The sequence below is a fragment of the Streptomyces capillispiralis genome, from assembly GCF_007829875.1.
GTDB classification, from domain to species: Bacteria; Actinomycetota; Actinomycetes; order Streptomycetales; family Streptomycetaceae; genus Streptomyces; species Streptomyces capillispiralis.
Genome location: NZ_VIWV01000001.1, coordinates 5394495 through 5506951 on the forward strand (window position 1 = coordinate 5394495; position 112457 = coordinate 5506951).

Here is a 112457-nt window from a genome sequence, read left to right on the forward strand (position 1 = left end):
GCGGGCGGGGCGCCGGCCGCGTCGGTGTCCATGGTCCCGGCCAGCCAGAGCAGTTCGGCCAGTTCCAGCGGGGTGGGAGGGACACCGCCGGACGCCTCGGCCAGGAGGGTGGCCAGGCGGGCCAGCGGGTCGGGGGCGCCCGGGGGGCCGGGACGCCGGTCAGAAGGCATCGGGTTGCGGGGCCTGTCCCAGATACGGCATCAGCTGCTCCGCCAGCTCGTCGAGGGAGTCGGCTGCGAGGCCGGAGGATTGGGCGAGGTAGATGGCGTTGAGGAGCTGGTCGGTGGCCAGGTCGCCGGCGCCCACCCGGGACAGGAAGCGCTCGATCAGGCGGTGGGCGTAGGCGTCGGGTTCTCCCAGGTGCGCGCGGACGATCCCGGCGAGATGGCCGTCGTCCGGCTGCCGCAGGCGCAGCGTGACGCAGCGGCGCAGGAAGGCGGGCGGGAACTCGCGCTCGCCGTTGCTGGTGAGGACGACGAACGGGAAGGACCGGCAGCGGACCCGGCCGCGTTCCACCGGCACCCGCTCGTCGGTGCCGTCGGCCATCACCTCTGCCCGCGGCAGACGGCGTGCGGCGCGCACCAGCTCGGGGATCTCGAACTGGCCCTCCTCCAGTACGTTCAGCAGGTCGTTGGGCAGGTCGAGGTCGCTCTTGTCGATCTCGTCGATGAGGAGGGCGCGGGGGCGGGCGTAGGGGAGGAGGGCGGTGCCCAGAGGCCCGAGGCGCAGGTGGTCCTCGACGCCGGATCCGTCGCCCGGTTCGGTGCCCGCCGCGTCGGACCGCTCGCCGGGGCGGCCGGCGCCCTGCCGTGCCGCGTACAGGCGGGAGAGCGGGTCGTACTGGTAGAGGCCGTCGTGCAGCGTGCTGCGGCTGGTGATGTTCCAGCGCAGCACCGGACCGAGGCGCAGCTCGCGGGCGACCGCGTAGGCGAGGGAGGACTTGCCGGTGCCGGGCGGGCCGGTGACCAGCAAGGGGCGGCGCAGATACAGGGCCGCGTTGACCAGCTGGACCGTCTGCGGTGTCGCCTGATAGGTCACGGCGCGGTGGGCGCGGTCGGGGGAGACGGCGGAGGCGTCCGCGGCCTCGTCCGGCGGGTCCAGCACCGGCCCGCCGTCGAAGGCGCGCCAGGGCGGGGGCGGTGGCAACCGGTCGATGCCGTCGTGCGGTTGCTCGGCGCCGGTGTAGACGGGCCACAGGGGCATGGTGCTCTTCTCCGGTGGGGGGCGGCGGGGGACGGCGGTCCGGGTGACGGCGGTTTCGGTCAGGCGACCGGCGAGTGCAGGCTCGCGGCGGTGGCGGGGAAGCAGCGCGGGTCGTCCCACAGCAGCTGCACGTCCCTCGCCCAGTGCCGGTCCGGTTCCTCGGCGGCGTCCGCCGTCAGCCGCGACGACAGGATGTGGTGGGGGAGTTCGGCGGGCGGCACACCGGCGACGGACGCGGTGAGCTCGTCGAGGAACGTGCCGCCGGAGCAGGGACCCTCGTGGTCGGTCCCCGGCTCCGGGCAGCCGGTGCGGGGCCACAGCAGGACCGGCACCGGGACGTTCAGGCCGACCTCGAAGTGCTGGGGGGCCGCCGTGGGCGGTGCCGGGAAGGCGGCCAGTTCGGCGCCGCCGTCCCACAGCCGTTTGCGCAGGCCGGCCGGGCGCTCGGGGGAGCCGCACTCGACACGGTGCACGACCGCTCCCGTGCCGGTGTCCAGCTTCTGCCACTTCTTGCGGAGCTGGTGGCGCAGCCGCCCGCTGCGGTGCCGGGACCGGTCGGCGACGACGAGCGGGTAGGCACAGCCGAGCGGTGTGGGGTCGTCCGCGCCGCACTCCCAGTGCGCCACGGGCTCGTTCAGCCACTCGCGCGGCAGCACGAAGGCCAGTAACTCGTCGGCGCCCGGCGTGAGATGGGCGACCGCCTCGTCGATGCGCTCCTGCACGTAGGCGCGTACGGCGGCGCGTGGCAGCCGGCGCGCGCCCACGGGGTGGCGCCGGCCGTCGAGGCTCGCGGACACCTCGACGGTGACCTGGTCCGGGCCGGCGCCGCTGTGCTCGATCTCGACGACCACCGGGGACCAGGCCGAGGGGCGTGCGGGGGGTTCGTCGAGCAACTCGCGCAACCGGTCGGCGAACCGGGCCACGGCCTCCGGCTCCGGGACCTCCCACTGCACGTATGCCGCCGCCGACGCCAGCGAGGCGAAGCCGCCGTCCGGCAGCGGCGGGCCGAAGGGGCCCACGGCGTCGACGTACAGCCGGTGCGGATCACAGCGCAGTCCCGCCCGCTCGGCCCGCCGCACCAGGGTGTACAGGCGTCGGCGCGTGTCCGTCGCGTGGCCGGGGGTGGGGACCAGCTCGCCGAGGCCGCTCCAGTAGCGGGCCATGACCTCCGTGGGCAGCATCCGCCCGGCCCTGACGTCCCGGCCGCCCGCGACCGCCGTGACCATGCCGACCACCGAGCCGTCGGCCAGGGTCACCGCGGCCCCGCTGAAACCGTGGGCCAGCGGCTGCCCGTGCCCGGAGGCGGCCTCCAACTGCACCCACTCACCGGCGATCAGCGGACCGGGCACCGCCCGGTACAGCGCCAGGGTGCCCTCGTCGTAGCCCCGGGGGAAGCCGTACGCGACCAGCTCGGGCGCGGGGACACCGCGCTCGGCGCCGGGCGGTGCGAAGACCGCCGGGGTGAGCGGCACCTCCCGCTCCAGCTCCAGTACGGCCAGGTCGCCGGGGTCGGTGTCGCCGCCCCGCCAGCCTCCGTGGACGGTCACCTCGGCGGTGACCTCCCCCAGGTCGGCGCGGTTCGGGAAGCTCACGGACACCGGGGACGTCTCGCTCGCCGCGACGACGTGGGCGCAGGTGAGCACCTGCCGCGGGGAGACGAGGAAGCCCGCGCCGACCTCGTTCCCGCACCGGATCCGGGTGTGCCAGGCAGCGTCGCTCATGACCGGTCGGCGGCCTCCGCGGTCGTCCGGCTCGGCTCCGGTGACCAGCTGAGTTTGACGACCAGATGTCCCTCCGCCGTTCCCTTGGCGATGACCGCCCCGGCCTCCGCGGTCAGCTTCACCCCGAACTCCAGCTCCACCGCGTCGGGTCTGAGCGCGCCGTCGCGGAACACCCGCAGCGCGGACTCGGCCGCCGCCCGCACGCCCTCCAGGGAGCTCTCGAAGGTGCGCGCCGCCTGGGCCGGCCCGCTGCCGCGCGAGACGAGCCGGGCGCCGGACTCGTCCTCGACGCCCTCCACGACGACCGCGGCGCCGTCCTCGGTCGTGAACTGCATCAACCCGTCCATGGCGCGGCGTGCTCCCCGTGGTGTGCGACTGCGGTGGTGAACTCCCATGTTACGGGGGGTGTTTGCCGTGTCACCGGGTTAATCGGCCGGGTGTCCCTCCCCCGGGCCCGCCGATCCGACGACACCCCGGATCACTCCCAGCTCCACGAGGTCCTGCGGACGGATGCGGAGTTGCTCCGCGGTCGCCTCCACCTCCTGCGGGGGCCGCTTGAGGATGGCCGCCGCGAGTTCCGGGGCGATCACCGAGAAGTAGCTGTCCGGGGTGGCCCAGGTGTTGCCGGGGGCCGCCAGGGCCAGCGCGCCGCCCGAGCCGCCCTCGCCGACGACCAGCGTGGTGACCGGGGTGCGGGCGGCGGCCACGGCGTCGAACAGACCGGCGATGGCGGCGCCCGCGCCCTGCCGTTCCGCCTCCGCGTCGTTGGCCGCGCCCGGGGTGTCCACCAGGGTCAGCACCGGGATGCCGAGCCGGTCCGCGAGCCGGACCAGCCGGGCGGCGGTGCGGTACCCGGCGGGACGGGTGGCCGCACCGGTCTGTGCCGCGTAGGCGACGGTACGGCCCTCGTGCTCGCCGAAGCCGCAGAGCATGCCGTCCGGGTCGGTGCCGCCGCAGCGATCGCCGGCGAGGGTGACGCGGTGGGTGAAGTAGGGGTCCAAGTAGGCGGTGGCGCGCGGGCGTTCGGGGGAGCGGGCGCGTCGGACGGCGTCCCAGCCGGTGGCCGGGAGGCCCGACGCGACCGGCGGCAGGGGCGGCGGGGCCGGTGCGGCGGAGGGGCGGGTCAGGAGCCGCAGCCAGCGGCCCAGGGTCTGCCGCAGTTCCCCGGGCCGTACCAGCGCGTCCGCCGCACCCGCCGCCACCTGGGCCTCGGCCGTGTACGCCGCCGGGTCGGCGTCCGCCGGCCGGACCCGTGAACCGGCGAAGCCGACCTGGGCGCCGGGCAGCGCCAGCACCACGTCGGCGCCCGCGCCCAGGGTGGCCCAGCCGCCGCCGGTCGTCGGATCGCGCAGCACCGCGATCTGCGCCAGGCCGGCCTGCCGGGTGAGCGCCGACTGCCGGGCCACCCGCTGGAGCTGGGTGAGGGCGAGCATGCCCTCCTGCATGCGGCTGCCGCCGGTGGCGACCAGGGGGACGACCGGCAGCCGCTGCGCGCGGGCATGGGCGTACGCCGCCTCCAGGCGGTCGCCGGTGCGTTCGCCGAGGGAGCCGCCGAGGAAGCCGAACTCGAACGCGACGAGCACGGCCCGGGTGCCCTCGATGTGCGCGGTGCCGCAGATCACCGACTCCCGCTCGCCGGTGCGTTCGGCGGCGCGGGCGCGGGCGGCGCCGTAACCGGGCCAGCCCAGCGGGCCGTCCTCGGGCGAGTCGCGCTCCGGGTGGGGGAGTTCGGTGAAGTCGTCGGTGACCAGGGCGACGGTCTCGCGGGCGGAGAGGCGGTCAGCCATGGTGCAGCGCCCGCTTCATGATCTTGCCCATGTCGTTGCGGGGCAGCGCGTCGAGGTGGTGGACGACGCGCGGCCGCTTGTGCGGGGCGAGGCGCCGGGCGACGTGGTCGGCCAACTCGGCCAGGGAGGGCGGGGACTGGGGGTCCGCAGGGACGACCCACGCCACGATCCGCTCGCCCAGGTCCGCGTCCGGCTCCCCGGTGACCGCGGCCTCCCGCACCCCCGGATGCTCCAGCAGCGCGTTCTCGATCTCCCCCGCGCCGATCTTGTAGCCGCCGCTCTTGATCAGGTCGGTGGCCTTGCGGCCGACGATGCGGACGTAGCCGTCGGGGTCGCGCACCGCCATGTCGCCGGTGCGGAACCAGCCGTCGGCGGTGAACGCGGCGGCCGTGGCGTCCGGCCGGTTGAGGTACTCGGTGAACAGGTTCGGCCCGCGCACCTGGATCTCGCCGACCGTCTCGCCGTCGTACGCCGTCACCGGCGAGCCGTCCTCCTCCACCAGCCGCAGCTCCACGCCCGGCAGCGGCACGCCCACCGTGCCGGGGCGGGCCTCGCCGTCGGCGCGGACGCCGGTGTTCATCAGTGTCTCCGTCATGCCGTACCGCTCGATGACCCGGCGTCCGGTCGCCGCCGCGATCCGCTCGTGGTCGTGCACGGGCAGGGCGGCGGAGCCCGACACCAGCAGCCGGGCCCCGGTCAGCGCCTTGACCAGCTCCGGCGCGGTGGGCAGCGCCTCCGCGAGGCGGTGGTACATGGTCGGCACGCCGAACAGCATGGTCGCGCCGTCGTTCAGCTCGCGCGCCACCCCCTCGGGGGTGAACCGGCCCAGGTGGCGCACCGAGCCGCCGCGGCGCAGCGGGCCGAGGGTGCCGAGGACCAGGCCGTGCACGTGGAACAGCGGGAGTGCGTGCACCAGCACGTCGTCGCCGGTCCACTGCCAGGCGTCGGCGAGCGCGTCCAGGGTGGTGGCGATCGCGCGGCGGGGGAGGACGGCGCCCTTGGGCGGGCCGGTGGTGCCGGAGGTGTAGACGATCAGCGCGGGGTCGCTGTCGTCGCGGGCGCCGTCGTCGGGGAGCGCCGCCGGGTCGGTCCGGACCGCCGGGTCCACGTCGAGGCGGGGCAGGCCGCCCAGCGGCGCGGGGAGGTGCCGGCCGGGCTCGGTGAGCACCAGGTCGGGGGTGCTGTCGGACAGGATGTGGCCGAGTTCCTTCTCACCCGACCTGAGGTTGAGGGGCACCACGGTCACCCCGGCGAGCAGTGCCGCGGTGACCGCGACCGCCGTCTCCAGGGTCGGCGCGGCCCACACGGCGACCCGGCGGGCCTCCCCCAGGCCCCCGGCCACCGCGCCGGCCGCGGCGGCGAGTTCCCCGTACGTCAGGGAGCGCTCGCCGAAGCGCAGGGCGGGCCGGTCGGCCGGGCCGTCGGTCAGGGCGGGGAAGAGAGAGGACACGCGTCGTACTCCTTAGCTGGCTGTCCTTGGCGCCGGCGGTCGTCGGCCGGCCGTCGGTCGAGGGGTCGTGGGCGCCCCGTGGGTCCGGTGGGCCCGTGGTCGCGGGCGCCCGTGGTCCCGGTGGGCCCGTGGTCCCGGAGGGCCCGTGGTCCCGTGGGTGTCCTACCCCCAGCCGGGCACCACCATCGTGAGCCACACCACCGCCGGGACCGCCGCGACCACGATCCCGCCGTACGCCATCAGCTGCCGGAAGAACCGCTCGCGGTCGACGTCCGGCGCGGCGGCCAGGACCAGCGCGCCGTTGGTGGAGAACGGGCTCACGTCCACGACCGTCGCCGACACCGCGAGCGCGGCCACCATGCCGACGGCCCCGATCTCGCCCTGCGCGAGGAACGGCACGGCCAGCGGGATCAGCGCGCCCATGATGCCGACGGAGGAGGCGAACGCCGACACGATCGCGCCGATGTAGCAGAGCAGCACCGCGGCGAGCAGCGGGACGCCGATGCCGCCGACGCCCTCGCCGGCCCAGGTGATGGTGCCCATCTCGTCCAGGACACCGACGTAGGTCAGCACGCCGCAGATCAGCAGGACCGTGGGCCAGGCGATCTGGCCGACCGCCTTGCGGCTGTCGTCCGGCCAGGCGGTGCTCAGCACGACGGCGAGGGTGATCGCGGTGAACCCGGCGTCCAGGTCGAAGCCGAGGACGGCGACGACCAGGGCGACCAGGGAGACCAGGGTGGCGAGGACGGGCGGGGTGAGCCGGACGGCGGCGGGCGCGTCGGGACGGGTGGCCACGGCGGCGGGCGCGGTGGCGGTACGGGTACCGTCACCCCCGCCACCCGGGCCCGCGTCTCCCCGGCCCGCGTCTCCCGGGCCCCCGTCTCCCGGGCCCGCGACTCCCGGACTCCCGGCGTCCGTCCCGGCCCCGCTCACGGCCCCCTGGCTCCACAGCCTCAGCCCGCCGCAGACGACGAACACCACCGCCGCGATGACGAGGTTCACCAGCAGCGAGGCCAGGAACAGGGTGATCTCGCTGCCGGGCAGCTTCTCGCGCTCGACGATGCCGTTGACGATCGAGCCGTAGATGCTGATCGGCGAGAAACCGCCGGCCTGGGCGCCGTGCACCACCATCGCGCCCATCAGCAGCGGGCTGATCCGGTACTGGGCGGCGAAGCTCAGCGCGATCGGCGCGACGATCGCGACCGCGGCCGGGCTGACCGCGCCGATCGCCGTGAGCGCGCCGGTGAGCGCGAACATCACCCAGGGGATCAGCGCCACCCGCCCGCGCACCAGCCGGACCGCGGCCTGCACCAGCCAGTCGGTGGTGCCGTTGGCGCGGGCGATGGCGAAGAGGTAGGTGACGCCGACCAGGACGACGAACAGATCGCCGGGGAAGCCGGCGAACACGCCGTCCGCGTCGAGGTCGGCGACGAGGGTGCCGACCCCGAAAGCGGCGGCGAAGGCCAGCGCGCCCATGTTGACGGAGCGGGTGGTGGCGATGACGAACACCACCGCCAGGACGAGGATCGAGACGAGTTCGGGGGACATGCGGGCTCCCGTCGTTGGGTCCCTGCGAGCGGAAGGGGGCAGGCAGTGGCTGAGTGGCTGAACCACTTGGCGCGCGGTCGTGGTCCGCGCCTGGCTGGAAAGAGTGGGCCCCGGGGAAGGGGACGTCAAGGGGTCGCGCAGTAATTGGCTGAGCCACTCGTCCACTTCCGGGTGTCCGGTGCTAGTCTCCCGACGAGAGGGGGACCCGTGACCGACGCCTTGCGCCCCATGACGAAACAGCGCCTGTACGAACAGGTGCTGGACCGGCTCCGCCAGTACGTCACCGAGGGCGGCCTGCGGGCCGGCGACCGTCTCCCGCCCGAGCGGGACCTCGCCCAGCGGCTCGGGGTCAGCCGGGCCTCCGTGAAGCAGGCGATCGTGGTCCTGGAGGTCCAGGGCCTGGTCGAGGCCCGGCACGGCGGCGGCACCTACCTCGTCCGGGACAGCCTCGACGTCGAGCCGGTCGACCGGATGGTGGAACGCCGCCGGCGCCTGCCCGACGTCCTGGAGGCCCGGGAGGCGCTGGAGACGAAGCTCGCCGAACTGGCCGCCGAGCGCCGCACGGACGACGACCTGGCCGCGCTGCGCTCGGCGCTCGCGCACATGGCCGAGGAGATCGAGGCGGGCGGCCACGGCGTCGAGGGCGACCGCCTGTTCCACGCGGCGGTGACGGCGGCCGCCCACAGCGCCCTGCTCGCGGAGTTCATGCGCACCATCGCCGAGCAGATCGCCGAGAGCCGCACCGAGTCCCTGCGCCAGCCCGGCCGCCCGCACCGCTCCCTGGCCCAGCACCGGGCGATCCTCGACGCCGTCGCCGACGGCGAGCCCCGCCGGGCGGCCGCCGCCATGCGCCGCCACGTCCGCACGGTCGCCAAGGTCCGCCTGCTGGACTGGGACCCCGAGGCGGAGCGCTGACCGCCGGCCCTCAGACAGCCGCCTCCACCACGTCGGCCACCACGCAGCTGACGTTGTCCGGCCCGCCGGCCGCGTTGGCCGCGGCGATCAGGGCGTCGACCGCCTCGTCCGGGGCCGGGGCGGCGGCGAGGAGGCCCCGGACGGCGTCGTCGGGGACCACCGTCGGCAGGCCGTCGGAGCAGAGCAGATAGCGGTCGCCCGCGCGGGCCTCGTGCAGGCGCAGGTCGGGTGACGCGGTCGCCTCGGCGCCGGTGAGGGCCTTCAGCAGCAGTGTGCGCTGCGGGTGCGAGACCGCCTCCGCCTCGGTCAGCCGGCCCTCGTCCAGCATCGCCTGGACCACCGTGTGGTCGTGCGTGATCCGGAACAGCTCGCCGTCGCGCAGCAGATACGCCCGCGAGTCCCCGATGTGGACCAGCGCCAGCCGCGACCCGGTCCACAGCGCGGCGGTCAGGGTGGTGCCGGCCTCCTGTGCCCCGCCGGCCGCGTCCCGCACCGCCCGCGCCGCGCCCCGCACCGCGTCCTCCAGCACGTTGAGGATCCCGCCCGCCGGTGTCTCCCGCGTGTCCAGGAACCGCAGCGCCTCCACCGCCGCGCTGCTCGCCGGCCCGCCCGCCGGACCGAAACCGTCGGCCACGGCCAGCAGCCGCCCGCCCGCGTACGCCGCGTCCTGGTTCGCCGGCCGGACCAGGCCCCGGTCGGAGTGGGCGCGGTAGCGCAGTTCCAGGGGTGTGGTGCTCATGGTGGTGTCCCTTCCCGATTCTTCCGTGAGGTGATCGACCAGGAACGCGGCGAGGTCCCGCCGTACGGCCGTCTCCGCCTCCACCCGGGCCCAGTACGCCCGGACCTCCACGGCGGCGGCGCCGGGCCCGAGGGCGCACACGCGGCGGATCTCCGCCAGCGGCATGCCCAGCCGCCGCAGCCACGCCACCAGCCGGGCCCGCTCCAGCTGCCCGGCCGCGTAGTAGCGGTAACCGGTGTCCGGGTCCACCCGGGCGGGCCGCAGCAGGTCCAGCTCGTCGTACAGCCGCAGCGCCTTCGGCGACAGCCGGCACGCCTTCGCGAACGCGCCGATGGTCAGCATGTCCACCGCCCCCTCGCCCCCTCTCCGTCCCGCGCTCCGCCACCGATGCTGGGGCTTGACCGAAGGGGAAGGTCAAGCGGCCTGTCGCGGTTCCGGGACGGTTGTTAGCCTGCACGTCGATCAGCTGTTCGTCCGAGGAGTGAGCCGCCGTGCCCCGTATCGCGCTCGTGACCTGCCGGCCCGGCCCCGAGGTGGCCGAGGACCGGGACCTGCCGGGACTGGTGCGCGCGCTGGAGGAGGCCGGGGCCGAGGCGTCCGCCGAGGTGTGGGACGACGGCGGGGTGGACTGGGGCGGCTTCGACCTCGCCGTGATCCGATCGACCTGGGACTACAGCTGGCGCTCCGCCGAGTTCACCGCGTGGGCCGAGCGGTGCGGCGGCGCCACCCGGCTGGCCAACCCGGCGCACGTGGTGCGGTGGAACACCGACAAGCGCTACCTCGCGGACCTCGCCGGGGCCGGGGTGCCGGTGGTGGACACCCGGTACCTGGCACCCGGCGACCCCGTCGTCCTCCCGGACGGCCACGAGTACGTGGTCAAGCCGGCCTCCGGCGCCGGCGCCCGGTTCGCCGCCCGCTACACGCCCGGGGAGCACGACACGGCCGTACGGCATGTGCGGCGGATGCACGACGAGGGGTTCACCGCGATGGTGCAGCCCTATGTGCGCGGTATCGACACCGCCGGGGAGCGGGCGGTGCAGTTCTTCGGCGGGAGCCTGCTGCACGCCAGCCGCAAGGGCGCGGTGCTCGCCCCCGGCACGCCCTACGACCGGCGCAAGGTGGCCCACCCCGGCCTGACCCCCTGGACCCCGACGCCCGCCGAACTCGACGTCGCCGAGCGGGCCCTGGCCGCCGTGCCCGGCGCGCCCGACCTGCTGTACGCGCGCGTGGACCTGGTGGACGGCGAGGACGGCCGGCCCCGGGTGATGGAACTGGAACTGGTCGAACCGAACCTGTTCCTGTGGCTGCACCCGGAGTCGGTGCCGCGCGCCGTGCGGCACCTGCTCAGCGCCGCGGACCGCTGACCGCCGTACGCTGCAACAGACCCCAGGTGAACTCCGCGACCACGTCACGCGGTTCACCGCGCGCGTCCGGGGCGGTGAGGGCGAGGCCCCACCGGGTGGGCGCCGAGCCCTGGAGGGGCCGGGCCGGCGGGAAGGCGCGGGCCGCCTCGTCCACCGTGCAGGACCAGGGCGTCAGGTCCTCCACCGTGCGCAGCACCGGCGGCACGGCGTCCGGGGCGCGGACCAGCCACTCGTTCCACACGGCGCCCCCGGCGGCGGCCGTCAGGACCTCGAAGCGCAGGTCCGGCCAGAGCGGCAGCCGCCACCGCCACGCCTCGCAGTCCAGGTCGCCGATCCGGCGCGGCGCACGGGACTCGGGCACACCGAGCACCGACCGGTACCGTGCGAGCGCCGGGCGGGAGCGCGGCGAGCGGACCATCGCCTGCCAGCGCCGGTTGGCCTCGCGCATCTCCGCGAGGGAGGCGCCCAGCGTGCGCCGGGCGTCCTCCACCGGGCCGGGGTTGAAGTCGGCCATGCGGCGCAGCAGCACGAGCTGGAAGTCGCGCGGGGTGAACGGGTCAGCGGGGCGTCGTCCGGGGGGCACGGGACCCATCGTCGCCCACCGGGGGCCCTCCGGGACGGCGGCCGTCCGGGAGGAACAGCACCGAGTTGACGTAGCGCGGGCCCCGGAGCCCGCCGTACGGCAGGACCCGGCGCAGCAGACCGTGCGTGGCCACGTGGGAGGTGCGCGCCTGGTGGGCCTCCAGCGGGAAGCGGGACAGCGGGACCCAGGCGCCGGCGGGCAGCACCCAGCCGTCGTAGCCGAGGCCGGACAGATGGGTCACCACGGGCGCGATCGGCTGGATGCGGGACTCCAGCTCCACGAACAGGGCCGGGCGGTCGCGGGCCAGGAGACCGGCCGCCCCGCGCAGCACGGCCAGTTCGCTGCCGTCCACGTCGATCTTGACGAAGCCGACGTCGCGCAGGCCGAGCCCGTCCAGGGTGACGCAGGTGACGTCCAGGGCGTGGCCGTGGATGTCCCGGCGGACCAGGGACGACACGCCCCGGTCGCCGCCGTCGCCGGGCGGCAGCCACAGGCGGGCGGTGCCGGGGCGGTCGGAGGCGGCCGCGCGGATCACCTGGACGTTGGGCGGGGCGGAGGCGGTGAGCAGCCGGGCCAGGCGGGGGACCGGCTCCAGGGTCACCACCTGCCGGGCGCGCCCGGCCAGCCGCCGCGTCCAGGGGCCGTACCAGCCGCCGACGTCCACCGCCGTGCCGCAGTCCGGCGGGCACAGCTCCGCCAGCCGGGCCAGCTCCGGTTCGAAGCGGGGGTAGACCGCCCTGGCCGCCGCGGCGACCAGGCGCGTGGGCAGGAACGACGCCACCCGGGCGGTCAGGGTGCGGCGCGGCGTCACGGCGCCGTCCCGGGGGCCTCGGACACCCGCGTCAGCAGCTGCGCGTGCTCCTCCTCGGACACCTGCTCCCCGGAGGACGGCAGCAGTTGCGGGATGCCGTCGGTGACCGGGTAGCGGCGGCGCAGCCGCGGGTTGTAGAGGGCCTCGCCCTCCGCGCCGTCGGGGGCGAGCAGGTGCAGCGGCCCCTTGTCGAGCGGGCAGGCCAGGATCCTCAGCAGCGGGTCGTCGGGTGTCACGGGCGGGTCAGCTCCTTCGCGGCGGTGGGCCGGGGCGGTCCCGGCGCGGGGTCGTGCTTCGGCATGGCGAGCAGCACACCGACCGCGAGCACCGTGCCCGCGAGGCGCAGCCCCAGCCGCAGCGGCTCGTCGGGCAGCTGCTCGCCGAACGACAGCGTGCCGAGCACCGCCGTGAACACGCAGCTCACGGTGGTGCACACCGGCACGATCAGCGAGGCCCGGCAGCGCTGGAGCGCCGCCTGCGACATCACCAGACCGAACACGCCGGTGAACAGCAGCAGGTACGGGTACGGGGAGGCCAGCAGCGCGGCGGCCGAGCCGCCGACGCCGTCGCCGGTCAGCCGGCCCGACACGCCCTTGATGGCGAGCGAGCTGACGCCGTAGAGGAGGCCGACGGCCACGCCGTACTCGACGCCCGTGGAGGGCAGCCGGTGCCGGTGGCGGGCGCTGCGCTCGGCGGAGGCGTACAGCCACACCCCGGCCGCCAGCGACGGCACGCACACCAGCAGGATCAGCGGGTACGGCGCCTGCCGGCCCACGGTGTCGGCGCCCGCGCCGCTCTCCCGCAGCGACAGCACCACCATCAGCAGGGCGAGCAGCACGGCGCCCAGCGCGTACCGCTCCCGGGCGCTGGTCCGCTCGCCCAGCAGCCGGGACGACAGCAGCACGAGCAGCACCAGACCGGAGACGAAGAGGCCCTGCGCGGCGGCGACCGGCAGGGTGCGGTACACGACGAGCTGGGCGGCGAAGCCGGCCGCGAGGGCCAGCGCGCCGCCGATCCACAGCGGGCTGCCGATCACCAGCCGCAGCAGCCGCGCCGGCCGGCGGACCGTCACCTCGGGCAGGGCGGCCAGCGCCCGCTTCTCCAGGACGAACCCGCCGCTGTACAGGACGTTCGCCAACAGGGCCGCGGCCACTCCCCACCCCATGGTCCCGGGCCCCCTCTCAGGTCCGCCGTGCGTGCAGCAGCAGGATCGACGCGAGCGGCGGCCTGGCACACGCCAGCCGGTCCAGCGGGCGCAGCGCCCGCGGTACGCCGTGGAAGGGCGCCCCCTCCAGGCGTACGACGGTGAAGCCGGCGGCGGTGACGAACTCCCGCAGCGCACGGGCCGTGTAGAGCCGCAGGTGCCCCACGACCTCGGTGCCCGGCCGGCCGTGGATGCCGCGCAGGCTGACCTCGGAGAACACCGGCTGCACCCCGGCGAGCAGCAGCACCCGGTTGTACCAGGCGGCCAGGTTCGGGGTGGACAGCATCAGATGGCCGCCGGGGCGCAGCACCCGGCGCAGCTCGTCGAGCGCCGCGTCCGGGTCGACGAGGTGCTCGACCACCTCGCTGAACAGCACCGCGTCGGCCGACCCGGCGGCGAACGGCAGCCCGCCGCCGGTGAGTTCGCCGCGCACCGCGTACGGCAGCCGGGTGCGGGCGCGGGTCAGGGCGTCCTGGGACCAGTCGACGCCGACGAGGCGGTGGCCGGGCAGGAAGGGGGCGGCGGTGGCGGCGGCCGTGCCGTCGCCGCAGCCGATGTCGAGGACCGTGCGCGGGCCCCCGTCGCCGGCCGGCCCGAGCGCGCGGGCCAGCATGCGGGCCTGGCGGCGGCCGCGGGCGGGGCCCGACGCCACGGGGACCGCCGGGTTCTCGTAGAAGTCGCGCAGGTCGCGGGGCGGGGGTGCGGTGGCCGTCACTCGGTCGCCTCCGTGGTGTGCAGGTAGTGCGCGAACAGGTCGCGCAGGCGGTCGCCGTCGCCGTCGCCCAGCAGGGCCCGGGACCAGCGCAGGGCCAGGTGCAGCCGGCCCGCCGTCGACGCGGTGGTGACGGTGAGGCCGCGGGGCATCCGGGCCGGCGCCGAGAACCACACCGCGCCCGCCCGGCCCGCCTCCGCGCCGAAGTCCAGCGGGTAGGGGACGCGGCCGATGTTGCTGAGCAGCGTGGTCGACGTCCACGGCGCCGCCGCCCGGCGCAGCGCCCTGGTGAGCGCGGCACGGCAGCCGACGGGTGCCCAGGGCGCGGTGAGCAGGGCGGCGCCGTGGCCGAGCTGCGGGCGCGGCAGGGACTTCAGGGCGCGGGTGCGGGAGGCCGTGCGGCGCAGCAGCCCGGGCATCCCGGCGGGGTCCAGTTCGTCCGGCGCGAAGGGCACTTCGACCAGCCGGGTGCCGTTGCCGATGGGCATCGTGGTGTCCCGGGGGCGGTCGTCGACCGGCATGGTGATGCGCAGGGGACGGCGGGGCGCGCCGTGCTCCCGGTTCCAGTGGGCGATGGTCAGCGCGGTGGTGACCATCAGCTGGTCGTTGACCGTGTACGGGGCGCCCCGGGGGCGGCGCGGGAGCGGGAGCTCGGCGACGAGGAGACCGTTGCCGGGCGAGCGCTCGGGGGTCCCCCGGGCCACGCGGGCCGGCGGGGACCAGGCGGACGGGGTGTCCGCCGGGCCCTGCGGCGGCCCGGGGGCCCGTACGGGCGGGGCGGCGGGGGAGTTGTCCCGGCCGCCGTACAGCTCGGCGGCGGTGGCCAGGACACGGAGGCAGGCGGGACCGTCCAGGGCGGTGTGGTTGATGGTGAGGACCAGGACGGTCCCGCTCCCGGCCACCACGTCGAGGCGGACCGGCGGGGACGCGGACAGCGGGGGCGCCTGGGCCAGCGCCCGGGTCCGGGCGTCCCCGAGGGCGTCCTTCCCGGGGGCCGGGAAGCGCACCACCTCCACGTCCGGCCCGTCGGTCGGCTCCCATTCGTAGCGGCGCCGGTACCAGGGGCCCGGGGCCTCGCGCACGAGGATGCGCGGATGCCGCCGCAGGGCCTCGGTGAACGCCTTGCGGATACGGGCGGGCTCCAGGTGCCCCGGCAGGTGCACCTCGATGTGCACCGTCTCCGGCTCCTCCTCCTGGAGGCAGTGCCGGGCCACCTCGTCGACGACGGGGAAGGGGATCCGCGCCGGTGCGCTCATACGGGCCCGCCCCCTTCCGTGCCGCGCGGGCGCGGCACGTGCGGCGCGTCCGTTCCCCCGGGCGCCCCGGTGGCGGGCGGGGGTACCGGGGGCCGGGGGGCGGCGGCCGGTGCCGTGACCGGGGGCAGCACCGCCGTGGAGCCCGGGCTGTCCGGGCCGTCCGGGCGGTCGTCCGGTTCCGGGCCCCGGCCGCGGGACCCGCCGAGGGTCACCAGGGCCGCGAACAGGCCGGTCAGGGAGAGCACTTGGGCCGCGTGGCCGAACGCGCCCCCGTCCGCGCCCACCGGCTCGCCCGCCCCGGCCGCCGCCACGACGCCCGCCGCCGCGAGCGCGGCGAACGCCACCGGCACCAGCAGCGCGGGCCGCCGCCGCGCGAGCAGCGCCAGCGCCGGTACCAGCAGCGCCCACCAGCCCGCGATCACCACGGCGACCAGCGTCAGCGCCACCGCGCCGAGCCACACCCCGGGCGCCGGCGGAACCGGCTGCGGCGCGTCGGGGTTGGCGGCCCGGCGCCGCCACAGCGCCAGCCCGGCCAGTACCGCGATCCCCGCACCGCTCCCGGCCAGCCCGGCGTGGTACGTCGTCGCCGGCTCGTAGGACAGCTTCACCGTGCCGCCCGCGCCCGCCGGGACGTGCCAGCCCTGCTGCCAGCCGTCCAGCCGCAGCGGTGTGAGCTCCTCGCCGTTCAGCGTGGCCGTCCACCCGTCGTTGTGGTTCTGGTACGTCGTCAGGTACGAGGCGGCGCCCGCGCCGACGCTCACCTCGCGCCGGTCGCCCAGCCAGTCCCGTACCCGCAGCTCACGGACGGCGGCCGAGGGCTCCGGCACGGTCCCCCGGGTCAGCGTCACGTCCGTCACCGCCAGCGGGCCCGCGTCCCCTGCCTCGACCCGGTGCGACCCGGCCGGCAGCTCCACCTCCCGCTGTGCCCGGCCGTCCCGGCACGGCGTCACCTCGACCGGGCGCCGCTCCACCAGGTCCCGCACCGTGCCGCGCACGCTCGTCGGGTACAGCTCGCCGTCCACCGCCAGCACCGGGCCCCGGCCGCACTCCAGCGCCACCTCGCGGGTGCCGGACGGCTGCGGGGTGCGGTACGCGTCGAGGGCGGGGACGTACGCCTCGGTCAGCCCCACCGGCAGTTGCAGGTCCTCGCCGGCCACCGGATGGTGCAGGGTGAGCGGGGCGGTCCCGGTGACCGTGATGTCGAGGCGGTCGGTGGTGATCGGCGGGAAGCGGACCCAGCCGTTCTCGTCGACGCCCGCGACCGCCGCGCCGTCCGGGGAGCTGATGTGCACCTCGGCGGCCCGCGCGGACAGCCCGCCGGCCGGGGCCAGCACCAGTTCGCCGACCGGCTGCTTGCCCGTCCAGCTCAGACGGACGGTCGGCCGGTCGCCCGCGATCCACGCCGTGGTCAGGTCGCCGTCGGTCAGATTGCGCGCGGACAGCCCCGGGCCGAGCCGTGCCGTGGAGTCGGCGGTGGCGACGATCCGGTTCCGCTGCTCGGGCGCCACCTCGTACAGCAGCCGGTCCAGCGCCTCGCCCGGCACCGCCACCGCGCTCGCCCGCACCTCGTACGTCCCCGCCGTACCCGTGTCGAACCGGCGGTGCAGCCCCGCCTCGCCGCCGGTGGGGGACAGCCCGGTGGGGTCGGCGGCGCGGTGCAGGGAGACGACCTGGGCGTCGGCGGTGGAGTCCGTGGCGTCGGTGGGCAGCCGCAGCAGCCGGGTCACCTGGACGCCGGGCAGGTCGATCTCGGAGAAGCCCGCCCCGGTGAGACCGGCGCGCTCCGCCGTCGAGTCGACGATCGTCAGCCTCATCCACTCCGTCGGCCCGGCGGGCGCCTTGATCCGCTGCTTGGTGCCGTTGGCCCGCAGGAACCCGGTCACGGACCCGTTCTCGGTCTCCACCCGCAGCCGGGTCGCCGCCGCCCGGACACCGTCCTGCGGCAGCGGGGTGACGCCGACGGACTCCGGCATGTCGTACCGGCCGTCGAAGGCGATGCGCAGCCACTGCCCGTCCGGGGAGCCGGCCGAGCCCTCCGCCCACGCCGTGGCCGGGTCGCCGTCGAAGGCGTTCACCGGGTCGTACCGCGGCAGGTGGAACAGCCAGTTGCCGTAGGAGGACGCCGACACCGCGCGGGCGCCGCGCAGTTCGGCCACCGTCTGGTGCGCGAGCCCCTCGGCCGGAAGGATCTGGTGCGGCCGCTCACCCGCGTCCTGCGCGGCGTCCGGCGCGTTGCGCTCGTCGCGCGTGTACGTGTACGACGTGTTCGCGTTGACCAGACCGAACCGGGTGTCCGCGCGCCGCATCCCGTCACCGGTCACCTGGACCGGCGGGGTGCCGAGCCCCGGGTGGCGGTCACCGGTCAGCACCGCCGGCCGGCCGCGCAGCCCGCCCGCCAGCGGCAGCAGCGCCTCCGGCCCGCCGGACACCACGGCCGTGTCGGCGACCGGTGCCAGCCCGGCCCGCCCCGGCCGCGGCACGTCCGCACCGGCCGGACGGTAGATCTCCACCGCCCGCTGCCGCGGGTACAGGCCCTCGACCTGGAGCGGGGTGCCGTGCGCGATCACCCCGCCCGTCATCACCGGACCGAGCCCGGTGACCCGCTCGTACCCGGACTGCTCCAGCGTGCGCTTGACCGTCGTCGTGGGCACGGAGCCGATCTGGCCGGGGTCGAGGTCGTTGCGGACGACGACGTGGACGACGCCCGCCCGGCTCAGGTAGTCGGCCAGACCCGGCACTTCGCCGCCGGTGAGCAGGGCCTGCTCGACCGCGTCCAGGGCGCGCCGGTTGCCCGGCGTGCCGAAGGGCACGTGGTCGCGCTGCGCCCAGCGGGAGTCGGCGACCGCGTCCAGCGGCTGGTCGACGGTCGATCCCCAGGTGTGGATGCCGTGCGCGGTCGCCGGGACCACCAGGGCGCGGGAGTCGGGGGAGTGCTCCTCCAGCCAGTCCGCCGTGGCCTGCCAGTACCTGGGGATCTCCTGGAACGAACCGGCGCCGAGGATCGAGCCGTTGAGGTACGGCCACAGCAGACCCGGCAGCACCAGCAGCGCGGCGGCCGGCGGCGCGAACCGCCGGCCCCGCACCCGGTGCGCCCCGCGCGGCCCGACCGCCGCGCCCACCAGGTGCGCGAGCCCCAGCACCAGCGCCAGCGCGAGCCCCGTCTGGAACTTGTAGATGTTGCGGAACGGCGACAGCCACCCGTCGAGCCAGTCCTGCACCACCGCATGGAACGGCCCGCCGGACGCGCCCCCGTACCCGGCGAGCAGCACCAGCGCCGCCACCAGCACGGTCAGCACCAGCCAGCGCCGCTCCGGCAGGTCGCGCCGGGCCAGCCCCGCGAGCCCCAGCCCCGCCGCGAGCGCCGAGCAGACGACCACGAGCACCGACGACGCCACCGTCCAGCCGGCCGGCAGCCACGCCTCACCGAAGTGCAGGTAGGCCACCCAGTTCCCGGCGCCGCGCAGCGCCTCCGTCGCCGCCATGGTGTCGGTCGTGGTCCGCGACGTCTCGATGTAGGGCAGGAAGTTCTCCCCGTACGCGCCGAGCAGGAGCAGCGGGATCCACCACCAGGCGGTCGCCACGATCACCGCCGGCGCCCACCAGGCGATCAGCTTGCGCCGCCGCGGCCCGGGTGGGCGGGAGAGCAGGTACAGGCCGGCCGGGAGCAGGGACGCCAGCGTCGAGGCCGCGTTGACCCCGCCCATGAACGGCACGAGCAGCGCCGACCGCAGCGCCGCGACCCGGGCCGCGTACCGCTCGTCGGCCAGCGGCAGCAGCACCCAGGGCAGGAACGCGCCCGGCAGCGCGGCGGCCGACGTCGAACCGACGACCGTCGTGAACACCGGCCACAGCGCGTACACCGCCGCCGCGAGCAGCCGGGACGCCCCGCCGCCCACGCGCAGCCGCTCCGCCAGCCGCAGCGCGCCCCAGAACGCCACCGTCACGATCAGCGACATCCACAGCCGCTCCGCCAGCCACACCGGCAGCCGCACCAGGTCGGCCAGCCAGTAGTACGGCAGCATCGGCCACAGATAGCCGGCGTACTGGTCGGAGATGCCGCCGAAGGAGCCCCGGTCCTGCCACAGCACGCCCAGGTCGGCGAGGAAGCGCCCAGGGTCGACGGTGACGCCGAGCTTGGTGTCGAAGGTCTGCCGGCCCGGCCGCACCGCCAGGAACAGCACGAACACCACGGCCCAGAAGCCGAGCAGCCAGCGGCGCGGGCGCGGCCCCTCCGGGGGCCCGGAGGCGGTCGCGCGCGAGGGGACGGCTGCCGGAGGGGGAGCCTGGACCGTGGTCGTCATTCGGGACACCGCCGGAGGATGAGGAGGAGGTTCCAGGTGGCGAACTCGCGCAGGCCGGGCACCCTGACCACGGCCCGGGTGAGGAACGGCCAGTAGCGGGAGCGCGCCGACACGATCCGCACGTCGTCACGGGCGCGCACCTGCCGCAGGGTGGGGCCGATGTGCACGGCGAAGAGGTTCTCGCCGAGAGTGTGCTTGGCGGGCCGGCCGGTCCGCCGCCGGTAGCGGGCGCGGGCCCGCTCGGCGCCGAGGTAGTGCCAGGGCGCCCACTCGTGACCGCCCCACGGGGAGAGCCAGTTGGTGAACGACACGTAGATCAGACCGCCCGGCCGGGTCACCCGCGCCAGCTCGCTGAGGAAGGTCTGCGGATCGGCCACGTGCTCCAGCACGTTGGAGGAGAACGTGACGTCCGCCGACCCGTCGGCCAGCGGCAGCAGATAGCCGTCCGCGATCACCGTCCCCTCGGGCGGCCTCCCGCCCAACTCCCGTCCATCGGGCTCGAACAGGTACGCGTACGCCCCCCGCCCCCGGAACTCCCGGGTGAAGTACCCGCTGCCGCCGCCGACGTCCACGACGACCCGCCCGGCCACGGACCCGCCGTACGCCTCGACCTGGTCGACGGCGTCCCGGGCGAGCAGGGCGTAACAGGCGTCGGGGTCCTCCTGCTCCCGCAGGAAGGCACGGAAGAGGGCGAGCGACCGCCGCAGCGACGGGTCCCTGAGACGGGCGGGCGGCACACCGCCCTCGCGGGGGCGCGGGGCCGTGCTCGCGTGCGGCCGGTTCCGGCGCACCCGCGCCCGCGCCCGTGCGACGACCCCGCCGCCCCGGCGCGCCGGCGTCACCGGACGGCCTCGCGGGCCACGGCCCGGAACTCCCGTACCGTCCGGTCCCACCGGAACCGCGCCGCGTGCTCCCGCGCGGCCCGGCCCATCGACTCCCGCCGCCCGGCGGAGAGCGCCAGCGCGCACCAGGCGGCCGCGAACGACGACTCCCCCCGGGCCAGCACCCCCGTCTCGCCGTCCCGCACGGAGTCCCGCAGCCCGGGCACGTCGAAGGCGACCGCCGGGGTGCCGCGCGCGGCGGCCTCGGTGACCACCAGGCCCCAGCCCTCCACCGCCGAGGGGTGCAGCAGCAGCCAGGCCCCGCACAGCAGCCGGTGCTTCTCCGCCTCGGAGACATGCCCGGCGAACTCGACGCCCGGACCGGCCAGCCGCTCCAGCCGCGCGCGTTCCGGCCCGTCGCCGACGATCACCAGCCGGCCGCCGGTGACCGGCCGCACCCGCTCCCACAGGCGCAGCAGCAGATCGATCCGCTTGTACTCCACGAGCCGGCCCACCGCCACGAACAGCGGCCGCGGGGACCGCTCGGCGCGCGGCCCGGGATCCGCCACACCGTTGTGCACGATCCGGATCCGCTCCCGCGGTACGCCGATGCCCTGCAGCGCGTGCGCCGTCGACGGGGACACGGCGACGACCGGCCCGCGCTGCCGCGCACCGGTGAGCGCCCAGTGCTCCAGTCTTCGCCCGACCCGCGCGGCCGGGGCCAGCGGACCGCCGAAGCGCATCCCCCACAGGTCGGTGTGCACGTGGTTGACCAGGCACAGCGTGGGTCCGTGGTGCCACAGCGGCGCCAGGTAGGGCACGCCGTTGCACACCTCGACCAGCAGGTCGCAGTCCCCGACCTGGCGGGCGAAGGCGGACCGGGCGCGCAGGTAGTGGCCGTACGCCCCGCCCGCCGACACCACCCGGTAGTCACGGAAGGCCGCGGGGCCTCCGCACAGCAGGGTGACCTGGTGGCCCAGGCGGGTCAGGCCGTCGGCGAGCCGGTCCACGAGCAGTTCGGAACCGCCGGCCGACGGGTTGCCCAGGTCGCGGTGGGCGAGGAAGACGATCCGGCGCGGATGCGGGGGGAGCGCCGGAGGGGACTGCGGCGCGCCGGGGGGCGCGCTGCGCAGGGAGGACGGCACGTGCTGGGGCATCGGTGCTCCAACTCGTTCTCGGGGTGCGGAACTCGGTGTGGGGACAGCCGGGAGCCAGGGGGGTGGGGAGGGGAGTCCGGCTGTGGCGACTCCGGGAGGTTCCTGAGGGGAGGGTGTGGACGGGCTGTGGGGGTGGGGATTGGACAGTTTTCGCCCAGCCGTTCGCCACGGCTACTCACGGACGTGACAATTTCCGGCTTTGTTGGAGCTGACGTCACGTCATTTCGTGAGGGCCGGCCGGGGCGTACCGGACGTATCGGTGCCTTCCGGCGTCTTCCGCCCACGGGCTACCAGAACCCCGCCGATCACCGCGAGCAGTGCCCCCGCCGCGCCCGCCCCGGCCGGCAGCGTCTCGCCCACCAGCCGCAGCCGGGTGCTGTCGGCCTTCGCCTGCCGCACGGCCTCGCGCTGCGTCTCCGTCGTGAAGGCGATCCTCTCGGCGTCCAGCAGCACCGCCGCGTCCTTCGTCCCGCCCGGCGCCCGCAGGGTCTGCCGGGGGCCGGTCCGCGCGTACACCACCCGGCCGGTGCGCTGGTCCACGACCAGCTCCACGCCGTGGTTGGCGTACCACTCCTCGGCCAGCACCTGCGGCCGGTCCGGCCGGCCCACGAGACTGCCCGGCACCAGCCGGGTGCCGTTCTTCGTCGGCGGCACCGACCCGGTGAACCGGTAGCCGGTGTGGCCCTGCACCTTCGCCGTGCCCCGGTAGCGCAGCACCACCGTGTCGCCGAGGGTGTTGTCCCACCACTGGTAGGAGCGTTTGCGCACGTCGAACGGGAACTTCAGATAGGCCTCGCCCTCGATGCGCCGCGTCTCCTCGCAGCAGTGCACCGGCTCGGTCGTCCTGCGGTCCAGCACCCAGCGGTGCGGGGTGAAGGCCAGCGCGTCGTGCGGGTCGGCGGCCGGCAGCGACGCGTCCGTGTCGACGGACGTCGTCACGTCCCAGACCGCGTTGCCGCTGCGCTCGCTGTCCTCGACGTCGCCGCGCACCCGCTGGGTGATGGTGATGTTCCGGTCGGGCACGGTCTCCACCCGTTCGAGGTCGAAGACGCTGCCCCGGCCGGTGTAGACGGCGGTGGTGTCGATGTCGATCGGGTTCACCGCGGCCCGCGGGTGCACGTACCAGGCGAGCAGCGGTGCCAGTACCAGCAGGAACGTGCCGAGACCCAGCAGGACCAGGGAGAAGGGGGAAGCTGTACGGCGCATCCGGGCACTCCAGAGGGACGGGACGGCGCGGGCCCGGACGGCCGGCGCCGTGAGCGAAGGTGCGCGTGCGGGAGTTCCCCACCCCCTGAGGCCGGGAACGGTAGGCGCCTCTTGACGGGGTGTCAATGTCGTGTCGACACTGTGGACACGCCCTGTGGGGTGGTCGGTCGGTACGCGGGGGTGGGGAACCTCCCGACAGAGAGGCTGACCCTGCGATGTCCAGACTGCTCGCCGCCGCCCTGACGGTCGCGCTCGCCGCGGCCCTCGCCGTGGGCGCCGCCCTCGGTGTCGTGGCCCTGCTCGAAGCCCGGCCCGACCAGCCCGGCACCCCGCTGATCACCTACGAGCGGGCCGGCCGGGGGAGTTGACCCGTGACGGCGTCCCGCACCCTCACGGCCCGCTCCGCCTGGCACGACGTACCGCGCCCCCAGGTGCGCCGGTTCGCCGAGATCGCCCTCGCCGAGGCGCCCGCGCTCGCCGAGGAGATCATGAGCGAGATCCAGCGCGAGTACCCGCACCTGCCCCTCGTCCTGGACGACTCCGGCGAGCCCATGGCCCTGGTCGGCATCCGGCGCGCCATCGAGGCCTTCGTCCGGCACCTGGAGCTCGCGGACCACTCGGCGGGCCGACCGACCGTCCCGCCGGACGTCTTCCAGGAGTTCGGGCGCGGCGAGGGCCTGCACGGCCGGTCGCTGGACTCGCTCCAGGCGATCTACCGCATGGGCGTCCGCCTCGCCTGGCGCTGCTTCGCCGACATCGGCCAGCGCGTCGACATCCCGCCCCCCGCCATGTACGAACTGGTCGACGCCGGCTACGAGTACCTGGACGGCCTGGTCGACCAGTCGGTGCGCGGCTACGCCGAGGCCGCCGCCCGCCAGGCCGGCGAACGGCTGCGGCTTCAGCGCCGGCTGATGGAACTGCTGCTCACCGAGCACCACCGGGGCGACCCGGCCGACGCCCTCGCCGAGCGGGCCGCCCGGATCGGCTGGCCGCTGCCGGAGCGGGTCGCGGTGGGCGTGCTGCTGCGCCCGGCGCGGGAGGCGGTGGCGCCCGCGGTGGGGCAGGAGGTGCTGCTCGACATGGAGTACGAGCAGCCCCGCATGGTGGTGCCCGAACCGGACGCGGCGGGCCGCCCCGAACTGCTGCACCGCGCGCTCACCGGCTGGTCCGGGGCGATCGGACCGCCGGTGCCGCTCGCCGACGCGGCGAAGTCGCTGCGCTGGGCGGAGGCGGCGGTCCGGCTGACGCAGCGGGACCTGCTGCCGGCCGGTGAGGTGCTGCACTGCACCGAGCACACCGAGGCGCTGGTGCTGCTCCAGCCCGAGGAGCTGATCGACGACCTCGCGCTGCGCTGCCTCGCCCCGCTGACCCACTGCGGTCCGGCGCACGGCCGGCGGCTCGCGGAGACGTTACTGGCCTGGCTGGAGACCCGGGGCGGGGCGCCGGAGGTCGCGGCCCGGCTGGGCGTCCACCCGCAGACCGTCCGCTACCGTCTGCGCCAGATCCGCGAGCTGTGGGGCGACGGGATCGACGACCCGGACCGCCGCTTCGCACTGGAACTGGTCCTCAGGGCCCAGCGGCTCCGCGGCGAACTGGGGGACCCCCGCTCCCGGCGGTGAGCCCGGCCGCGGGCGGGGCGGCCGGGTCCGTGCCCGGTCGCGGTCCGCGCGGGTCGAGCGTGCCCCGGGGCATCCGGGCCATTGCCCGGTACGGCCCGTATGGCTAGCCTGTGTGTTCGCCATTCCGATCGCCTGTTGAAATCTCGAACGACCGCAGGCGCCTGAGACACATAGGGAGGGGGCCGGTCGTGGGACGCCTCGTACCAGCCGTGACCCGGGCTCTCGACATTCTCGAGCTCTTCCTCGACGGGGACGGCACGCTCTCCGCCCCCGACATCGTGCGCAGGCTCCAGCTGCCGCGCACCACCGTCCACGAGCTGGTGACCACGCTCGCCGCCCGGAAGTACATCGTCCCCGTGGCCGGCCAGCCCGGACGCTACCGGCTCGGCGTGCGCCCGTACCAGCTCGGCGCCCGCTACGCCGAGTACCTCGACCTCGCCGCCGAGGGCCAGCAGGTCGCCCGGTCCGTCGCCGAGACCTGCGACGAGACGGTGCACGTGGCGATCCTGGAGGACACCGACGTCATCTACATCGCCAAGGTCGACTCCACCCACGCGGTGCGCATGGTGTCGGCGGCCGGCCGCCGGCTGCCCGCCCACTGCACCTCCGTCGGCAAGATGCTGCTGGCCTCCCTCCCCGAGCCGGAGCTCACCGCGCGCATCCCCGACGACGCGGAGCTGGTCGCGATGACCCCCAACAGCATCACCGACCCGGCCGCCCTGCGCGAGACCCTGACGGAGATCCGTGCCCGGGGCGTCGCCGTGGAGAGCCGCGAGTCCAACCCGGACGTCAGCTGTGTCGCCGCGCCGGTCCGCGACCGCACGGGACAGGTGGTCGCCGCGCTCTCCATCTCCGTACCGATGATCCGCTGGAGCGAGGAGCGCCTCGGCGAGCTGGAGGAGCTCGCCGTGAAGGGCGCCGCCGACCTGTCCGAGCGCCTGGGCCACCGGAGCATGGCATGACCCACACCTTCGACGTGGCCGTCCGCGCGGAAGCCGCCCTCGGAGAGGGCCCTACCTGGGACCCGGCCACCGGCCGCCTGCTGTGGATCGACATCCTCGGCTCCCGCGTCCACACCTACGACCCGGCCACCGGCCGGCGCACCCTGCGCCGCACCGGCCAGCACGTGGGCGCGGTCAAGCCCCGCGCGGGCGGCGGCCTCGTCCTCAACCTGCGGGACGGCATCGGCCTGCTCGACCCCGACGACACCTTCCGCTGGCTGCACCGCGACCCCGTCCCCGGCCGCCGCGCCAACGACGCGGCCGTCGCCCGCGACGGCTCCCTGTGGGCGGGCACCATGCGCTACGACGAGGCCCCCGGCGGCGGCACCCTCTCCCGCGTCACCGGCGACGGCTCGGTCCAGGTCCTCCTCGACGACGTGACGGTGAGCAACGGCACCGGCTGGAGCCCCGACGGCCGGCTGATGTACTACATCGACTCACCGACCCGCCGCGTCGACGTCTTCGACGTCGGCGCGGCGGACGGCCGGATCACCGGCCGCCGCTCCTGGGTCACGATCGAGGACGGCGCCGGCTTCCCCGACGGCCTCACGGTCGACGCCGAGGGCGGTGTCTGGGTGGCCCTGTGGGACGGCGGCGCGGTCCGCCGGTACACCCCCGACGGCGACCTGGACCGGGTGATCGAGCTGCCCGTCCCCCGCGTCACGGCCTGCGCCTTCGGCGGCCCGGACCTGACCGACCTGTACGTCACCACGGCCCGCGTCGGCCTGACGGCACCCCACCCCCTCGCGGGCTCACTGCTGGTGGTGCCCGGGGCCGGCAAGGGCGTCGCCCAGCCCGCCTTCGCGGGCTGACCCGCCCCCGCCCCCGTCACACCCCCGTCCGGTCCAGGCCCCGCAGGACGGCACGTTCCCCCGGGGTCAGCGGGGGCTCGGTGGACGGGGGCAGGGGGGAACCGGCGAGGGCCGCCAGGACGGCGCCGGGGTGGAACATGCGGGTCGGGGGCGTGCGCAGGCTGGTGACGTCCCAGATCGCCGCGGCCGCCGCGTACGAACCGGTGGCCGCCTTCATCATGCGGCGCGTGTAGGCCGTCAGGACGCGGTCGCCCGGCGTCGGGCGGCCGCCGCGCACCCCCGGGTAGAGGACGTCCTGGCTGACCGCCATGGACCACGCCCCGTCCGCCGAGCGCGCCGCGCCCCGCAGCACCCGCCGGGCGAGACCGGGCGCCCCGAGGGAGCCGGCCCGGTCCAGCTCCCGGCCGAGGACCCGCGCCCCGAACGCGGCCACCGACATGCCGTGCCCGTACGCCGGGTTGAACGTGGCCAGCGCGTCCCCGAGCACCACGAACCCCTCCGGCCAGCGCGGCAGCTTCTCCAGGTAGCGCCGCACATTGCTGGTCGACCGGCTCAGATGCACATCGGTGAGCGGCTCCGCGCCGGAGATCAGCCGCCCCACGATCGGGTCCGGCAGGGCGAGCGTGTACCGCAGGAAGCCCTCCGGGTCGGCCGGCGGCTCACCACCGCGCGAGCCCCCGCAGCTCACCAGCCAGCGGCCCCCCTCGATCGGCATGACCATCGCGCTCCGGGCCGGCCGGGACACATACGGATTGGCCTGCACGATCGTCAGCGGGAACCGTTCCGCGCCCTCCGGCACCCGGTACACCCGCGACGCGTTGACCAGCCCGGAGTCCACCGCCCGCTCCCGCACACCGGACAGTCCGAGCCCGTCCAGCCAGCTGACGACCCGCGTACCGCGGCCGCTCGCGTCGACGACCAGGTCCGCCGCGAGGTCGGTGTCCCCGCCGGGCGCCGCGATCCGCACTCCCCGCACCCGCTCCGCGGACCCCGTCAGCCCCACCACCGCCGCCCTGCGGAAGCGCACCGGCGCCATGTCGCGCACCGCCGACCGCACCACCCAGTCCAGCAGCGCCCGGCTGCACGTCACCATGGACGGGCCCTCGCGCCGCCACCGCCGCAGCCAGCCCTCGGGCGTGCGGGCCAGCATGCCCGAGCTGAGCGACACCTCGTGAGCCCCGGCGGCGAGCAGCCGCCGGCGCAGCCCGACGCCCGGCAGCAGCTCCTCCATGGCGTTCAGGCCGCCGGTCATCAGCAGATGGGCGTGCCGCCCCTGCGGCAGCCCCTTGCGGTGCTCCGGCCCGTCGGGCAGCTCGTCCCGGTCCAGCACGATCACCTCGTCCACCCCCGCGGTGGACAGCACGGCCGCGGCCAGCATGCCGGCCAGACCGGCACCGACGACGACAGCTCTACGCGACATGGGGCTCCTCGGGTTCGGCCAGGGACGGCGGGACCGCACCGCCGGGGGCGGCGGGCGGCGGGACAAGGGCCTGGGCCAGCTCCACCAGCCCGCCGGTGCCGGAGACCTCGGTGGCGTGCAGCCGGTAGGCGCCGGTGGGCTCGGGCGGTTCCTCGCGGGCGGCGGCCCGCCGCGCCGCGTCGGCGAGCATGGCCGCCTCCGCCGCGAGCCGCGCCTGGTGGGCGGAGCGGCCCTCGCGCAGGGCGGTGTCCCGCACCCGCTCACGGAGCCGGTGGTCGAAGTAGGGCGCCAGCGCGAGCAGCGCGTCGTGGATGGACACCTCACGCCACTGCAACCGGGCCTGCGGCAGCTGCCACCAGCCGGTCGGCGGCTTGGGCGCGGTGGACACCGACCGCACCAGCGACCACAGCGGGGCCAGCCGCCGGTAGTCGCCCAGTCCCCGCCACTGGGCGCGGGCGGAGGGCAGCAGCCTCGGCAGCACGAACCCGGCCGAACACAGCAGCGCGGCCAGCGACGCCATCGGCGGGGCGAGCGTGGTGGACAGGAAGTCGAGGTCGTGGCCCGTCCAGCGGGCCACGATCGCCGTGTACTTGGCGAGCTGGAACCCCACCACGTCCAGCAGCGCCCCCAGCAGGATCAGCCGCAGCCCGGTCCGCAGCAGCCCGCCGACCTCGCGCCCCCACTTGACGCAGACGGCGCACATCACCAGCATCGCCGCGCTGTGCCCGACCAGGTACAGCAGGATCATCTCCCGCATGAACGGGGTGGTGGCGTAGTAGGTGTCGAGGTCGGTGAGCCGCTCGGTGTCCGCGTCGGCGAGGGAGAACAGCACGACGATGGCGACCACCAGCACGCCGTAGGCGGCCACGGCGCGCAGCACCAGGCGCCGCACCCGCGCCCGCGTACCGCCCCGCCAGTTGATCAGCAGCACCAGCACGGCGCAGCTGTACGCGGAGAGCATGCCGTACGTCAGCGGGGCCCCGAAGTTGGGGACGCCGGTCAGCTCGTTGACGGTGGCCAGGGTGGGCGGGGCGGCGCAGACGAAGACCAGCGCGCCGAGGACGATCGCCGCGCAGGTGGACAGGGTCAGCGGATTGCGCATGGCCCGGCGCGGACGGCGGAACAGCAGCACGGAGGTCATCCCGAACACGAAGGCCGCCAGGTACACGACGAGACTCATGTGGTTCCCGCCGTGGTCGTGGTGCCGCTCGGCACGGGGGTCGCCGCGGGGAGCGGGATCCCCCCGGTCAGCGCGTCGGCGACGCGGGCGAGGGCGGTCGGGTCCGGCACCCGGTCGAGGAGCCGGCCGGTGCCGGCGGGCGGCGGGACCTCCCGGCCCGGGTCCGCCTCGTGCCGTACCGCCGCGGTGATCACCGCGGCCCAGGCGGCGGCCTCGGCCCGTTCCGCGTCCCCCGTCGTGTCCAGCACACCGGCGCGGGTCCGGTCGTACACGTCCGGGTCGAAGTAGGCGTCCAGGTGGCTCAGCGCGTTGTGGATGCTGGTCTGCCGCCACATCAGCCGGGTGGTCGGGGAGGCCAGCCGGGGCCGGGGCAGCCGCAGCGTCCGGCGGGTGAGCAGGTCGTCCAGCGCGCGCTCCAGGGGTTCCAGCCGGGCGTACGTCCGCCGGGCCCGCCGCCACTCGGCCACCCGGGGCGTCGCCAGCGGCACCAGCACGCCGACGACCGTCAGCAGGGCGCCCAGACCGGCGGCGGCCGGGGAGACGGTGGTGCCGAGCCGCGACCAGTCCCGCCCGGACCAGCGGGCGCCCACCGCGACCAGCTTGGCCACGCTGTACCCGGCGCCGCACAGCGAACCGGTCCCGAGCAGGACCAGCCCCGCCCGCAGCCCGCCCCGCACCCGGCGCGCCCAGCGCAGCGCCGACACCGTGGTGACGGTGACCGCGGTGAGGTGCGCGAGCAGGTAGAGCACGATCATCTGGGCGATGAACGGGGTCGTCGCGTAGTAGGTGTCCAGGTCGGTGCGGCGTTCCACCGGGGCCTCACCGAGGCCGAAGGTCACCGCGATGCACACGACGACCACGGCGTAGGCGACCATCCAGCGGCGGGCGGTGCGGTGCACCCGGGGGCCGCCGCGCCAGTGCACGATGAGCACCTGCGAGGCGGCGCAGTAGCCGGTGATCGCCACGTAGGTGACCGGCGCCGCGAGGTTCGGCACCCCGCCGATCCGGTTGACCGCGCCGACGGTCGGCGGCGCCCCGAGGAAGAAGCACAGCCCGGCCAGCCCCAGCACCGCGCAGATCGCCCGCAGATAGGGGTCGTGCCGGTGCCGCAGCAGATCGGGCGCCTTCACCAGCAGTCCCAGCCACAGCACCCCGCAGCTGATGTAGTTGATCAGGCCGCTCATCTCTTCGTCCCGCGGTAGTTGAGCGCGGCCCCGATGCGTCCGGCGAGGTCCTGCGGGTCCTCGGCGGCGCCGCCCGCCGCGGCGAACACCGAGTCGGTGGAGGCGTCCAGCCAGGTGCGCAGCCTGCGGCCCATCAGCATGCCGAAGCGGTCGGCCTCCTGCTCCTCCGCGAGGCTGAAGTCGGTGCGCGCCGCGACCGGCCGAAGTCCCTCGCCCGTGCCGGACGGCCGGCGGCTCATGTGCCACACCTCGTGGCAGAAGATCACGATCTGGTGCCACACGGCGGCCCGCTCGTCCACCACCACGTCGTCGTGGCTCTCGCGCTCCAGCCACAGCCCGCTGGCGGTGTGCGGCGGGAAGGACGCCCGGTGGACGACGACCTCGCGTCCCCGCCACGCGCTGACGGACGCGACGAGCGCGTCGAAGAGGACCTCGGGGTCGGCCGGGACGGCCACCTGGATGGGGTCGATGAGGGCGTCAGCGAGACGACGCATCTCCTTCCTGGTACGCACCGCTGTCTCCCTGTTCCCCTGGGTGTGGCTCGGTCACCTGTGCAATATGCCAAGACGTGTGCCGTCCCGGCCAGTTCCTCGTCCGGGGCCGTCACTCGGTGACCGCCGTGGTGTCCTCGGGTGCCACGGCGCGGGCGCGGACCTCCCGGATCACGTCGGGGTGGCGCAGGGCGCGCGAGACGGCCCCGATCTCGCGGAGCAGCTCCGTGGTGTCGGGGCCGTGGCCGTGGCCGGTGTCGCGGGCGCCCGCGTCCTCGACCGCGTCGAGGATCACCACGGCCGCGGCGAGCGCCCTCGCCCGCTCCGGCCCGAAGCCCAGGCCGAGGGCGGCCGCGTACGACCTCTCCCGCAGCCGCTCGTCGGTGCGCCGGGCCAGCGGCAGCAGCACGTCACGGATGAAGGTCTCGCGGCGGGTCAGGCGCAGTTCGGCGCTGGCCCGCAGCACCGGCGGCACCCCGGAGCCGTGCACGGTCCGCATCAGCCGGTACAGCGGCCGCAGCCGGCGGTGGGCCAGCCGGATCCGCCAGCGCTCGTGCAGGTACTGACCGGCGTGCGGCAGGATGAAGCCGACCGCGATGGACACCGCCGACAGGCACGCCAGCGCCGGGGCCAGGTGGAGGCTGAGCCAGTCCAGGTCGTGGCCGGTCCAACGCGCCCCCACCGCCGTGAGTTTGGCGGCGTCGAAGGCCAGGTTGAGCGCGTAGCCGACGCCCAGGAACTTCAGTCCCCAGCGCAGCCAGGCGTCGAGTCCGTCGGTGCGGATCCAGTTGCGGATCAGCTTCGCGGTGACGAGGGAGGCGGTGGTGTGCGCGAGGAGGTACAGCAGGATCTCCTCGCGCATGAACGGCGTGCGCGCGTAGTAGGTGTCCAGGTCCCGGGTCCGCTCGACGGGCACGTCCGCGAGGGCGAACAGCACCCACAGGGCGGCGATCACGCCCCCGTAGACGGAGACGACCCAGCGGGTGGCCCGGCGGGTGGAGGCGGAGTGCTCGGGCAGGCCGTCGCGCCAGGCGATGATCAGCACCAGGCAGGAGCCGCAGAACGCGGTCAGCAGTGAGTACACCCAGGGCGCCGAGATGTTCGGCACGCCGGTGACCCGGTTGACCCAGACGATCGTCGAGGGTGCGACGAACACGAACACGGCGCAGGCGAGCAGCAGCAGTCCGCCGACCGCGCGCAGCAGGGGATCCGTCCAGAGCCGGATGATGGTCGGCAGCTTGATGGCCAGGGCGGCGGCCAGCACGCCGGCCGGGATCCACCAGAAGGACGTGTAGAACTCGCTGAGGAACGAGGCCGGACCCATGGCCGCGTCCGCGAACCCCATCGCGTCCCCTCGCTCTCACTCGCCGCCGTTCGAGCCTACGCGGCGACCCATGCCCGCGTCTTGCGATCCGGTGACCGTTGCCCCGCCGCGGATGACCGTACGGCGCCCGTCCGTGCGCGAAAGGGTGCGGGAGAAGTCCTGCCCCGAGTTGTGTCCGAAGCATTGACGCGCCGACGCTTCACACCTACGGTCCCGTTCGAAGTTACGAGCGCTATTCGATATGTCGAACATGGCAATCTCTTCAAGCAGATGGGGCAGGGCATGGGACGACCTGGCCTGGATCGCAGGCAACTCCTCACCGGACTGGGCGGGTTGACGATCGCCGGAAGCTTCGGCTTCGCGGCGCTCGGAACCGGAGCCGACGCGCTCGCCTCCGGAGCGGACACCCGGGTGCGCTACTGGAACCTCTTCAGCGGCGGCGACGGCTACAACATGATCGGGATGCTGGACTCCTTCCGCGCGGAGAACCCCGGCATCGACGTGAAGGACTCCACCCTCCAGTGGGGCAACCCCTACTACACCAAGCTCGCGATGGCCGCCGCGGGCAACCGCGCGCCGGACCTCGCCGTCATGCACCTCGGCCGGGTCCCCGGATTCTCCCCGGGCCGCCTCCTCGACCCCTGGGACGTGGACCTGCTCGCCCGGTACGGGGTGCGTGAGGAGGACTTCAACCCCGACCTGTGGAAGCGCGCCGTCGTCGACGGCAAGCTCTACGCCCTCCCCCTCGACATCCACGTACAGCTCTGCTTCTACCGCCGGGACGTACTGAGGAAGGCGGGCCTGCTCGACGGCGACGGCCGGATGGTGCCGGTGACGTCGGCCGAGGAGTGGTTCGACGTGCTGAAGCAGGCGAAGAAGGCCACCCGCGGCGGACTGCAGACCCTCGGCCTGCACGTCAACGACCTCAACATCCAGTGGTGGATGTTCGTCGCCTTCTACACCCAGCTCGGCGGCACCTGGTTCGACGCCGCCAACACCGAGGTCACCTTCGACACCGGCAAGGCCACCGAGGTCCTGGAGTTCCTGCGCCGGCACATCACCGACGGCTACACCGTCCCCGGGGCCGCCGACGCCGAACAGTTCGTCAACGGCGCCCCGTTCACCCTGGAGGGCAACTGGTCGGTGCCGGTCTTCGACACCGCGAAGCTCGACTACGGCGCGGTCCCGCTGCCGCCCGTCTTCGGCCGCCCGGCCACCCACGCCGAGTCCCACGCCTTCGTGCTGCCGCACCAGTCCGGCCGCGGCGGCACCGGCAACGACGCCGCCCACCGGCTCGCCGCCTACGTCGTGCAGCACGCCCGCCAGTGGGCCGGCGGCGGCCACATCCCCGCCCACACGCCGACCCTGTCCTCGGCCGCGTACAAGAAGCTGAAGCCGCAGAGCGAGTACGTCTCCGCGATGGACCACCAGGCCACCGAGCCGAAGGTGTGGTTCGCCGGCTCCACCGGACTGCTCGCCCAGCGCGTCGGCCCCGTCGTGATGGCCTCCACCGCCGGTTCCGCCAAGCCGGAGGCCGCGGCCCGCCGCATGGAGGGCGTCCTCGCCCACCTGCTCACCATGAAGAACCCGATGGACGGCCGGACCGCCGCCGAGGGAGGTGCGGCCGCATGACGACCGCCAGTGCCGAGACCGTCGTCGCCCCGGCGCCCGCGAAGGCCGCCGCCGGCACCGCCACCGCCCGCCGCCGCCAGGGCTTCCAGCACGGCGGATGGTTCGTCGCCCCGTTCCTGACGCTGTTCGCCCTGTTCGTGATCTGGCCGCTGCTGCGGGGCCTGTGGCTCAGCTTCACCGACGCCAACATCTCCGGCGACGAGGCGAACTTCGTCGGCCTCGACAACTACCGCGAGGCCCTCCACGACGACCTGATGTGGGACTCCCTCGGCCACAGCGCCTACTTCACGCTGCTGGTCGTGCCCTGCATCACCGTCCTGGCGTTCGGGCTGGCCATGCTCGCCCACCACATCGAACGCGGCAAGTGGCTGTGGCGGCTCTGCTTCTTCCTGCCGTTCCTGCTGCCGTCCACCGTCGCCGGCAACCTCTGGCAGTGGCTGTTCAACCCCGGCACCGGCATGGTCAACCACGTCTTCGGCATCGAGACCCCGTGGCTGTCCGACACGTCGTACGCCATGCTCGCCGTCGTCATCTGCACCCTGTGGTGGACGGTCGGCTTCAGCTTCCTGCTCTACCTCGCCGCCCTCCAGGGCATCCCCGCCCACCTGTACGAGGCGGCCACACTGGACGGCGCGAACGCCTGGCGCCGCATCGTCCACATCACCCTGCCGATGCTGCGCAACATCACCGGCCTGGTGATCGCCCTGCAGATCCTCGCCTCGCTCCAGGTCTTCGACCAGGCCGTCGTCATGATGGACTTCGGCCCCGGCCCCGAGGACTCCACCCGCACCTTCGTGCAGTTCACCCTCGAAGAGGGCTTCACCGCCTACCGCGTGGGCTACGCCTCCGCGATCTCCATCATCTTCTTCGTGCTCATCGCGGCCGTCGCCCTCGCACGGATGTGGCTGCTGCGCAACCGTGAGGAGGGCGGCCGATGACCACCGCCGCAGCACCGATACGGACCAGGGCCCGCCGGGGCTGGACCCCGAGCCAGATCGTCCTCACCCTCCTCGGCACCGCCGTCGCCGCGGTGATCGTGTCGCCCCTGGCCTGGGCCCTGTTCACCTCCCTGAAGTCGGAGACGGAGGCCGTCGAGGTACCCCCGCACTGGCTGCCCGAGGACTGGACCGGCCAGGCCTGGACGGCGATGTTCGAGACCGGCAACATCACCAACTGGTTCGTGAACTCCCTCGTCGTCTCCGTCTGCGTCACCACCGTCGTCCTGATGGTGAGCGCCCTGGCCGGATACGGCTTCGCCCGCACCGAGTTCCGCGGCAAGGCCGTCCTGATGGGCGTGGTGATGGCCGGCCTGATGATCTCCCCGGCGGTCCTCGGCGTCCCGCTGTTCACCACCGTCCAGCAGATGGGCATGGTCGACACCTACTGGGGCATGATCCTGCCGCAGTGCGCGCCCGCCGCCATGGTCTACATCCTCTACAAGTTCTTCCAGGGCATCCCGCGCGAACTGGAGGAGGCCGCCTTCATCGACGGCGCCGGCCGCTGGCGCGTCTTCTTCACGATCATCCTGCCGCTGTCGCGCCCCTCGCTCGCCGCGGTCGGCATCTTCACCTTCATCAGCTCCTGGAACAACTTCCTGTGGCCGTACATGGTGACCAACAACCCCGACCTGATGACCATGCCGAACGGCATCGCGACCGTCATGAACTCCTACGGCATCCAGTGGGCCCAGCTCATGGCCGGCGGCCTGATGGCGGGCCTGCCGCTGATCATCGTCTTCGTCTTCTTCCAGCGGCAGATCGTGGCGGGCGTCGCCCACACGGGACTGGCGGGCCAGTGACCGCCGCCCACGACCCGCAGCCGCAACGCAACGTGAACCCCCTGATCCGAAAGGCGCACATGCGAACCGCCCGCTTCACCCTCGATCCCGCCTTCACCGTCGGCGAAGTCAACCCCCGCCTGTTCGGCTCGTTCGTGGAACACCTCGGCCGCTGCGTCTACACCGGCGTCTTCGAACCCGGCCACCCCACCGCGGACGCGGACGGCATCCGCCAGGACGTCCTGGACCTGGTCCGCGAACTCGGCGTCACCGCCATCCGCTACCCCGGCGGCAACTTCGTCTCCGGCTACAAGTGGGAGGACTCCGTCGGCCCGGTGGAGGACCGCCCCCGCCGCCTCGACCTCGCCTGGCGCTCCACGGAGACCAACCGCTTCGGCCTGTCCGAGTACATCGCCTTCCTCAGGAAGATCGGCCCCCAGGCCGAACCGATGATGGCGGTCAACCTCGGCACCCGGGGCGTCGCCGAGGCCCTGGAGCTCCAGGAGTACGCCAACCACCCCGCCGGCACGGCCCTGTCGGACCTGCGCGTCGAGCACGGCGACAAGGACCCGTTCGGCATCCGCATGTGGTGCCTCGGCAATGAGATGGACGGCCCCTGGCAGACCGGCCACAAGACCGCCGAGGAGTACGGCCGTATCGCCGCCGAGACGGCCCGCGCCATGCGCCAGATCGACCCGGGCGTCGAACTCGTCGCCTGCGGCTCCTCCGGCCAGTCCATGGAGACCTTCGCCGAGTGGGAGGCGACGGTCCTGAAGGAGACGTACGACCTCGTCGACTACATCTCCCTGCACGCCTACTACGAGCCGCTCGACGGCGACGTCGACTCCTTCCTCGCCTCCGCCGTGGACATGGAGTCCTTCATCGAGAACGTCGTCGCCACCTGCGACCACGTCGGCGCCCGCCTGAAGTCCAAGAAGAAGATCAACCTCTCCTTCGACGAGTGGAACGTCTGGTACCTGTCCCGCACCGAGGCGCAGGTCAGCGCGCTGGACTGGCCGGAGGCGCCGCGTCTGCTGGAGGACAACTACAGCGTCACCGACGCGGTCGTCTTCGGCTCGCTGCTGATCGCCCTGCTCCGGCACGCCGACCGCGTCACCGTCGCCTGCCTCGCGCAGCTCGTCAACGTGATCGCCCCGATCATGACCGAGCCGGGCGGCCCGGCCTGGCGGCAGACCACGTTCTTCCCGTTCTCCCAGGCCTCGCGGTACGGCCGGGGCGAGGTGCTCGACGTCCGCGTGGACTCGCCGACGTACGAGACGAGGAAGTACGGCGAGACGGACCTGCTGCACGCCACCGCCGTGCGCGCCGACGACGGCTCGGTGACCGTGTTCGCGGTCAACCGCGGCCGCACCGCGTCGCTGCCCCTCGACGTCGCGCTCGGCGGCCTGGGGGTCACGTCGGTCGTGGAGCACAGCGTGCTCTCGGACGCCGACCCGGACGCCCGCAACACCCTCGCCGAACCGGAGCGGGTCACCCCGCACGCGGCCGAGGGCACGACCCTGGCCGACGGCCGTCTGTCCGCCGTGCTGGAGCCGCTGTCCTGGAACGTGATCCGGCTGGCCTGAGCCCCGCCGGAGGCGGTGGACCCACCCTTCCGGCGGGCTCACTTCCCGGGTGCGTCCACCGCCTCCACCGGAACGCCGCCCAGCGCGGCCCCCAGCAGCGTCAGCCGTACGTCCCGCGGCCCCGCCGGTGTGGTCCCGTCCGACAACACCGCCAGGGCGAGTGTGTTGGCCCCACGTGTGCGCAGGATCCCGTTCGGCAGGACGAAGGTGTGCTGCGGGCCCACGTCGTTGATGTACTGGCCCAGGTTCCAGCCGTTGAGGAAGATCTGCACGCGGTAGGCGCGCCCCGGGTCGTCCTCCAGGGTGAGCCCGATCGACGCGTCCACCTCCGCGGGGACGTCCAGCCGGAAGCCCGCCCGGTACCAGGCCACTCCCTGCCGCCGATCCTCGCGCGGCAGGTCCACGGCCCGCCACTCCCGGTCGTCGTGGCCCGGCAGGTGCCAGCCCTTCCGCTCCCCGTACAGCCCGCCGTTGTTCAGCGGCCCGCGCACCCGGTCCGGGGCCGCGGCCCCCTGGATCCGCCAGTCCACGCTCCGGGAGCCGCCCCCGAAACCGGCGGACACGAGCCCGCGCGCGGCCCTGTGCGTGTCCCGCGCGGTGCCCTCCGCCCGCTCGTCCCCGGCGTGCTGCATCGGCCGGACGAGCACGGACAGCACGTGCGGCCCCCGCGCGCGCAGCTTCTTCGGCACGTCGAAGGCGGCCGTCGCCGTCCAGGTGCCCCTGGCCGCGGTCTTGTCGTCCGGCACCGGCATGCGGTGGGTGCCCAGGGGCCGCCCGTCCAGCCACGCCATCAGCAGCCCCTGCGTACCGGTGCTGTAGGTCAGCGACACCGACTCGATGCCCCGGGTGTCCTCGAACCGCCCCCGGTACCAGACGTCGCCGTAGTGGAAGCCGTAGTCGTCCGCGAAGAGGACGGGGCCGTCCCCGGGCACGGGGGTGGTGCTGTGCGACGTGGCGCGGTCGGCGGCCGGCCACGCCGAGTCGTCGAAGTCCGGCTCGGACTCCGGGTTCTCGGCCCGCCGCCGCCATCCGGCCGGCACCGGCAGCGGCACCGCGGGCGCGCCCGGCATCAGCCCCTCCATCACCAGGCTCCCGGCGCGGCTGAGCCGGGTGCGCACCGGCTGCCCGTTCCAGGTCACGCCGGTGACCCCGCGCGGCGCCCACACCTCCAGGCCGGTCTCGCCGACGACATCGCCGACGAGGTGGACGGTGGAGCCGCGCACGGTGGCCGAGCGCAGCAGCGCCGGGCCGTACACCAGCAGCGCGCCGGAGGGGGTCTCGTACGGCCACAGGCGCAGCGCGGTCGCGTCGTCGGCGAACAGCAGCACCATGGGCGTGTCGGAGTCCCCGCCCTCGATGAGCACCCGGCTCAGCCCGCCCGGGCCGAGCGGCACCACGATGTTCAGCCTGCCCCGGTCGTAGGACCACGCGGGTTCGTCGTCCAGCCGGTTGGTGACCGGCTGCTTCTCGCAGTCCAGCGCCACCTGCGCGGTCTCCCCGCCGCGGCCCGCGAACACGGCGATGTCCTGCCGGCCGGCGGTCATGCTCAGCATGGGCTGCGCGGTGGTGAACGCCAGCCGGCGCCGGCCCAGTTCCAGGCCGGTGGTGAGCAGCTTGGCGTCGCGCGGCCCCACGGTGACCGGCACGTCGATGCCGGAGTCCGGCAGCAGCGAGGTGATCTCCTCGGCGGAGTCGTTGCGCACGACGTACACCTGGGCGCCGGTGTCGGGGTTGGCCAGGTGGCGCACGTCGAGCCGTTCGTCCCGGGCCCGCACCCCGGGGGCCGCGTCCAGCCGCGCGAGGTCGGGCACGGTCCGCACCAGGTGCCCGAGCTGGTGCAGCGGGGCCAGCCGCGGCGTGGGCCGGCGGCCCTCGTCGATCGGGGCCCCGAAGTCGTACGAGGTGTAGACGCCCGGCGCGGGCAGCCAGCCCCACGAGGTCCCGCCGAACGCCATGCGGACGTTGTGCACGGTCACGCCCTCGGCGAGGTGGCCGAGGTGCTCGCGCCGCTCCTGCGCGGCGTCACGGGCCCGCCGCACCTCGGCGTACCCCTTGCCGCCGGACGCCACCCCGCCCCACCCGTCGGCCGCGCCGCCGGGCGCTCCCGTCCGGAACCCGGGCGCCTTCCGCGGACCGGCCGGGCGCTCGCCGAGGTACGCGTCCGCGTGGAAGAGCGGTACGTCGATGCGGTCGGCGCGCACCTTCGCGTACAGGTGGTCCAGGTAGGCCCGCCCGGCCGGATCGTCGGCGGGCACGTCCGAGCCGTCCTCGAACTGGTACAGCAGTACGGTGCCGCCGCCCGCGGTGAACAGATGCCGGACGGCGATGGCGTCGACCGCGCTCAGCCACTCGTCGACGTGCCGCAGGTACTCCGGGTCGGCGGTCCGTGCGGTGCCCCCGACGCCCGTCAGCCATCCGGGGAACCCGCCGGCGTCGACATCGGCGCCGATGTACGGCCCCGGGCGCAGGATGACGTACAGCCGCTCCTCGGCGGCCGTGCTCAGGAACCGGTGCAGATCCCGCACCCCGGTGAAGTCGTACGCGCCGGGCGCGGGGGAGTGGTGGTTCCACGCCACGGGGACGCTGACCGCGTTGTGTCCGTGGGCGCGCAGCTTCTGCAGCACGTCCCGCCACAGGGACGGGCTCGGCAGCCGGAAGGGGTGCATCTCCCCCGACCACAGCACCAGGCGCCGGCCGTCGACCAGCAGCGAGTGCCGGTCGTAGCCGATCCGGTGGCGCCTGCCGTCCGCGCTCGGCGGGGGCGGCGGCGGGCCCGTGGGCACGCTGCGCGGCCCGTGCGCGCCGGTCGCCGCCCCGCCGCTGCCGGCGAGCGCGAGACCGAGCGCCGCCGTGCCGGCCAGGGCGGTGAAGGTACGCCTGCTGAGCTCCAAGGGAGCGCCTCCTGTTGGGGTGCCACAAGGGGTGCTGGTGGGCCATTGTCCATGAACCGGCACCACTCCGTTCACACCCGGGCCCCTTTATGCCCCTTATGTGAGGGTGTGATGGGGTGGAGCGTGACGGGGTGGAAGTGAATGGCCGGAGTTCACTCTGTCCGCCGGTCGCGCGGGTCCATACGATGCGAGCGCTCCCGGCCTTCACCGCATCTTCATGCCTCCTTCACGGGGTCGGGGGCTCATGTGCGTGCGCTTCTGTCATGTGCATGACGCTTCAATCAAGGCAAGCGATCAAGGCAAACGACCAAGGCAAGCGATCACGGTTGTTTCACCCCCCACCGAAGGATGGAGAACCATGGCTGGTGGACTGCTCCTGAGTGCGGCGGCGGCCGCGCTCCTGACCGCCGCGTTACCCGCGCACAGCCCGGCGTCCGGGTTCGACGACCCGCCGCCGGACAAGATCGTCATCGATGTCGCCACAGTGAACGGTTCCGGATGCCCGAAGGGCACCGCCGCGGTCGCCGTCTCCGCGGACAACACCGCGTTCACCGTGACGTACAGCGACTACCTCGCCCAGGCGGGCGGGGGCTCCGATCCCACCGCATACCGCAAGAACTGCCAGCTCAGCCTGCTGGTCCACGTCCCGCAGGGCTTCACCTACGCCATCGCCGGCGCGGACTACCGGGGCTTCGCCTCGCTCCAGTCCGGCGCGAGCGGGACGCAGCGGGCGTCGTACTACTTCCAGGGCTCCCCGAACACGGAGCACCGCAGCCACGCGTTCGCCGGCCCCTACGACGACAACTGGCAGGCCACGGACACCACCGACTGGGCCCAGCTGGTCTACGCGCCCTGCGGGGTCCAGCGCAACTTCAACATCAACACGGAGCTGCGCGTCAGCGCGGGGACGGCGTCCTCGGACCAGGTCAGCTTCATGACGATGGACTCCACGGACGGTGACATCAGCACGGTCTACCACCTGGCGTGGAAGGAGTGCCCGGCGAAGTCGTGACGCGGTGACCTGACCTGACCTGACCTGACCCGGCCGGTCGGTGCGGCCCGTACGCCCGTGAAGGGTGTGCGGGCCGCACTTTGATGTCGCCGCCCGCCGACCGGTCGGGGGCCGCGTCTCCCTCGACGAGCACCGCCGCGGGCTCCTCCGTGTCGATGTCGGTATCGCCGTCGTCGCACCCCGGGTCGAGTTGACTGAGGCCGCGCGGGGCATTGACGCGCAAGTGGTTCGATTCTACGGTCCGTTCGAACTTGCGATCGCCGTTCGGAATGCCGAACGACGTGTGACCCCCACCACCGTGACCCCACCACCGTGACCCCCACCGCAAGGAGAACCCGTATGAGCCGCACGCTCCGCAAGCGCACCGCCCTGCTCGCACTCCCCACCGCCGCGCTGCTCGCCCTGATGCCGACCACCGCCTCGGCGTACCCCAACCCCGGCCGCGTCACGGGCTCCGTCGTCACGCACGACCCGTCGATGATCCGGACCTCGTCCGGGCAGTACCTGCTCTACGCCACCGGCGGCGGCATCGCCCACAAGACCTCCGGCGACCGCACCGCCTTCTCCGCCGGCGCCGACGCGTTCTCGTCCCGCCCGAGCTGGTGGCGGAACTACTCCTCCGTGCCGGAGGCCTGGGCGCCGGACATCTCGTACCACGGCGGCAAGTACCTGATGTACTACTCCGTCTCGAAGTTCGGCTCCAACACCTCCGCCATCGGGCTGGCCGGCTCCACCACCGGGCAACCGGGCAGCTGGAGCGACTACGGCATCGTCTACACCTCCAGCTCCTCCAGCGACTACAACGCCATCGACCCCAACCTCTTCGTGGACGACGACGGCAAGTGGTGGCTGTCCTTCGGCAGTTGGTGGACCGGGATCAAGATGATCCAGGTGAACCCGTCCACGGGGAAGCAGCTCTCCTCCAACACCACCCGCTACTCCCTCGCCTCCCGCCCCTCCGGGACCAAGGCCGTCGAGGCACCGTTCATCGTCAAGCGGAACGGCTACTACTACCTCTTCGCCTCCTACGACACCTGCTGCGCCGGCACCAGCTCGACCTACAAGGTCAAGGTCGGCCGCGCCACCAGCATCACCGGGCCGTACCGCGACAAGAACGGCGTCTCGATGATGAACAACGGCGGGACGCCGGTGCTCGAGTCGCACGGCAGCGTCATCGGGCCCGGCGGACAGTCGATCATGAACGATGTCGACGGGGACCTGATCGTCTACCACTACTACGACGGCAACGACAACGGCACGCCCAAGCTCGGCATCAACCTCCTGAACTGGAGCAGCGGATGGCCCGTCGCCTACTGACCCTGCTGGCCGCGCTGCTGCTCGCCCTCTCGTTCGGGCAGCCGTCCGCGCAGGCGGCCTCCTTCGGCAACCCCGTCAAGGCCCAGAAGGGCGCCGACCCGTGGATCGTCCACCACGACGGCGACTACTACCTGGTCAGCACGTCCTGGACCGATGTCATCACGGTCCGCAAGTCGCCCACCCTCGGCGGCCTCGCCACCGCCCCCAGCGTGCAGGTGTGGCAGGGCGACGCGGCCTCCCGCTGCTGCAACATCTGGGCGCCGGAGCTGCACTACCTGAACGGCCGCTGGTACCTGTACTACGTCGCCGGGCAGAACGTCGCCGACTACAACCCCACCCAGCGCAGCCACGTCCTGGAGAGCGCCGGATCCGACCCCATGGGGCCCTACAGCTACAAGGGGCAGCTCAACTCCTCCTGGATGCTGGACCCGACGGTCGCCACGATCAACGGGCAGCTGTACCTGTTCGGCAGCACGCACAACGGCACGCAGAACATCGTCGCCGCGCGCATGTCGAACCCCTACACGGTGAGTTCGTCCTTCTCCACCGTCTCCACGCCCACGTACGACTGGGAGCGGCAGGGCGGCACCGTCAACGAGGGACCGGAGATCCTCCAGCGGGGCGGCCGCACCTTCCTGGTCTACTCGGCGAGCGGCTGCTGGACCCCCGACTACAAGCTCGGCCGGCTGGCCCTCACCGGGTCGAACCCGGCCTCCGCCTCCTCCTGGACCAAGAAGTCCACGCCCGTCTTCCAGCGCAGCGACGGCAACGGCGTCTACGGGCCCGGCCACAACGGGTTCTTCACCTCGCCGGACGGAACGGAGAGCTGGATCGTCTACCACGCCAACGACTCCGCCTCCGAGGGCTGCGACAACGGGCGCACGGCACGGGCGCAGAAGTTCACCTGGAACGCGGACGGGTCACCGAACCTCGGTACGCCCGTCCGCCTCGGCGCGGCCCAGAGCGGGCCCTCCGGTGAGCCGGCCGCCGTCTCCACCACGTACACCCTCACCAACCGCAACAGCGCGAAGTGCCTGGAGGTGGCGGGGAGTTCGTCGGCCGACGGGGCGAACGTGCAGCAGTACGCCTGCAACGGCGGCGCCCACCAGCGCTGGCGGCTGGAGGACCTCGGGGACGACACCCACCGGCTGGTGAACGTCGCCACCGGAAAGGTGCTGGACACCGAGAACTGCTCGTCCGCCGACGGCGCCGACCTGCGGCAGTGGCCGTGGCTGGACAACACCTGCCAGCGCTTCCGCTTCGTGGCCACCGACAGCGGTCACGTCCGCATCGTCAACCAGGCCACGGGCAAGGTGGCGGATGTGGCGGACTGCGGTACGGCGGACGGGGCGGACGTACGCCAGTGGTCGTGGCTGAACAACGCCTGCCAGCAGTGGAGGCTGAACGTGGCCTAGACGTGGGGTCCGGGCCGCGTACGAGGGCGGTGGCCATGACGCGGCCCGGTCACCGTCCCCGTTCCTCCGGCGGACCACCGCTCACCGGGCGGAAGCCCGTGGCCGCCGAACCGTCGGGGCCCCGGGGCGAATCGGCGTCGTCCGGTCTACGTCATTCCCGCCGCGTCGGGCCAGCTCCGGCTGTGCGGCCACCCGGCCGCCGGGGTGGGCGCCGGCCCCGGTTCGGTGATTCCCCGCACCTGTGCCGCCGTGAGCCCGCCCTGAGCCGGCACCCCCGGCGGGGTGGGCCCGGACATCGCCGCGGCGGCCGGTGCCTGCGCCTGCGCCACGGGAGCCATGGGCGGCAGGGGAGCCACGGGGGCCGTCGGGGCGGTCACGGGCGGGGCGGGCGCCATGACGGCCACGGGAGCCAAGGACTGCGGCAACGGCTCCGGCCGGGGCACCTGCTGCGGAACCCCCACCGGGACCGCGGCCGGCATCGGCATCCCGCCGCCCGAGCCCACCGCCGGGGCGGACACGGCGGCGGGGAGCGGCACGCCGATGCCGGTGCCGGCGGACGGGGCGGCGGCGAGCCCCGGAGCGCCGGCACCGACGGCCTGGGCGGCGAGCCCCCGCGTGCCCGCCCCGTTGGTCCGGCTCACCAGGCGGTCCACGGCCGGGGTGCCGGAGCTGTAGCCGGTCCCGGCGGCCGGCTCGGGTGCGGCGGCGCCCCTCCTGGACGTCCCGTACAGCACCTGTTCCAGACCGGACACCAGGCGACGCACATCCACCTGGGGGCGGACCACGAGGCGCAGGAAGCGGCTGGACGAGCCGATCTTGTTGCCGCACTCGCGGACCAGGATCCGGTGCTCGGTGAGCATCCGGTCCCGGACCACGGTGCCCTCGGCGCCCACGGGGAGGCGCACGAAGAGGAAGTTGCCCTGGGACGGGTAGACCGTCAGCCCGGGCAGTGAGGAGAGCTGGCCGGACATGTCCATCCGGTCGCGGCGGACCTGGTGCAGGCTCCGCGCGTACTCGGCGCCGTGCTCCTTCAGCATGAACACCACGTGCTCGGCGAAGGAGTTCAGGTTCCACTTGGGGAGCATGGACCGTACCCGCCCGGCCAGCGCCGGGTTGGCGACCAGGTAGCCGAAGCGGATGCCGTGCAGGCCGAAGTTCTTGCCGAGGCTGCGCAGCACGATGACGTTGGGCCGCAGCATCGCCTCCTGGACGACGGACGGCTCGACCTCGGCGTCGGCGAACTCCAGGAACGACTCGTCGATCACCACCAGGTCCAGGTCGGCCATCGCGTCCATGAACTGCACGACGGCGTGCTTGTGGAGGAAGCCGCCGTCGGGGTTGTTGGGGTTGCAGATCACGGCGACCCGGGTGCCGCGCGCGCGGATGAAGTCGGCGTACTGGGCGAGGTCGAGGGCGAAGCCGCTGGACTCCTGGAGCGGGAACATGTCGACCCGCTTGCCGGTCTCCATGGGCTGGTCGGTCCAGCGGCCGAAGGTGGGGACGGGGACGGCGAGGGACTCCCGGACCAGCAGGTGGTCGATCCAGGTGATCAGCTCGGTGGAGCCGTTGCCCATGGCCACGCACTGCGGCGGCAGTTGGAGCAGGCCGCACAGCTCGGCGGTGATGGTGTCGGCGCTGCTCGGGTAGTAGGTGATGATGTCGCGCAGCCGGCCCGCCATCTCCTCGAACATGGCGGGGGTCGGGAAGTACGGGTTGCAGGGGATGCAGAAGTCCACCGGGCCGGCCCCGTCGCTCTCCCGCGTCAGCGCCGCCATCGACGGACTGTGCGCCGCGGTGCTGCGGAACAACGAGGTGACGTTGTCGGCCAAGGGAGGACCTCCGTGTGCGGCGGGCCCGCCGGGGACGTGCGGGTCCGTCATGCCTGGGTGGCCCGCGCGGGGGAGCACGGGCCACCCGGGAGTACGGAGCGGGGCACGGGGCCGTTCAGCTCATGTGAGGAAAATGTGAGCGCCGGGTGGGGCGGGGCTCATGAGCCGAACGAGTGGACCGTCGTCGTCCGGTAGGTCTCGCCGGGGCGCAGCACGGTCGACGGGAACGACGGCTGGTTCGGCGCGTCCGGGAAGTGCTGGGTCTCCAGGCACAGCCCGTCGCCCTGCCGGTAGACCCGGCCGCCGGTGCCGGTCAGCGTGCCGTCGAGGAAGTTGCCCGAGTAGAACTGCAGGCCCGGCTCGTTGGTGGCGATCCGCAGAGTGCGCCCGGAGGACGGGTCGCGCAGGGTGGCGATGTGCTCGGGGCGGGCGGTGATCCCCTTGTCGAGGACCCAGTTGTGGTCGAAGCCCTGGGCGGTGATCAGCTGCGGGTGGGCGGCCCGGATGTCCCGGCCGATCGGCTTGGCCCGCCGGAAGTCGAAGGGGGTGCCGGCCACCCGCGCCAGCTCACCGGTGGGGATGAGTCCCGCGTCGGTGGGCGTGTAGCGGGAGGCGGCGATCGACAGCTCGTGGTCCTCGATGCCGCCGCTGCCCTCGCCGGCCAGGTTCCAGTAGACGTGGCTGGTGAGGTTGACGACGGTGGCCCGGTCGGTGGTGGCCTCGTAGTCGATCCGCCAGTCGCCGGCGCGGGTGAGGGTGTAGGTCACCGTCGTGCGCAGGGTGCCGGGGTAGCCCATCTCGCCGTCGACGCTCGTGTAGTACAGCCGCAGGCCGACGTCGGAGCCCGCGGTGAACGGCTCGACGTCCCAGACGCGCTTGTCGAAGCCCTTCGCGCCGCCGTGCAGGCTGTTCTCCCCGTCGTTGACGGAGAGCTGGTGGGCCGTGCCGTCGAGGGTGAAGCGGCCCTTGCCGATGCGGTTGCCGTACCGGCCGATCAGGGCGCCGAAGTACGGGCTGGAGGCGACGTAGTCCTCGATGGTGTCGAAGCCGAGGGAGACGTTGGCGTGCCGGCCGCGCCGGTCGGGGATCTCCAGGGACTGGACGATGCCGCCGTAGGACAGGACCTTCATCCGGGTCCCGCCGTTCTCCAGCGACCAGCTGTGGACCTTCGTGCCGTCCGCGAGCCTGCCGAAGAGCGTCTTCACCGGCTTCCCCCTGCCTGCCGAGGCGTGTGCCGTCCCACCGAGCGCGGTGGTGGCGGCGACCGAGGCCGCCGCGGCCGTCGCGATGACCGTGCGTCTGTTCAGTTCCATGTGTGCGGCTCCCGAAAGAGGAAGGGCCCCGCCTTCCGGCGGGGCCCGAGCTGACCTACGAACCGACCTTGCGCTTGTTCCACACGTCGAAGCCGACCGCCGCCAGCAGCACCATGCCCTTGATGACCTGCTGCCAGTCGGTGCCGATGCCGACGAGGTTCATGCCGTTGTTCAGCACGCCCAGGACCAGACCGCCGATGATCGCGCCGAGGACGGTGCCGACACCGCCGCTCATCGACGCGCCGCCGATGAACGAGGCGGCGATCGCCTCCAGCTCGAAGTTGAGGCCGGCCTTGGGAGAGGCCGCGTTGAAGCGGGCGGCGAACACCAGACCCGCCAGGGCCGCGAGCATGCCCATGTTCAGGAAGACCAGGAAGGTGACCTTCTTGTCGCGCACGCCCGACAGCTTCGCCGCGGGCAGGTTGCCGCCGATGGCGTAGATGTGGCGGCCGATGACGGCGTTGCGCATGACGTAGCCGAAGCCGACGAGCAGCGCGCCGAGGATCAGCAGCACGATCGGGGCGCCCTTGTAGCTGGCGAGCAGCATCGTCACCACGAGGATGGCGGAGCCGAGCGCGACGAGCTTCAGCGCGAACAGCTTGACGGGCAGGACGTCGAGGGCGAACTCCTTCTGCCGGCGGCGGTCGCGGACCTCCTGGAGGACGACCAGGGCGATCAGTCCGAAGCCGAGCAGCAGGGTGAGGTTGTGGTAATTCGTCTCCGGGCCGACCTCGGGCATGAAGCCGTTGGCGACCTTCTGCAGGCCCTTCGGGAACGGTCCGAGGGTCTGGCCCTCCAGGAAGATCTCCGTCAGGCCGCGGAAGGTCAGCATGCCCGCGAGGGTCACGATGAACGACGGTATGCCGCCGTAGGCGATGAACCAGCCCTGTATCGCGCCCGCCAGGGCGCCCACGGCCAGGCACAGCAGCACCGCGACGGGCCACGGCATGTCGTTCCTGACCATGAAGACGGCCGCCATGGAGCCGACGAACGCGGTCAGTGAGCCGACCGACAGGTCGATGTGGCCCGCGATGATGACCAGCATCATGCCGATGGCGAGGATCAGGATGTAGCTGTTCTGCAGCACCAGGTTGGAGACGTTGCGCGGCAGCAGCAGGTCGCCGTCGGTCCACACCGCGAACAGCGCCACGATCAGGCCCAGCGCGATCAGCATGCCGTACTGGCGCATGTTGCGGCGCATGCCGTCCAGCATCAGCTGGAGCAGGCCGTCACCGCTGCCCGCCCCGCTCTTGCCCGGCGGCGCGGCGGCCGGGGTCTTGTCGGTGACTTCCGTGCTCATCGGGATACCTCTTTGTCCTTCGTCATCTGACGCATCAGCGATTCCTGTGAGGCCTCGGCCCGCGAGAACTCACCGGTCAGCCGCCCCGCGGCCATCGTGTAGATGCGGTCGCACATGCCGAGCAGCTCGGGCAGCTCGGAGGAGATGAAGACGACCGCCTTGCCCTGGGCGGCCAGCTGGTCGATGACCGTGTAGATCTCGTACTTGGCGCCGACGTCGATGCCGCGCGTCGGCTCGTCCAGGATCAGCACATCGGGACCGGCGAAGATCCACTTGCTGAGGACGACCTTCTGCTGGTTGCCGCCGGACAGCTTGCCCACCGGTTCGAAGACGGTCGGCGCCTTGATGTTCATGGACGTGCGGAAGCCCTCGGCGACCTGCCGCTCCTCGTGCTCGTCCACCACACCGCGCTTGGCGACCTTCTTCAGGGCGCTGAGCGAGATGTTGCGGTGGATGGTGTCGATGAGGTTCAGCCCGTAGTGCTTGCGGTCCTCGGTGACGTACGCGATGCCGTGCGCGACCGCCTCGGGGACGGTCTTCGTACGGATCTCCGTGCCGTCCTTGAGGACGGTGCCGCCCGCGTAGCGGCCGTAGGTGCGGCCGAACAGGCTCATCGCGAGTTCGGTGCGGCCGGCGCCCATCAGCCCGGCGATGCCGACGATCTCGCCGCGCCGGACCTCGAGGGACACGTCGTCGACGACCTTGCGCTGCTGGTCGATCGGGTGGTGCACGGTCCAGTTGCGGACCTCCAGGGCCGGGGCGACGCCCTCCTCCGGCCGGTGCGGGGTGCGCTCCGGGAAGCGGTGCTCCAGGTCGCGGCCGACCATCCCGGAGATGATCCGGTCCTCGCTGGTGCCCTCGGCCTTCACGTCGAGCGTCTCGATGGTCCGCCCGTCCCGCAGGATGGTCACCGAGTCGGCCACCTCGCGGATCTCGTTCAGCTTGTGCGAGATGATGATCGAGGTGATGCCCTGGTCCTTCAACTGGAGGATCAGGTCGAGGAGTTTGCCGCTGTCCTCGTCGTTGAGCGCCGCGGTCGGCTCGTCGAGGATGAGCAGCTTCACCTTCTTGGACAGCGCCTTGGCGATCTCCACCAGCTGCTGCTTGCCCACGCCGATGTCGGCGACGCGGGTCTCCGGGTGCTCGTCGAGCCCCACCCGGCGCAGCAGTTCGGCGGCGTGCTTGAGCGTGTCGTTCCAGTTGATGAACCCGCGGGTGGCGTGTTCGTTGCCGAGGAAGATGTTCTCCGCGATCGACAGGTACGGCACCAGGGCCAGCTCCTGGTGGATGATCACGATGCCGTGCTCTTCGCTGGCCCGGATGTCCTTGAACCGGCAGACCTCCTCCTCGAAGAGGATGTCCCCCTCGTAGGTGCCGTGCGGGTGGACGCCGGAGAGGACCTTCATCAGGGTCGACTTGCCGGCGCCGTTCTCGCCGCAGATGGCGTGGACCTCGCCCCGCCGGACGGTCAGGGTGACGTCCGACAGCGCCTTGACGCCGGGAAAGGTCTTGACGATCGAGCGCATTTCCAGGACGGGTCCCGCCATGGTCGTGCCTTCCAATCCGTGGTGGTCCGGCGGGTTACTTGAGGTCGCTTTCCTTGATGTAGCCGGAGTCGACCACGGCCTCCTGGTAGTTGGCCTTGTCCACGGCGACCGGCTCCAGCAGGTACGCCGGGACGACCTTGGCGCCGTTGTCGTAGGTCTTGGTGTCGTTGACCTCGGGCTTCTTCTCGTTGAGCAGCGCGTCGACCATGTTGGAGGCCACCTTGGCGAGTTCGCGGGTGTCCTTGTAGACGGTCATCGACTGCTCGTCGGCGATGATCGACTTCACCGAGGCGACCTCGGCGTCCTGGCCGGTGACGACCGGCAGCGGCTTGCTCTTGGAGCCGTAGTCGTCGGACTTCAGCGCGGAGAGGATGCCGATGGAGATGCCGTCGTAGGGGGAGAGGACCGCGTCGACGCGGGCGCTCTTGTAGGACGAGGTGAGGATGTCGTCCATGCGCTTCTGCGCGGTGCCGCCGTCCCAGCGCAGGGTGGTGACCTGGTTGAGGGCGGTCTGCTGGGAGCGGACGACGAGCTGCTTCTTGTCGATGTACGGCTGGAGGACGTTCATCGCGCCCTGGAAGAAGTAGCGGGTGTTGTTGTCGTCGTTGGAGCCGGCGAACAGCTCGATGTTGAAGGGGCCCTTCTCGCTGCCGTCCTTCAGGCCGAGCTTCTCGACGATGTAGGTGCCCTGGAGCTCGCCCACCTTCTCGTTGTCGAAGGAGGCGTAGTAGTCGACGTTCTCCGTGCCGAGGATGAGGCGGTCGTAGGAGATGACCGGGATGTCGGCGTCCTTGGCCTGCTGGAGCACGTTGTTCATCGACTTGTTGTCGATGGCGGCGACGATCAGGGCGTCCACGCCCTGCGTGATCAGGTTCTCGATCTGCGAGACCTGCTGGTCCGGGTCGTCCTCGCCGTAGACCAGCTTGGTCTCGTAGCCCTTGGACTCCAGGTCCTTCTTGACGTAGTTGCCGTCGGCTATCCAGCGCTCGGAGGACTTGGTCGGCATCGCGATGCCGATGGTGGCTCCGTCCGAGCCTCCCTTGTTCTCCTCGCTGCCGCCCTCGCTGTTCTGGCCGCAGGCGGTCAGGGTGAGGGCGAGGGAGGCGGCCGAGGCCATGGCGGCGATGGCGGCTCTGCGGTTACGCATGATCATCATCCTTGATGTGTGGGCGGGGTCGGTCCGGACGAGCGAGGCGTTTTCCGGGGGTGGGACCAGGAGAGACCGAGACCGAAGGTGTGTGCGATTGTGCGCGGCTGTGTCTGCTTCTGTGAAGCCGAGTTTCCGGAACGTTATGACGAGATGTCGAACCGGCTCAGATCGCCGGGAAGCCGCGAACCGAGGGGTGCCATCTCCCCGTCCGCGCCGTGCCGCGCCAGCAGGTCCAGGGCCAGCCGGCCGCGCCGCACCCGCTCCTTCGCGGTCGCCAGGGTCAGCTCCCGCATGTGGTGCCCGTACGGATAGATCCCGGGCGCCTTGGCCAGGCCGAACTTCAGGTACAGCGGCGCGCCGCGCCGGATCAGCTCGGCGACCTCGTACATCCGCACATAGCCGCCGAGGTCGTCGGGCGCCTCGATGTACATGTCCATCGGGGTGGCCGAAACCCGCCGTATCTCGGTGAGGTGGTCGAGCGTCAGGTCACTGGGGACGTTGATGGAGTCGGCGCCGAGCCGCTCGTAGACCGCGTACGAGGCCGGGTTGACCGGCCCGACGAGCGCCGAGACCTTCAGCGTGGTGTCGGCGGGCAGGATGCCGGCCGCCCGCGCCCGGTGCAGCGTCCACAGCACGCCCTCGTCCGCGACGAGCAGGCACTTGACGCCCAGCTCCGTGGCGCGCACGGCGTCCTCGACACAGCCGGCCACCGCGTCGTGCCCCCGGGCGCGCAGTCCCGCGCCGCGCGAGTCGGTACGGGTGGAGCCGCCGATGTCCCAGGTGCCGCGCGGGCCGGTGAACAGGCAGAGCTCGATGTCCCGCTCCGCCGTGGCCTCGGCCATCTCGGTGATCTCGGCGTCGGTCAGCATCCAGACGCCGCTGCCCTGGCTGATCCGGTGGACCGGCACGTCGAGGCGCGAGGCCTCCTTCAGTACCACGGCCAGCGCCTCGGGACCCTCGCACGAGGGGATCTCGGTGCGCCAGCGGCCGCCGCCGGGGAAGGAGTGCGGCGAGGCGTCGGCGGGGTCGAGGGCGGGCGCGCCCAGGCCGAGCGCGGTGAGCGCCTGCTCACCGGGCCTGCGGGGCGCCGTGGCGGAAGCGTCGGTCACAAGAGGTCCTTAGGTCCTGGATGTTCGAAATATCGGACGAAGTTCGCGGCCCGGGGTGCGGGTCGGGCGGGAGCGAAAAGCGGGGCGGGGGCCCGGGGGGCCGGACCTCCTGGGTGTACGCCGGTACGGGGGCCGTCAGGTCGCCCCCGTACCGGCGTACGGCTACGGCCGCAGCAGGACCTTGCCCACCTTCGGGTCGCCGGACCCCACCAGCTCGATGGCGTGCGGGAACTCGGCGAGCGGCAGCTCGTGGGTCACCAGTGGCAGCGGATCGAGCAGCCCGGCGGCGAACACCCGCACGGTGTGCGCCCAGGCGTCCGGCGGCGCCCCGAAGACGGTGTGCACCTCCAGCTGCCGTACGACCAGGTCCGTGGGGTCCAGCCCGTCGGCGCCCGGCGCCGGGATGCCGGTCAGCACCAGCCGCCCGCCGCGCCGCAGCAGCGCGGCCGCCGTGCGGGCCGCGTCGGCCGACCCGGCGGTCTCGATCACCACGTCGAAGTCGTCCGGGAGCCGCTGGTCCTTGGTGCGGAAGTCGGTCGCCCCGTACTGCCGGGACAGCGCCTCCCGGTCGCCCCGGGTGCCGACCACCAGCAGCTCGGACGGGGAGTTCGCCCGCAGGAACTGCACGGCGAACATGCCGAGCGTGCCGGTGCCGACCACGGCGACCCGCTCACCCGGAACGGCGTTCGCCTTCAGCGCGGCGGCGGCGATGCAGGCGGCCGGCTCCAGCAGCGCGGCGGCGCCGAGGTCGGCGTCGTCCGGCAGGACGTGCAGCAGACGGGCCGGAAGGGTCAGCGTGGCGGCCATGGCGCCCGGCTGGGTGAAGCCGGTCTCCTCGTACCCCGCCGAGCACAGCGTCGTCTCACCGGCGTGGCAGCGGTCGCAGACCTGGCAGTTGCGGAACCCCTCACCGACCACCTTGCGGCCGACGAGCGACTCCGGCACCCCCGCGCCCACCCGCTGCACGGTCCCGGACCACTCGTGGCCCGGCGTCAGCGGGTACCGCACGTATCCCTCGGGCCGGTTGCCCTGGTACACCTCGCGGTCGCTGCCGCAGATACCGGACGCGTGCACCCGGATCAGGGCCTCGCCCGGCCCCGGTTCGCGCGGTTCGTGCGGGACGAGGCGGTGCTCACCGGGGCCCTCGATGACGACGGCGGTGCTCATCGCGCCTCCCCGGACCGGCGGCGGTCGGCGGCGGTCACTGCGTGCCCTTGGGCTTGCGCTGCTCCCAGCCCTCGGCCCACAGGTCGAACCGGGCCTGCTGCTGCGGGAACTCGGCCGCCGCGTCCACGTCCAGCTCCACCCCGAGGCCGGGGGCGTCGGAGAGGTGGAAGCAGCCGTCCTCCGGGTCCACCTGCGGCGCGCCCTTGACGACCTTCTTGATCTCCGCGTCCGCGAAGTCGTTGAAGTGCTCCAGGATCTTGAAGTTCGGGGAGGTGAAACCGACCTGGAGGGACGCGGCGGTCAGGACCGGGCCGCCGACGTTGTGCGGCGCGACCAGCATGTAGTGGGTTTCGGCGGTCGCGGCGAGCTTGCGGGTCTCCCAGATGCCGCCGATGTGGCCGACGTCCGGCTGGAGGATGTCGACGGCCTGGCTCTCGAACAGCTCGCGGAACTCGATGCGGTCGTGGATGCGCTCACCGGTGGCCACCGGCATGTCGACCTTCGCGGCGACCTTCTCCAGCGCCTTGAGGTTCTCCGGCGGCACCGGCTCCTCCAGCCAGGCCGGCTTGAAGGGCGCGAGCTCCTTGGCCATGCGGACGGCGGTGGCGGGGGAGAAGCGGCCGTGCATCTCCAGCATCAGCTCGGCGTCGGGACCGATCGCGTCGCGGACCGCCTCGATCAGGGAGACGGCGTACAGGCTCTCCTTGTGGTCGAGCTCGAAGTGGCCGGTGCCGAAGGGGTCGATCTTCAGCGCCCGGTAACCGCGCTCCATCACGCCCTGCGCGGCCTTGTGGTACGCCTCCGGGGTGCGCTCGGTGGTGTACCAGCCGTTGGCGTACGCCTTCACCTTGTCGGTGACCTTGCCGCCGAGCAGCTGCCAGACGGGGACGCCGAGGGCCTTGCCCTTGATGTCCCAGCAGGCCATCTCGACGACGGCGATGCCGGACATCACGATCTCGCCGGCGCGCCCGTAGTCGCCGTACTTCATCCGGCGGACGAGGTCCTCGACAGCGAACGGGTCGGAGCCGAGAATGTGGTTGACCTCGGCTTCCTTCAGGTAACCCAGGAGTGCGTCGGTGTGTCCCAGCATCCGGGTCTCGCCGACTCCCGTGATCCCCTCGTCGGTGTGCACCTGGACGTACGTCAGGTTGCGCCACGGCGTCCCGACCACGTGTGTGCTGATTCCGGTGATGCGCACGGCAGTTGCCCCTCGCTGCGGTTGTGGACCCTGTCATCGGAGTCTGTTCGGTTCGACGTGTTCGATATTTCGTCACACGTTCGAAATGCTGGCGTGACAGTAAGGACGCGGCGGCGGGGGTGTCAATGGGTCACGCGCATAACGGTTTCGCCAGTTTCGAAACCAATGGGTGCCGGTCCGTACGAAACCTTCACAGCAGGCCCTATGAAGCGGACCCGAACGGAATCTAACCTTCCCGCGTCATGGACTTTTGCCAGCCGTGCCGACGGCACCTCAATGGCGCCCTCGCCTGCCCCGGTTGCGGTACGCCCGTCGAGACGCTCCGCGCCTGGGCGCAGGGGCCCGCGGGGCCTCCGGCGTACGGGGGCGGTCCGGCCGACGCCGGCCTGGTCCCCGGGGCCGGTGAGCCGGCCGCGGGGCTCGGCGGGGACCCCGGCGCCGGGTACGGCGACGGCTACCGCGAGGAGCACGCGGGCGGGTACGGCGACGGCTACCGCGGCGAGCGCGCGGGCGGGTACGGCGACGGCTACCGCGGCGAGCGCGCGGGAGGGTACGGCGACGGGCCGGGCGGTGGCTACGGTGACGTACCCGCGGGCGGACACCACGACGGGGCGGGCGGCGACTACCGCGAGGAGCCTGGCGGCGACTACCGCGGCGAGCCGATCGGCGACTACCGCGAGGAGCCGGGTGACGACCCCGGCGACGAGCCCGGTGACGGCTACGACGACGAGCCCGGTGACGACTACGACGACGAGGAGCCGCGGGGGCGGCGCGTGGCCCGGCGCCGGGGGAGTGGGCCGGGCGCCGCGAGCCGCCGGGACCGCAAGGCCGCCGCGCACCGTCGGCGGCGCCGCCGCACCCTGCTGATCGTGGGGGGCTTCGTCCTCGCGGCGGGCGGGCTGAGCCTCGCGGAACTCGGGATGGACGCCCCCGGGTCGGGGTCGAAACCGTCGGCCGCCGGGGAGGAGTCGACGGACGGCGGCGGGGAGGAGCTGGAGCCGACGCGGTCGGCGGGCGGCGCCCCGGCCGCGCCCGCGCCCGGCGAGTCCCCCGGCGCGCGGGTGTCCGGCTCCCCGTCGGCCTCGAAGTCCCCCAAGGACAAGGGCAAGGACAAGGAGTCGAAGTCGGCGGACGCCGAGGAGAGCGAGGACGGCGCCTCGTCCGCCCCCGCGGACGCGCCGTCGACCGACCCGACCGCGCCCCTGCCGCCGGAGCCCCCGTCGGAACCGGAGAGCCCGCAGCCGGACCCGACCACGCAGGACCCCGAACCGGAGCCCGAGCCGACGGAGACGTGCGACCAGTTCCTGTGGTGGTGCACGTAACACCCCGCTGACCCGGCCCGGCGCGCAGGCCGGCCCCTCGGCCGTCGTCGCTCGGTCCTCGTCGCTCAGCCGCCGTCGCCCAGCATCCTGCGCAGCGCATCGCGCAGCGCCACCCGCTCCCCCTCCGAGAGCCCCGCCAGCGGCTCGCGTGCGAACCGGAGGGACTCCTGGAGGCTGCGCGCCACCCGCCGCCCCTCCTCCGTCGCCGCCGCCAGCTTCACGCGCCGGTCCGCAGGATCCGGACGGCGCTCCACCAGGCCCCGGGACTCCAGGCGGTCGACGATCCCGGTGACGTTCGACGGCTCGCACTTCAGCCGCTGCGCCAGCCTCCGCATGGGCAGCGGCTCCAGGCACAGCAGACTCAGCAGCCTCGCCTGGGCACCCGTCAGCGTGTGACCGGCGGCGGCCTCCTCGTACTCCTCGTGGTAGCGGGCCACCACCGAGCCGATCAGCTCGACGACCTCCAGGGTGAGGGCGTCGGGTCGGCGGGGCGTGGTGCGCGGTGTGGCCATGGTCTCCAGGGTACCCACTTGCTTGACATCCTGAAATATTCAGACGCATGGTTGTTTCAGGTAATGAACTATTTCGAGGAAAGGTGCCAGGTCATGTCCGACGCCCCCGCACTCCCCGCCACCGGCCGCGAGTGGCATCTGCTGAGCCGGCCCCACGGCTGGCCGGAGCCCGCGGACTTCGCCCTCGTCGAGGCGGAGGTCCGCGCCCCGGGTGAGGGGCAGGTGCTGGTACGGAACGAGTACCTCTCCGTCGACCCGTACATGCGCGGCAGGATGTCGGCCGCCAAGTCGTACGTCGCGCCCTTCGAGCTGGGCAAGGTGATGCAGGGCGGCGCCGTCGGCGAGGTCGTCGCGTCGAACGCCGAGGGGATCGCCGTCGGCGACCGCGTGCTGCACTTCCTCGGCTGGCGCGAGTACGCCGTCGTGGACGCGAAGAACGCGGTCAAGGTGGACCCGGAGGCGGCGCCCCTCTCGGCGTACCTGGGCGTCCTCGGCATGACCGGCCTCACCGCCTACGCCGGCCTGCTGCGCACCGCCGCCTTCAAGGAGGGCGACTCCGTCTTCGTGTCCGGCGCGGCGGGTGCCGTCGGCAGCCAGGTCGGGCAGATCGCGAAGCTCAAGGGCGCCTCGCGGGTGATCGGCTCCGCCGGGTCCGACGAGAAGGTCGAGCTGCTCGTGAAGGAGTACGGCTTCGACGCCGCGTTCAACTACCGGAACGGCTCGGTGAGCGAGCAGCTGCGCGACGCCGCCCCGGACGGCATCGACGTCTACTTCGACAACGTGGGCGGTGACCACCTGGAGGCGGCCATCGGCTCGCTCAACCGGGACGGCCGGATCGCCGTCTGCGGGATGATCTCCGTCTACAACAACACCGAGCCCGCGCCGGGGCCGAAGAACCTGGCCCGGCTCATCCAGACCCGGGGCCGCATCGAGGGCTTCCTCGTCGGCGACCACTACGACCTCCAGCCGCAGTTCGTGCGGGAGGTCGGGCCCTGGGTCCGCTCGGGCGAGCTGAAGTACCGCGAGACCGTCGTCGAGGGCATCGAGAACAACCTGGAGGCGTTCCTCGGGGTGCTGCGCGGCGACAACACCGGAAAGATGATCGTCAAGCTCTGACGTCCTCCCCGTACTCGAAGGCGACCGGCGGCACCATCACCGTGACGCCGGCCCGACCGGATCGTTGCCCAAGCGGGGGCCGCACCCTTGGACGTGGGGGGCGGCCCCCGCCTCATGGCCGCCTCGGGGCCCCTTGGCCGATGCGGGGGTGAGGCCGCTCGCCCCGCCCCCGCTACAGTCTTCCCCATGCGCGATCTTGGGGCGGGTTTCCGGTATCTGCTGAAGGGCCAGCGTTGGGTGGCCCGGCACGGCAAGCAGTACGGCTTCGGGCTGCTGCCCGGGCTGATCACACTCGTGCTGTACGGGGCCGCGCTCGCCGCGCTGGCCCTGTGGGGCCAGGACTTCGTCACCTGGGCGACACCCTTCGCCGACGACTGGTCCGGCACCTGGGCCGGACTCTTCCGCGGCTTCCTCACCGTGGTGCTGTTCGCGCTCGCGCTGCTGCTGTCCGTGCTCACCTTCACCGCGGTGACCCTCCTCATCGGGCAGCCCTTCTACGAGAACCTCTCCGAGAAGGTCGACCGGGACGTGTCCCCCGACGGCACCGCGCCCGAGTCGGGGCTGCCGCTGTGGCGGGAGCTGTGGATCTCCGGCCGCGACAGCCTCCGCATCGTCGTGCGCGCCCTGGTGTGGGGCGTGCTGCTCTTCGGGCTCGGCTTCGTCCCGGTCCTCGGCCAGACCGTCGTCCCGGTGATCGGCTTCCTCGTCACCGGGTTCTTCCTCACCGAGGAGCTCACCGCCGTCGCGCTCCAGCGGCGCGGGGTCGAACTGCGCGAGCGGCTGCGCCTGCTGCGGTCCCGCAAGACGCTCGTATGGGGTTTCGGCACGCCGCTCGCGGTGGCCTTCCTGGTCCCGTTCGTCGCCGTGTTCCTGATGCCCGGCGCGGTCGCCGCGGCCACCCTCATGGCGCGTGACCTGCTCGGCGAGGAGACCACCCGGGACGGCGCCGAGGAGAGCGAGGAGGAGGGCGTCACCTCATGACCGAGGTGGCCGCCGTCGCCGTCATCACCGTCCTGGCCGTGATCGCCCCGGGCGCCGACTTCGCCATGATCGTGCGCAACAGCTACCTCCACGGCCGCCGCACCGGACTGCTCGGCGCGCTCGGCGTCGCCGCCGGTGTCCTGGTACACGTCACCTACACCATGCTCGGCGTCGGACTGCTGATCGCGTCCTCCGCCTTCCTGTTCACGGTCGTCAAACTGGCCGGCGCCGCCTACCTGGTGTACGTCGGCGTCCGCACCTTCCGCACACGCGGCGAGGTCACCGTCGACCTGGACGACAGGACCGGCATCACGCCCTTCGCGGCGCTGCGCGCCGGCTTCCTCACCAACGTCCTCAACCCGAAGACGACCCTCTTCGTCGTCTCGACCTTCGCGCAGGTCGTCAGCCCCGGCACACCGGTCCTCCAGCAGGTGGGCTACGGCCTGTTCATGTCGCTGGCCCACCTGCTGTGGTTCGGCGTCGTCGCGGTGTTCTTCGGTCACGACCGGATGCGCACCCTGATGCTGCGCGGCCAGAGGGTCCTCAACAAGGTGATCGGGACCGCCCTGGCCGGGCTCGGCGTCAGCCTCGCGTTCGCTCCGTCGCACTGACCGCCACGGTCACGATCGACCGCACCTGGTCGATGATGTCCAGCCGGTTCCGTACGAAGTCGGGGTCGGTGACCTCGGTGGTGTTCCCGGCGCCGAACTGCAGGACGGGCGTGTGCACATGGCCGCCCGGCAGCGTCGCGTGCAGCCCGAGGCGGTCCCGCAGCAGCGTCGCCCGGTAGGCGATCTCGTTGGACAGGTAGTCACCGCCGCCCCCGGCCCGCGCCGTCGAACCGGGCGTCGGACCCTCCGGCCGCACCACGGGCTCGGTGCCGCCCGCCGGGATCTCCGTCACACCGGTGTTGTCGTACACCGGGAACCGCCCGGTCGGCGCGGCGACGATCTCCGCGTACGGCAGGGTGGTGGACGTCCACTGCGGCTGCGTGGCCGGGTCGGTGACCGGGACCGTCTCCGTGCGGCCCACGTTCTCGTTGTCCCCGAAGCCGCCCCGCCAGGCCCCGTTGGTCCGCTCGATGTCGAAGCGGCCCACCCGGCCCTGGCTCACCGTCGTGAACAGGTCGACGTGCGGCAGGTGCGGCCGCAGCGCCCGCTCCACGGTCCCGTCCGTGAAGTCCCGCCAGCGCACCGGGAAGACGGCCGTCTCGATGCGCGCGGGACCGTGCTCCGTCTCGATCACCGTGCCGTCCAGGGCGAGCGCGGTGGCGCCGGACGGGTTGGAGATGCGGATGTCCCGGTCCAGGGTGAACGGGTCGAAGCCGGTCACCAGGATCCGCCGCACACCCCCGCCCCGCGGATAGCGGATCTCCTCCTGCCCGCGCGAGGTCCGCTCCAACGCGTCCAGCAGCCGCGCCCGCTGCCCCTCGCCCAGCTCGAAGTCCGGCTGCCAGGCGCGCAGTTCCCGGGTCATGCCGAGCCGCGCCCAGTACAGCGGGCGGTCGTCGTCCCGGCTGAGATCACCGACCGCCGGGCCGCGTCCCTGCGCCCGGTCGACGGCCCCGCGCCACAGCCGCGCGCCCTCGCGCGCGACGGCACGGCGGGCCTGGGCGTAGGAGCGCGCGCGGTCGAGGGCGCGGGCGAAGTCCGGTGCCACGGAGTCGAATCCGGAGCGCCGCAGTATCTCCTGCGGGACCGCCCCGTCCAGACGGCGTTCCTCGACCGTGGGGGTCGTCGGCTCGGCCGCGGTCGCGGTCGTGGGGGTGGCGAGACCGGTCAGCAGGGCCAGACCGAGGACACCGATGCGAACACGTAGGGATCTCAAGAGGGTGGGGCCTTCCGTCGTCGTGGGGCACGGGGATGCCGGAGGCCGCAGTATCGCCCGGCCGGAGGGGATCACGCCACGGGCGGGGCCCGGCGGCCACGTGCCCCTGCCGGGCGGACCGGTCGGCGCCGGCGGACCGGTCGGCCGCGCCGGGCCGTCGTGGCCCGCCGGGGGAGGGGCGTCCGGCACGGCGGCGTACGTTAGACACCCCTCCCGCCGGGCAGTGTCAGGGCGTCGGGGACGGCGGGACGGGAGCCGTCGGGGTGTCGAGGCGGAGGAGCCGGACGTGGCGGAGACGGTGGAGGAACGGCGCGAGGCGGTCGTGGAGGCGGCACTCGGCGCCCTCGGGCTGGACGCCAAGACCCGGCTGCTGGCCGGGCAGGACACCTGGAGCCTGCCCGCGCTGCCGGAGATCGGCCTGGACTCCCTGGTGATGTCCGACGGCCCGATCGGGGTGCGCGGGGTGCGCTGGAGCGCCGACGACCCGTCCGTCGCCCTGCCCTCCCCGACCGCGCTCGCCGCCGGCTGGGACCCGGCCCTCGCCCACCGGGCCGGGGTGCTGCTGGCCCAGGAGGCCCGCCGCAAGGGCGTCCACGTCCTGCTCGCGCCCACGGTGAACCTGCACCGCTCCCCGCTCGGCGGCCGCCACTTCGAGGCCTACAGCGAGGACCCGTACCTCACCGGACGCATCGGCGCCGCCTATGTGGCAGGCGTCCAGTCCGGCGGGGTCGGCACCACCGTCAAGCACTTCGTCGCCAACGACGCCGAGACCGACCGCTTCACGGTCGACAACCGCGTCAGTGAACGCGCCCTGCGCGAGCTGTACCTGGCCCCCTTCGAGACCATCGTCGCCACCGCCCGCCCCTGGGGCGTCATGACCGCCTACAACGCGGTCAACGGCACCACGATGACCGAGCACCGCCACCTCGTCGAGGAGGTTCTGCGCGGCGAGTGGGGCTTCGACGGCGTCAACGTCTCCGACTGGAGCGCGGCCCGCTCCACCGTCGCCGCCCTCACCGGCGGCCTGGACATCGCCATGCCGGGCCCGCGCACCGTCTACGGCCCGGCCCTCGCCCAGGCCGTGCGGGACGGCGATGTCGAGGAGGCCCGGGTGGACGACGCGGTGCGCCGGGTGCTGCGGCTCGCCGCCCGGGTGGGCGCCCTGGCCGGCGCCGAACCGGCCGTCACCGAACTCCCCGGCCCGGTCGACGGCGAGGCGCTGGCCCGCGAGATCGCCCGCCGCTCCTTCGTCCTCCTGCGCAACGAGGGCGGCGCGCTGCCGCTGAAGCCCGGCACCGTGGCGCTGAGCGGAGCCGCCGCCCGCGACGCCCGCGTCCTCGGCGGCGGCTCCGCCACCGTCTTCCCCGCCCGGACCGTCTCGCCCCTCGACGGCCTCACCGCCGCCCTCCCCGAAGGCACCCTCCGCTACACCGTCGGCGCCGACCCCAACACCGAACTCGCCACCGCCGCACGCGGCTTCGACCTGCGCGCCGTCTGCCGCGACGCCGACGGCCGCGTCATCGGCACCCGCAACGCCCCGGACGGGCACATCCAGTGGATGGGCACCGACCTCCCCGACGGCGTCACCCACGACACCCTGCACTCCGTCGAACTCACCGGCACCTTCACCCCGCGCGAGAGCGGCCCGCACACCTTCGGCACCCGCGGCGTCGGCGCCTTCACCCTCACCGTCGACGGCACCACCCACTACGACGGCGTCCAGCCCCCGGTCGAGGGCGACCCCTTCGGCGCCTTCTTCGGCGGACCGGTGCCCCGCGCCGAGGTGGACCTCACCGCGGGCACACCGGTGGAGGTGTCCCTCACCCGGGTCGTGGACCGGATCCCCGACCGCCCCATGCCGGTCATCACCTTCACCCTCGTCCACCAGGAACCCCCGCGCGACCCCGACGAGCTGATCGCCGAGGCCGTCGCGGCGGCCCGGGAGGCGGACACCGCGGTGGTCGTCGTCGCCACCACCGAGCGGGTCGAGTCCGAGGGCTTCGACCGGGAGGACCTGCGGCTGCCCGGCCGGCAGGACGACCTGGTGCGCGCCGTCGCCGCCGCCAACCCCCGCACCGTCGTGGTGGTCAACGCGGGCTCCCCGGTGGAGCTGCCCTGGCGCGAGGACGTCGCCGCCGTGCTGCTGACCTGGTTCCCCGGGCAGGAGGGCGGCGCGGCCCTCGCCGACGTCCTCACCGGCGCCCACGAGCCGGGCGGGCGGCTCCCCACCACCTGGGGCTCCCTGGCGGACGCCCCGGTCACCCGGGTGCGTCCCACCGACGGCGTCCTCGCCTACGACGAGGACGTGTTCATCGGCCACCGCGCCTGGGAGCGGGCGGGCCGCACCCCGGCCTACCCGTTCGGCCACGGCCTCGGCTACACCGACTGGGAATACGAGTCGGTCGAGACCGACGGGACCACCGCGACGGTCCGCGTCCGCAACACCGGCGAGCGGGCCGGCCGCGAGATCGTCCAGGTCTACCTGGCGCCCGCGGAGCCCGGCCCCGGCCGCCCCGCGCGCACCCTCGCCGGCTTCGCCCCCGTCGAGGCCGGACCCGGCGAGCGCGCCGAGGTCACGGTCGAGCTGCCGCGCCGCGCGTTCGAGATCTGGGACGCGGGGGCGTGGTCGTTTGTGAAGGGTTCGTACGAGATCCAGGCGGGACGCTCGATCGAGGACCGCAGGATCACCGCAGCGATTAACGTCTGATCCGGTACGTCACCACATGAGCAGCCCCGGCCCGGGACCCTGACCCCGGACCGGGGCTCATGTGCGCCGGCGGCAGGCGGCCTACCGCACGCCGAAGCCGTACACCGTCGCGGAGCGGAACACCTCGCCCGGCCGCAGGACCGTGCTCGGGAATTCCGGCCGGTTCGGCGAGTCGGGGAAGTGCTGGGTCTCCAGCGCGATGCCGTCGCCGGGCGAGAACGGCTCCCCGATGTGGTCGGCGGTGTAGAGCTGCATCCCCGGCTCGGTCGTCGCCACCGTCAGCACCCGGCCCGACGCCGGGTCGTACAGCTCGGCGACCTCCACCGGCTCCGCCGTCACGCCCTTGTCGAGCACGAAGTTGTCGTCGTAGCCGGTGCCGGTCTTGCGCGCCGCACGGAAGTCGAAGCGGGTGCCGGAGACGTCCGCGAGCTCACCGGTCGGGATCAGCTCCTCGTCGGACGGCGTGAAACGCGAGGCGTCCAGCCGCAGTTCGTGCCCGGCCGCGCTGCCCGAGCCCGCCAGGTTCCAGTACGAGTGATTCGTCAGGTTCACATGCGTCGGCGCGTCCGTCACCGCCTCGTACGCGATCCCCAGCGCGCCCCGCTCGTCCAGCGCGTACGTCACGGAGACCTCCAGACGGCCCGGGAAGCCCTCCTCGCCGTGCGGGCTGACCAGGGAGAGCCGCAGACCGTGCTCGGCCGGGGAGACGTCCCAGACGCGCTTGTCGAAGCCCCGCGCACCACCGTGCAGCGAGTTCGGCCCGTTGTTCGGCGCCAGCGCGTGGGTGACCCCCTCCAGGGAGAAGCGCGCGCCCGCGATCCGGTTGGCGTACCGGCCGATCAGGGCCCCCAGGAAGGGCTCCGGATGCCGGAGGTAGCCGTCCAGGTCCGAGAACCCCAGCACCACGCTCCCGGTCCGGCCGTCCCGGTCCGGCACCTCGACGTCCTGAAGGATCCCGCCGTACGACAGGATCCGCACCCGTACGCCCGCCCGCTCCAGGGTCCAACGGTGCACCGGCGTGCCGTCGGAAAGTGTGCCGAAGAGTTCGTTCATGTGCGAAACAATAGGTCACGGATGCTTCGCCGTGACCGTGCGGTACGCGATCTCGGCCAGCTCGGCCTGCCCGTCGACACTGGGGTGGAACCAGTCCCAGCGGCTCAACTCCCCGGTGCCGAAACGGTAGTCGTACACCGCCCCGCCGTCGAAGCGGCAGCGGCGGTCCTCGGCGCACACCTCCTCCAGCACCGCGTTGTAGTCCTCCACCCGGTTCCGCACCGTCTCGCGGCGCAGCGTCGCCGCCGCGTCCAGCGCGTCCGCGTCGCCGAGCATCGACGGGCAGATGCCCAGCTTCCACACCTGCTTGCCCAGCTCGCTGGTCCGCCCCTGCGACCACAGCCGCTTCAGGTCCGGCACGCTCGCCACGTACACCTGGGCCTTCGGCAGCGCCTCGCGCAGGGTGCGCATCGCCTCCTGGAAGTCGGCGCGGAAGTCCGCCACGGGCGTCATCGCCGCCGTGGTCTGCCGGCAGGCGTCGTTCGCCCCGGCCATCACCGCCACCAGCTCCGGGCCGCGCGCCACCGCCCGCGCCATCTGGCCCGGCAGGTCCGCCATCCGGGCCCCGGTCACCGCGTAGTTCCAGCTGCGCTCGGCCACCCCCGCCCGCCCCAGCAGCCGTACGGCGAGACTGTCCACCTGCTCGCTGTCGCCCGTCGCCCATGACACCTCGGGGCAGTCCGTCAGCACCGCGCAGGCGTCGAAGCCCCGCGTGATGGAGTCCCCCACGGCGGCCACCGACTCGGGAGCGGTGTCCCACACGGGTGTCGGCCGGGGAGCCGGGGTCCCCTCCGCCGCCGTGCCGGACGGGGCGGGGGAGGCACCGCCGACGGCATCGCAGCCCGCCACGCCCAGCGCGGCCGCCGTCACCACGGCCAGCACGGCCCGCGAACGCCGGGTCCGCCGCGTCGCCCGCCTCATCCCTCGCCTCATCCCTCGCCTCCCCGCGCGTCCTGGTGCATTCGTCCCCCAACCCTTAACAACGCACGGGAGTTCCCGCCCACCGAGGCGTACGTCCGAAAGGAACGTCCGCCACCCGTACAGGCGTCCTGCCGGGTGAATGGCGCGGGTTTCCCGGCAGCGGGACCGACCGTACGTCACACTCCTTGCGCCATCGCACGGTAGCCTCGCCATCAACGCGGCCCGCCCGGACCGCGGCCGTTCCGCCGTTCGAAGACGACCCGCTCAGCCCGGAGGTTCCGGTGACGACCCGTGGAGTTCTGTACGTGCACTCCGCGCCGCGCGCGCTGTGCCCGCACGTCGAGTGGGCCATCGCCGGGGTGCTCGGCACGCGCGTCAGCCTGGACTGGATCCGCCAGCCCGCCGCCCCCGGCACCTGGCGCTCGGAGTTCTCCTGGCAGGGCCAGGCCGGCACCGCCTCCAAACTCGCCTCCGCGCTGCGCGGCTGGCAGATGCTGCGCTTCGAGGTCACGTCGGAGCCCTGCCCCTCCCACGAGGGCGAGCGCTACAGCTGCACCCCCGACCTCGGCATCTTCCACGCCGTCACCGGCATCCACGGCGACATCCTGATCCCCGAGGACCGCCTGCGCGCCGCGCTGACCCGCTCCCGCACCGGCGAGACCGACCTGGAGGTGGAGATCGCCAAACTGCTGGGCAAGCCCTGGGACGACGAACTGGAACCCTTCCGCTACGCAGGCGAGGGCGCCCCGGTCCGCTGGCTCCACCAGGTCGTCTAACCCCCCAAGAACCGCGCACCCAGCCCCCACGCCCGGCACCTACCCAAGTGGCCCCAGGGCAGCTCCCCCAGGGGCGCGGGGAACCGCGCACCCAGCCCTCACCTCCGGCACCTACCCAGGGGGCCCCCAGGGCAACCCCCTCAGGGGCGCGGGGAACTGCGCAACCCCACCCCCACCTCCGGCACCTGCCCAGGAGGCCCCCCGGCAGCCCACCTAGGGGCGCGGGGAACTGCGCACCCCACCCCCCACGTGCCCGCACCCGCCCCAAGGGCCCGCCCCCGCCTGCGCAACGCCAAAGGGCCCCCACCCCGCCAGGGGTGAGAGCCCTTCAAGCAGCAGCGAACCCGGTCACACAGACCGGAACGCCAGCACCACGTTGTGCCCACCGAACCCGAACGAGTCGTTCAGCGCGGCGATCCGCCCGTCCACGGGCAGCTTCCGCGCCTCCCCCCGCACCACATCCGCGTTCGCCTCGGCCTCGGGGTCCAGGTTCTCCACGTTGATGGTCGGCGGAGCCACCCGGTGGTACAGCGCCAGCACCGCCGCCACCGACTCCACGCCGCCCGCGCCACCGAGCAGGTGACCCGTCATCGACTTGGTGGCGGAGACCGCCATGTGGTCCGCGTGGTCGCCGAACACCTTGCGCAGCGCCTTGAGTTCGGCGATGTCACCGGCCGGCGTCGAGGTGGCGTGCGCGTTGACGTGCACGATCTCGGCCGGGTCCAGGTCGGTGCGGTCCAGCAGGTTCTGCAGGGCGTGCGAGATGCCACGGCCCCCCGGCTCCGGCTGCACGATGTCGTGCGCGTCGGCCGAGATGCCCTGGCCGACCGCCTCCGCGTAGACGCGGGCGCCGCGCGCGGCGGCGTGCTCGGCGGACTCCAGGACGATGACGCCCGCGCCCTCGCCGAGGACGAAGCCGTCCCGGGCGACGTCGTAGGGACGCGAGGCGCCCTCGGGGTCGTCGTTGTTCTTGGACATCGCCATCATGTTGCCGAACGCGGCGATCGGCAGCGGGTGGATCGCCGCCTCCGTGCCGCCCGCGACGACGACGTCCGCACGGCCGGTGCGGATCATCTCGATGGCGTAGCCGATGGCCTCCGCGCCCGACGCGCAGGCCGAGACCGGGGTGTGCACGCCCGCGCGGGCGCCCACGGCCAGGCCCACGTTCGCCGAGGGGCCGTTCGGCATGAGCATGGGGACGGTGTGCGGGGAGACGCGGCGGACGCCCTTCTCCTTCAGCACGTCGTACTGGTCCAGCAGGGTCGTCACGCCGCCGATGCCGGAGGCGATCACCGCGCCCAGCCGGTCGGGGTCGACCTTGGGGTCCTCGCCGGCCCTGGCCTCGAACCCGGCGTCGGCCCACGCCTCCTTGGCCGCGACCAGCGCGAACTGCGCCGAGCGGTCCAGACGGCGGGCCTGCGGCCGGGGAATGACCTCGGTGGGCTCCACGGCCACGGGGGCCGCGATGCGGACCGCCTGCTCGGCGGCCCACTCCTGCGTAAGCGGCTTGACGCCGGAACGTCCGGCGATCAGGCCCTCCCAGGTAGAGGCCGCGTCGCCACCCAGCGGTGTGGTTGCGCCGATACCGGTGACGACCACGGTGCGATTGGTCGAGCTCATCGGAATTCTTTCTCCAACGGATTACGAGATTCGTACGGCGCCACCGCCGGGTGGCGGGGCCGGGGATCCCGGCCTCGGGCCTTCCCCCGGGAAGGCCCGGCAGGGCTCAGGCCTGGTGCTTGAGGATGTAGTCGGTCGCGTCGCCGACGGTCTTGAGGTTCTTGACGTCGTCGTCCGGGATCTTGACGTCGAAGCGCTCTTCGGCGGCGACGACGACCTCGACCATGGACAGCGAGTCGACGTCCAGGTCGTCGGTGAAGGACTTGTCCAGCTGGACGTCCTCAACCGGGATGCCGGCGATCTCGTTCACGATCTCCGCGAGACCGGCGACGATCTCTTCCTGAGTGGCGGCCATGATGGCGCTCCTTCTTTGTGATTCCAGAGGATGTAACGGTGGTTCCTCGCGCACCGGACGCATGATCCGGCACGGAGTGCCTAGGGGAGGGTAACGACAGTCGCGGCGTAGACGAGACCCGCCCCGAAGCCGATGACGAGCGCGGTGTCGCCGCTCTTCGCCTCGCCGGTCGCCAGGAGCCGCTCCATCGCGAGCGGGATCGAGGCGGCCGAGGTGTTGCCGGTGGTGCGGATGTCACGGGCGACCGTGACGTGCTCCGGCAGTTTCAGGGTCTTCACCATCGAGTCGATGATCCGCACGTTGGCCTGGTGCGGGATGAAGACGTCCAGGTCGTCCGCGCTGATCCCGGCCGCGTCCAGCGCCTGCTGGGCGACCTTCGCCATCTCGAACACGGCCCAGCGGAACACCGCCTGGCCCTCCTGCGTGATCGCGGGGAACTTCTCGACGGTGCCGTCGCGGTAGTCCGTCCACGGCACGGTCTGCTTGATCGTCTCGGACTTGTCGCCCTCCGAGCCCCACACGGTGGGACCGATCGCGGGCTCCTTGGACGGGCCGACGATCACCGCGCCCGCGCCGTCGCCGAACAGGAAGGCCGTGGCCCGGTCCTCCAGGTCGGTCAGGTCGCTCAGCCGCTCCACGCCGATGACGAGCACGTATGCGGCGGAACCTTCCACCACCATGCCCTTGGCGAGGGTCAGCCCGTAGCCGAAGCCCGCGCAGCCCGCGGAGATGTCGAAGGCGGCGGCCCTGTCCGTGCCCAGCCTGTCGGCGATCTCGGTCGCCACGGCCGGGGTCTGGCTGAAATGGGACACGGTCGAGACGACCACGGCGCCGATCTGCGCGGCGTCGATCCCGGCGTCCGCGATCGCCTTGCCGGAGGCCTCGACGGACATCGCCGCGACGGTCTCCTCGGGCGACGCCCAGTGCCGGGTCTCGATGCCGGAGCGGGAGCGGATCCACTCGTCGGACGAGTCGATCGTCTCCAGGATCACCTCGTTCGGCACGACCCGGGTGGGACGGTAGCCGCCCACGCCGAGGATGCGCGCGTACGGGGCGCCCTTGCCGGGCTTGATCTTCGCCATGCGGGTCGGCTCCTTAAGGGCGTCAGGCGTGCTCTGCGACGAGCTCGCGGGCCGCGTCGAGGTCAGCGGGGGTCTTCAGGGCCAGCGTCTTGACGCCGGGCAGCGCACGCTTGGCGAGTCCGGTCAGGGTGCCGCCGGGGCAGACCTCCAGCAGGGCGGTGACGCCGAGCTCCTTGAAGGTCTCCATGCACAGGTCCCAGCGGACCGGGTTGGCGACCTGGCCGACCAGGCGTTCGAGCACCTCGGCACCGGTCGGGACGGCCCTGCCGTCCTTGTTCGACACGTAGGTGACCTTCGGGTCGCCCGGCGTCAGGCCGGCGGCGGCCTGCGCGAGCGTGTCGACCGCGGGGGCCATGTGGTGGGTGTGGAAGGCGCCGGCCACCTTGAGTACGACGACCTTGCGCACGCCCTCGGGCTTGTCCGCCTCCAGCGCGGCGAGCTGCTCCTTGGTGCCGGCCGCGACGACCTGGCCCGCGCCGTTGATGTTCGCCGGGGTCAGGCCCAGCTTCTCCAGGTGCGCGACGGTCACCTCGGGGTCGCCGCCGAGCAGCGCGGCCATGCCCGTCTCGGTGATCGCGGCGGCGTCGGCCATGGCCAGGCCCCGCTTGCGGACCAGGGACAGCGCGGCGCCGTCGTCGAGGACGCCCGCGAAGGCGGCCGCGGTGATCTCGCCGACGCTGTGCCCGGCGACCGCACCCGGCGTGATGTCACCGAGTGCCGCGGCGGACAGCAGCCCGGCCGCGACCAGCAGCGGCTGGGCGACGGCCGTGTCGCGGATCGCGTCCGCGTCGGCCTTCGTGCCGTAGTGGACGAGGTCGAGTCCGAGGGCGTCGGACCATGCGGCGACGCGGTCCGCGGCACCGGGGAGGTCGAGCCATTCGGTCAGAAAGCCGGGCGTCTGGGCGCCCTGGCCGGGAGCGACGAGTACGAGCACTCTCACACTCTCTCTTGGGGACGGCCGCGACCGCCCGTGAGGACAAGGACGAAGAACAGGAAGGGGTTTTGTGGGGCCCCGACAAAAGGTTAGGACTGAAGATCGCCATCGGCCAGACGCCCCAGGATCAGCGCGATCCGCAGCGTGAACGCCGAGCGTACATCGGAGGGCGACCATCCGGTGACGTCAGTCACACGTCGGAGCCGGTAACGAACGGTGTTGGGGTGGACGAACAGCATGCGCGCGGCACCTTCGAGACTGCTCGCCTGTTCGAGATAGACGCTGAGCGTCTCCAGCAGAGCCGCCCCCGCCTCCTCCAGCGGTCTGTAGATCTCCTCCACCAACTGCTCGCGGGCGGAGGGGTCTCCGGCGATCGCCCGCTCCGGCAGCAGGTCGTCCGCCAGCACCGGGCGCGGGGCGTCCTGCCAGGCGGAACACGCCTTGAGGCCCGCCGCGGCGGCCTGCGCGGACCGGGTCGCGGCCAGCAGGTCCGGCACCACCGGGCCGGCCACCACCGGGCCCGCCGCGTACGGCCCGATCAGCGACTTCGCCACGGCCAGCGGGTTGTCGCTGCCGCCCGCGATCACCACCAGCCGGTCCCCGAGCACCCCGGTCAGCACCTGGAGCTTGGCGTGTCGGGCGGCGCGCCGGATGGCCTCCACGGTCAGCTCGGAATCACCGTCGGGCGCGGTGCCCAGCACCACGCACACGTGCTCGGGCGAGTTCCAGCCGAGGGCGGCGGCCCGCGACACGGCACCCTCGTCGGCCTCGCCGCTCAGCACGGCGTTGACGACGAGCGACTCCAGCCGCGCGTCCCAGGCACCCCGTGCCTCGGCCGCCTGTGCGTACACCTGGGCGGTGGCGAAGGCGATCTCCCGCGCGTAGACGAGGAGCGCCTCGCGCAGCACGCTCTCGTCACCGGGCGCCGCCACCTCGTCGATGGCGGACTCCATGACCTCGATGGTGGTCCGCACCATCTCCACGGTCTGCCGCAGTGTGATCGCCCGGGTCAGCTCGCGCGGCGCGGTGCCGAAGACATCGGTGGAGATGGCCTGCGGGGCGTCGGGGTGCCGGAACCACTCGGTGAAGGCGGCGATGCCCGCCTGCGCGACCAGGCCGATCCAGGAACGGTTCTCCGGGGGCATGGCCCGGTACCAGGGCAGCGTCTCGTCCATCCGCGCGATCGCCTGCGCGGCGAGGCTGCCGGACGACTTCTCCAGCCGCTTCAGCGTCGCGACGTGCGGATGCGGGGGCCGCGCTGCGGCTGCGTGGGTGCTGGTTTCTGGTTCGGGCACGGGGACAAGACTGCCTTATCCGGACGGGAGCACGTCCCGCAGGGCCTACGGTGGACCGTGTGATGGACGTACGGCGCGCACACCAGCGCTACCGGGGCGGCGATCCTGCGGCCGGGATCGACACCTGGCACGCTTTTTCCTTCGGCCCCCACTACGACCCGGACAACCTGCGCTTCGGCGCGGTGATCGCCTGCAACGAGGAACGCCTGGCACCCGGCGCCGGTTTCGACGAGCACCCGCACAGCCACACCGAGATCGTGACCTGGGTGGTGGAGGGCGAGCTGACCCACCGCGACTCCACGGGCCGGGAGACGGTGGTCCGCCCCGGCGACGTCCAGCGCCTGAGCGCCGCGTCGGGCGTGCGCCACGTGGAACGCAACGCGGGCCCCGCCCCTCTCACCTTCCTCCAGATGTGGCTGGCCCCCCTGGATCCCGGCGGCGACCCGTCCTACGAGGTCGTCCCCGGCATAGCGGACTCCACCCCGTACGCCCTCTCGGAGGCGGGCGCGATGCTCCACGTGCGGCGGCTGTCGGCGGGGGAGCGCACCGCCGTACCGGACGCCGCGTACGTGTACGCGCACGTGGTGCGCGGCGCGGTGCTCCTCGACGGGGAGGAGCTGGGCGCGGGTGACGCGGCGCGCATCACGGACGCCGAGGGCGTGGACGCGGAGGCGGTGGTGGAGGCGGAGCTTCTCCTGTGGGAGATGGCCCAGCGCTGAGGCGGGGTGCCTCAGCCGCGCAGCTCCGTCAGCACCGCGTCCGTGAACGCGGGCCACGCCTCGATCGCCCAGGGGCCGAAGGCGCGGTCGGTCAGGGCCACGCCCGCCGCGCCCGCGTCGGGGTCGATCCACAGGAACGTGCCCGACTGGCCGAAGTGGCCGAAGGTGCGCGGGGAGGACGACGCGCCCGTCCAGTGCGGGGCCTTGGCGTCGCGGATCTCGAAGCCGAGGCCCCAGTCGTTGGGGTTCTGGTGGCCGTAGCCCGGCAGGACGCCCTTCGTCCCCGGGTACTGGACCGTCATCGCCGCGGCGACCGTGCGCGGGTCGAGCAGGCGCGGGGCCTGCACCTCGGCCGCGAAGCGCAGCAGGTCGTCCACCGTGGAGACGGCGTCCTTCGCCGGGGAGCCCTCCAGTGACGTCGACGTCATCCCGAGCGGTTCGAGGACCGCCTGGCGCAGGTATTCGGCGAAGGGGATCTCCGTCGCCTTGGCGACGTGGTCGCCGAGCTGTTCGAAACCGGCGTTGGAGTACAGCCGCCGCTCACCGGGCGCGGACTGCACGCGGTGCTCGTCGAAGGCGAGTCCCGAGGTGTGCGCGAGCAGGTGCCGGACCGTCGAGCCGTCCGGGCCCGCCGGCTCGTCCAGCTCGATCGCTCCCTCCTCGTACGCCACGAGGACCGCGTACGCGGCGAGGGGCTTGGTGACCGACGCGAGCGGGAAGCGGTGGGTGGCCGGCCCGTGGGTGCCGAGCACCGTGCCGTCCGCCCGGACGACGCCCGCCGCGGCGGTGGGGACCGGCCAGTTCTCGATCAGCGCGAGGCTCTTCAGCGACATGCCGTCGAGCCTAAGCGCTCACAGGAACGGCTCCGGCAAGGGGTCGGGCTTGGGCCGGAAGCTCATGGAGACGTACACGTCGCACGGCGTGCGGAGAGCGTCATCGCCGCGCGCCGATCAGCCATCCGCCTCGACGTCCTGCCCTGTTCTCTCCGATGTCGCTTGCCTGGAGTGCACTCCAGCGTTCTAGCGTGGGGGCCATGACGGTGATGGAGACCACGGGTACCCCAACCGACACCTGCGCCGGACCGCCGGAGGGGAACCGACGGCCGGACGGCGCGGACAAGTACACGATCAGCGAGGTCGCCGCCCTCACCGGGCTCAGCGCGCACACCCTGCGCTGGTACGAGCGGATCGGGCTGATGCCGCACATCGACCGCTCCCACACCGGGCAGCGGCGCTACAGCAACCGCGACCTCGACTGGCTCGCCCTCGTCGGGAAGCTCCGGCTCACCGGCATGCCGGTCGCCGACATGGTGCGGTACGCGGAGCTGGTCCGCGCGGGCGACCACACCTACGGCGAGCGCTTCGACCTGCTCCGGCGGACCCGTGAGGACGTGCTGTCCCGGATCGCCGAACTGCAGGGCACGCTCGCCGTGCTCGACCGGAAGATCAGTTTCTACGGGGACGCCGGGCGCGCCCTGGCCTCGGAGAGGACACGATGACCAACGGCACGATCGGTACGGCGGCACTGGGCGACGGCGGCCCCGAGGTGGGGGTGCAGGGCCTGGGCTGCATGGGCATGAGCTTCGCCTACGGCCCCGTGGACGCGGACGCCTCCCGGGCGACCCTGGAGCGGGCCCTGGAACTCGGCGTCACGCTCTACGACACGGCGGACGCCTACGGCGCGGGCGACAACGAGCGGTTCCTCTCCCCGTTCTTCACGGCGCACCGGGACGAGGTGGTCATCGCCACCAAGTTCGCCCTGTCCATCCCGCCGGACGAGCCCACCCGGCGGATCATCCGCAACGACGCGCCCTACATCCGCGAGGCCGTCGAGGCGAGCCTGAAGCGCCTCGGCGTCGACGTGATCGACCTCTACTACATGCACCGGCGCGACGTGAACGTGCCGATCGAGGAGACCGTCGGCGTCATGGCCGAGCTGGTGCGCGAGGGCAAGGTCAAGCAGCTGGGCCTGAGCGAGGTCACCGCCGGGGAACTGCGCGCCGCGCACGCCGTGCACCCGATCGCCGCCGTGCAGTCGGAGTGGTCGCTGTTCAGCCGGGACATCGAGGCGAACGTGGTGCCGGCCGCGCGCGAGCTGGGCGTGACCCTGGTGCCGTACTCGCCGCTGGGGCGCGGCTTCCTCACGGGTTCCTTCGTCGACGCGGCGCAGGACCTCACGGCCGACGACTTCCGCCGCCGGCAGCCGCGCTTCACGGGCGACAACGCCGTGGCCAACGCCTCCCTGCTCGCGCCGGTCCGCGCCGTCGCCGACGCCCACGGCGCCACCCCCGGCCAGATCGCCCTGGCCTGGGTGCAGCAGCGGGCGCGGGTCCACGGGCTCCCGGTGGTCCCGATCCCGGGCACCCGCAAGCCGGCCCGGGTGGAGGAGAACACGGCGGCCACCCGCATCACCCTGACGGAAGGGGAGCTGGCCCTGCTGGAGCCCATCGCCGGCCAGGTCGCGGGCAACCGTTACCCGGACATGTCCTTCACCTCCGCCGGCCGGGAGTAGGGCCGCCTCCCGGGAACCGCACGGCGGACGGCTAGAGCTCCGAGAGCAGCTCCGCCTTCTTGGAGGAGAACTCCTCGTCCGTCACCAGCCCCGCCTGGTGCAGTTCCCCGAGGTGCCGGATGCGCTCGGCGATGTCCGCGGGGTCACGGCGGCCCGCCGCGGATATCGCCGGCACCGGCGCGGACGTCCGCACCGCCGCCAGCACCGCCGCCGCGAACGGCAGCGACTCGTGCACGGGCCCGTACCCGAGCCCGAACACCACCGCCGCCGGGTCCTGGTCGGCCTGGGCGAGCGGCGCCCCGTCGTCCCGCCGCAGCAGCCGCAGATGCCCTTCGAAGACCTCGGGCGAGCGCCACTCGACCCCGCTCAGCTCACCGACCGGGAACCGCTGGTCGCCGGCCTTCCACTTCGCCGACGAGGCGCCCGTCCAGAACCACCGGAAGGACACCGCCGTACCGTCGAAGCCGGCCTTCCCGTCGTACGCCTTGAACTGCAACGGTGTCTCGGGCGGTGCCACCAGGTGACGCTCGGCGGGTCCGGACTCGGTGAGCAGGGCGCGCAGCTCGTCGGCGTAGTACTCGGCGAGCGTCTCGCGTTCGGCGGGCAGGACCAGCCGGTACGGGTCGCTGCTCTCCTTGAGCTGCCCGGCGGCCGCCTCCATCAGCGGATCGGCGCCGGGCCGCAGCTCCGCCCGCAGGACCACGGTGCCGCGTCTGCCGGGCGTGAGGGTGACGCCCTCGATCGCCTCGAGGGGGACCCGCCGCTCCCCGAGCGCCTGGAACAGCTTGGGTGTTCGAATGCCCCGTTCGTAACGGATGACCACGGAGTCGGACTCGAACCCCCAGGCGGCATGGAATCCGGCCAGTACGTCACCCATGCGGCTCATCGTATGCGGCATGAGCTTCTTCGTCCCCTCCCCGCGCATACCGCAGTATCTCCGCTTCTACGCGCGTCCGGTAGCCGTCGTGCCGGACAAATCCGCCCGGCAGATGTCGTTCTCGCCCGCGCAGGAAACCGCGCGGTACGCGCCAACGCCGATCTCGGCGAAGTTCCGCAGGCTGTCCGTGCCCGGTTCGAAGTAGCCGGCGTGGCCCTTCGCCTCCCGCGCCGACAGCACCCGCGCCCCGAACCCGGCGGCCACCGGGTCGGCGCCGTGCCCCAGACCGCCGAGCTCCAGATAGGGCACGTCCTGGATCCAGTCGTCGGCGTCCCGCATCGCCCACACCCGGGCGCCGGTGTGCAGCTGGGACGCCCGCTCCACCCGCATGCCGGGGCTGCCGGCCACCGCGATGTCGGCCACCCGGCCCGGCAGGGCGTGCGCGGCGACCCCGCACACCACGGAGCCGTAGCTGTGGCAGAACAGCGAGACCGGGGCCTTCCCGGGCAGGGCGCCCAGCATGGCGTTCAGCCGCACCGCGCCGTCCTCGGCGCGCATCGCGGTGGCCGCGTCCATGCCGAGCCCGCTGGGCGCGGTGTAGTCGGCCCAGGCGATCACCGCGGTACGGGTCGCGGGGCCGGCGTCGCGCTCCGCCGCGTACAGCGCCTCGGCCATGCCGGCGGGGGCGGAGTACTTGCGGTGGGTGCGCTGGAAGGTGAGCAGGTCGGTGTCGACGCCGGGCACGACGACGGAGACCCGTTCGGCCCCGCGCAGGTCGCCGAAGACCTCGGCGACCCGGCCCTGCCCCGACGGATTGAAGGCGAGGATCTTCCGGCCCGGGCGCATCAGCGCCTCCAGGCGGTTCATCCGGCGGCCCGCCTGGTGCTGGCCCGAGGCGGTGAGCCGTTTGTCGTGCAGGCGGTCGACCTCGACCTGCCGGGCCTGCCCGAGCGCGATGCGGTTGGCCCGGTAGCGCAGCTCGACCGGTGCCCCGTTCATGTTGCCGACCGCCAGGGGATAGCGGCGCGCCAGGGACGCGCGCTGCCCGTCGGTGAGGGAGGCGAAGAACCGGGCCAGCCGCGCGGGCGCCGACTGCGGGTCCGGCAGCCGGTGACCGGCTATCCGGCCGTGCTCCCAGGCGCTGAGCGAGGCCTGGAGCGGAGCGGGGTGGCGCTGGTGGCGCAGCGCCGTCCAGCCGGTGGTCGCCAGCATCACGAACACGACGGCGAGCGCGAGCAGCGCCCGCCAGACGTTCAGTTGCGGGGAGGTGTCGAAGGAAGTCACTGGGAGGACACACTAGGAGAACGAGCGGGTCTCGCGTGAATCAAGTGACCGGGATCACGTTTCGGTGCGCCGGTTCGGGGATCACTCCGTACGCCAGTTCCCCGCGAGGGCCGGGCCCAGCTGGTCCAGATAGGTCGCCATCAGGTCGCGCATGGCGTCGACGTCGAGGTCGTCCCCGGCGGACCACAGGCGTTCCGTCACCCGGATCACCCCGCCGAAGGCGGCCAGCAGGATCCTCGGCCGGGGGTCGGCGTCCACGTCCAGCCCCTCCCGCTCGGCGACGATCCGCGCCAGCTCCTCCTCCAGCTCCGCCGCCCGGCGCAGATGGGCGGCGAGCAGGGCGGGCGTCGACTCGATCACCCGGTAGACCCGCATGTGCAGCTCCAGCGGCACCAGCCGCTCGACGGCCGCGTTGATGCCGTCCCAGCTGTCCATCACGGCCCGGCGCAGCGCCTCCAGCGGCACCTCGTGCGGCGGACGCGCGCGCAGGGCGTCGACGACGTGCGACTCGGCGAGCCTCGGGACGAACAGCGCCACCTCCTCCTTGCTGGCGAAGTAGCGGAAGAACGTCCGCTGCGAGACGTCGACGGCCTCGGCGATGTCGTCGACCGTCGTCCCCTCGTACCCGCGCGTGGCGATCAGCTCCAGCGCGGCCCGGACCAGCGCGTCCCGGGTGCGCTGCTTCTTGCGTTCCCGCAGTCCCGGCCGCGGCAGCGCGTCCACGACGGTCCCGGCCGTCTTCATCGGTGGTCCTCCTCGAACTGTTTCCCCAGTTCAGGCTATAGGGGGATGTCGTGTCAGTTACCGACTAGTGAATTGGTTTGTCAACTGTCAGTGGCTGTCATTAGCCTCGAACGCATGACTAGTCAGACCACCATCGACAAGGCGGGGCCGGGGGACGGGACACCGGCTGCCCCGTCGGACGCGACGCCGGGCAGGGGGCTGCGCGGGCACCCCTGGTTCACCCTGATCACCGTCGCCGTGGGGGTCATGATGGTGGCCCTCGACGGCACCATCGTGGCCATCGCCAACCCGGCCATCGCCAGCGACCTGGGTGCCACCTTCGCCGAGGTGCAGTGGATCACCAACTCCTACTTCCTCGCCCTCGCGGTCTCCCTGATCACCGCGGGCAAGCTCGGTGACCGCTTCGGACACCGCCAGACCTTCCTCATCGGCGTCGTCGGCTTCGCGGCCGCGTCGGGGGCCATCGGCCTGTCCGACAGCATCGCGCTGGTCATCGTCTTCCGTGTGTTGCAGGGCCTGTTCGGCGCCCTGCTGATGCCGGCCGCGCTCGGCCTGCTGCGGGCGACCTTCCCCGCCGAGAAGCTCAACATGGCCATCGGCATCTGGGGCATGGTCATCGGTGCCTCCACCGCGGGCGGCCCGATCCTCGGCGGTGTCCTCGTCGAGCACGTCAACTGGCAGTCGGTGTTCTTCATCAACGTGCCGGTCGGCGTCCTCGCCGTCGCGCTCGGCGCGTGGATCCTGCTCGACCACCGCGCGGAGAACGCCCCGCGCTCCTTCGACCTCCTCGGCATAGGCCTGCTGTCCGGCGCGATGTTCTGCCTGGTCTGGGCCCTGATCAAGGCGCCCGAGTGGGGCTGGGGCGACACCAAGACCTGGGCGTTCATCGCCGTCGCGGTCGTCGGCTTCGCGCTCTTCGCCTTCTGGGAGACGAAGGTCAAGGAGCCGCTGATCCCGCTGGGCCTGTTCCGCTCCGTGCCGCTGTCCGCCGGTGTCGTGCTGATGGTCCTGATGGCCATCGCCTTCATGGGCGGCCTGTTCTTCGTCACCTTCTACCTGCAGAACGTGCACGGCATGAGCCCGATCGACGCCGGTCTGCACCTGCTCCCGCTCACCGGCATGATGATCGTCGGCTCGCCCCTCGCGGGCGCGATGATCACCAAGGTCGGCCCGCGCATCCCGCTCGCCGGCGGCATGGCCTTCACCGCGCTCGCCATGTACGGCATGTCGACGCTGGAGAAGACCACCGGCAGCGGTGTGATGTCGCTCTGGTTCGCCCTCCTCGGCCTCGGCCTCGCCCCGGTCATGGTCGGCGCCACCGAGGTCATCGTCGGCAACGCGCCGATGGAGCTCTCCGGCGTCGCCGGCGGTCTCCAGCAGGCCGCCATGCAGATCGGCGGCAGCCTCGGCACGGCCGTGCTCGGCGCCGTGATGGCCTCCAAGGTCGACAGCGACCTCGAGGGCAACTGGGCGAAGGCGGGACTCCCGCCGCTCACCCCGGAGCAGGCCGGGCAGGCGTCCGAGGCCGTCCAGGTCGGTGTGGCGCCGGTGGCCGAGGGCACCCCGCCGCAGATCGCCGCGAAGATCACCGACGTCGCCCACGACACCTTCATCTCCGGGATGAGCATGGCGTCCCTCACGGCCGCCGGGGTCGCCGCGGTGGCGGTGCTGGTCGCGTTCCTCACCAAGCGCGGTGCGAACGCGGAGGCCGGCGCGGGAGTCGGCCACATCTGACGGACCGTGTGACCCGGTTCCCTCATCAGGGTGAACCGACGCGGTGATCCCTCCCCTCCGGCGGGCACCGCGGGTCACAGTGGGTCACGTCCTCCGCAGGACTGGAGGACGCCGGCTGCGGCGCGCTGCTGGAGGGGGGCAGCGCGCGGGCAGCGGCCCCCTACTGCCGCCCGTACGGCGTGAATTCACCGCCGAAGCGGGGGTACCCGCCATGTCAACGAACCCCGGACCAACCCCAACCGACTACGGGGTTCAGGGAGTTGATGATGGCGAGCTTCGGACACGGAACGCGCAGGCACCCCCGCTCACGTGGCCGTACCTGGTCACGGACCGGGCCGGATCGCGCGACGCTCGGGATCATCGGAGTCATCTGCGCGGTCGCCGGATTCTTCGCGCTGGGGATCGTCCTCGGCCCCGCGGCGATCGTCTGCGGCTGGCTCGCCATGGGCCGCAACTGGGCGGGTTCCCGCCCGGTGACGGCCGTGGTCGCCCTCGTCCTGGGTGCCATCGACACGCTCCTGGCCCTCGTCGTGCTGGCCGGAGCGACCACGTCGGGTTACGGGATGTTCTGACCCGGGGCGTGCAGGGACGGGCCTCCGGCATGCCGCCGGGGGCTCACCCGTGTTCCGGCTGCCGCTCCTCGCGCGGCGCCGCCCGCAGCGCCGCCACCTCCGCGCGCAGCGCCCGGACCTCCCGGGTGAGCGTCTCGATGGCCTCCGTCTGCCGCCGCTCCTCCACGTCGTCCTTCTCGAACCGGGCGATGAACCACGCGGCGATGTTCGCGGTCACCACACCGAGCAGGGCGATCCCGGACAGCATCAGCCCCACCGCCAGCACGCGCCCCAGTCCGGTGGTCGGCGCGTGGTCCCCGTACCCCACGGTCGTCATCGTGGTGAAGGACCACCACACCGCGTCGCCCAGCGTCCGGATGTTGCCGTCCGGCGAGTCCCGCTCCACCGAGAGCACCGCGAGCGAACCGAACATCAGCAGCCCGACCACCGACCCGGCGACATACGTCGTCAGCCTGATCTGCGAGGCCAGGCGCGCCCGCTGCCCGACCAGCAGCAGCGTCGACACCAGCCGCAGCAGCCGCAGCGGCTGGATCAGGGGCAGCAGCACGGCGCACAGGTCCAGCCAGTGCGTGCGCAGGAACAGCCGGCGCCGTTCGGCCAGCACGAGACGGACGGCGTAGTCGGCCGCGAACGCGCCCCACACCACCCACTCCACGGCCGCGCACACCGCCACGACGTCCCGGCCGGCGTCCGGCCGGACGATCGGCACGGCGTAGGCGACGGCGAAGGCCACGGCCAGGCCGAGGAGCGGCCGCTGCGTGCGGTGTTCCCAGCGGACCTGGGCCGAGTGCTGCTTCATGGCCCGCATCGTAGGAAACGGGGCGGGGCGGTGTACCCGCAGGTGCACCACCCCGCCCCGTCACCCGCCGCCCGTCACACCGGGCCGGTCACGCGTCGCCGCCCGCCACGCCCGGGTCGGCCGCGGCGACGTCGAGCAGCTGGTAGCGGTCGACGGCCTGCTTCAGCACGGACCGGTCGACCCTGCCCTCCCGGGCCAGCTCGGTGAGCACCGCCACCACGACCGACTGCGCGTCGATGTGGAAGAACCGCCGGGCCGCCCCGCGGGTGTCCGCGAAGCCGAACCCGTCGGCGCCCAGCGACTGGTACGTCCCCGGCACCCAGCGCGCGATCTGGTCCGGCACCGCCCGCATCCAGTCCGACACCGCCACCACCGGCCCCTGCGCCCCCGCCAGCTTGCGGGTCACGTACGGCACCCGCTGCTCCTCCTCGGGACGCAGCAGGTTGTGCTCCTCGCAGGCCACCGCGTCGCGCCGCAGCTCGTTCCAGGAGGTCGCCGACCAGACGTCCGCCCTGACGTCCCACTCCTCGGCGAGGATCCGCTGCGCCTCGATCGCCCACGGCATGGCGACACCGGAGGCCAGGATCTGCGCCGGGAGCGCGCCCGCCGTGCCCTCGCTGAAGCGGTAGAGGCCCTTGAGGATGCCCTCGACGTCGACGCCGTCCGGCTCGGCCGGGTGCTGGATCGGCTCGTTGTAGACGGTCAGGTAGTAGAAGACGTCCTCGCCGTGCGGGTGCCGCTCGTCGGAGCCGTACATCCGGCGCAGGCCGTCCTTGACGATGTGCGCGATCTCGAAGCCGAAGGCCGGGTCGTAGGCGACGCACGCCGGGTTCGTGGACGCCAGCAGCTGGGAGTGGCCGTCCGCGTGCTGGAGCCCCTCACCGGTCAGCGTCGTCCGTCCCGCGGTCGCGCCCAGGACGAACCCGCGCGCCAGCTGGTCGGCCATCTGCCAGAACTGGTCGCCGGTGCGCTGGAAACCGAACATCGAGTAGAAGACGTACACCGGGATCAGCGGCTCGCCGTGGGTGGCGTACGCCGATCCCGCGGCGATCAGCGAGGCCGTGCAGCCGGCCTCGGAGATGCCGTCGTGCAGCATCTGCCCGTTCGGCGCCTCCTTGTAGGCGAGCAGCAGCTCCCGGTCCACGGCCTCGTACTGCTGGCCGAGCGGGTTGTAGATCTTCGCGCTCGGGAAGAACGAGTCCATGCCGAAGGTGCGGTACTCGTCGGGCGCGATCAGCACGAACCGCCGGCCGATCTCCTTGTCCCGCATGAGGTCCTTCAGCAGCCGGACGAAGGCCATGGTCGTCGCGATGGACTGCTGGCCCGAGCCCTTCTTCACGGTCGCGTACGCCTTGTCGTCCGGCAGGGCGAGCGGCTTCGACCGCACCACCCGCGTCGGCACGTACCCGCCGAGCGACCGGCGGCGGTCGTGCATGTACTGCATCTCCTCCGTGTCCGGACCCGGGTGGTAGTACGGCGGCACACCGGACTCCAGGTCCTTGTCGGGGATCGGCAGGTGCAGGCGGTCCCGGAAGCGCTTGAGGTCGTCGACCGTCAGCTTCTTCATCTGGTGCGTGGCGTTGCGGCCCTCGAAGTTCGGGCCCAGCGTCCAGCCCTTGACCGTCTTGGCCAGGATCACCGTCGGCTGGCCCTTGTGCTCGACCGCCGCCTTGTACGCCGCGTAGATCTTGCGATGGTCGTGACCGCCGCGCCCCAGGTGCAGGATCTGGTCGTCGGTCATGCCCTCGACCATCGCGCGCAGCCGGTGGTCGTCCCCGAAGAAGTGGTCCCGGATGTAGGCGCCGGACTCGGTGGCGTACGTCTGGAACTGCCCGTCCGGCGTGGTGTTCATCCGGTCGACCAGGATCCCGTCCCGGTCCTGCGCGAGCAGCGGGTCCCAGGTGCGGTCCCAGATCAGCTTGATCACGTTCCAGCCGGCGCCCCGGAAGACCGACTCCAGCTCCTGGATGATCTTGCCGTTGCCGCGCACCGGGCCGTCCAGCCGCTGCAGGTTGCAGTTGACCACGAAGGTCAGGTTGTCCAGGCCCTCCCGCGCGGCCAGGGTCAGCTGGCCCAGCGACTCCGGCTCGTCCATCTCGCCGTCGCCGAGGAACGCCCACACGTGCGAGCGGGAGGTGTCCGCGATCCCGCGCGCGTGCATGTAGCGGTTCATCCGCGCCTGGTAGATCGCGCCGATCGGGCCGAGCCCCATCGACACCGTCGGGAACTCCCAGAAGTCCGGCATCGACCGCGGGTGCGGGTACGACGACAGGGCGTGGGGCGCCTTCGACTTCTCCTGCCGGAAGCCGTCCAGGTGCCGCTCGCTCAGCCGGTCCAGCAGGTACGCGCGGGCGTAGATGCCCGGCGAGGCGTGGCCCTGGAAGAAGACCTGGTCCCCGCCGTCGCCCTCGTCCTTGCCGCGGAAGAAGTGGTTGAAGCCCACGTCGTACAGCGACGCGGAGGAGGCGAAGGTGGCGATGTGGCCGCCGACCCCGATGCCCGGACGCTGCGCCCGCGAGACCATCACGGCCGCGTTCCAGCGGGTGGCGTTGAGGATCCTGCGCTCGATCTCCTCGTTGCCCGGGAAGAACGGCTCGGCCCGGGTCGGGATGGTGTTGACGTAGTCCGTGCTGCGCATCTCGGGCACGGCCACGCGCTTCTCGCGGGCACGCTCGATCAGTCGCAGCATCAGGTAGCGGGCCCGCTCCCGGCCGCGCTCGTCCACCGCGGCGTCGAGCGAGTCGAGCCACTCCTGCGTTTCCTCGGGATCGAAGTCAGGAACCTGACTCGGAAGGCCGCCAATGATGATCGGGTTGCGATCGGATGCGGAAGCCACGCTGTTCCTTACCTGTCAGAGGGCCGTGAGAAGGCCGCTGTTTCGCTGATACGGCCGGATTTGCGCCGCTCCCATGGTCCACCCCGGGGCCCCGGACGTCATCTCTACCGAGAGGTAATCCGGTGGTGGGACCGGTACGGTGACGCATGGGACGTACTTGCGAGTCTCGTACCCTCAGACGGTTCCCAAACGCCCAAACAGGGCACAAAGGTGTGGTGCACGTCACTGCGGGCCATGATGGTGTGCCTGGAGTTGCGGTGACCCGGCCGGGAACGTCACCGTTTCGGCGGTCCGGATGGCCGGGTACTTGCGCGATCGGTCCCGCCCGTGTGGACTACGGCCAATGCTTCGCGCACGCGCGTGGCTGAGATATTCCCAAGACATGATCAGGAGGCAACCCGTGAGCGCGACCGCGGACCACGCGGAGGAGCGGACGAACCCTGCCGCCAGGCTGGGGTTCCAGCCCGGGCAGGTGGTCCAGGAGATCGGCTACGACGACGACGTCGACCAGGAGCTCCGCGAGGCCATCGAGGGCGTCATCGAGAGCGACCTTGTCGATGAGGACTACGACGACGTGGCCGACGCCGTTGTGTTGTGGTTCCGCGACGACGACGGCGACCTGACGGATGCGCTGGTGGATGCCACCACGTACATCGAAGAGGGCGGCGCGATCCTGCTGCTGACGCCGAAGACCGGCCGTTCGGGGTACGTGGAGCCGAGTGACATCTCGGAAGCCGCGACCACGGCCGGCCTGACGGCGTCGAAGAGCGTCAGCGTCGGCAAGGACTGGAGCGGCAGCCGGCTGGCGACGCCGAAGGCGGCCAAGTCGAAGCGGTAGACCACTGCCCGGGACGGGCCGGCCACGTCGTGCGTCGGCCCGTCCGAAGGCCTGGCCTGCTCCCTGCGTAGGGTGTTTCCGAGCGAATCACCCCCCGAAGGGACGAACACGACGATGGCGATCCAGGTCGGCGACAAGGCCCCCGACTTCGAACTCAAGGACAACCACGGCGCCACCGTGACGCTGTCCGGCTTCCGTGGCCGGAAGAACGTGGTGGTGCTCTTCTACCCGTTCGCCTTCACCGGCGTGTGCACCGGCGAGCTGTGCGAGGTCCGCGACCGGCTGCCGCAGTTCTCGGACCGCGACACCCAGGTGCTCGCCGTCTCCAACGACTCCATCCACACCCTGCGCGTCTTCGCCGAGCAGGAGGGACTGGAGTACCCGCTGCTCAGCGACTTCTGGCCGCACGGCAACGTCTCGCGGGCGTACGGCGTCTTCGACGAGGACAAGGGGTGTGCCGTGCGCGGGACCTTCATCATCGACAAGGAGGGCGTCGTGCGCTGGACCGTCGTCAACGGTCTGCCGGACGCCCGTGACCTGAACGAGTACGTCAAGGCACTCGACACCCTGTGATTCTTCGGTTCCAGGGCCTGCGGGCCCCGGGAACCCGTCACTAGGATCGACTCGTTGATCCGACATCCAACGCACTACGGGGCTCCCCGCCCCTGGACACCAAGGGAGGACTCGTGGGAGTCAGCCTCAGCAAGGGCGGCAACGTATCGCTGACCAAGGAGGCGCCGGGCCTGACCGCGGTCATCGTCGGACTGGGGTGGGACGTCCGCACCACGACCGGCACCGACTTCGACCTGGACGCCAGCGCGCTGCTGCTGAACAACTCGGGCAAGGTCGGCAGCGACGCCAACTTCGTCTTCTTCAACAACCTCAAGAGCCCGGACGGCTCGGTGGAGCACACCGGTGACAACCTCACCGGTGAGGGCGAGGGCGACGACGAGCAGATCAAGGTGAACCTCGCCGGCGTCCCGGCGGACATCGAGAAGATCGTCTTCCCGGTCTCCATCTACGACGCCGAGAACCGCCAGCAGTCCTTCGGCCAGGTGCGCAACGCGTTCATCCGCGTCGTCAACCAGGCCGGCGGCGCCGAGATCGCCCGCTACGACCTGTCGGAGGACGCCTCCACCGAGACCGCCATGGTCTTCGGCGAGCTCTACCGGCACGGTGCCGAGTGGAAGTTCCGCGCCATCGGCCAGGGCTACGCCTCCGGCCTGCGCGGCATCGCGCAGGACTTCGGCGTGAACGTCTGAGACGGACCCGTCCCGGGCGGGCACGCCCGAGCCCGGCCGCCTTGTACGGCCACACCGCCCGGCGTCGCACGGTTTACGTGCGGCGCCGGACGTGCAGTACCACCTGAGAACAGGCCCCAAGGGGAGGGACCAGCATGGGCGTCACACTCGCCAAGGGAGGCAATGTCTCCCTGTCCAAGGCCGCACCCGACCTCACCCAGGTGATGGTCGGGCTCGGCTGGGACGCGCGATCCACCACCGGAGCACCCTTCGACCTGGACGCCAGCGCGCTGATGTGCACCGGCGGCCGGGTCATGGGGGACGAGTGGTTCGTCTTCTACAACCAGCTCACGAGCCCGGACGGCTCGGTGGAGCACACCGGTGACAACCTCACCGGCGAGGGCGACGGCGACGACGAGTCCCTGCTGGTCGACCTCTCCAAGGTGCCGGTCCAGTGCGACAAGATCGTCTTTCCGGTCTCCATCCACCTGGCCGACGAACGCGGCCAGACGTTCGGCCAGGTCAGCAATGCCTTCATCCGCGTGGTGAACCAGGCGGACGGCCAGGAACTCGCCCGCTACGACCTGTCCGAGGACGCCTCCACCGAAACCGCCATGATCTTCGGCGAGCTCTATCGCTACCAGGGCGAGTGGAAGTTCCGTGCAGTGGGGCAGGGGTACGCGTCGGGGCTGCGGGGCATCGCTCTAGACTTCGGAGTCAACGTTTCGTAAAGCCGGTCACGGCAGCGGGGGAGACCCGTTAACACACCTGGGGTAGCCAGTGGTTTTGAAAACCTTCGGCTGGTCGTTCGCGGTCACCGCGCTCGGACTGGTCGCAGCGGTTCTCTTCGGGGGGTGGACCGCCTTCGGCATCGTGGCGATCCTGTCCATCCTCGAGATCTCGCTGTCCTTCGACAACGCGGTGGTCAACGCCGGCATCCTGAAGAAGATGAATGCCTTCTGGCAGAAGATCTTCCTCACCATCGGCATTCTGATCGCCGTCTTCGGCATGCGGCTGGTCTTCCCCGTCGTGATCGTCGCCGTCAGCGCGCAGCTCGGCCCGATCGAGGCCGTCGACCTCGCGCTCAGCGACAAGGACCGTTACCAGGAACTCGTCACCGACGCCCACCCGGCGATCGCCGCGTTCGGTGGCATGTTCCTGCTGATGATCTTCCTCGACTTCATCTTCGAGGACCGTGACATCAAGTGGCTCGGCTGGCTGGAGCGCCCGCTGGCCAAGCTCGGCCGGATCGACATGCTGTCGGTCTGCATCGCGCTGATCATCCTGCTGGTCTCCGCCATGACCTTCGCCACCCACGCCCACCAGCACGGCGGCGCGCACGTGGACAAGGCCGAGACGGTGCTGCTGTCCGGCATCGCGGGCCTGATCACCTACATGATCGTGGGCGGGCTCTCCGGCTTCTTCGAGGACAAGCTCGAAGAGGAGGAGGAGCACGAACACGAGGAGGAGGAGAAGGCCGCGCGGGAGGGCAAGCCCCGCACGGTGGTGGCCATGGCCGGCAAGGCCGCGTTCTTCATGTTCCTCTACCTGGAGGTCCTGGACGCGTCCTTCTCCTTCGACGGTGTGATCGGCGCCTTCGCCATCACCAACGACATCGTCCTGATGGCCCTGGGCCTGGGCATCGGCGCCATGTACGTCCGGTCCCTGACCGTGTACCTGGTCCGCCAGGGCACCCTGGACGAGTACGTCTACCTGGAGCACGGCGCCCACTACGCCATCGGCGCCCTCGCGCTGATCCTGCTCGTCACCATCCAGTACGAGATCCCCGAGCTGATCACCGGCTCCATCGGTGTCATCCTGATCGGCTGGTCCTTCTGGTCCTCCGTACGCCGCAACAAGCGGCTGGCGGCGGCCGAGGGAAACGCCGACGACAAGACTGAGGTCACCTCCGGGGTGTGACAGCCCTTCGGGTGAGGAACGCTCTCGACGGGGCGGCTTGCGAGGACCACTCCTCGGGGCCGCCCCGTCGGCCGTCCGGGACACCACGGGTCCCGGCGGTTCTGGCGGGGTTCGACGACTGGACTTGGGGCGGGAATGGGTTTCCTGGACGGACTGTGGCGCAGCAACGAGAGCGCCTTCGACTCGGGCAACGCGGCCACCAACGCCATCGAGCTGACCAAACGGCACGGCCAGGTGTCGCTGACCAAACAGGGCGCGGCCACCGGCCATCTGCGCATCAACCTGAGCTGGCGGATGCGGACCTCCGACTTCGGCGGCTCCCAGCGGGAGAGCCTGCTGCGCCACCCCTTCAAGGCCCTCAAACCGCCGGAGGTCATCGGCCACAGCCAGAGCATGGTCAACGTCGACCTGGACCTGGGCTGCCTGTACGAGCTCCAGGACGGCACCAAGGGCGTGGTCCAGCCCCTCGGCGGCTTCCTCGGCGACGTCAACGAACCGCCGTACGTCAAGCTCAGCGGCGACGACCGGTTCGGCTCGGGCTCCGGCGAGACGATGTACGTCAACCTGGACCACCGGGAGAACATCAAACGCCTGCTGGTCTTCGCCTACATCTACGACCAGACGCCCGCCTTCGACCGTACGCACGCCATGGTCACGCTGTACCCCAGCAACGGCCCGCGGATCGAGATAGGCCTCGACGAACGCCACCCCCAGGCCCGCTCCTGCGCGGTGGTGATGCTGGAGAACGTCAAGGACGAGATCATCGTCCGCCGCGAGGTGAAGTTCGTCTACGGCTTCCAGGCGGAACTGGACCGCCTGTACGGGTGGGGACTGCAGTGGGGCAGGGGCTTCAAAACGAAGGCCGGGCGGTGACGGCGTCTTGGTCGTCCAGGCACGTCGGGTGACGGTCGGGGAGGAGCCGGGCGGCTCCCGGGCCCGGTCGGTCCGCCCGGAGCGCGGCGGGCGGAGTCGGGCGGCAGGACTCAGCGGCCGATGAACTGCGGCCCCTGCGGCGGGAGCCGGAAGTCCGGGTCGGGAGCCGCGGTGGTGGCCGGCGGCGGGAACCCGTACCCGGACGGCGCGCCCGCCGGGGCGGCCGTGGCGGGCGCCGGGGGATAGCCGTAGGCGGACTGCCCGGCCGGATGCGGGTAGCCGTAGGCCGGCTGGGCGGCCGCTGCCGCGGGCTGCTGCGGCGGGTAGCCGTAGGCGGGCTGCGCGGGCACCCCGGCCGGCTGCTCGGGCGGCAGCGGGCGCGACACCTCGGGAGCCGCCGGGGCGGCCGGCGCGTGCGGCTGGGTCAGCGCCTCGGAAGAGGGCCGCTCCGGCGCCCCGTCGGGGGCCTGGACGTGCGTCTGCGCCGTCGCGGGCACCTGCTGGGTGACGGCGGCGTCGGGCTCCTGCGCGGCCTCCGACTCGTCCACCGAGATGCCGAAGTCGGTCGCCAGGCCCTTCAGCCCGTTCGAATAGCCCTCGCCGAGCGCGCGGAACTTCCAGCCGTCCCCGCGCCGGTACAGCTCGCCGCAGATCAGCGCGGTCTCCTGTCCGGTCTCCGGCTTGACGTCGAAATACGCCAGCGCGTCCCCGTCGGCGGCCTGTGCGTCGTACAGCAGGATGCGCAGCGCCCGTACGCCGTCGAAGGTGACGCCGTCCGCCGACGCGACGAGCAGAATCCGGCCGACGGCGGGCTCGACACCGGCGAGGTCTGTCTGGATCGTGTCGGTGAGGCCCTCGGCGACGCGCTTCTTGCCGAGTCGCCACACCTTCCCGGAGGGGTGCCGGGGCTGGTTGTAGAAGACGAAGTCCTCGTCGGAGCGCACACGATCGTCGGGGCCGAGGAGCAGCGCGGAGGCGTCGACGTCCGGTACCCCCTGCCCGGGCGACCAGCGCAGCACGGCACGTACCGTGGTGGCCTCGAGTGGGACGTTCGACCCCTTCAGCATCGCGTGCGTCATGCGGTCATCCTGCCTTCTCCGTCCTGGTCACGACAACGTGGGGGTGTGGAGCCGACACAGCGGGGTTACCGGATGTTCATAGCCGGAGGGAACCTCCGACATGCATCTCTACGTACTATTACCGGCCACCTTTTCCCATCACGATCACCCAGGCCACGGGGGAGTTCAATGCGTCATTTCGGGCACATCGGCCCTGCGGTGCGGAAACGTCTCTTCTACCGGGAGCCGGGCGAGTTCACGCGCGACTCCCCGGCCCGGCTGCTCTCCGCAGCCCTCGGCGCCACCCTCTACAGCCCCGCGACCCGGCCCCGGCTCGCCGACGACATCGTCAAGCAGGGCGGACGCGGCGTGGTCTCGATGGTGCTGTGCCTGGAGGACTCCATCGACGACGCCGACGTCAGCGCCGGCGAGGAGAACCTCGTGCGCCAGTTCGCGGACCTGGCCGGGCGGACCGGGGCGGATCTGCCCCTGCTGTTCATCCGCGTCCGCGCCCCCGAGCAGATCCCGGACCTCGTCCACCGCCTAGGCCCCGCCGTCCGGCTGCTGTCCGGATTCGTACTGCCGAAGTTCACCGCGGAACGCGGCCTGCCCTACCTGGAGGCGCTGGCCACCGCCGAGGCCGACAGCGGCCACCGGCTGTTCGCCATGCCGGTCCTGGAGTCGCCCGAGCTGCTCTACCGCGAGTCCCGCGTGGAGACCCTGGAAGGCATCTTCCGCGCCGTGGACAAGTACCGCGACCGCGTGCTCGCGCTGCGGCTCGGCGTGACCGACTTCTGCTCCTCCTACGGACTGCGCAGAGGCCCCGACATGACGGCGTACGACATCCAGGTCGTCGCCTCCGTGATCGCCGACGTGGTGAACATGCTGGGCCGCGCCGACGGCACCGGATTCACCGTGACCGGGCCCGTCTGGGAGTACTTCCGGGTCCAGGAGCGCATGTTCAAGCCGATGCTGCGGCAGAGCCCCTTCCTGGAGGGGCAGGCCGTGGCGCTGCGCGAGACGCTGATCGAGCACGCCATGGACGGTCTGCTGCGCGAGATCTCCCTCGACCGGGCCAACGGCCTGCTCGGCAAGACCTGCATCCACCCCTCCCACGTGCTGCCGGTGCACGCGCTGTCCGTCGTCAGCCACGAGGAGTACAGCGACGCCCAGGACATCCTCCGGCCGGAACGCTGCGGTGGGGGTGTACTCAGGTCGGCCTACACGAACAAGATGAACGAGGTGAAGCCGCACCGCGCCTGGGCCGAGCGGACCCTGCTGCGCGCCGAGGTCTTCGGCGTGGCCAACGAGGACGTCGGCTTCGTGGAGCTGCTCGCGGCAGGCCTGGCGGAGTGACCGCACGGACCGCATCGACTGCGCCTGCCGTGCCGGACACGGCGACCGCACCGACCGTGCCGGACACGGCGACCGCCGCGACGGCAACCACGGCACCGATGGCACGGACGGCACCGATTGCACCGATGGCACCGATGGAACTGACGGAACCGACCGCAAGGAATTCATGGAGAAGGTTGTGAACGAGGGGATGCACCGCCCGGTGCGCCGGCCGACGCCGGCCGGCGAGGCCGTCTGGTCCGGCAGCTGGGTCACGGAGCGGCTCGGGGTCGAGCTGGCCGGGGACGACCGGCTGACCGAGCTGCTGGGGCTGGCCCTGCGCCGCAACCCCAAGCGGGCCCACCTGCTGGTGTCCAACGTGCTCGGCAAGCACGTGCCCCAGTCCCCGTCCGTCGTCCACGGCCACGGCGTCGCACTCGGCCGCCGGGTGCGCGAACTGCTCGGCGACGAGGCGGACGGCGCGGTCGTCCTCGGCTACGCCGAGACCGCGACCGGGCTCGGCCACTCGGTCGCCGACGGCCTGGGCGTCGCCCCCTACCTGCACTCCACCCGCCGCCCGGTCGCCGGGTCCGCCACCGCCGGGGGCTTCGAGGAGGCGCACTCCCACGCGACCTCCCACCTGCTGCTCCCGGAGAACCCGCGGTTGCTGGCCGGGGACGGCCCACTGGTCCTGGTCGACGACGAGTTCTCCACGGGCAACACGGTGCTGAACACCGTCCGGGACCTCCACGCGCGGTATCCGCGCGGGCGGTACGTGGTGGTCGCCCTCGTCGACATGAGGTCGCCCGCCGACGCCGGCCGTCTGGACGAGTTCGCCCGCGAGATCGGGGCGCGCATCGACCTGGTGACGACCGCGCGGGGCACGGTCCGGTTGCCGGACGGCGTCCTGGAGAAGGGGCAGGAGCTGGTGGCGCGGTACGAGAGCGCCGCGGAAGGCGGCCGGTCGTCCGCGTCCGCGTCGGGGCCTGCCGCGCAGGTCGCCGCAGCCGCGCCCCCGACGCCGGCCGCGCAGGTCGCCGCAGCCGCGCCCCCGGAGGGTGCTGCCGGCCCCGTCGGCTCCGCGGCGGACGGTGGGGCAGCCCACCCGGGGACGCGCGGAACCGCGCCAGTGTCCGGGGGCGGCCCCCACCCGGCCGGTGAGCCGACGCGGCACGTCACCCGCGTCGACCTGCGCTGGCCCTCCGGCCTCCCCGACGGCGGACGCCACGGCTTCACCCCGGCACACCGCGCCCACCTCGAATCCGCGCTCCCGGACATGGCGGCCCGCCTCGCCGGCGCGCTCCCGGCCGGCGCCCGCCGCGTCCTCGTCCTCGGCTGCGAGGAACTGATGTACGCCCCGCTGCGCCTCGCCCACGAGCTGGAGCGCACCACCGAAACCGACGTGCGCTTCTCCACCACCACCCGCTCGCCCGTCCTCGCCGTCGACGACCCCGGCTACGCGATACGCACCCGCCTGGTCTTCCCCGCCCACGACGACCCGGCCGACGGCCCCGGCGAGCGCTACGCCTACAACGTCGCCGGCAACGGCTTCGACGCCGTCGTCGCCGTCGTCGACTCCGTCGCCGACACCCCCGCGCTGCACGCCCCCGACGGCCTGCTCGCCCGGCTCGCCGAGCACACCCCGCACGTCCTCCTCGCCGTCGTACCGTCGTACGTGCCCGCCGCCCAGGACGCACCCCGGGGCGCCCGACCGGACGCCCCCGAAAGGCCCGCCACCATGCTGCCCGAGCCCCTCAGAGGCCCCGCCTTCTCCTCGTACGCGCCCGAGGAGGTCGGCTGGCTGCTCCAGGACCTCTCGGACGTGACGCTGGAGGCGCCGACCGAGGAGCGCGAGGAGGCCATCCAGAGCGGCGGCGCCCACTACGCCGAGTCGCTGCCCGTGGAGTACCAGCCCAGCGAGCAGTACCAGGAGCTGTTCCACGCCGCGCTGGACGACTCGGCGGCCCGCCTCGCCCACGCGGTGGGCGTCGTCACCGAGACCGTGCTCGCCGAACGGTCGCCCCGCCCCGTGCTCGTCTCCCTCGCCCGCGCGGGCACCCCCGTCGGCATCCTGATGCGCCGCTGGGCCCAGCACCGCCACCAGCTCGACCTCCCCCACTACGCCGTCTCCATCGTCCGCGGCCGGGGCATCGACGCCAACGCACTGCGCTGGCTGGCCGCCCACCACGACCCCCGGGACGTCGTGTTCGTCGACGGCTGGACCGGCAAGGGCGCCATCACCCGCGAACTCGCCCAGGCCGTCGAGGAGTTCGAGAAGACCGAGGGCGTCACCGGCTTCGACCCGGAGATCGCGGTCCTGGCCGACCCCGGCTCCTGCGTCCGCACCTACGGCACCCGCGACGACTACCTGATCCCGTCGGCCTGCCTCAACTCCACCGTCTCCGGCCTGATCTCCCGCACCGTGCTCCGCGCCGACCTGGTCGGCCCGCACGACTTCCACGGCGCCAAGTTCTACCGCGAACTCGCCGGAGCCGACCTGTCGGTGGCCTTCCTGGACGCCGTCTCCGCCCGCTTCCCGGAGGTCACGGACGCGGCCTGCGCCCAGGCCAAGGAACTCCTCTCCGCCGACCGCACCCCCACCTGGGAGGGCTGGGCCGCGGTCGAACGCATCAGCGAGGAGTACGGCATCCACGACGTGAACCTCGTCAAGCCCGGCGTCGGCGAGACCACCCGGGTGCTGCTGCGCCGAGTGCCCTGGAAGGTGCTCGCCCGCGCCGGAGCCGGCACCGACCTCGACCATGTGCGGCTGCTCGCGGAGCAGCGGGGCGTCCCCGTCGAGGAGGTCGCCGACCTGCCCTACACCTGTGTCGGACTGATCCACCCCCGCTACACCCGGGGCGCGACCGGAGCCGACGGCAAGGCGGTGACCCTCTGATGCCCGTCATCGTCGCCAGCGACCTCGACCGCACCCTCATCTACTCCGCCGCGGCCCTCGCCCTGACCATGCCGGACGCGCGGGCGCCCCGGCTGCTGTGCGTGGAGGTCCACGAGAGCAAACCGCTGTCCTTCATGACGGAGACGGCGGCCCAGCTCCTCACCGACCTCGGTGACACGGCCCTCTTCGTGCCGACGACCACCCGCACCCGCAAGCAGTACCAGCGCATCAACCTGCCCGGGCCGGCGCCCACCTACGCGATCTGCGCCAACGGCGGCCACCTCCTCGTCGACGGCGTGTCCGACCCGGACTGGCACGCTCAGGTGCTCGCCCGCCTCGCCGACGAGTGCGCCCCGCTGTCCGAGGTGCAGGAACACCTGCTGCGGACCGCCGACCCGGTCTGGGTCCGCAAGCACCGCATCGCCGAGGACCTCTTCGCCTACCTCGTCGTCGAGCGTGAGCTGCTGAACGAGGAGTGGGTGAAGGAACTCGCGGTCTGGGCGGAGAACCGCGGCTGGACCGTGTCCCTCCAGGGCCGCAAGATCTACGCCGTGCCCAAGCCCCTCACCAAGAGCGCGGCCATGCACGAGGTCGCCCGCCGCACCGGCGCCGAACTCACCCTCGCAGCCGGCGACTCCCTCCTCGACGCCGACCTGCTGCTCGCCGCGGACCGGGGCTGGCGCCCCGGCCACGGAGAACTCGCCGACGCCGACTGGACGGCCCCCGCGATCAGGGCCCTGCCCGAGCGAGGCGTCCTCGCCGGCGAACGCATCCTGCGCGAATTCCTCCGGACGGTCCGCTCGCCGGGATGAGGCCCTGCCTCACCCCTCGCGGGAACGGGTGAGCGGACGCGTGCCGTCGGCCGCCGCTCGCCCGTCCCGCCTCCGGCTGCCGCCTCCCGGACGTATCAGCCGCAGGACCACGAACACCAGCACCGCCAGCGCGGCCACGCCGAGGACCACCTTCGAGTAGGCGGAGACGATGTCCGTCACCTGCTGCCAGTTGTCCCCCAGCGCATAGCCCGCGAGCACGAACGCCGTGTTCCAGATCGCGCTGCCCAGTGTGGTCAGCCCCAGGAACAGCGGCAGCCGCATCCGCTCCACACCGGCCGGCACCGATATGAGACTGCGGAAGATCGGGATCATCCGGCCGAAGAACACCGCCTTCGGCCCGTGCCGCACGAACCACGCCTCGGTCCGCTCGATGTCCGCGACCTTCACCAGCGGCAGCCGCTCCGCTATCGCCACCGTCCGGTCCCTGCCGAGCAGCGCACCCACCCCGTACAGCGCGAGCGCGCCGATCACCGAGCCCGCCGTGGTCCACAGCAGCGCGGCGAGCAGACTCATCCGGCCGCTGCTCGCGGCGAACCCCGCCAGCGGCAGGATCACCTCGCTGGGCAGGGGAGGGAAGAGGTTCTCCAGCGCGATGGCGAGGCCGGCGCCGGGGGCGCCCATGGCGTCCATCAGGTCGTGGACCCACTGCGGTCCGGCGCTCGCGTCGGCGGCCGCTGTGATCGTGTGCGCTGCGATGGCTGTCATGCCGACCACGCTAGAAAACCGGACCTGAAGGAACCCTGAGGAAATCCGCACGATGCGCTGCGGTCTCCCGCAGCCGCAATTGCGGTTTTCCGCAGTGTGCGCGGCCCTTGCCCCCGACTAGCCTCGCGATCATGCGAGACATGGTGCGGCGTGTGGTGCGGTGCGCGGTGGGCCTCATCTGGGGGGCCGCCGCGGCCGTCGTCGAGCTGCTCTGCACAGTTCTGGCCGGTCTGGTCCTGCTGCCCGTCGTGGCCTGGCCGCGCGGCCGCCGCGCCGTGCTCCGCCCGGTCCTCGCGGGCGCGCGGAGACTGACGGAGCTGGAGCGCGCCCGGCTGCGGATCTGGCTGCGGTTCCACGTCCCACCGGTCTACGGGGACACCCAGGCCGCGGGCTATGTGGCCGGCCGCTGGCCCCTGGGCCTGCTGGGCGCGGTGGTGATGCTCTCGGTGGCGATAGGCCTCGGCTACGGCACGTCCTGGATGTACCTGTGGCTGCTGGTCGACGACATACGCGAAACCGAGGCGATCGCCTACACGTCCCTCGGAGGACTGTTCCTGCTCTTCCTCGCCGTGCAGGGGATACTCGGCGTGGCCGAGCTGGAGGGGAAGCTGGCCCGCCGCCTCCTCGGCCCCCATCACCCCGAGGCGCTGGAGCGGCGCATCGCGGAGCTGTCCGCGAGCCGGGCGGCCGTGGTCGACGCGGTCAACGACGAGCGGCGGCGCATCGAGCGGGACCTGCACGACGGGGTGCAGCAGCGTCTGGTGGCGCTCGGCATGCTGCTCGGCCGCGCCCTGCGCAGCGAGGACCCCGACCGTGTGGACCGGCTGCTGCGCCAGGCCCACGAGGAGAGCCGGAACGCGTTGGAGGACCTGCGCGAGGTGGCCTGGCGGATCTACCCCACCACGCTGGACGAGGCGGGGCTGCGGGCGGCCCTGGAGACGGTCGCCGAGCGGGCCTCCGTGCCGGTGCGGGTGGAGTACGGGCTCACCGGGGAGCCCCTGCGGGCGGTGGCCACCGTCGTCTACTTCGTGGTCTGCGAGGCCGTCACCAACGCGGTGAAGCACGCGGCGCCGAGCCGGATAGTGGTCGAGGTGGGATCGAGGGAGGGAGCGTTGTACGTGAGCGTCGAGGACGACGGCCGGGGCGGGGCGAACGCGTCGGGCAGCGGACTGTTCGGGCTCGCCAGACGGGTCGCCGCGCTCGACGGGCGCCTCGAGGTGAGCAGTCCGCCGGGCGGGCCGACCCTGGTGACCGCGGAGCTGCCATGCGCGTGATCCTGGCCGAGGACTCCACCCTGCTGAGGGAGGGCCTGGTGCGGCTGCTGGCGGAGGAGGGCCACCAGGTGCTCGCCGCCGTGGGCAACGCGGAACTGCTGCTGAAGGCGGTGACCGAGGATCCGCCGGACGTGGTGGTCGCCGATGTGCGGATGCCGCCCACGCACACCGACGAAGGGCTGCGCGCGGCCCTGGAGATCCGTCGGCGCCTGCCGTCGGTGGGGGTGCTGGTGCTCTCGCAGTACGTGGAGAAGCGGTATGCGACGGAGCTGCTGACCGGTGAGTCGGAAGGGGTCGGCTATCTGCTGAAGGACCGTGTCGTCCAGGTCGACGAGTTCCTGGACGCTCTGGAGCGGGTGGCCGGCGGCCGCGCCGCCTTCGACCCGGAGGTCGTACGGCAGCTCCTCGGCGGCACGACCCACACCGACCCGCTCGCCCGCCTCACCGCACGGGAGCGGGCGGTCCTGGCGGAGATGGCGCAGGGGCACACCAACGCCGCCATCGCGCGGCGCCTGCACATCTCGCAGAGCGCGGTGGAGAAACACACCAACGCGATCTTCGACAAGCTGGGACTGACAGGAGGTGAGGGCTACTCCCGCCGGGTGCTGGCGGTGCTGCGCTACCTCGGCAGCTGACACCGGACGGGCGGCTCGGACAGCCGGGACGCCACGAAGGGCCACGACCGTCCGCCGGGGCCGGGGGTCAGCCGCAGCAGCCTCCGCCGCAGCAGCCCCCGCCACCGCTCGCGCGGGGAGCCGGGGCCGGGGCCGAGGCGGTGCCGGCCACCGCGACCGTGGAAAGGAGCTTCACCGTGTCGTCGTGACCCGCCGGGCAGGGGGCGGGGGCGGAGGACTCCGCCATGGGGCGGCTCAGTTCGTAGGTGTCGCCGCAGGTCCGGCAGCGGTACTCGTAGCGAGGCATGGGCACAGGGTAACCGGCGCCGTGACGGTCAGGGGGCGGTGGAGCCGCGTTCCTCCCGGATCAGGGCCACCACACGGCTCACCGACGCCCGTACCTCCTCCGTCTCCGTCAGGAAGTGCCAGTAGTCGGGGTGCCGGCCCTCCAGGCCGGTGATCGCCCGCTCCAGCCGGGCCACGGCGTCGTCCAGGGGGCGGGCGTGGCGGGGGTCGGGGGTGTGGCGGCCGGCCATGGCCAGACGCTGGGCGTCGCGCAGGGCGAAGCGGGTGCGTTCGATCTCCTGCTCGGGATCCTTCTGCACCGCGTTCAGCCGCCGCAGCCGGTCACCGGCGGCGGACACGGCCTCGTCGGTCGTGTTCAGCAGCGCCCGCGCGGTCGACAGCAGCGCGGTCGCGTCCGCCCAGCGCTGCTCGTCGCGCGCGGTTCTGGCCTCGGCGAGCCGGGCTTCGGCCTGGGCGACGTTCCGCGAGGCCACGTCGGGGACGCCCTGCAGGTCCTGCCAGCAGGCGGCGGTGAAGCGGCGGCGCAGTTCGCTCAGGACCGGTTCGACCTGTTCGGAGCGGGTGGTGAGGGCCTGGGCGCGGGTGCGCAGGGAGACCAGCCGGTGGTCGATCTCGGCGGCCCGTTCCGGCAGGCGTTCGGCTTCGACGCGGACGGCCTCGGCCTCGCGGGTGACGCGGTCGGCCCGTTCCAGGGTCTGGGGGACGCCGTGCCGGCCGGCGCCCTGGTTCAGCTTGGTCAGTTCCGGGGACAGCGCGGCGAGCCGGGCGGCGAGGTCGTCGGCCCGCAGTCCCGATCCGCGGGCCGTGTCGAGGGCGTTGGAGGCGGCGAGCAGGGCCTGGCGGGCGCGTTCGACGGCGGGGGCGAGCCGGGCCAGCTGGGTCTCGGCCTTGCCGAGGAGGGGGCCGAGCCCGTCGGCGTACCGGTCCAGCTCCTGCTTGACCCGGTCGAGCTCGTCCTTGGCGGCGGTCAGCTCGGTGCGGGCCCGGGCGGCCGCCGCGGCCTCCAGGTCGTCGCGGTCGAGGTCATGGGCGTCGACGGCGCCGATGTAGCGGTGGCTGGCCTCGTCGATCCGCCGGCCGAGCGCCTCGAAGTCGGCGACGGCGCGGCGGGCGGCGGGGGAGTCGTCGACGGCGGTGATCGTCTCGACGGAGATCCGCAGGTCGCGCTGGGCGGTGTCGAGTTCGTAGAACGCGGCCGCCGCGGCGTCCTTGGCGGCCTGGGCCTCGGCCCGCTGGTTCTCGGCCCGCCCGCCGAACCAGCGCCGGGTGCCGCCCCCGGCGAACGCGGCGGGCAGCGCCAGCGCCGCCACCAGCGGCAGGGCCACGAGGGCGAGCGCGTCACGCAGCGGGCCGGGTGTCCGGCGCGGACGGGGCCGCGCCGGGAGAGGTGGCCGCGAGAGGACGGCGAGGGGAGGAGGCGTGCGGGGCACGCGCGGTTCCGACGGCGAGTACGGCTGCGCTGGTGTCGCCGTCACATCCCTCTCCCGTACTGTCGTTCGCCCGGCCCGGTGTCATTCTCCCACCGGTGAAGGACGAAGACACGGGTCGGTCAGTTCGCCGTGCGGACGGTGAGTTTGCCGTCGCCGGTGCGGGCGTTCACCACGTGGGGGCTGGAGTCGTCGCGGGGCACGGACACGTCCTCGGCGCCGTCGCCGGTCCCGGTGTCCACGCGGTAGGCGGCCCGGGGCAGGTCGATGGTCAGGGATCCGTCGCCGCTGCGGGACTCCACCAGGTCGGGCACGGCCCCGAGTTCGAGGCGGACCGAGCCGTCCCCGCTGTGGGTGCGCACGGTGCGGGAGGACACCTCCGCGCGCACGGATCCGTCCCCGGTGCGCAGGTCCAGGGGGCCGGTGGAGTCCGTGACGTGGACCGAACCGTCCGTCGTGCGGATGCTCAGCGCGTCGCGGAAGCCCCGGGCCCGCACGCTGCCGTCCTTCTCCACGACCTTGACCGAGACCCCGCGGGGCACCTCGACGCGGTGCCGGGTGGAGCAGTCGGCGACGACGCCCGAGCACTTCTCCCGCAGCACCAGCCGGTCACCGTCCATGGACCAGGTGACCTCGGGGTCCTTGCCGATGGCGACCGTGCCCTGGAACCACCGGGTGACCTCGACCCTGCCCGGGGGGTTGCCGTCCGCGGCGACGATGTCGAGCGCGGAGTCGTCGGAGTCGATGGTGAGGGTGCGGCCGGGCAGGTCGAAGGACCGGCGGTCGGGATCGTCGTCGTCGGCGGCCGACGCGCCACAGGCGCTGAGTCCCGCGACGAGCACCACGGAGGCCCCGACGAGGGCGAGGGCGTGCACCCGCACCGCACGAGCGGAGCCGATGACGCGGGCGGTGCGGGTCCTGCGGGTGGTGCGGGTCATGACGGTCTCCCCCTGGGACGGACGGCGGCGCTCTCCAGCGAGGTCGAGCGTTCTTCGACCGTACGGACGAGGGGCCCGCCGGGGGATCCGGGCGGCTGGCGGATCGGAGGTGGGGATAACCCCCGGTACGGGTTTGCGGGACGGCGGCCCCGGCCATGTAGGCTGTCCACTCGGCCTGGGCGCGCGCCCCGGTCACGGGTGCGTAGCTCAGGGGTAGAGCGCCTGCCTTACAAGCAGGATGTCGGCGGTTCGAAACCGTCCGCGCCCACCGCGGCCAAGGGCCCCCGGAGTTCTCCGGGGGCCCTTGTCGTCGTGCTCCCGCGAATGCTCCGCGCGGGGCATCTCGGCCGGGTGCGGGTGCGGGTGCCCTACGACGGCTGCTCCGCGCCCCGGGCCGCCGCGCCGTGGGCGTGCTTCAGCCGGGAGCGGGCGTCGATCCGGTCGGAGCCGGTGAGTTCGGCCCAGTAGCGGTGGGTGCTGACGAAGACCGCGAGCTCGTGCTCCCGTCGTCTGAGCTTCTCGACCTCGGCCTGTTCGTCCTCCGTCCAGCCGGGGGAGGCGGGGCGCTCGACCTTGCGCCAGCCGTTGTCGTCGCTGAAGCCGTCGAGGGGTTCGACCGACCACGGGAGCCGCTTCAGCAGGGCCGACAGCTCGGCCCGGACCTGATGCAGTTCCTCCTGACCGGCGAGGAGATCACTGGGAAAGTCATAGGTCGCAGCCACGACCCAATGATACGCCTGTTCGATTTTGGGTGGCGAGTCACTCGGGGGTCTCCCCCTGGGCTTCACCCGTTCCGGTCACCTCCCGCACCACGGCCGCCGTCACGGGCGCCGGTATGTCGTGCCGTCGGGCGGCGCGCAGCAAGGCGCCGCCGATGGCGTCCAGTTCCAGGGGGCGGCCGGCCTCGGCGTCGCGCTGCATCGACGACTTCATCCCCGGCGGGAAGGCGTCGTAGCGGGCGAGCGCCCCGGCCGGGTCGCCCGGCCCGCCGCAGGCGCGGCTGATCGCGGCCGTCTCCGTCACCACGGCCGTCAGTTCGTCGCGGTGGGCGGTGCGCACGTCCCCCAGGGGGAGGCCGTACCGCGTGGTCAGCAGGGCCAGCGGGGCGAGGAAGGACATCTTGGCCCACAGCGCCGCCGTCTCGTCGTCCAGGACGGCGGTCACCGGGCCGGCGTCGCCGAGGGCGGCGGCCAAGGCGTCCAGGCGGTCGCGGGGCACGGGGTCACCGGTGAGGTCGATCTCCGCGAACGGGCTGCCGTGCTCGACGACCCCCGGCGCCACGCGGGTCGACTCGACGCGGATCACGCCGGGGGCGACCCGGTCGGGCCGGTAGCGGGCACGCAGGGCGGCCGGGTGCTCGACGCCGTTCAGGAACGGGACGACGAGGCCGTCGCCCAGAACCTCCGCCGGGACCCGGTGGAGGGAGGCGTCGAGAGCGGTGTGCTTCACGGTGATCAGGCAGGCGTCGACGGGCTCCCGCAGCCGGGTGTCCGCCTCGACGCGGGCGGTGAAGTCGCCGAACCGCCCGCTGCGGACCCGGACGCCGTGCTCGCGCAGGGTTGTCGCGGTCTCGTCACCGGCCAGGCAGATCACCCGGTGGCCGGCGCGGGACAGCAGCGCGGCGAGCAGTCCGCCCACGCCGCCGGGGCCGAGGACGGCCACGGTGAGATCGTTCGCCATGAGGAACCCCTCTCGTCGGTCGGCCCCTGGACGGTGGCCGCCTGCCGCGATCATCGCAGCCGCCGGCTCCGTGGTCATCACCGGCGGGGCGCGGCAGACTGGGGGCATGTGCCGGAGTATCAAGACCCTGCGTCCGCCCGTGCAGCCCGAGGAGGCCACGGAGGAGGAGATCCGGGCCGCCGCCCTGCAGTACGTGAGGAAGGTGTCCGGCTTCCGGGCGCCCGCCGCCCACAACCGCGAGGTCTTCGACCGGGCCGTGGACGCGATCGCCGAGGCCACGGCCGACCTGCTGGAGGGCCTGGAGGTACGGGGCGCCACGGCCCGCCGGGCGGGGTAGGACGGGCGGGGCCCATGACGCCCCAGAGGGGCGTGCCCCACGCCGACTGCCTCCGAGGGGCGTGCCCCACGCCGGATGCCTCCGAGGGGCGGGCCCTACGACGTCTCCCAGGGGCAGGCCCTACGCCGGACGCCTCCGAGGGGCGGGCACCACGACGGGCGCCTCAGAGGTGCCGACCCTGCGACGCGCCCGACGGACCGAACCGGCCCCTGCGGCGTGTCCGACGGACGGCCCCAAAGAGGCCCTGTGACGCGCCCGCCGGACGGCCCTAAGAAGCCTCCGACGCCCGCGGCCCCCGTCGCATCAGATACCCCGCGCCCGCGCCCGCCGCGAACAGCGCGCCCACCGACACCGCCGTCGCCAGCCAGGTCGCGCCCAGCCAGTGGGCGCCGAAGTAGCCGAGCGCCACGCTGTACGCGGCCCAGGACAGGCCGGCCAGGGCGGACCAGGGGAGGAAGTCGCGGGCGCGGTGGTGTGCGGCGCCGGCGCCGAGGGAGACCACCGAGCGGCCGGCCGGGGCGAACCGGGCGAGCACGACCAGGGCGCCGCCGCCTCGGGCCAGCGCGGCGCCGAGACGTTCCTGCGCGCCCTTCAGCCGCCGGGACCGGGCCAGCGCCCTGTCCAGCCGGGCTCCGCCGCGCCAGGCGAGGCGGTAGGCGACCAGGTCGCCCAGGACGGAGGCGGTGGCGGCGCAGAGCGTCAGCACCAGGATGTCGGGCACGTCGGTCGCCGTGCCCGCGGCCGCCGCCGTGGCCGCCGTGATCACCAGGACCCCGCTGGGCAGGACCGGCAGGAACACGTCGAGCAGGACCGAGAGGGCCACCACCGCATAGATCCATGGGCTGCCGACCAGCGACCCCACACTCTCCACCCGAACTCCCCGTTGGCGCCCCCGTGGGCCAGACCGTGCCGCGGTGTCGCGGGGGGAGCGGCAGGAGTGACCTTTGACAGCCACACAGCGTACGCGTGAGCTGTGACAGAAGGGTCACTGGGGGTTCGCGCGTCCGACGCCGGGAGTTCGCCTTCGTCGTGCCGACGGCCCCGTGGACGGCGGAGGGTGTCCTCCCCGGGTCGGGGAGGACACCCTGGGGAGCGGGTCAGACGGCCACCGGGGTCTGCTCCGGCGTGCGCTGCCCGTTCGCGGACGTGCGCCTGGTGATCAGGCGGTCCAGGCCGAAGGCTCCGGAACCGGTGAACACCAGCAGGAACATGGCCCAGCAGTACATGGCCGCGCCCTCGCCGTTGTTCTGGATCGGCCACAGCGCCTCGGGCTGGTGAACCTTGAAGTAGGCGTACGCCATCGCGCCGGAGGAGATGAACGCGGCGGCGCGGGTGCCGAGGCCGAGCAGGACCAGGCTGCCGCCGACGAGTTCGATCACGGCCGCGTACCAGTTGGGCCAGGCGCCGGTCTCGGCGGTGCCGCCGTTGCCGTCCACGCCGCCGAGGACGCCGAGCAGGGACACGGCCCCGTGGCAGGCGAAGAGCAGGCCGACGACGATGCGGAACATGCCCAGGGCATATGGCTGGGCGCTGTTGAGGCGTCCGGTCATGGGGGGTCTCCTTCGGTCAGGCCGGCCCCCGGATGGGGCCGGTCCGGGGACGAACCGAGTTGGGACCACGTTAGGAGCGCCTAATTGATAGTTGCAAGTTCAAGTTTTGGCCACGGATTTACGTCGTCCGTGCCGTTCCGAGGCCCGCTGCCGCATGTCATACGGCGCCCCACCCACCTCGATGCTCCCTCAGGTGACCGGATCCGCCCCTTCTTTGATAAGCAACCGACAGGTTCCTGCAGCCTCACGGGCTCACCGCCTCACCGCCTCACGGCCTCACGGCCTCACGGGCTCAGCCGGGTCTCCATCACCGTCCTGAGCCGCGCCCCGGCCTCTCCCGGCGATGCGTGTTCGAGGCGCAGCGCCGCCGAACGCCCCTGGGTCGTCAGCGTCATCAGCTGGTTGCCGAACCAGGGTCCGCCCGTCTTGCGCCACTCGACCGGCGGCCGTCCCAGACCGCCGTGCCGTGCGAACACCCGGCCGAGCGCCCGGGCACCGGCGCTCCAGCCGAAGCGGAAGCCGAGCCGCAGCGACTGGGGGATGGAGTTGTGGACGGGGGAGCAGGTGAGCTGCACGACCCGGGCGTCGGGCCCGGTGTCGCCGGGCCAGGCCGGCTCGGCGACATAGGCGTGGTGGACGTCGCCGGAGAGCACGCACACCGTCGCGGGCGCCCCCGCACCCGTGCCGGCCTCGGCGATCAGCTCCGCCAGTTCGTCGAACGACTCCGGGAAGGCCGACCAGTGCTCCAGGTCCGCCCCGCGCCGCAGCTTCTCGCCCAGCCGCGCCCAGCGCGCTCCCTTGTCGCCCCGGCACAGCACGGAACTCCACGCCTCCACGTCGTGCACCAGGTGAGGCAGCAGCCAGGGCAGGGACGTACCGATGAGCAGGTGGTCGTACGAGCCGTGTCCGTCCAGGACCTGTTCGCGCAGCCAGCCGGCCTCGGACGGGTCGAGCATGGAGCGCCGGCCCTCCTCCAGCACCCGGGCCGCGCGGCTGTCCACCATCAGCAGGCGGACCCGCCCGAAGTCGCGCCGGTAGCTCCAGCGCACGGAGGCCGCGTCCGCCTCGGCCCGGGCGGCGAAGGCGCGCAGCGCGTCGGTGCCGTCGGGGGTGTCGCGCAGGGACGCGTACAGCGGGTCGGCGTCCACCTCGGCGGGGGAGAGGTTGCCCAGGTGCTGGTGCACCCAGTACGACATCAGACCGCTGAGCACCCGCTCCCGCCACCACGGCAGGGCGCGCATGTCGGCGACCCAGGAGGCGGAGGTGTTCCAGTCGTCGATCACGTCGTGGTCGTCGAAGACCATGCACGTCGGCACGGTGGACAGCAGCCAGCGCACCTGAGGGTCGAGCCAGGACTCGTAGTAGAGGTGGGTGTACTCCTCGTAGTCCGCCACCTGGCCGCCCGGGGCGTCGTTCAGGTCGCGGCGGGCGGCGAGCCAGTCGCGGGTGGCGTCGGAGGTCTCGTCGGCGTACACCTGGTCGCCCAGGAGCAGCAGTACGTCGGGCCGTGCGCCCGCCGGGTCGGCGGCGATGCGGCGGGCCAGGGCGTCCAGGGCGTCCGGGCCGACGGGGTCGGCCTCCCCGGTGGGCGGGGCGGCCCAGCGGCAGGAGCCGAAGGCGACGCGCACGCGGTCGTCGGCGCCCGGGGTGGCGATGACGGACGGCGGGAGCGAGGCGAAGGGCTCCTCGGCCACCGGCCACACCCGGGTGCGGTCGAGGAACACCTCGTAGGGCGTGGACGTGCCCGGGGTGAGGCCGGTGACCGTGACGAGCGCGTAGTGGTGGCCGGCGATCTGGAAGGTGCCGGCGCTGCCGCCGGGCCCGTCGTCGCAGCGCACCTCGACGGTGCCCGGGCGGCTAGTCTCGACCCAGATGGTCGCGGACGAGCCGTCGATGTACCTCAGCAGTGGTCCGAGCCGCAGTCCGGCCATGGTGACCCCTTCCTCCGTCGCCCCGTACGGTACGGAACGACGGAGGCCGGCGGGGAGATCCCGGGGCTCAGCGGTTCGCGGGAACGGCTCAGCAGCTCGCGAGGCGGTTCTGCAGGGCGGACTTCTCCGCCGAGTCGACGGAGAGGCCGTAGTAGTACTTCACCTGGACCCAGGCGCGGACGTAGGTGCAGTGGTAGGCGGTGCGCGAGGGCATCCAGGTGGCCGGGTCCTGGTCGCCCTTGGCCTGGTTGACGTTGTCCGTGACGGCGAGGAGCTGCGGGCGGGTCAGGTCGTTGGCGAAGGACTGGCGGCGCGAGGTGGTCCAGGCGTCGGCGCCGGAGTCCCAGGCCTCGGCGAGCGGGACGAGGTGGTCGATGTCCACGTCCGAGGCGGCGGTCCAGGTCGCGCCGTCGTACGGGGAGTACCAGCTGCCGCTGGTGGAGGCGCAGGAGGAGTCGGTCTGCACGTTGGAGCCGTCGCGCTTGAGGACGGTCTCGCGGGTGTTGCAGGTGCCGCTGATGGTGATCCAGTGCGGGAACAGGTCGCGGTTGTAGCCGGTGCGGTCCTCGGTGCGCACGGGCAGGGTGGCGAGGTAGCCGCGGGCGGTGTCGGCGCTGACCGGGGTGGGGAGGGCGGCGGAGGCGGCCGGGCCGTTGAACAGGCCGATGGAGGCTATGAGTCCGGTGAGTGCCGCGACGATGCCGAGCTGTCGACGCGCGTAGAACTTGGCCATGCGAACTCCTGTGTGGGGTGGGCGTGTTGGAGCGTGGGCAGGGGAATGCTCACGGCTCCGGGTTGCGGGGAGGGGTGCGTCCGGTAAGAAGTTAGTGACGCGGCCATGTCACGTCTACGGTCCGGTGGTGAAAGTTCCGCGTGCGGGGACCGCCGCGGGCCTCGCGTACCATGGACGGCGCAGAAGGGGAGTAGCTCTTCGCCGGACCGTCGACATACTGCTCAGCCCGCCTGAGCCGGCGCCCGGAGGCGGACCTCGCGCGAGCGGGGCCGGCCAGCGAGACCTTCGGCAAGCAGTGCACACCCGTGCCCCCGGCGCGGGTGCCGTGTGCTGCCGTGCCGAGGTGTCCCGCGCAAGCGCACAGCACTCTCGGTGGGGCGGCCCCGACCGATTGAGGAATCCGTTGATCAGCCTGACCGTGACGGCCGTCGTCTTCGGCGTCGTCTTCCTCGCCGAACTGCCCGACAAGACCGCCCTCGCCGGTCTCGTCCTCGGCACCCGCTACCGCGCCTCGTACGTCTTCGCCGGTGTCGCCGCCGCCTTCGCGCTGCACGTCGCGCTCGCCGTGGCGGCCGGCAGCGTGCTCACGCTGCTGCCGCAGCAGATCGTGCACGCGCTCACGGGCGTGCTCTTCCTGGGCGGCGCGGCGATGCTGCTCTTCAAGAAGGACGAGGACGAGGAGGAGGTCCGCAAGCCGGAGAACCAGTCCTTCTGGAAGGTCTCCGGGGCGGGCTTCATGCTCATCCTCGTCGCCGAGTTCGGCGATCTGACGCAGATCATGACGGCCAACCTCGCCGCCCGCTACGACGACCCGCTCTCCGTCGGCCTGGGCGCGGTGCTCGCGCTGTGGTCGGTGGCCGCGCTCGGCATCGTCGGCGGAAAGGCGCTGATGAAGCGGGTGCCGCTGCGGCTGATCACGCAGATCGCGGCGCTGCTGATGCTGGGGCTCGGGGTGTGGAGCCTGTGGGAGGCGGTCACCGGGTGACCCTCTCCGGGCGGTTCCTGCCGGACGGCGGCGGACCGAAGCGTCGGTGAACGGTGGGCGAAGGCGCTGGCGGGATGCCGGATCGTTTTGTACCGTGGATGAACAAAGTGGCTCCCGCCCGTTTTCCCTGACCGGCGGGCGGGGCCGCCTTGTTTCCCCGGGGCCGCCACCGCGGGCCCCCACCTCCGCGCCCTGGAGCTGCCGATGACGGCCACCGCCGTACTCACCGCCCGCGCCCTCCTGCTCGACATGGACGGCACCCTCGTCAACTCCGACGCCTCCGTCGAACGCGTCTGGCGGCGCTGGGCCGAGCGGAACGGGCTCGACGGAAACGAGGTCATGAAGGTCGTGCACGGCCGCCAGGGCTACGCGTCGATGGCGCTGCTGCTGCCCGGCCGCCCGATGGAGCAGAACCACGCGGACAACGCCCGCATGCTCGCCGAGGAGACCGCCGACACCGACGGCGTCGTCGAGATCCCCGGCGCCCGCGCCTTCCTCGCCTCCCTCGCGGGGCTGCCGCACGCGCTGGTGACCTCCGCCGACGTCGCCCTGTCGACGGCGCGGATGGCCGCCGCCGGACTGGAGCAGCCCGATGTGCGCATCACCGCGGAGTCCGTCGGCGCGAGCAAGCCGGACCCCGAGGGCTTCCTGAAGGGCGCGGCGGAACTGGGCGTGGACCCGGCCGACTGCGTGGTCTTCGAGGACTCCGGCGCGGGCATCGCGGCGGGCCGCGCCGCCGGGATGCGGGTCGTCGGGGTCGGCCCCCGGGCCGGTTTCCACCGGCCGGACGTGGTCGTACGGGACCTGACCCAGGTACGCGTGGAGGCCGGGGCGGACGGCGTCGTCCGGCTGCACATCACGCCGTAGCGCCGGACCGCCGCGGGCCGCCTACGGCTCCCGGGTCTCCGACTCCAGCCGCTCCCGGGTCCGGGGGCCGTACACGCCCAGCTCGTCGCTGAGGCCCCGCGACCACTGGTAGTTGCGCAGGGACTCCTCCATGCGGTGGGTGAACTGGCCGTCGATGTCGTCGTTGTAGAGGTACAGCTGGCGCAGCCGCAGCTGGAGTTCCGTGACCTCCGGGCCCCGGTCGCCGCGCCGCAGCACGGGAGCGGTGGCCTCGTCGTCCTCGTCCGTCTCCTCGGCGGGTGCGGAGGCCGCGGTGGTCGTCGGGGCCGAGGACGGCTCGGCCGGCCGCGAAGGGCCCGGCGAGGTCTCGGCCGCCGACGGCGACGCGGAGGCCGACGGGCTCGCGCTCGCGGACGGCGAGGCCGACGGGGAGACGGAGAACGCCGGCGCGGTGGCCGACGCGCTCGCCGTGGGCGTCGCGGAGGGGGAGCCGGGCGACGGGTCCGGAACGCCCTCGCGGATGTCCTGCGGCGCCGCGCTGTTCCGGGACGGCGTCTCGTAGGAGAACAGCCCGCTCGCCCATCCCGCCGCCCCGGCCACGGCGACGACGGTCCCGGCGACGGCGAACAGCATCCCGGCGCGGCGGCGGCGCGGCGCCGGCTCGCCGCCGGTGTCCGGCTCCGGTGTGCCGGGGCCGGTTCCGGTCGGCCGCGCGGTGTCGAACAGATGCAGGTCGGTGGCGCTCGGCGGGGTCGTCGCGGGCGCCAGCGGCGTGGGCAGCACGGACGTCGCGTCCACGGCGCCGGACCCTCCCGGGGCGTCCGGCGGCCCCGGCGGGACGGCGCGCAGGCTCATGGTCGCGTCGCTCGCCCCGGCGCCGGGCCGCTCCGGCACGGAGGCGCCCTCCACGGCTCCGGGCGCGGACGCGGAGGGCGGCAGTGGCGGTGACGCCGACGCACCGGCCTCCCCGGCCGGCCCTTCCGGCGTACTCCCCCCGGCTTGGCCGTCCAGCTCGACGTACGGCCGTATGCGCAGTGGGTCGAAGTCCTCGGCCGCCGCCGCCTCAGCGGTGCGGGCGTCGCGGAGGGCGTCGGACGCGCGCAGGGTGCAGCCGCAGGAGGGCGTGCTGTCCCCGTTCCTGGGCGCACCGCACTCCGGGCACGGATGGTCGCTCGGCTGTTCCACGTGTCGTCCCTCCCCTCGCGAACTCCAGAGATTATGCAGATCTTCTTCACACCTCCGCGCGCACGCCCCCGGAATGTGGACTTCCGATCGGACTCAACAGGCCATAACAGGTCACACCGATCACGATGGAGGGTGGAACGAGAACCTTGTGGAGGTCTGCATGGCCGGGGACGCACACGGCACGGCGCCGGAGGCGAGCGACGCGCGGTCCGGACCCGGCGCCGGACCGCGGGCGTGGGACGCCGGCGCCGACGGCCGGGAACAGGTACCCGGCAACGTCCTCGTCTCGATCGGCGCCCTGTTGCTCGGGCTGCTGCTCGCCGCCCTCGACCAGACCATCGTGGCGACCGCGCTGCCCACCATCGTCAGCGAGCTGGGCGGCCTGGCGCACCTGTCCTGGGTGGTCACGGCGTATCTGCTGGCCTCGACCGCCGCGACCCCGCTGTGGGGCAAGCTCGGCGACCAGTACGGGCGGAAGAAGCTGTTCCAGACCGCCATCGTGATCTTCCTGGTGGGGTCGGCGCTGTGCGGCGCGGCGCAGGACATGCCGCAGCTGATCGCGTTCCGCGCGCTCCAGGGACTGGGCGGCGGCGGGTTGATCGTGCTGTCGATGGCGATCGTCGGCGACCTCGTCCCGCCCCGTGAACGCGGCCGCTACCAGGGCCTGTTCGGGGCGGTGTTCGGCGCGACGAGCGTGCTCGGGCCGCTGCTGGGCGGACTGTTCACCGAGCACCTGAGCTGGCGCTGGGTGTTCTACGTCAACCTGCCCGTCGGGGTTGTCGCGCTCGCCGTGATCGCGGCGGTGCTGCACATCCCGCGCCGTCCGCGCAAGCACGTCATCGACTACCTCGGCACCTTCCTGATCGCCTCCGTCGCCACCTGTCTGGTGCTGGTCGCCTCCCTCGGCGGCACCACCTGGAGCTGGGGTTCGCCGCAGATCGCCGGGCTCGCGCTGCTCGGCGCCGCGCTGATCGTCGCCTTCGTGGCGGTGGAGCGCCGGGCCGCCGAGCCGGTGCTGCCGCTGAAGCTGTTCCGGACGCGCACCTTCACGCTCTCCGCCGTGATCAGCTTCATCATCGGGTTCGCCATGTTCGGCGCGATGACCTATCTGCCGACCTTCCTCCAGGTGGTGCAGGGCGTCACCCCGACCATGTCCGGCGTGCACATGCTGCCGATGGTGGCGGGCATGCTGCTGTCCTCCACCGGCTCCGGGCAGATCGTCAGCCGCACCGGCCGCTGGAAGGTGTTCCCGATCGCGGGCACCGCCGTCACCACCCTCGGACTGCTGCTGCTCCACCAGCTCGACGCGGACAGCTCCACCGCCGAGATGAGCGCGTACTTCTTCGTCTTCGGTCTGGGACTCGGCCTGGTGATGCAGGTCCTGGTGCTGATCGTGCAGAACGCCGTCTCCTACGAGGACCTCGGCGTCGCCACCTCCGGCGCGACCTTCTTCCGCTCCATCGGCGCCTCGTTCGGCGTCGCCATCTTCGGCACGATCTTCGCCGGCCGCCTGGGCGACAAGCTCACCGACGCCCTCGGCGGGGCCCGGCTCCCGCCCGGCGTCTCCGCCGACTCGCTGGAGGCCGACCCGCGCGGCATCGCCGCCCTGCCGTCCGCCCTGCGTCCCCGCGCGATCGACGCGTACGCCGCCGCCATCACCGACGTCTTCCTGTACGCCGTACCCGTCGCCCTGCTCGGTTTCGTCCTGGCCTGGTTCCTCAGGGAGGACCGGCTGCGCGCGTCGGTCACCGCGCCCGACGTGACGGAGACGCTGGCCAGCAATCCGGTGGAGCGGTCCTCGTACGACGAGGTGTGCCGGGCGCTGTCGGTGCTCGGCACCCGCGAGGGGCGGCGCGAGATCTACCGCAGGATCACCGAACGCGCGGGCTACGACCTGCTGCCCGCGGCGAGCTGGCTGCTGCTGCGGATCAGGAAGTACGGCTCGGTGGAACCGGCCCGGCTCGCCGAGCACAGCCCCATCCCGCTGGGCGTCGTCCTCGAGGCCGCCCGCCAGGTCGAGGTGCGCCACCTCGCCGTGCGCCAGGGACTGGACATGGTGCTGACCGCCGAGGGGCGCGAGGTGACGGAGCGGCTGGCGCGGGCCCGCGAGGAGTCGCTGGCCGAACTGCTCGGCGACTGGTGGGGGCCGGACCGGCCGACCGACCTGGTGCAGCTGGTGCACGAGCTGAACGACGAGCTGTGCGGCTCCCGGGGGGAACGCCCCCACAACGGGCACACGGTGACCCGGACGGGCTGACGCCCTCAGCCGAGCTCCTTGGCGAACCAGTGCTCGGCGTACGGTTCGGCGTTGTGCGGCTCGGTCTCCGTGTAGCCGAGCCGGGCGTACAGGGTCCGGGCCTCGACGAGGTCACCGCGGGTGTCCAGGACCATCCGCCGGGCGCCCGAGGCCCGCGCCGCGTCCTCGGCGGCCCGCACCAGCAGCGCCGCGCCACCCCTGCCCCGCATCCTCTCGTACAGGAAGACCCGGGTCAGCTCGGCGGTCGCGCCGTCCAGCAGCCGGATGCCGGCGGTGCCGGCCGGCTCACCCGCGTACCGCGCGACCAGCAGCCGTCCCCGCGGGGGCGCGAGGTCGGCCCCCGTCCCGGCGGCGATCTCGCGCTCCAGCTCCCCGGGGTCGGTCCGGCGCCCCTCGTGCAGCAGGTACCAGCGGTCGCTGACCTCCGTGTAGTACGCCCGCCAGAGCGCGGCGGCGACGGGGGAGTCGTACGGTTCCGGGGTGACGGTCCAGGTCATGCCCGCATTGTCGGCGGTCCCTCGGGTGCGCGCGCAACCGAATTGAGGGGGCGTCCGGTCCACCCGGCACCCGTGTGCCGCGCGGGTGCGCCGTTCCCGGCCCCGTTTGTGGGCGGTCCTTCGGGCAACCCGGTAGCCGAACCGGCTCGCGAGGAGTGCCGGTTGGGCCGAGAACCCGGAAGGCATCCATGTCCACTGGCCTGATCATTGCGTTGATCGTGATTGTTGCGCTTGTCGTCGTCGTCGCGGCCGTCGTGACCCTGCGCGCCCGCGGCCCACGGCACGGCGCGGGCCTGAAGCGCCGCTTCGGGCCCGAGTACGACCGTGCCGTCGCCCGGCACGACGGGGACACCAAGGCCGCGGAGCGGGAGCTCGCCGAGCGCGTGCAGCGCCACGGCGCCCTGCGGGAACGGCCGTTGGAGCCCGTCGAGCGGGAGCGGTACGAGGTGCGCTGGACGGCCGCGCAGGAGCGGTTCGTCGACGCGCCGCGGGAAGCGGTCGTCGAGGCGGACCGGCTGCTCGCCGAACTCGCCGCCGCCCGGGGCTTCCCCGGCGACGGCCACTACGAGGACCAGGTCGCCGCGCTGTCCGTGCACCACGCCCACCACGTCGAGGGCTACCGGCGCGTGCACCGGGTGGCGCAGGCGCACGCGGGCGGCGCATACGACGGCGCGGGCACCGAGGACCTGCGCGAGGCCATGGTCGAGGCCCGCGCCCTGTTCGACGACCTGCTCCAGCCGTCGGGCCACGACGGCGGACGCCACCGCGCCCACGCGGACGGCGACCGCACCGCCCCGGCGCGCCGCGGCCACCACACCCCGTCCCTGTTCCACCGGCGCCAGACGAAGGAGGGCTGACGCGATGTCCGACACCACCCGGCGCCCCGGTGACGTACCGCTCCCCGACAGCGCCCGCACCACCCCCGCCACCGATCCCCACGCCACCGACCCCTACGCCACCGAGCCCCATGGCACGGACCGCCCCGGCACGGACCGGCTGGGCACCGCGCCCCACGACACCGGCCACCACGGCACCGAGCCCCATGGCACGGACCGCCCCGGCACGGACCGGCTGGGCACCGCGCCCCACGACACCGGCCACCACGGCACCGAGCCCCATGGCACGGACCGCCCCGGCACGGACCGGCTGGGCACCGCGCCCCACGACACCGGCCACCACGGCGCCGACCCCCACCGCACGGACGCACACGGCACGGACCGCCTGGGCAGCGCGCCCCACGACACCGGCGTCCACCGCACCACCCCGCACGACTCCGCCCGCCCCGGACCGGAGCACGCGGGTCCCCACCACGCGGGCGAGAAGGGCGCGCGGGCCCGTCTCCTCCGGCACGACGACGGCGACAAGCTCGCGGCGCGGCTGCAACACGCCGTGGCCGAGTTCGTCGACGCGCCGCGGGATGCCGTCCAGGAGGCCGACCAGGTCCTGGAGCAGCTCACCGCGCTCCTCACGGACGCGGTCACCGAACGGCGCCGCACCCTGCGGGGGTCCTGGCGGACCGCGGAGACCGACGAGGGCAGGGCCACGACGGCGGCCGACACCGAGCAGCTG

101 protein-coding genes and 1 tRNA gene (2 of these 102 cut by a window edge) are annotated in these 112457 nt (G+C 73.1%); 42 read left to right on the forward strand and 60 right to left on the reverse strand.

What is annotated here, in order from left to right; genetic code table 11:
• From FHX78_RS23440 to FHX78_RS23470, 7 genes are all read right to left on the reverse strand, one after another.
• Positions 1–170, reverse strand: partial view of an SAV_2336 N-terminal domain-related protein gene (locus FHX78_RS23440; protein WP_229924050.1) — the start only. It extends 3292 nt beyond the left edge of the window; only the first 170 of its 3462 coding nucleotides appear in the window; the start codon lies at positions 168–170; its stop codon lies beyond the left edge, outside the window.
• The gene (locus FHX78_RS23445) at positions 160–1203 is read right to left on the reverse strand and encodes an AAA family ATPase (protein ID WP_145869385.1); all 1044 of its coding nucleotides are present in this window, start codon (positions 1201–1203) and stop codon (positions 160–162) included. The genes FHX78_RS23440 and FHX78_RS23445 overlap by 11 nt, the downstream gene beginning before the upstream one ends.
• A gap of 59 nt (positions 1204–1262) precedes the next feature.
• Positions 1263–2924: a VMAP-C domain-containing protein gene (locus tag FHX78_RS23450; RefSeq protein ID WP_145869386.1), complete on the reverse strand. Its 1662-nt coding sequence runs from the start codon at positions 2922–2924 to the stop codon at positions 1263–1265.
• Positions 2921–3271, reverse strand: a complete 351-nt coding sequence (locus tag FHX78_RS23455; RefSeq protein ID WP_145869387.1) for a CU044_2847 family protein — start codon at positions 3269–3271, stop codon at positions 2921–2923. The genes FHX78_RS23450 and FHX78_RS23455 overlap by 4 nt, the downstream gene beginning before the upstream one ends.
• A gap of 78 nt (positions 3272–3349) precedes the next feature.
• Positions 3350–4711, reverse strand: a complete 1362-nt coding sequence (locus FHX78_RS23460; RefSeq protein ID WP_145869388.1) for a carboxyl transferase domain-containing protein — start codon at positions 4709–4711, stop codon at positions 3350–3352.
• The gene (locus FHX78_RS23465; RefSeq protein ID WP_145869389.1) at positions 4704–6161 is read right to left on the reverse strand and encodes an acyl-CoA synthetase; all 1458 of its coding nucleotides are present in this window, start codon (positions 6159–6161) and stop codon (positions 4704–4706) included. The genes FHX78_RS23460 and FHX78_RS23465 overlap by 8 nt, the downstream gene beginning before the upstream one ends.
• 162 nt (positions 6162–6323) lie before the next feature.
• The gene (locus tag FHX78_RS23470) at positions 6324–7709 is read right to left on the reverse strand and encodes an SLC13 family permease (RefSeq protein ID WP_145869390.1); all 1386 of its coding nucleotides are present in this window, start codon (positions 7707–7709) and stop codon (positions 6324–6326) included.
• Between the two features lie 207 nt (positions 7710–7916).
• Between FHX78_RS23470 and FHX78_RS23475 the strand changes: the two genes are divergently transcribed.
• Positions 7917–8624 (forward strand): FadR/GntR family transcriptional regulator, encoded by a 708-nt coding sequence (locus FHX78_RS23475; RefSeq protein ID WP_145869391.1) that lies wholly within the window; start codon positions 7917–7919, stop codon positions 8622–8624.
• 10 nt (positions 8625–8634) lie between these two features.
• Here FHX78_RS23475 and FHX78_RS23480 read toward each other — a convergent pair whose 3' ends face one another.
• Positions 8635–9711 carry a MerR family transcriptional regulator gene (locus FHX78_RS23480; RefSeq protein ID WP_145869392.1) on the reverse strand — a complete coding sequence of 359 codons (1077 nt, stop codon included), beginning with the start codon at positions 9709–9711 and terminating at the stop codon, positions 8635–8637.
• A 143-nt stretch (positions 9712–9854) separates the two neighbouring features.
• Between FHX78_RS23480 and FHX78_RS23485 the strand changes: the two genes are divergently transcribed.
• On the forward strand, positions 9855–10727 hold the full coding sequence (locus tag FHX78_RS23485; RefSeq protein WP_145869393.1) for an ATP-grasp domain-containing protein: 873 nt from the start codon (positions 9855–9857) through the stop codon (positions 10725–10727).
• Here FHX78_RS23485 and FHX78_RS23490 read toward each other — a convergent pair.
• The 10 genes from FHX78_RS23490 to pgfA all read right to left on the reverse strand — a co-directional run bounded on the left by FHX78_RS23490 (position 10708) and on the right by pgfA (position 22778).
• Positions 10708–11319: a hypothetical protein gene (locus FHX78_RS23490; RefSeq protein ID WP_145869394.1), complete on the reverse strand. Its 612-nt coding sequence runs from the start codon at positions 11317–11319 to the stop codon at positions 10708–10710. The two genes, FHX78_RS23485 and FHX78_RS23490, sit on opposite strands and share 20 nt — an antisense overlap.
• The gene (locus FHX78_RS23495; RefSeq protein WP_145869395.1) at positions 11285–12121 is read right to left on the reverse strand and encodes an FkbM family methyltransferase; all 837 of its coding nucleotides are present in this window, start codon (positions 12119–12121) and stop codon (positions 11285–11287) included. The genes FHX78_RS23490 and FHX78_RS23495 overlap by 35 nt, the downstream gene beginning before the upstream one ends.
• Positions 12118–12357, reverse strand: coding sequence for a Trm112 family protein (locus FHX78_RS23500; RefSeq protein WP_145869396.1), 240 nt, complete (start codon positions 12355–12357; stop codon positions 12118–12120). The genes FHX78_RS23495 and FHX78_RS23500 overlap by 4 nt, the downstream gene beginning before the upstream one ends.
• Entirely contained in the window at positions 12354–13274 is a 921-nt protein-coding gene (locus FHX78_RS23505; RefSeq protein ID WP_145872122.1) for a hypothetical protein, read from the reverse strand. The genes FHX78_RS23500 and FHX78_RS23505 overlap by 4 nt, the downstream gene beginning before the upstream one ends.
• Positions 13275–13302: 28 nt before the next feature.
• Positions 13303–14040 (reverse strand): class I SAM-dependent methyltransferase, encoded by a 738-nt coding sequence (locus FHX78_RS23510; protein WP_145869397.1) that lies wholly within the window; start codon positions 14038–14040, stop codon positions 13303–13305.
• Complete coding sequence (locus tag FHX78_RS23515) at positions 14037–15293, reverse strand: condensation protein (protein WP_145869398.1); 1257 nt, start codon at positions 15291–15293, stop codon at positions 14037–14039. Before FHX78_RS23515 ends, FHX78_RS23510 begins: the two co-directional genes overlap by 4 nt.
• Positions 15290–19594: an alpha-(1->3)-arabinofuranosyltransferase domain-containing protein gene (locus FHX78_RS23520; RefSeq protein WP_145869399.1), complete on the reverse strand. Its 4305-nt coding sequence runs from the start codon at positions 19592–19594 to the stop codon at positions 15290–15292. Before FHX78_RS23520 ends, FHX78_RS23515 begins: the two co-directional genes overlap by 4 nt.
• The gene (locus FHX78_RS23525) at positions 19591–20301 is read right to left on the reverse strand and encodes a class I SAM-dependent methyltransferase (RefSeq protein WP_373313060.1); all 711 of its coding nucleotides are present in this window, start codon (positions 20299–20301) and stop codon (positions 19591–19593) included. The genes FHX78_RS23520 and FHX78_RS23525 overlap by 4 nt, the downstream gene beginning before the upstream one ends.
• A gap of 131 nt (positions 20302–20432) precedes the next feature.
• A complete protein-coding gene (locus FHX78_RS23530) occupies positions 20433–21572 on the reverse strand; it encodes a glycosyltransferase family 4 protein (RefSeq protein WP_145869400.1) in 1140 nt (379 codons plus the stop codon).
• Between the two features lie 219 nt (positions 21573–21791).
• On the reverse strand, positions 21792–22778 hold the full coding sequence (gene pgfA, locus FHX78_RS23535) for a cell envelope lipid trafficking protein PgfA (protein ID WP_145869401.1): 987 nt from the start codon (positions 22776–22778) through the stop codon (positions 21792–21794).
• A gap of 215 nt (positions 22779–22993) precedes the next feature.
• Here pgfA and FHX78_RS36875 point away from each other — a divergent pair, with 215 nt between their 5' ends.
• The 4 genes from FHX78_RS36875 (at position 22994) to FHX78_RS23550 (ending at position 26210) form a co-directional block, all read left to right on the forward strand.
• A complete protein-coding gene (locus FHX78_RS36875) occupies positions 22994–23146 on the forward strand; it encodes a hypothetical protein (RefSeq protein ID WP_167531830.1) in 153 nt (50 codons plus the stop codon).
• 3 nt (positions 23147–23149) lie between these two features.
• Positions 23150–24397, forward strand: a complete 1248-nt coding sequence (locus FHX78_RS23540; RefSeq protein WP_145869402.1) for a PucR family transcriptional regulator — start codon at positions 23150–23152, stop codon at positions 24395–24397.
• A 188-nt stretch (positions 24398–24585) separates the two neighbouring features.
• A complete protein-coding gene (locus FHX78_RS23545; RefSeq protein ID WP_145869403.1) occupies positions 24586–25359 on the forward strand; it encodes an IclR family transcriptional regulator in 774 nt (257 codons plus the stop codon).
• On the forward strand, positions 25356–26210 hold the full coding sequence (locus tag FHX78_RS23550) for an SMP-30/gluconolactonase/LRE family protein (protein ID WP_145869404.1): 855 nt from the start codon (positions 25356–25358) through the stop codon (positions 26208–26210). The genes FHX78_RS23545 and FHX78_RS23550 overlap by 4 nt, the downstream gene beginning before the upstream one ends.
• A 16-nt stretch (positions 26211–26226) precedes the next feature.
• Here the strand turns inward: FHX78_RS23550 and FHX78_RS23555 are convergent, their stop codons facing one another.
• From FHX78_RS23555 to FHX78_RS23575, 5 genes are all read right to left on the reverse strand, one after another.
• Positions 26227–27630, reverse strand: a complete 1404-nt coding sequence (locus FHX78_RS23555; RefSeq protein WP_145869405.1) for an NAD(P)/FAD-dependent oxidoreductase — start codon at positions 27628–27630, stop codon at positions 26227–26229.
• Entirely contained in the window at positions 27620–28810 is a 1191-nt protein-coding gene (locus FHX78_RS23560; protein WP_145869406.1) for an MAB_1171c family putative transporter, read from the reverse strand. Before FHX78_RS23560 ends, FHX78_RS23555 begins: the two co-directional genes overlap by 11 nt.
• Complete coding sequence (locus FHX78_RS23565) at positions 28807–29994, reverse strand: MAB_1171c family putative transporter (RefSeq protein ID WP_145869407.1); 1188 nt, start codon at positions 29992–29994, stop codon at positions 28807–28809. Before FHX78_RS23565 ends, FHX78_RS23560 begins: the two co-directional genes overlap by 4 nt.
• Positions 29991–30488 (reverse strand): toxin, encoded by a 498-nt coding sequence (locus tag FHX78_RS23570; protein ID WP_229924051.1) that lies wholly within the window; start codon positions 30486–30488, stop codon positions 29991–29993. Before FHX78_RS23570 ends, FHX78_RS23565 begins: the two co-directional genes overlap by 4 nt.
• 109 nt (positions 30489–30597) lie before the next feature.
• Positions 30598–31830 carry a DUF6545 domain-containing protein gene (locus FHX78_RS23575; protein WP_145869409.1) on the reverse strand — a complete coding sequence of 411 codons (1233 nt, stop codon included), beginning with the start codon at positions 31828–31830 and terminating at the stop codon, positions 30598–30600.
• Between the two features lie 261 nt (positions 31831–32091).
• Between FHX78_RS23575 and FHX78_RS23580 the strand changes: the two genes are divergently transcribed.
• Genes FHX78_RS23580 through arfA form a run of 4 tightly spaced genes read left to right on the forward strand, consistent with a single transcriptional unit; the run spans position 32092 to position 36804 of the window.
• Positions 32092–33441, forward strand: coding sequence for an extracellular solute-binding protein (locus FHX78_RS23580; protein ID WP_145869410.1), 1350 nt, complete (start codon positions 32092–32094; stop codon positions 33439–33441).
• Entirely contained in the window at positions 33438–34379 is a 942-nt protein-coding gene (locus tag FHX78_RS23585) for a carbohydrate ABC transporter permease (RefSeq protein WP_145869411.1), read from the forward strand. Before FHX78_RS23580 ends, FHX78_RS23585 begins: the two co-directional genes overlap by 4 nt.
• Positions 34376–35239 (forward strand): carbohydrate ABC transporter permease, encoded by an 864-nt coding sequence (locus FHX78_RS23590; RefSeq protein ID WP_145869412.1) that lies wholly within the window; start codon positions 34376–34378, stop codon positions 35237–35239. The genes FHX78_RS23585 and FHX78_RS23590 overlap by 4 nt, the downstream gene beginning before the upstream one ends.
• 59 nt (positions 35240–35298) lie before the next feature.
• A complete protein-coding gene (gene arfA, locus FHX78_RS23595; RefSeq protein ID WP_145869413.1) occupies positions 35299–36804 on the forward strand; it encodes an arabinosylfuranosidase ArfA in 1506 nt (501 codons plus the stop codon).
• Positions 36805–36842: 38 nt separating this feature from the next.
• Here arfA and FHX78_RS23600 read toward each other — a convergent pair whose 3' ends face one another.
• Complete coding sequence (locus tag FHX78_RS23600; protein WP_145869414.1) at positions 36843–39695, reverse strand: glycoside hydrolase family 35 protein; 2853 nt, start codon at positions 39693–39695, stop codon at positions 36843–36845.
• 358 nt (positions 39696–40053) lie between these two features.
• Between FHX78_RS23600 and FHX78_RS23610 the strand changes: the two genes are divergently transcribed.
• The 3 genes from FHX78_RS23610 to FHX78_RS23620 all read left to right on the forward strand — a co-directional run bounded on the left by FHX78_RS23610 (position 40054) and on the right by FHX78_RS23620 (position 43439).
• Complete coding sequence (locus FHX78_RS23610; RefSeq protein ID WP_145869415.1) at positions 40054–40707, forward strand: DUF4360 domain-containing protein; 654 nt, start codon at positions 40054–40056, stop codon at positions 40705–40707.
• A gap of 339 nt (positions 40708–41046) precedes the next feature.
• Positions 41047–42024, forward strand: coding sequence for an arabinan endo-1,5-alpha-L-arabinosidase (locus FHX78_RS23615; protein WP_145869416.1), 978 nt, complete (start codon positions 41047–41049; stop codon positions 42022–42024).
• Positions 42006–43439 carry a family 43 glycosylhydrolase gene (locus tag FHX78_RS23620; protein ID WP_145869417.1) on the forward strand — a complete coding sequence of 478 codons (1434 nt, stop codon included), beginning with the start codon at positions 42006–42008 and terminating at the stop codon, positions 43437–43439. Before FHX78_RS23615 ends, FHX78_RS23620 begins: the two co-directional genes overlap by 19 nt.
• Positions 43440–43585: 146 nt before the next feature.
• Here the strand turns inward: FHX78_RS23620 and FHX78_RS23625 are convergent, their stop codons facing one another.
• The 8 genes from FHX78_RS23625 to FHX78_RS23665 form a co-directional block, all read right to left on the reverse strand.
• Positions 43586–45268: a pyridoxal phosphate-dependent aminotransferase gene (locus FHX78_RS23625; protein WP_145869418.1), complete on the reverse strand. Its 1683-nt coding sequence runs from the start codon at positions 45266–45268 to the stop codon at positions 43586–43588.
• 158 nt (positions 45269–45426) lie between these two features.
• Positions 45427–46581 carry an aldose epimerase family protein gene (locus FHX78_RS23635; RefSeq protein WP_145869420.1) on the reverse strand — a complete coding sequence of 385 codons (1155 nt, stop codon included), beginning with the start codon at positions 46579–46581 and terminating at the stop codon, positions 45427–45429.
• Between the two features lie 55 nt (positions 46582–46636).
• Positions 46637–47881, reverse strand: coding sequence for a multiple monosaccharide ABC transporter permease (mmsB, locus tag FHX78_RS23640; RefSeq protein ID WP_145869421.1), 1245 nt, complete (start codon positions 47879–47881; stop codon positions 46637–46639).
• On the reverse strand, positions 47878–49428 hold the full coding sequence (mmsA, locus tag FHX78_RS23645; protein ID WP_145869422.1) for a multiple monosaccharide ABC transporter ATP-binding protein: 1551 nt from the start codon (positions 49426–49428) through the stop codon (positions 47878–47880). The genes mmsB and mmsA overlap by 4 nt, the downstream gene beginning before the upstream one ends.
• Before the next feature lie 34 nt (positions 49429–49462).
• Positions 49463–50575, reverse strand: a complete 1113-nt coding sequence (chvE, locus tag FHX78_RS23650) for a multiple monosaccharide ABC transporter substrate-binding protein (RefSeq protein ID WP_189908654.1) — start codon at positions 50573–50575, stop codon at positions 49463–49465.
• A gap of 143 nt (positions 50576–50718) precedes the next feature.
• Positions 50719–51687, reverse strand: coding sequence for a hypothetical protein (locus FHX78_RS23655; protein WP_145869424.1), 969 nt, complete (start codon positions 51685–51687; stop codon positions 50719–50721).
• Positions 51688–51849: 162 nt separating this feature from the next.
• Positions 51850–52854 (reverse strand): zinc-dependent alcohol dehydrogenase, encoded by a 1005-nt coding sequence (locus FHX78_RS23660; RefSeq protein WP_145869425.1) that lies wholly within the window; start codon positions 52852–52854, stop codon positions 51850–51852.
• Between the two features lie 34 nt (positions 52855–52888).
• Positions 52889–54052 carry a mandelate racemase/muconate lactonizing enzyme family protein gene (locus FHX78_RS23665; protein WP_145869426.1) on the reverse strand — a complete coding sequence of 388 codons (1164 nt, stop codon included), beginning with the start codon at positions 54050–54052 and terminating at the stop codon, positions 52889–52891.
• 242 nt (positions 54053–54294) lie between these two features.
• Here FHX78_RS23665 and FHX78_RS36880 point away from each other — a divergent pair, with 242 nt between their 5' ends.
• On the forward strand, positions 54295–55374 hold the full coding sequence (locus FHX78_RS36880; RefSeq protein WP_167531831.1) for an SCO2400 family protein: 1080 nt from the start codon (positions 54295–54297) through the stop codon (positions 55372–55374).
• Positions 55375–55439: 65 nt separating this feature from the next.
• Here FHX78_RS36880 and FHX78_RS23675 read toward each other — a convergent pair whose 3' ends face one another.
• On the reverse strand, positions 55440–55886 hold the full coding sequence (locus FHX78_RS23675; protein WP_145869427.1) for a MarR family winged helix-turn-helix transcriptional regulator: 447 nt from the start codon (positions 55884–55886) through the stop codon (positions 55440–55442).
• A 93-nt stretch (positions 55887–55979) separates the two neighbouring features.
• On the opposite strand from FHX78_RS23675, the gene FHX78_RS23680 reads away from it, so the two are divergent.
• The 3 genes from FHX78_RS23680 (at position 55980) to FHX78_RS23690 (ending at position 58594) form a co-directional block, all read left to right on the forward strand.
• Entirely contained in the window at positions 55980–57002 is a 1023-nt protein-coding gene (locus FHX78_RS23680; RefSeq protein ID WP_145869428.1) for an NADP-dependent oxidoreductase, read from the forward strand.
• A 186-nt stretch (positions 57003–57188) separates the two neighbouring features.
• A complete protein-coding gene (locus FHX78_RS23685) occupies positions 57189–57983 on the forward strand; it encodes an EI24 domain-containing protein (protein ID WP_145869429.1) in 795 nt (264 codons plus the stop codon).
• A complete protein-coding gene (locus tag FHX78_RS23690) occupies positions 57980–58594 on the forward strand; it encodes a LysE family translocator (RefSeq protein WP_145869430.1) in 615 nt (204 codons plus the stop codon). Before FHX78_RS23685 ends, FHX78_RS23690 begins: the two co-directional genes overlap by 4 nt.
• On the opposite strand, the gene FHX78_RS23695 is transcribed toward FHX78_RS23690, so the two are convergent.
• A complete protein-coding gene (locus FHX78_RS23695; RefSeq protein WP_145869431.1) occupies positions 58566–59810 on the reverse strand; it encodes a pyroglutamyl-peptidase I in 1245 nt (414 codons plus the stop codon). The two genes, FHX78_RS23690 and FHX78_RS23695, sit on opposite strands and share 29 nt — an antisense overlap.
• 286 nt (positions 59811–60096) lie before the next feature.
• On the opposite strand from FHX78_RS23695, the gene FHX78_RS23700 reads away from it, so the two are divergent.
• Positions 60097–62517, forward strand: a complete 2421-nt coding sequence (locus FHX78_RS23700; RefSeq protein ID WP_145869432.1) for a beta-glucosidase — start codon at positions 60097–60099, stop codon at positions 62515–62517.
• Positions 62518–62598: 81 nt separating this feature from the next.
• Here the strand turns inward: FHX78_RS23700 and FHX78_RS23705 are convergent, their stop codons facing one another.
• Complete coding sequence (locus FHX78_RS23705) at positions 62599–63570, reverse strand: aldose epimerase family protein (protein ID WP_145869433.1); 972 nt, start codon at positions 63568–63570, stop codon at positions 62599–62601.
• Between the two features lie 15 nt (positions 63571–63585).
• Positions 63586–64491: an SGNH/GDSL hydrolase family protein gene (locus tag FHX78_RS23710; protein WP_229924052.1), complete on the reverse strand. Its 906-nt coding sequence runs from the start codon at positions 64489–64491 to the stop codon at positions 63586–63588.
• A gap of 281 nt (positions 64492–64772) precedes the next feature.
• Here FHX78_RS23710 and FHX78_RS23715 point away from each other — a divergent pair, with 281 nt between their 5' ends.
• Positions 64773–65267, forward strand: coding sequence for a DUF3145 domain-containing protein (locus tag FHX78_RS23715; protein ID WP_145869435.1), 495 nt, complete (start codon positions 64773–64775; stop codon positions 65265–65267).
• Positions 65268–65615: 348 nt separating this feature from the next.
• Here FHX78_RS23715 and fabF read toward each other — a convergent pair whose 3' ends face one another.
• The 5 genes from fabF to fasR all read right to left on the reverse strand — a co-directional run bounded on the left by fabF (position 65616) and on the right by fasR (position 70553).
• Positions 65616–66887: a beta-ketoacyl-ACP synthase II gene (fabF, locus tag FHX78_RS23720; protein WP_145869436.1), complete on the reverse strand. Its 1272-nt coding sequence runs from the start codon at positions 66885–66887 to the stop codon at positions 65616–65618.
• A 106-nt stretch (positions 66888–66993) separates the two neighbouring features.
• On the reverse strand, positions 66994–67242 hold the full coding sequence (locus FHX78_RS23725; protein WP_004931691.1) for an acyl carrier protein: 249 nt from the start codon (positions 67240–67242) through the stop codon (positions 66994–66996).
• Positions 67243–67322: 80 nt separating this feature from the next.
• A complete protein-coding gene (locus FHX78_RS23730; protein WP_145869437.1) occupies positions 67323–68324 on the reverse strand; it encodes a ketoacyl-ACP synthase III in 1002 nt (333 codons plus the stop codon).
• Positions 68325–68346: 22 nt separating this feature from the next.
• Complete coding sequence (locus FHX78_RS23735; RefSeq protein ID WP_145869438.1) at positions 68347–69258, reverse strand: ACP S-malonyltransferase; 912 nt, start codon at positions 69256–69258, stop codon at positions 68347–68349.
• An 89-nt stretch (positions 69259–69347) separates the two neighbouring features.
• Complete coding sequence (gene fasR, locus FHX78_RS23740) at positions 69348–70553, reverse strand: fatty acid biosynthesis transcriptional regulator FasR (RefSeq protein ID WP_145869439.1); 1206 nt, start codon at positions 70551–70553, stop codon at positions 69348–69350.
• A 62-nt stretch (positions 70554–70615) separates the two neighbouring features.
• Here fasR and FHX78_RS23745 point away from each other — a divergent pair, with 62 nt between their 5' ends.
• Complete coding sequence (locus FHX78_RS23745) at positions 70616–71272, forward strand: pirin family protein (protein WP_145872125.1); 657 nt, start codon at positions 70616–70618, stop codon at positions 71270–71272.
• 11 nt (positions 71273–71283) lie between these two features.
• On the opposite strand, the gene FHX78_RS23750 is transcribed toward FHX78_RS23745, so the two are convergent.
• Entirely contained in the window at positions 71284–72105 is an 822-nt protein-coding gene (locus FHX78_RS23750) for a serine hydrolase domain-containing protein (protein ID WP_145869440.1), read from the reverse strand.
• Between the two features lie 200 nt (positions 72106–72305).
• On the opposite strand from FHX78_RS23750, the gene FHX78_RS23755 reads away from it, so the two are divergent.
• Together FHX78_RS23755 and FHX78_RS23760 are read left to right on the forward strand one after the other, a co-directional pair.
• Positions 72306–72770 carry a MerR family transcriptional regulator gene (locus FHX78_RS23755; RefSeq protein WP_145869441.1) on the forward strand — a complete coding sequence of 155 codons (465 nt, stop codon included), beginning with the start codon at positions 72306–72308 and terminating at the stop codon, positions 72768–72770.
• Positions 72767–73783, forward strand: coding sequence for an aldo/keto reductase (locus FHX78_RS23760; protein WP_145869442.1), 1017 nt, complete (start codon positions 72767–72769; stop codon positions 73781–73783). Before FHX78_RS23755 ends, FHX78_RS23760 begins: the two co-directional genes overlap by 4 nt.
• Before the next feature lie 31 nt (positions 73784–73814).
• On the opposite strand, the gene FHX78_RS23765 is transcribed toward FHX78_RS23760, so the two are convergent.
• The 3 genes from FHX78_RS23765 to FHX78_RS23775 form a co-directional block, all read right to left on the reverse strand.
• Positions 73815–74660 (reverse strand): DUF4429 domain-containing protein, encoded by an 846-nt coding sequence (locus FHX78_RS23765; RefSeq protein ID WP_145869443.1) that lies wholly within the window; start codon positions 74658–74660, stop codon positions 73815–73817.
• 66 nt (positions 74661–74726) lie between these two features.
• Positions 74727–75944: an alpha/beta hydrolase gene (locus FHX78_RS23770; protein ID WP_145869444.1), complete on the reverse strand. Its 1218-nt coding sequence runs from the start codon at positions 75942–75944 to the stop codon at positions 74727–74729.
• An 81-nt stretch (positions 75945–76025) separates the two neighbouring features.
• On the reverse strand, positions 76026–76688 hold the full coding sequence (locus tag FHX78_RS23775) for a TetR family transcriptional regulator (protein WP_145869445.1): 663 nt from the start codon (positions 76686–76688) through the stop codon (positions 76026–76028).
• A 114-nt stretch (positions 76689–76802) separates the two neighbouring features.
• Here FHX78_RS23775 and FHX78_RS23780 point away from each other — a divergent pair, with 114 nt between their 5' ends.
• Together FHX78_RS23780 and FHX78_RS23785 are read left to right on the forward strand one after the other, a co-directional pair.
• Positions 76803–78422 carry an MFS transporter gene (locus FHX78_RS23780; RefSeq protein WP_145869446.1) on the forward strand — a complete coding sequence of 540 codons (1620 nt, stop codon included), beginning with the start codon at positions 76803–76805 and terminating at the stop codon, positions 78420–78422.
• A 263-nt stretch (positions 78423–78685) separates the two neighbouring features.
• A complete protein-coding gene (locus FHX78_RS23785) occupies positions 78686–78994 on the forward strand; it encodes a small hydrophobic protein (RefSeq protein WP_145869447.1) in 309 nt (102 codons plus the stop codon).
• Positions 78995–79037: 43 nt separating this feature from the next.
• On the opposite strand, the gene FHX78_RS23790 is transcribed toward FHX78_RS23785, so the two are convergent.
• Together FHX78_RS23790 and aceE are read right to left on the reverse strand one after the other, a co-directional pair.
• Positions 79038–79793 (reverse strand): potassium channel family protein, encoded by a 756-nt coding sequence (locus FHX78_RS23790; RefSeq protein WP_145869448.1) that lies wholly within the window; start codon positions 79791–79793, stop codon positions 79038–79040.
• 88 nt (positions 79794–79881) lie between these two features.
• Complete coding sequence (gene aceE / locus FHX78_RS23795; RefSeq protein WP_145869449.1) at positions 79882–82629, reverse strand: pyruvate dehydrogenase (acetyl-transferring), homodimeric type; 2748 nt, start codon at positions 82627–82629, stop codon at positions 79882–79884.
• A gap of 400 nt (positions 82630–83029) precedes the next feature.
• On the opposite strand from aceE, the gene FHX78_RS23805 reads away from it, so the two are divergent.
• From FHX78_RS23805 to FHX78_RS23830, 6 genes are all read left to right on the forward strand, one after another.
• Positions 83030–83467 carry a DUF3052 domain-containing protein gene (locus FHX78_RS23805; protein WP_167530103.1) on the forward strand — a complete coding sequence of 146 codons (438 nt, stop codon included), beginning with the start codon at positions 83030–83032 and terminating at the stop codon, positions 83465–83467.
• 114 nt (positions 83468–83581) lie between these two features.
• Positions 83582–84040 carry a peroxiredoxin gene (locus FHX78_RS23810; RefSeq protein WP_145869450.1) on the forward strand — a complete coding sequence of 153 codons (459 nt, stop codon included), beginning with the start codon at positions 83582–83584 and terminating at the stop codon, positions 84038–84040.
• 113 nt (positions 84041–84153) lie between these two features.
• Entirely contained in the window at positions 84154–84729 is a 576-nt protein-coding gene (locus FHX78_RS23815; protein WP_145869451.1) for a calcium homeostasis/redox stress adaptation protein, read from the forward strand.
• A 134-nt stretch (positions 84730–84863) separates the two neighbouring features.
• Positions 84864–85439, forward strand: a complete 576-nt coding sequence (locus tag FHX78_RS23820; RefSeq protein ID WP_145869452.1) for a TerD family protein — start codon at positions 84864–84866, stop codon at positions 85437–85439.
• A gap of 49 nt (positions 85440–85488) precedes the next feature.
• Positions 85489–86628, forward strand: a complete 1140-nt coding sequence (locus tag FHX78_RS23825; RefSeq protein ID WP_145869453.1) for a DUF475 domain-containing protein — start codon at positions 85489–85491, stop codon at positions 86626–86628.
• A gap of 135 nt (positions 86629–86763) precedes the next feature.
• The gene (locus FHX78_RS23830) at positions 86764–87501 is read left to right on the forward strand and encodes a TerD family protein (protein WP_145869454.1); all 738 of its coding nucleotides are present in this window, start codon (positions 86764–86766) and stop codon (positions 87499–87501) included.
• 110 nt (positions 87502–87611) lie between these two features.
• Here the strand turns inward: FHX78_RS23830 and FHX78_RS23835 are convergent, their stop codons facing one another.
• Positions 87612–88580 (reverse strand): TerD family protein, encoded by a 969-nt coding sequence (locus tag FHX78_RS23835; protein ID WP_145869455.1) that lies wholly within the window; start codon positions 88578–88580, stop codon positions 87612–87614.
• A 168-nt stretch (positions 88581–88748) separates the two neighbouring features.
• On the opposite strand from FHX78_RS23835, the gene FHX78_RS23840 reads away from it, so the two are divergent.
• The 3 genes from FHX78_RS23840 (at position 88749) to FHX78_RS23850 (ending at position 93602) form a co-directional block, all read left to right on the forward strand.
• On the forward strand, positions 88749–89915 hold the full coding sequence (locus FHX78_RS23840; RefSeq protein WP_145869456.1) for an HpcH/HpaI aldolase/citrate lyase family protein: 1167 nt from the start codon (positions 88749–88751) through the stop codon (positions 89913–89915).
• 166 nt (positions 89916–90081) lie between these two features.
• Positions 90082–92790 carry a phosphoribosyltransferase gene (locus FHX78_RS23845; RefSeq protein ID WP_373313057.1) on the forward strand — a complete coding sequence of 903 codons (2709 nt, stop codon included), beginning with the start codon at positions 90082–90084 and terminating at the stop codon, positions 92788–92790.
• Positions 92790–93602 (forward strand): HAD family hydrolase, encoded by an 813-nt coding sequence (locus FHX78_RS23850; RefSeq protein WP_145869457.1) that lies wholly within the window; start codon positions 92790–92792, stop codon positions 93600–93602. Before FHX78_RS23845 ends, FHX78_RS23850 begins: the two co-directional genes overlap by 1 nt.
• Before the next feature lie 9 nt (positions 93603–93611).
• Here FHX78_RS23850 and FHX78_RS23855 read toward each other — a convergent pair whose 3' ends face one another.
• Entirely contained in the window at positions 93612–94328 is a 717-nt protein-coding gene (locus tag FHX78_RS23855) for a DedA family protein (RefSeq protein ID WP_167531833.1), read from the reverse strand.
• 131 nt (positions 94329–94459) lie between these two features.
• On the opposite strand from FHX78_RS23855, the gene FHX78_RS23860 reads away from it, so the two are divergent.
• Positions 94460–95602, forward strand: coding sequence for a sensor histidine kinase (locus FHX78_RS23860; RefSeq protein ID WP_189908656.1), 1143 nt, complete (start codon positions 94460–94462; stop codon positions 95600–95602).
• Positions 95593–96237 (forward strand): response regulator transcription factor, encoded by a 645-nt coding sequence (locus tag FHX78_RS23865; RefSeq protein WP_167531834.1) that lies wholly within the window; start codon positions 95593–95595, stop codon positions 96235–96237. The genes FHX78_RS23860 and FHX78_RS23865 overlap by 10 nt, the downstream gene beginning before the upstream one ends.
• 67 nt (positions 96238–96304) lie before the next feature.
• Here FHX78_RS23865 and FHX78_RS23870 read toward each other — a convergent pair whose 3' ends face one another.
• The 3 genes from FHX78_RS23870 to FHX78_RS23880 form a co-directional block, all read right to left on the reverse strand.
• Entirely contained in the window at positions 96305–96523 is a 219-nt protein-coding gene (locus FHX78_RS23870; protein ID WP_145869459.1) for an FmdB family zinc ribbon protein, read from the reverse strand.
• Positions 96524–96551: 28 nt separating this feature from the next.
• Positions 96552–97997 carry a hypothetical protein gene (locus FHX78_RS23875; protein WP_145869460.1) on the reverse strand — a complete coding sequence of 482 codons (1446 nt, stop codon included), beginning with the start codon at positions 97995–97997 and terminating at the stop codon, positions 96552–96554.
• Between the two features lie 74 nt (positions 97998–98071).
• Positions 98072–98887: a DUF4097 family beta strand repeat-containing protein gene (locus FHX78_RS23880; protein ID WP_145869461.1), complete on the reverse strand. Its 816-nt coding sequence runs from the start codon at positions 98885–98887 to the stop codon at positions 98072–98074.
• Between the two features lie 196 nt (positions 98888–99083).
• Between FHX78_RS23880 and FHX78_RS23885 the strand changes: the two genes are divergently transcribed.
• Positions 99084–99155, forward strand: a tRNA-Val gene (locus FHX78_RS23885).
• Between the two features lie 100 nt (positions 99156–99255).
• Here FHX78_RS23885 and FHX78_RS23890 read toward each other — a convergent pair.
• A complete protein-coding gene (locus FHX78_RS23890; RefSeq protein ID WP_145869462.1) occupies positions 99256–99609 on the reverse strand; it encodes a hypothetical protein in 354 nt (117 codons plus the stop codon).
• A gap of 37 nt (positions 99610–99646) precedes the next feature.
• Complete coding sequence (locus FHX78_RS23895; RefSeq protein WP_145869463.1) at positions 99647–100567, reverse strand: ketopantoate reductase family protein; 921 nt, start codon at positions 100565–100567, stop codon at positions 99647–99649.
• 106 nt (positions 100568–100673) lie between these two features.
• Between FHX78_RS23895 and FHX78_RS23900 the strand changes: the two genes are divergently transcribed.
• Positions 100674–100904, forward strand: a complete 231-nt coding sequence (locus FHX78_RS23900) for a DUF2277 domain-containing protein (protein ID WP_145869464.1) — start codon at positions 100674–100676, stop codon at positions 100902–100904.
• A 268-nt stretch (positions 100905–101172) separates the two neighbouring features.
• Here the strand turns inward: FHX78_RS23900 and FHX78_RS23905 are convergent, their stop codons facing one another.
• The 4 genes from FHX78_RS23905 to FHX78_RS23920 form a co-directional block, all read right to left on the reverse strand.
• Positions 101173–101775 carry a DedA family protein gene (locus tag FHX78_RS23905; protein WP_145869465.1) on the reverse strand — a complete coding sequence of 201 codons (603 nt, stop codon included), beginning with the start codon at positions 101773–101775 and terminating at the stop codon, positions 101173–101175.
• Between the two features lie 226 nt (positions 101776–102001).
• A complete protein-coding gene (locus FHX78_RS23910; protein ID WP_145869466.1) occupies positions 102002–102454 on the reverse strand; it encodes a DoxX family protein in 453 nt (150 codons plus the stop codon).
• A 284-nt stretch (positions 102455–102738) separates the two neighbouring features.
• Positions 102739–104385: an alkaline phosphatase D family protein gene (locus FHX78_RS23915; protein WP_145869467.1), complete on the reverse strand. Its 1647-nt coding sequence runs from the start codon at positions 104383–104385 to the stop codon at positions 102739–102741.
• A gap of 88 nt (positions 104386–104473) precedes the next feature.
• Positions 104474–105118, reverse strand: a complete 645-nt coding sequence (locus FHX78_RS23920) for an HNH endonuclease family protein (RefSeq protein ID WP_145869468.1) — start codon at positions 105116–105118, stop codon at positions 104474–104476.
• 403 nt (positions 105119–105521) lie between these two features.
• Here FHX78_RS23920 and FHX78_RS23925 point away from each other — a divergent pair, with 403 nt between their 5' ends.
• Both FHX78_RS23925 and FHX78_RS23930 read left to right on the forward strand, forming a co-directional pair.
• Positions 105522–106103 (forward strand): TMEM165/GDT1 family protein, encoded by a 582-nt coding sequence (locus FHX78_RS23925; protein WP_145869469.1) that lies wholly within the window; start codon positions 105522–105524, stop codon positions 106101–106103.
• 204 nt (positions 106104–106307) lie between these two features.
• The gene (locus tag FHX78_RS23930) at positions 106308–106970 is read left to right on the forward strand and encodes an HAD-IA family hydrolase (protein WP_145869470.1); all 663 of its coding nucleotides are present in this window, start codon (positions 106308–106310) and stop codon (positions 106968–106970) included.
• 21 nt (positions 106971–106991) lie between these two features.
• On the opposite strand, the gene FHX78_RS23935 is transcribed toward FHX78_RS23930, so the two are convergent.
• Complete coding sequence (locus FHX78_RS23935; protein WP_145869471.1) at positions 106992–108134, reverse strand: peptidoglycan-binding domain-containing protein; 1143 nt, start codon at positions 108132–108134, stop codon at positions 106992–106994.
• A gap of 160 nt (positions 108135–108294) precedes the next feature.
• Between FHX78_RS23935 and FHX78_RS23940 the strand changes: the two genes are divergently transcribed.
• Complete coding sequence (locus FHX78_RS23940; RefSeq protein WP_145869472.1) at positions 108295–110391, forward strand: MDR family MFS transporter; 2097 nt, start codon at positions 108295–108297, stop codon at positions 110389–110391.
• A 5-nt stretch (positions 110392–110396) separates the two neighbouring features.
• Here the strand turns inward: FHX78_RS23940 and FHX78_RS23945 are convergent, their stop codons facing one another.
• Positions 110397–110888 carry a GNAT family N-acetyltransferase gene (locus FHX78_RS23945; protein WP_145869473.1) on the reverse strand — a complete coding sequence of 164 codons (492 nt, stop codon included), beginning with the start codon at positions 110886–110888 and terminating at the stop codon, positions 110397–110399.
• A 188-nt stretch (positions 110889–111076) separates the two neighbouring features.
• On the opposite strand from FHX78_RS23945, the gene FHX78_RS23950 reads away from it, so the two are divergent.
• Together FHX78_RS23950 and FHX78_RS23955 are read left to right on the forward strand one after the other, a co-directional pair.
• Positions 111077–111745, forward strand: coding sequence for a hypothetical protein (locus tag FHX78_RS23950; RefSeq protein ID WP_145869474.1), 669 nt, complete (start codon positions 111077–111079; stop codon positions 111743–111745).
• A gap of 4 nt (positions 111746–111749) precedes the next feature.
• Positions 111750–112457: the 5' portion of a hypothetical protein gene (locus FHX78_RS23955; RefSeq protein WP_145869475.1), read on the forward strand. 54 nt of this gene lie beyond the right edge of the window; only the first 708 of its 762 coding nucleotides appear in the window; it begins with the start codon at positions 111750–111752; the stop codon falls past the right edge of the window.

Coding starts and splice junctions, on each gene's coding strand:
- FHX78_RS23445 (WP_145869385.1), bottom strand. CDS start 1,203: ATGCCCCTGTGGCCCGTCTACACCGGCGCCGAGCAACCGCACGACGGC.
- FHX78_RS23450 (WP_145869386.1), bottom strand. CDS start 2,924: ATGAGCGACGCTGCCTGGCACACCCGGATCCGGTGCGGGAACGAGGTC.
- FHX78_RS23455 (WP_145869387.1), bottom strand. CDS start 3,271: ATGGACGGGTTGATGCAGTTCACGACCGAGGACGGCGCCGCGGTCGTC.
- FHX78_RS23460 (WP_145869388.1), bottom strand. CDS start 4,711: ATGGCTGACCGCCTCTCCGCCCGCGAGACCGTCGCCCTGGTCACCGAC.
- FHX78_RS23470 (WP_145869390.1), bottom strand. CDS start 7,709: ATGTCCCCCGAACTCGTCTCGATCCTCGTCCTGGCGGTGGTGTTCGTC.
- FHX78_RS23490 (WP_145869394.1), bottom strand. CDS start 11,319: ATGGGTCCCGTGCCCCCCGGACGACGCCCCGCTGACCCGTTCACCCCG.
- FHX78_RS23515 (WP_145869398.1), bottom strand. CDS start 15,293: ATGAGCGCACCGGCGCGGATCCCCTTCCCCGTCGTCGACGAGGTGGCC.
- FHX78_RS23520 (WP_145869399.1), bottom strand. CDS start 19,594: ATGACGACCACGGTCCAGGCTCCCCCTCCGGCAGCCGTCCCCTCGCGC.
- FHX78_RS23530 (WP_145869400.1), bottom strand. CDS start 21,572: ATGCCCCAGCACGTGCCGTCCTCCCTGCGCAGCGCGCCCCCCGGCGCG.
- pgfA (WP_145869401.1), bottom strand. CDS start 22,778: ATGCGCCGTACAGCTTCCCCCTTCTCCCTGGTCCTGCTGGGTCTCGGC.
- FHX78_RS36875 (WP_167531830.1), top strand. CDS start 22,994: ATGTCCAGACTGCTCGCCGCCGCCCTGACGGTCGCGCTCGCCGCGGCC.
- FHX78_RS23550 (WP_145869404.1), top strand. CDS start 25,356: ATGACCCACACCTTCGACGTGGCCGTCCGCGCGGAAGCCGCCCTCGGA.
- FHX78_RS23555 (WP_145869405.1), bottom strand. CDS start 27,630: ATGTCGCGTAGAGCTGTCGTCGTCGGTGCCGGTCTGGCCGGCATGCTG.
- FHX78_RS23560 (WP_145869406.1), bottom strand. CDS start 28,810: ATGAGTCTCGTCGTGTACCTGGCGGCCTTCGTGTTCGGGATGACCTCC.
- FHX78_RS23565 (WP_145869407.1), bottom strand. CDS start 29,994: ATGAGCGGCCTGATCAACTACATCAGCTGCGGGGTGCTGTGGCTGGGA.
- FHX78_RS23570 (WP_229924051.1), bottom strand. CDS start 30,488: ATGCGTCGTCTCGCTGACGCCCTCATCGACCCCATCCAGGTGGCCGTC.
- FHX78_RS23575 (WP_145869409.1), bottom strand. CDS start 31,830: ATGGGGTTCGCGGACGCGGCCATGGGTCCGGCCTCGTTCCTCAGCGAG.
- FHX78_RS23580 (WP_145869410.1), top strand. CDS start 32,092: ATGGGACGACCTGGCCTGGATCGCAGGCAACTCCTCACCGGACTGGGC.
- FHX78_RS23585 (WP_145869411.1), top strand. CDS start 33,438: ATGACGACCGCCAGTGCCGAGACCGTCGTCGCCCCGGCGCCCGCGAAG.
- FHX78_RS23590 (WP_145869412.1), top strand. CDS start 34,376: ATGACCACCGCCGCAGCACCGATACGGACCAGGGCCCGCCGGGGCTGG.
- arfA (WP_145869413.1), top strand. CDS start 35,299: ATGCGAACCGCCCGCTTCACCCTCGATCCCGCCTTCACCGTCGGCGAA.
- FHX78_RS23610 (WP_145869415.1), top strand. CDS start 40,054: ATGGCTGGTGGACTGCTCCTGAGTGCGGCGGCGGCCGCGCTCCTGACC.
- FHX78_RS23615 (WP_145869416.1), top strand. CDS start 41,047: ATGAGCCGCACGCTCCGCAAGCGCACCGCCCTGCTCGCACTCCCCACC.
- FHX78_RS23620 (WP_145869417.1), top strand. CDS start 42,006: ATGGCCCGTCGCCTACTGACCCTGCTGGCCGCGCTGCTGCTCGCCCTC.
- FHX78_RS23635 (WP_145869420.1), bottom strand. CDS start 46,581: ATGGAACTGAACAGACGCACGGTCATCGCGACGGCCGCGGCGGCCTCG.
- mmsB (WP_145869421.1), bottom strand. CDS start 47,881: ATGAGCACGGAAGTCACCGACAAGACCCCGGCCGCCGCGCCGCCGGGC.
- mmsA (WP_145869422.1), bottom strand. CDS start 49,428: ATGGCGGGACCCGTCCTGGAAATGCGCTCGATCGTCAAGACCTTTCCC.
- chvE (WP_189908654.1), bottom strand. CDS start 50,575: ATGCGTAACCGCAGAGCCGCCATCGCCGCCATGGCCTCGGCCGCCTCC.
- FHX78_RS23660 (WP_145869425.1), bottom strand. CDS start 52,854: ATGAGCACCGCCGTCGTCATCGAGGGCCCCGGTGAGCACCGCCTCGTC.
- FHX78_RS36880 (WP_167531831.1), top strand. CDS start 54,295: ATGGACTTTTGCCAGCCGTGCCGACGGCACCTCAATGGCGCCCTCGCC.
- FHX78_RS23675 (WP_145869427.1), bottom strand. CDS start 55,886: ATGGCCACACCGCGCACCACGCCCCGCCGACCCGACGCCCTCACCCTG.
- FHX78_RS23680 (WP_145869428.1), top strand. CDS start 55,980: ATGTCCGACGCCCCCGCACTCCCCGCCACCGGCCGCGAGTGGCATCTG.
- FHX78_RS23685 (WP_145869429.1), top strand. CDS start 57,189: ATGCGCGATCTTGGGGCGGGTTTCCGGTATCTGCTGAAGGGCCAGCGT.
- FHX78_RS23690 (WP_145869430.1), top strand. CDS start 57,980: ATGACCGAGGTGGCCGCCGTCGCCGTCATCACCGTCCTGGCCGTGATC.
- FHX78_RS23705 (WP_145869433.1), bottom strand. CDS start 63,570: ATGAACGAACTCTTCGGCACACTTTCCGACGGCACGCCGGTGCACCGT.
- FHX78_RS23710 (WP_229924052.1), bottom strand. CDS start 64,491: ATGAGGCGGGCGACGCGGCGGACCCGGCGTTCGCGGGCCGTGCTGGCC.
- fabF (WP_145869436.1), bottom strand. CDS start 66,887: ATGAGCTCGACCAATCGCACCGTGGTCGTCACCGGTATCGGCGCAACC.
- FHX78_RS23725 (WP_004931691.1), bottom strand. CDS start 67,242: ATGGCCGCCACTCAGGAAGAGATCGTCGCCGGTCTCGCGGAGATCGTG.
- FHX78_RS23730 (WP_145869437.1), bottom strand. CDS start 68,324: ATGGCGAAGATCAAGCCCGGCAAGGGCGCCCCGTACGCGCGCATCCTC.
- FHX78_RS23745 (WP_145872125.1), top strand. CDS start 70,616: ATGGACGTACGGCGCGCACACCAGCGCTACCGGGGCGGCGATCCTGCG.
- FHX78_RS23750 (WP_145869440.1), bottom strand. CDS start 72,105: ATGTCGCTGAAGAGCCTCGCGCTGATCGAGAACTGGCCGGTCCCCACC.
- FHX78_RS23755 (WP_145869441.1), top strand. CDS start 72,306: ATGACGGTGATGGAGACCACGGGTACCCCAACCGACACCTGCGCCGGA.
- FHX78_RS23760 (WP_145869442.1), top strand. CDS start 72,767: ATGACCAACGGCACGATCGGTACGGCGGCACTGGGCGACGGCGGCCCC.
- FHX78_RS23765 (WP_145869443.1), bottom strand. CDS start 74,660: ATGGGTGACGTACTGGCCGGATTCCATGCCGCCTGGGGGTTCGAGTCC.
- FHX78_RS23775 (WP_145869445.1), bottom strand. CDS start 76,688: ATGAAGACGGCCGGGACCGTCGTGGACGCGCTGCCGCGGCCGGGACTG.
- FHX78_RS23780 (WP_145869446.1), top strand. CDS start 76,803: ATGACTAGTCAGACCACCATCGACAAGGCGGGGCCGGGGGACGGGACA.
- FHX78_RS23785 (WP_145869447.1), top strand. CDS start 78,686: ATGATGGCGAGCTTCGGACACGGAACGCGCAGGCACCCCCGCTCACGT.
- FHX78_RS23790 (WP_145869448.1), bottom strand. CDS start 79,793: ATGAAGCAGCACTCGGCCCAGGTCCGCTGGGAACACCGCACGCAGCGG.
- FHX78_RS23810 (WP_145869450.1), top strand. CDS start 83,582: ATGGCGATCCAGGTCGGCGACAAGGCCCCCGACTTCGAACTCAAGGAC.
- FHX78_RS23820 (WP_145869452.1), top strand. CDS start 84,864: ATGGGCGTCACACTCGCCAAGGGAGGCAATGTCTCCCTGTCCAAGGCC.
- FHX78_RS23830 (WP_145869454.1), top strand. CDS start 86,764: ATGGGTTTCCTGGACGGACTGTGGCGCAGCAACGAGAGCGCCTTCGAC.
- FHX78_RS23835 (WP_145869455.1), bottom strand. CDS start 88,580: ATGACGCACGCGATGCTGAAGGGGTCGAACGTCCCACTCGAGGCCACC.
- FHX78_RS23840 (WP_145869456.1), top strand. CDS start 88,749: ATGCGTCATTTCGGGCACATCGGCCCTGCGGTGCGGAAACGTCTCTTC.
- FHX78_RS23845 (WP_373313057.1), top strand. CDS start 90,082: ATGGAGAAGGTTGTGAACGAGGGGATGCACCGCCCGGTGCGCCGGCCG.
- FHX78_RS23850 (WP_145869457.1), top strand. CDS start 92,790: ATGCCCGTCATCGTCGCCAGCGACCTCGACCGCACCCTCATCTACTCC.
- FHX78_RS23855 (WP_167531833.1), bottom strand. CDS start 94,328: ATGACAGCCATCGCAGCGCACACGATCACAGCGGCCGCCGACGCGAGC.
- FHX78_RS23860 (WP_189908656.1), top strand. CDS start 94,460: ATGCGAGACATGGTGCGGCGTGTGGTGCGGTGCGCGGTGGGCCTCATC.
- FHX78_RS23865 (WP_167531834.1), top strand. CDS start 95,593: ATGCGCGTGATCCTGGCCGAGGACTCCACCCTGCTGAGGGAGGGCCTG.
- FHX78_RS23870 (WP_145869459.1), bottom strand. CDS start 96,523: ATGCCTCGCTACGAGTACCGCTGCCGGACCTGCGGCGACACCTACGAA.
- FHX78_RS23880 (WP_145869461.1), bottom strand. CDS start 98,887: ATGACCCGCACCACCCGCAGGACCCGCACCGCCCGCGTCATCGGCTCC.
- FHX78_RS23895 (WP_145869463.1), bottom strand. CDS start 100,567: ATGGCGAACGATCTCACCGTGGCCGTCCTCGGCCCCGGCGGCGTGGGC.
- FHX78_RS23900 (WP_145869464.1), top strand. CDS start 100,674: ATGTGCCGGAGTATCAAGACCCTGCGTCCGCCCGTGCAGCCCGAGGAG.
- FHX78_RS23910 (WP_145869466.1), bottom strand. CDS start 102,454: ATGACCGGACGCCTCAACAGCGCCCAGCCATATGCCCTGGGCATGTTC.
- FHX78_RS23915 (WP_145869467.1), bottom strand. CDS start 104,385: ATGGCCGGACTGCGGCTCGGACCACTGCTGAGGTACATCGACGGCTCG.
- FHX78_RS23920 (WP_145869468.1), bottom strand. CDS start 105,118: ATGGCCAAGTTCTACGCGCGTCGACAGCTCGGCATCGTCGCGGCACTC.
- FHX78_RS23930 (WP_145869470.1), top strand. CDS start 106,308: ATGACGGCCACCGCCGTACTCACCGCCCGCGCCCTCCTGCTCGACATG.
- FHX78_RS23940 (WP_145869472.1), top strand. CDS start 108,295: ATGGCCGGGGACGCACACGGCACGGCGCCGGAGGCGAGCGACGCGCGG.
- FHX78_RS23945 (WP_145869473.1), bottom strand. CDS start 110,888: ATGACCTGGACCGTCACCCCGGAACCGTACGACTCCCCCGTCGCCGCC.
- FHX78_RS23950 (WP_145869474.1), top strand. CDS start 111,077: ATGTCCACTGGCCTGATCATTGCGTTGATCGTGATTGTTGCGCTTGTC.